Origin of the sequence: Lentzea pudingi (assembly GCF_014646255.1) — a bacterium.
Taxonomy (GTDB): Bacteria; Actinomycetota; Actinomycetes; order Mycobacteriales; family Pseudonocardiaceae; genus Lentzea; species Lentzea pudingi.
In genome coordinates this window covers 112274-227616 of record NZ_BMNC01000001.1, presented here as the reverse complement: position 1 = coordinate 227616, position 115343 = coordinate 112274, and the positions used below count along the sequence as shown (strand labels likewise).

Sequence of the window (115343 nt, the reverse complement as noted above, 5' to 3'; positions counted from 1 at the left end):
CGGGCAGCGGGCGTGGCTGCGGCAGCTCGAGCACGAGGTGACGCGCGAGATGGAGGACGCGGCGTTGCGGACGGTGGCGCGGCTCGACGGCACGCCGTTCCCGTCCACCGCCAAGCTGGCGTCGCGGTGGGTGCGCGGGCGGGTTCCGTTGGGGCCCAAGGGCGACGCGACGATCGAGAGCGCGTTCTGCGCGGAGATCGTGGCCGTCACGTACGAGGAGATGGGGCTGCTGCCGAAGCGCCGGCCGAACTGGTACGACCCGGGCCGCTTCTGGAGTGGTGACGACCTCGACCTGCTGGACGGCGCGAGACTGGGCAAGGAGATCGAGATCAAGGTCTTGTGAAAACCCTGTCCGCAAGAGGACTGATAACTATCAGCCACTTGACCGGGACGTGATCGGCTCCACACGATGGGAGCGGTCTCACCCCGGGAGCTGACAACGATGTCACGACTGCTTGTACTCGTGCTCGCCCTGCTGTTGCCCGCCGCGCCCGCCGTCGCCGCGCCGTCCGGCTGGACCGTCACCGGTCCGGGCCAGGTCACCGCGGAAGTGGCCCTGAACAGCGGAAATCTGACCCTTGCCGTCCGCAGGCAGGGCAGAACCGTGCTCCAGCCCGCTTCGGTCGGACTCACCACGACGACCGCCGATCTCACGGAGGACCTGGTCTTCACCGGACGGCGTGACCGCGTTGTCATGGAGCGGTACGCGATGCCGACCGGCAAACGGGTGCAGCGCGCCGCGCGGATGACTGAGAGCCAGTTGGGCTTCCGCGCCGCGTCGGGCAGCTTCGACCTGGTCGTGCGCGTCTCGGCGGACGGCGTCGCCTACCGCTACGTGCTGCCGCAGCCGGCGACGGTCACCGGGGAGGTGTCCAGCTTCGTCGTCCCGGACGAGTCGAAGGCGTGGCTGCTGCCCTACAACGCGTGGTACGAGGCCAATCGCGTGCGCACGACCGCGGGCGAGGCCACCGGTGACTTCGGCTACCCGTCGCTCTTCCAGAACGGCCAGGACTTCGCGTTACTCACCGAGTCCGATGTGGACGGCCGGTACGCGGGCAGCAGACTGCGCAAGAGCGGCGACGGTTTCCAGGTCGTGCTCGCCGACGCCCAGGTCGCCTCGACCGGCACGACTCCGTGGCGCACCGCGATCGTCGGCGACCTCGCCACGGTCAGCACCTCCACGCTCGTGGACGACCTGGCCTCCCCCGCGAGGGTCGCGGACCAGAGCTGGATCAAGCCGGGCAAGGTCGCGTGGTCGTGGCTGAGCGAGCACTCGAGCCCCGGTGACTTCGCGCGGCAAAAGCAGTACGTGGACTTCGCCGCCCGCAACGGCTGGGAGTACACGCTGGTCGACGAGGGCTGGAGCAGCGCGTGGGTGCCGGAGCTCATCCGGTACGCCCGCGCGCAGGGCGTCGAGATCCTGTTGTGGCTGCGCTGGAGCGACCTCGACACCGCGCAGGAACGCGACACCGTGCTGCCCAGGATCAAGCAGTGGGGTGCGAAGGGCGTGAAGCTCGACTTCATGGAGTCCGACTCGCAGGACCGTTATCGCTGGTACGACGCGGTCCTGCAGAAGACGGCCGACCTCAGGCTGATGGTCAACTTCCACGGTTCCACCATCCCGCACGGACTCGCGCGCACCTGGCCGCACGTGCTCACGATGGAGGCCGTGCGCGGCGCGGAGAACTACCCGCCCGCAGCCAACAACCCCGTGCAGTTCTTCACCCGCAACGTCGCCGGCTCGATGGACTACACGCCCGTGTCGCTCGAAGTCGGCACGAAGGAGGCGTCGATCGCGCACGAGGTCGCGCTGCCGGTCGTCTACGAGTCCGGCTGGACCCACTTCGCGGACAAGCCCGAGGCCTACGAACGGCATCCGGAGGCGCTGCGCTACCTCAACCAACTCCCGACGGTCTGGGACGAGACCCGGATGCTCGACGGCGATCCCGACTCGCACGCCGTGGTCGCGCGCCGCAACGGCGAGAGGTGGTTCGTCGGCGGCATCGCCACCCAGGACCGCACCCTCCGTGCGCCGCTGAGCTTCCTCGGCGGCGGGCAGTGGCTGGTCGAGACCGTCCGCGACCCCGCGATCCGGGCCGACGTCGTGCGCGACACGCAGGTCCTGCGCAACACCGACACGCTTTCCGTGCCCACCAGGCGCAACGGCGGGTTCGCGGCCGTCGTCTGCCGCTACCGGCCCGGTTTGAAGACGTGCGACCGGCCGATCCGCCAGGTCCCGAAGACCACCCTGACCGTCACGCCGGCCGGCACGACCGACACCCCGGCGGGCTCGACGATCGAGGTCACCGGCACGTTCACCAACGGCGACAAGGAGATCCGCGACGTCAGGCTGACGGCGACCGCGCCGGAGGGCTGGTCCGTGAGCGGAGCGACGATCCGCCGCCCCAGGCTCGCGCCCGGCGAGTCGATCAACGGCCGCTGGCGGCTCACCGCCGGATCTCAGGCCGGCCCGGTGGACCTCCCGATCGTCGCCACCTTCGGCGGCGTGCACGTGGAGCAGGCCGTGAAGGCGTTCGTCCCTCCCCCGGCGCCGGTGAATGGAGCGCAGGTCAGCGACCTGCCGTTCCAGAGCGAGACCAACGGCTGGGGCCCGGTCGAACGGGACAGGTCCAACGGCGAGAACACCGCCGGTGACGGCAACGCGCTGTCCATCGGCGGCGTCACCTACACCAAGGGGCTCGGCACGCACGCGCCGTCCGAGGTCTCCGTCTACCTCGGCAGGAGCTGCGAGCGCCTCATCGCGAAGATCGGCCTCGACGACGAGACCACGGAACCGGGCTCGGTCGTGTTCCAGCTCTACGGCGACGACAAACCCCTGTACGACAGCGGAACCATCCGGGGCAAGGGCGCGGCGGTGCCGATCGACGTCGACGTCAGCGGCGTCCGGATGCTCAGCCTCCGCGTCACCGACGGCGGCGACGGCCGCAACTTCGACCACGCCGACTGGGCGGAGGCAGCCCTGACATGCTGATCAACCGCAGGACGTTCCTGTACGCCACGGGTGTGCTGGCCGTCGCGCCGAAGATCTCGGTCGCCCAACTCAAGGACACCTACTACGAGGTGCTGCTGAGGCACACGAAGTGGGCCGAGACGCAGTACGACGCCACGGCGAAACGCTACCGGCGCACCGACTTCGGCTTCGCGGTCGTGCTCGGCAACGCCGTCCTGCTCACCAGGGGTACGTACGACGCGGCGCTGGCCGGTGTCGAGAAGGACGTCCTGCGCGATCACACCCTCGCGACGATCAAGCACTTCGCGGCGAGCAACGTACTGGCGGGCGGCACCGAGTGGGGCAAGACCCTGTTCTGGGACACCACGTTCCAGTCCTACTTCGTGCTGGCCGCCCGCCTGCTCTGGCCCGACCTCGACCCGCGGACACGCGCGAACGTCGAGGCGATCGCGCGCGGTCAGGCCGACTACACGACGTCGCTCGGCACCGCGAACGACCCGCGCTCCGGCAGCTGGACGCCGAACGGCCTCACCGGCGGCCACCGCGGCGACACCAAGCTGGAGGAGATGGGCGTCTACGCCCAGGCCCTCGCGCCCGGACTGGCCTGGCACGGCGACGGACCGGGCTGGCGCGAGGCGTTCGGCCGCTGGAGCCGCAACGAGGCGGGGCTGCCCGCCGCCGACCTCGCCAACCCCTCCACAGTGGACGGGACGCCGATCTCGGCCAACACCGCGACGAACCTGCACGACACGTTCATCGTCGAGAACCACGGCTCGTTCGGCCCGCACTACCAGGAGGAGCTCTGGCGCACGTCGGGCCGCAACGCGGTGCACTTCCTGCTCGCCGGACGGCCGCTGCCCGAGGTGCTGACCAAGCAGCCCAACGGGGAACTGCTGTGGCGCACCATCCTCGCCACGATGAGCGACGCCGGTGAGCCGTTGATGCCGATGGTCAACGACCGCGAGCACCTCTACGGCCGGGACGTCATCCCGCTCGCCTTCCGCTCCACCGTCCTGCGCGACCCGATGGCGGCCCGGTCCGAGGCCGCGCTCGCGTCGCGGCTGCTCGCCTACCAGGCCCACCCACCGGTCCACCGGCTGGCGAAGTTCTCCGGCGAGGCCAAGTACGAGCCGGAGGCACGCGCGGAACTCGCGATCAGCTACCTGCTGCACGAACTGCGCCCACCTGCGAAACCCGTGTCCGAGGCGGAGTTCTTCACCCGCGCCGCGATCACGATCGACCACGGCGCCGACCCCGGCCTGCTGACGCACCAGTCGGCGGCCGCGTGGGCGGGCACGGTGACGAAGCCGGGGTTCACGAAGCTCGCCTGGCAGCCCTCGCACGACGACTGGCTGTTCAAGATCAGCGGATCGACCCCGATGCTGCTGCCACCAGTGGCCGTCACGGGACGCACCACCGTGGCCTACCAGAAGATCCGCGACGGTTTCGACGCGACGGCGAGCCTGCTGCGGTTCGCGGACGGGTTCGCCGGCACCGCGACCCTGCCGACCGGCACGATCGTCTGCGCGCTCCCCCGCCCCGGCCGGGTCGACGTGCACAACCTCGCGCTGACAGGGATCCTCACGGGTGCCCGCACGTACACGGGGTCGGCGGGCCGCGTCACGGTCCAGGCACGCGAGGGGTTCCGGGTCGACGAACTGACGTTCCCGGCCACGACCGCGCGGCACGTCCGCATGGTCGGCGTCACGCCCCACCCCACCTACGGCTACTCGTTGTTCGACTTCGAGGTGGGTCAGGGCACGACGACGGCGTCGTCGTTCGACCCCGGCTACGAACCCGCGAAGGCGACCGACGGCGATCCGGCCACGCGCTGGGCGGTCGCCCGTGCCGAACGCGGCCGCGCGGACAGCTGGATCGCCGTCGACCTGGGCACCGCCACGACCGTGCAGCGTGTGCGCTTGCGTTGGGAGACAGCGGCTGCCGTCGCTTATCGCATCGAGACGTCGACCGACGGCGCCACGTGGACCTCGGTGGCCTCGTACCCCCGCGCGGACCTGAGCACGCCGGGCTGGCTCGACGTGGACGGCCGCGCGGGGTTCGTCGCGCGGTCCGCCGAGCCGATCACCGTGCGGGGCGACACGATCACCGTGCCCGCCGGCCTGGTCGAGGGCTACGTCCGGGCCGATCTGCGCAAGATCGCCGCGGAACCCGCCCCGCAATGTCCTCCCGGGGTGAGCGCGAGCGCCGCGGACGGGTTCCTCAGCCTCTTCAACCTGTCCGGCGCCGACGTCACCGGCACGGTCCGCCTGCGGGGCACCCGGCTGTACCGCGGCACGCAGGTCACCACCCGTGACGGCACGGAGTACGCGCTCAGCCTGCCCGCCGCCACCGCGCGGGTCGAGGCGCCGTGGTTCACCGCCCGGGGCATCCCCGCGGGCGTCACCGCCGTCGTGCACAATGCCCAGCGCGTCACCTTCCGGGGTGGCCCGGCCATGTTCGTGCTGGTCCACCGCGACGGCCGGAGCCTTCCGGTCGCGCTGGGCCGGGGTGAGCGCACGGTGAGCATGCCGCTGGTCACGCCGTTCCCGATCAACGACCTCGCGCTGGGCCGCGTCACGTTCCCGAACTCCGTGCTGCCGCCCGGGATGAGCGATCCGGGCGCCGCGGTCGACGGCTCCGAACGCACCGCCTGGACGCCGGGGCGGGACGGCCGGATGGTCGTCGATCTCGGGGACGCGTACAACGTCACGACCAGTCTCAAGTGGACGAACGGAGTGCCGCCGCCGCACACGGTCACCTACAGCCTGGACGGCAAGACCTACGGGTCCGCACTGCCCGCCCGCTACGTCGCCGTGTCGACCCGGTGGCGGCCGGGCCACGCCTCGCTGCGCAGCGTTGTGGTGAGAGCATGACGCATGCCGGAACTGCTGGGCACCGCGTCCTTTCCGTCGGGTGAGCTGCTGCTGATCGACTTCGGTCTGCTCCGGATCTGGTCGGGCGATCGGCCGCCGCTGCTGGAGGAGGGTGACGCGCCCGATCACGTCGTCGAGCGGGCGAACGCGGCCGCCGACGTCGAGATCGTGGGCCCGCAGGCCGCGGAAGCGGTCCGTGCGCTGGACCTCGCCTCGATGAGCGGCTGGTACGCGTTCGACGTGGACCTCGACGGCCTGGGTTCCGCGGTGGCGAGGACGGGGCTCGACGCGTCCGTCCGGCAGGTCCCGCGCATGCCGCACGCCACCCGCGTGCGCACGCTGCTCGACGCGCAGCCGGAGGGTGCCGTGGTGCCGTTCCACGGCGCTTGGGCCGTGGCGGTGCGCGGTCTGCCGGCCGGACCGTCGCAGGTGCTGGACGAGCGCATGGAGGGCCAGTACGCCGAGCGGTGGCACTCGGTGTGGGTGGAGTGCGCGAAGGGCGAGGTGGCCGAGTCGGTCCAGTGCGGCCACGTGCTGGTGGACGAGGCGCGCCTGCTGTTCGCCGACGCGACGGCCCTCAGCGGCTGGCGACACGACGAATCGTCCGACGACCCTCGGTGCGGCCTGCCGTGACGGACGACGAACGCGGGTGGGCCGACCTCACCTGGGACGAGGTGTCGGCGCTGCACCAGGAGCTGGAGGCGTTGCGGGACTCGGGCTGAGGGTGGCCGTCGTCTCGGCACGGGTGGCGCGGGACGGCGAACCGGCCGGCCGGCTGCACCGGGAGAAGCCGGAGTCCGAACAGGACAGCGGCTGGCGGGTGTTCGCGGGCGACGAGACGCCGGAGCACCGGGACGAGGCCGTGCTGGTCCCGTTGCGCGAGCTCCTCTTCGCCGACGAGGAGCTGGAACCGCTGTTCGAGCAGCCGGTCGGTGCCGCGTTCGAGAGAACGGCGAACGGCCTCGTCCCGGTGAAGCGCGTTTAACCGGCGAGAGCCCGGCAAACCCAGAGCATGACCGACGGATCTCGTGCTACCGCAAGGGAAGGTGTCGTCCGCGCACTGTGGAGTGTGCCCAGGCTGCTGCGGCACCCGGTGTGGCGGAACACCGATCCGAAGCTGGGGCAGGGCTTGGGCGTCGTGCTCGTGCCCGGTTTCGGCGCGGGTGACGTGAGCCTGCTGCCGGCGGCCTCGTGGTTGCGCGCCCGCGGTTTCGCGCCGGTGAGCGCCGGGGTCGGGCTGACCGTCGGCTGCACCGGGGACCTGCTCGCGAAACTGCTGCACCGCACCGAGGAGCACGCCGAGCGGACCGGGCGTCCGGTGGTCCTGTTCGGTCAGAGCCGTGGCGGCTGGCTCGGTCGTCTCGTCGCGGCCCTGCGCCCCGATCTGGTGCACGGCCTGGCCATGCTCGGCAGCCCCGTGCTCGACCCGACGGGAGCGCACCCGCGTGCCATGCGCATCGCCCGGTTCCTCACCCGCCTCGCCTCGGCGGGAGTGCCCGGACTGCTCGACGACGACTGCCTGCGCGGCCCCTGCTACGACGAGCACGTGAAGATGCTCGCCGAGCCGTTGCGGGTGCCCGCGATCTCGATCTTCTCCCGCTCGGACGGCGTCGTGCCGTGGGAGCTGTGCCAGGACCCGTGCGCCGAGTGCGTCGAGGTCGGCAGCACCCACACCGGCATGGGGTTCGACCCCGCCGTCTACGAGGTGCTCGGCCCGCGGCTCGCGGCCTGGGCTCAGGTGACCGGCACGATCCGGGCGTCGAGCAGCGCGCCGTCCTGAACCTCCAGCAGGCCGATCGTGCCCTGCGGCTGACGTCGTTTGTCGGTCGGCGAGCCGGGGTTGAACACCCGCACGCCGTCCTCCTCCTCGTCCCACGGGATGTGCGAGTGCCCGAACACGACGAGGCGCGCGGCGGGGAACCGGCGGCGCATCCTCGTCATCCGGCCTGTCTTCTGGCCGCTGTCGTGGATCATCGCGAACGGCACGCCGTCGATGTCGGACTCGACGACGTCCGGCGCGCCCCAGGCCACCACGTCGGGCCCGTCGTTGTTGCCGCAGACGGCGATGACCGGTGCGTACTGCGCCAGCTCGTCGAGCACGGGAGCCACGCAGACGTCTCCCCCGTGCAGGATCAGATCAGCTGACCGCAAGTGCTCGGCCACGGCCGGAGGGCACCGCTTCCAGAACCGCGGCGCATGGGTGTCGGACAGCACGACGACTCTCACCGCGCGACCGTAGCAATCACGGGAAGACGAGTAACCTCCCCTCCAACCGGGTACTTGACCTGCATGGCGAGGTCGATCTGGAGCGGTTCCATCAGTTTCGGGCTGGTGAGCATCCCGGTGCAGCTGTTCAGCGCGACCGAGGACCACACCGTCCACTTCAACCAGTTCCAACGAGGTACGTCGGACCGCATCCGCTACAAGCGGGTCAACGAGCGCACCGGTCGTGAGGTCCCCTACGACAAGATCGTGAAGGGCCACGAACTGGACAACGGCGAGTACGTCATCGTCGAGCCCGAGGAACTGGACGAGATCGCGCCGGGCCGCAGCCGCACGCTCGACATCGAGGCGTTCGTCGACATCGACGAGATCGACCCGGTGCACTTCCAGAAGACGTACTGGCTGGGGCCGGCCAAGGCCGACTTCTCCCGCCCCTACCTGCTCCTCGCGCAGGCGATGAAGAAGACGAACCGGGCGGGCATCGCCATGTTCGTGATGCGCGGCAAGCAGTACCTCACCGCGCTCAAAGAGGACAACGGCATTCTCGCCGTGCACACGCTGTTCTTCGCCGACGAGATCCGCAAGCCGAAGGACGTGCTCGACGTCACGCCGGAGGGCCGGGCGCCGCGCGGCAAGGAGCTGGACATGGCGGTGTCGCTGGTCGAGTCGATGGCCGACGACTGGCGGCCTAAGGACTACCGCGACACCTACACCGCGCGGGTGAACAAGCTGATCAAGGCCAAGCAGAAGGGCCGCAAGGTCAAGGTCGAGGACGAGCCGGCCGCGTCCACGGACGTCGTGGACCTCATGGAGGCCTTGCAGCGCAGCGTCGAGGCCAGCAAGAAGAAGCGGAAGGTCAGCTGACGACCAGCGCCGTCGCGTTGTCGGTGCCACGCGCGTACAGGGCCGCACGCACCAGACGCTCCGCCGAGACGTGGCCGGACATGATCGCTCGAATCCCGTTGTGCCCCAACGGTCCGTAGATGCCGTCGGACACGAGGGCGATCCTAGGAGCGCGCGTTGACGCACGGCCGATGTTCTGCAACGTCGCGTGGCGGACCGTGTTGGTGACAACGTGCTCCAGCCGCGGTGCGGGAACGAGGCTTCGCTCGCGGAAGTACTGGGCGACCGTGTGGTCGGTGGTGAGCTGGACGAGGTCCGGGCCGCTGGAGGCGTACGCGCGGGAGTCGCCGGCCCAGGCCACGTCGAAGCCTCCCTCGGGACGGGCTGTGGCGACGACGATCACCGCGTCGCCGGAATGCACCTGGAGGGCGTCACGGGCGGCGAGGATCGCCGAGACCGGGTCGACCACCAACGCGGCGGCACGGGCGGCGGCCCACGCGGCTTCGGCGGCGGCGGAGGAGTCGCCCACGCCGTCGGCGACCACGAACGTGCGGCGGCCCACGGCGAAAGCGTCGGCGTTGTGCTTGCGCGGTCCACGTTCCGACGCGTGGGTCACGGTGAGCGCGGTGCCCAGTGGCACCGTGTGATCGATCAGCATGGCGGACCTCCCTGACCTCCACTGAGCCTTGTACGCCTGGGAGTCTGCTGTCAGGACCCTGAGAAGTTCTCTAGAACTTCGCCGCCCGGCGAAACCGGTCCGCTGCCCGGAGCAACGCGGCGGACAGTTCCGGCGGGGAGACGACCTCGAACTCGACCGTGATGCTCGCGAGCATGAACACCACGTCGTCCATCGTCTCGCCCCCGACGCGCACATGGCACGACGTTTCGTCCACAGCCAAAACCTCGCCGTAGCTGCGCCACTCCTGAGCCTCGGAAGCGGGCACGCTGAGTCGCACGACGCCCTGCACCGGCCACCGATCGGCGACTCGCGCGGCCACGAACGCCCCCGCGTCACCGCCCGGGATCTCACGGGGTGTGAAGCGGGCACCCAACGGGGTCCGCGCGCTCATCCGATCGAGCCGAAATGTCCGCCAGTCCTCGCGCAGCACGTCCCAGGCGACCAGATACCAGCGCCGGCCCCACGTCACGAGCCGGTGCGGTTCGACCGAGCGCTCGGACTCCTTCCCCGCGTGCCCGACGTAGGAGAACCGGATCCGCTGCCGGTCGCGGCAGGCCGTGCCCACCAACGTCAGCAGCGACGCGTCCACCACCGGTCCCGAACCCGTGTGCGGCACCGTCGAGATGTCCAGCGCCGCGACCCGGTGCCGCACCGCGGACGGCAGCACCTGCTCTACCTTGAGCAACGCGCGCACGGCCGTCTCTCCGATGTTCTCGATGCCACTCGCCGTGCGCAGCCCTACCGCAACGGCGACGGCCTCGTCGTCGTCCAGCAGCAACGGCGGCAGCTGCGCACCCGACCCGAGCCGGTAGCCACCGCCGGACGTGCCCATCGACGCGTGCACCGGGTAGTCCAGCGAACGGAGCCGGTCGACGTCACGCCGCACGGTGCGTGTGGTGACCTCCAGCCGCTCCGCGAGTTCCGAACCGGACCACTCACGGCGCGACTGCAGCAGACCGAGCAACTTGAGCAAACGAGCTGAGGACACTGTAGGACCATAACTGTCCTACAGGCCGAATAGCGTTCCAGTCATGAAGCCGTTCGAGATCAACATCCCGCAGGCCGACCTCGACGACCTGCACCGCCGCCTCGACCAGACCCGCTGGCCGAACGACCCCGAAGGCGCGGGCTGGGCCCAGGGCACGCCGCAGGCACGGTTGAAGGAGCTCGTCCAGCACTGGCGCGACTTCGACTGGCGCGAGCAGGAGCGGCGGCTGAACGAGATCCCCCAGTTCGTCACCGAGATCAACGGCCGGCGGCTGCACTTCCTGCACGTCACCAGCCCGAACCCGAACGCGGAGCCGCTGCTGCTCGCCCACGGCTGGCCGACCACGTGCTTCGCGTTCGAGCAGATGATCGAACCGCTCAGCCGCGACTTCCACCTCGTGATCCCGTCGACGCCCGGCTTCGGCTTCCCCGGCCCCACCGAGCAACTCGGCTGGACGATCGCGCGCGTCGCGGACATGGTCTCCGAGCTGATGAAGCGCCTCGGCTACCACCGGTACGTCGCACACGGCTTCGACTACGGTGCCATGCTCACCCGCCTGCTCAGCCTGCGCGACGAGGTCAGGGCCGTCCACCTCAACCAGATCTTCTCCGCCGGCGTCACGCAGGAGACGGCCGATCTGAGCGTCGAAGCCGAGCAGCGGTCTGTGGAAAAGGCTTACCGGTACGACTTCGAGCAGTTCGGTTACGTCGCGATGCAGAGCACACGGCCGCAGTCGGTCGCCCACGCGCTGACCGACTCGCCGGTCGCGCAGCTGGAGTGGATCGAGTGGGCCTTCCACACGTGGAGCGACCCGGAAATCGGGGTACCCCTCGACGCGCTGCTGACGAACGCCTCGATCTTCTGGTTCACCCGGACCGCGGGCTCGTCGGCGCGCTACTACCAGGAGGGCTACGAGGCTTGGGGCGAACTGGAGCCGCACTCCACCACACCGACGTCGGTGGCGGTGTTCCCGCACGACGCGGGCGTGCCGATCCGGCGGATGGCCGAGCGCAACCACACCATCGCGCGGTGGACGGAGATGCCGCGAGGAGGCCACTTCGCGGCGTTGGAGGTGCCGGAGCTGATGGTCGGGGAACTGCGGGAGGCGTTCCTCCGGTAGCTGACGCGAGGGTGCCCGCGGGGCCGGAGCGGCTACGGTGATCACCGTGCGGTTCACGGTGTTCGGCGCGACCGAGTTCGGTCCGACGCGCCTCGGCGCCCTGCTCGGCGTGCTGCTCGTCGACGCGGGCCAGACCGTGAGCGCCGAGGAACTCGTCGCGCGGGTGCTGGGCGACACTCCGCCGCCCCGCGCCCGCGCGAGGGTGCAGACGTGGCTGACGCGCCTGCGGCAGACGTTGCCCGGCCTGGTGGAACGCGACCGCGGCGGCTACGTGCTGCGGGTCGACCCACTGGAGATCGACCTGCACCTGTTCCGGCACCTGGTGCGCGCCGGGAGGACCGCCGACGCGCTGGAGCTCGTCCAGGGCGAGCCCTTGTCCACAGTGGACACTCCGTGGGCCCGGCAGCTGCGCGCGGACTTCGCGGAGGAACTGCTCGCGGCACGGCTCGACGACGTCGACGAGCGGCTGGCGTCGGGCGAGCACGCGAAGCTGGTCCCCGAACTGCGGGCGCTCGCCGCCGCACGCCCGCTGGACGAGCGGATCGCCGGCCAGCTGATCGAGGCGTTGCACGGCAGCGGACGCGCGGCGGAGGCGTTGCGGCACTTCGAGGTCGTGCGCTCGGAGCTGGCCGGTGAGCTGGGCGCCGAACCGTCCCGGCACCTCACGACGCTCCACCGGCGGCTGCGGGCCGCCTCCGCACCGCGCCAGCTGCCGGCCGCGCCCAAGCCGTTCACCGGCCGGGCGCTCGAACTCGCGGAGCTCGACCAGGCACCGAACGGCGTCGTGGTGATCACGGGCACCGGTGGCGTGGGCAAGACGTCGCTGGCCGTGCACTGGGCGCACCAGGTGATGGACCGGTTCCCGGACGGCCAGCTCTACGTGAACCTGCACGGCTTCGGCCCGAGCGGCGCCGCGGTGAGTCCTGGTGACGCGCTGCTGCGGTTCCTCGCGGCGCTCGACGTACCGCGCGCCCAGGTGCCGCACGACCTCGCGGGCCAGTCGGCGCTGCTGCGGGACGCGCTCGCGGACAAGCGGGTGCTCATGGTGCTGGACAACGCGACGGACGCGGACCAGGTCGAGCCGCTGCTGCCGCGCACGCCGCACGCGCACGTGGTGATCACGAGCCGCACATCGCTCAAACCGGCCCACGCCAAGCGTTTGCCACTGGGTTTGCTGCCACCCGACGACGCCCGCGCGCTGCTGGCCGCCCGCATCGGCCACGACCGGGCGCGGGCCGAACCGGACGCGGTCGACACCGTGGTCCGCCGCTGCGCCCGCCTGCCGCTCGCCCTCGCGGTCGCCGGGGCCCGGGCGGCGACGCAGCCGGAGTTCCCGCTGGCGGCACTCGCGGACGAACTGGCCGACCTCGACGCGTTCGCCGACGACGATGACGTCACGGCGGACCTGCGTTCGGTGTTCTCGCATTCCTGCAAGGCGTTGAGCCCCGCCGCGCTGCGGCTGTTCCGGTTGCTCGGACTGATGCCGGGCTCGGACATCAGCCTCGCCGGCGCCGCGTCCCTGGCCGCGCTGGACGTGACGGAGACCCAGGCGCTGCTCACCGAGCTCGCGACGGCGAACCTGATCGACGAACCGCAACCGGGCCGGTTCACCTGTCACGACCTGCTGCGCGACTACGCGGCCGAACTGGCCCTGGACAGCGAACGCGACGAGGCCCTGCACCGGCTGCTCGACCACCTGGCGCTGACGAGCGTCGAGGCCGGTGTCGCCTACACGCCGAGCCGCCACCGCCCGGCCACCCCGCGACCCGCTCCCGGCGTGGTGGTCCTCGAGTTCGGCACGCACGAGGAAGCGCTGGCGTGGCTCATGACCGAGCACCCGGCGCTGATGGCGGCGATGCCCCACGGCACGGCGGCGCAGACGTGGCTCATGGGCTGGTCCCTCGCCGACGCCCTGGCCCGCCAGGCCCACTACCAGGACCTGCTGACGTCGCAACAACTCGCGGTCGCCGCCGTGGAACAGCTCGACGACACCGACGGCCTCGGCCGTTCGCTGATCAACCTGGGCCGCGGCCTGAGCCGCGTGCACCGGCCCGACGAGGCGACCGCCGCGCTGCACCGGGCGTTCGAGGTCTACGAGGGCAACCCCGCGGGTCAGGCCGGGGTGCTGCTGAACATCGCGATGCTGTGCCCGGACGACCGGATCGAAGAGGCGATGGAGCACACGCGGCGCGGGCTCGCGTTGTTCGAGGAGTGCGGCGACTCCTACGGCCAGGCCAACGCGCTGACCGGGCTCGCGTGGGGCCACGGCAAGCTGGGCCGGTACGCGGAGACCGTCGAGCACGCCGAACGCGCGATGCTGATGTGGCGGGAGATGGACCACCTGATCGGCCAGGCCGAGGCGTGGGACAACCTGGGCACCGGCTACCTCGGGCTGGGCGATCACGCGAAGGCCGCGGAAGCGTTCACCCGCTCGTCGGAGATGTTCCGGCTCGGCGGCGACCTGCCGCTCGAAGCCAACGCCTGCGAACAGCTCGGCGACACCCACGCTGCCGCGGGTGCCGCCGGGCCGGCTCGAGAGGCCTGGCGCAAAGCGGTCGAACTGCGCACCCGCGCGGGCCTTCCGGCCGACGGGGTGCGGGCGAAACTACAGGCCGAAGGCCAGTAGCACGTGGCCGTGCGGGTTCTCGTACCCCGACGAGTAACCCGACTGCACGTAGACCATCCCGTCCGACACCACCGCGCCCGTACCGGGTCCGGCGAGCGTGCCGCCGCGCCCGGTCACACCGTTGACACCGCGGACGTCCTGGATGGTGTCGTGCGACCAGATGATCTGGCCGGTCCTCGCGTTGTACGCGCGGAACTTGCCGTCCAGCGCCCCCAGCCACACCACACCGGGTGAGCTGGACACCGGCACACCGTGTGCCTGGTAACAACCGGGCTGGCCGGCCGCACCTCCCGTGGAGCAGCCGTCGGCGGGTGCCGGGGTCTCCCACAGGACGGTGCCGGTGCCGGGGTCCACAGCGAACAGCTTGCCGGGATCGGCGTAGTAGGTCGCGATGTAGAGCCGCTTGCCGTCGTAGCTCGACCCCCACTGGATGCCCGAGATGCCACCGCTGGGCAGCGGCACGCCGAGCTGACGGCGCCACACGACCTGCCCCGTCGAGGCGTCGAACACGTGGTACACACCGGACTTCTGGCCGACACCGACGAGCTGCCTGCCGTTGACGGTGAACAGGTTCGGCGTCGCGCCGATGTCGTAGTCGAGGTTCGTGCCGTCCTTGAGGCCCGGGCAGTACCCCTCGGCGTCGGGCTGGTTGCACGCGTCGCGCCACGTGTCGGCGTCGGTGACCTGGTTGGTCCACCTCACCGCGCCGGTGCGGGCGTTCAGCGCCAGCAGCGAGTCGAACTCGCCGCCCTTGCCCGTGTAGTTCTGGCCCGTGCCGACATAGAGCGTGCCGGTCCTGCGGTCGATCACCGGCGAGCTCCACACCCCGACACCGGACGGCTCGAACCGCTTGGCACCGTTGGGCCACGTGCCGACCTGGACCGGTTCGGGCACCGTGTAGTGACGCCAGACCATCGCACCGGTGTCGATGTCGTAGGCGTCGATGTGGCCGCGGAACGTGCAGCAGTCGTGCGTGTTCGGCAGCATGTTCTCGCTGCTGGACGTGCCGACGTACACCAGTCCGTTGTAGACGATCGGAGAGCTGGTGGTCATCGACGCGATGCCGGTGTCGAGCTGCACCTGCCACTCGAGGCGGCCGGTGCGCTGGTCTAGCGCGAAGAACCTGCTCGCGCTGTCCCCGAAGAACACCTTGCCGTCGGCCACCGTCGGGCCGTCCGAGTTGAACGCGTACCGGTCCGCCTGCGGGAGCGTGTACTCCCATTTCGCACGGCCGGTGCGCGCGTCACGGGCGTAGAACTTCCCGTCGGGGCCACCGAAGTAGATCGTGTTCCCCACGACGGCGGGCTGGCTGCGCACGCCGTTGTAGACGCCCTTGGTGTAGGCGAACGCCCACTTCAGCTTGAGCTTGCCGGCGTTGCCCGCGTTGATGCGCCATTCCGCGGACTGGTGCCGAGTGCCGTTGAGGTCCTTGGCCCAGCCGGACCAGTCGCCGTTCCCGTGGGCCTGAGCGGGCGAACTGGTCAGCACTACGAGCGCCGCGGTGAGCAGCGCGGTTGTCCTGAGCATGGAATTTTCCCCCTTCCGCCACCCAGCCTGGCAGTGGTGGAAGGGGGACGCGTCAATCCAAAGTCTCCGAAATGCCTAACCGATCGGTTGATGCGTCACGACGCCGACGCCTGGGAAACCCCGGCTGACGACCGGGTTGCGCCGCCCGTTGAGGTACTGCTGGAAGAACGCCGGGACGTAGGTCGTGGCGACCCTGCGTTGCTGCTCGGGGGTGAGCGCGGTGGCCGGGCAGGTGCTGTCGTCGTCGTAGGACCATTCGGTGTTGAAGTAGTTGTGGTTGGCGTTCTTCGGCGTGACAGCGTGGATCGGGACGATGTTGCGACCCTTCGCGTTCTCGATGAAGGAGGTACCGCTGACCGCGCCGTCGCAGCTGCCGGTCATGACCGCGAACGGGATCTTCGTGATGCGGTAGTCGAGGTTCTCCGGTGCCTCCGGGTCCGGCGCGTAGTAGTCGGCGGGTGCCAGCGGCAGCACGGCCCTGATCCTCACCCCGGCCGGCAGTTCGGCGACGTGCTGGTCGGACGCCTGGTAGACCGCGCCACGGCCACCGCGCGAGTGCCCGAGCGTGCCGACGTTCGCGAGGTCGACGTGCCCGCGGAACCCCGGCAGCCTCAACGGCCCCTTGCCCTCGTTGAGATCACGCCACATCTCCAGGTGCTTGCTCATCACCGCGGCCCTGGCGACGTCCGCGATCTCCCCCATCTCCCCCGCGTTGACGCCGTTCACGCTCACCGACACGACCACGAAACCCTGCCGCGCCAGTTCCTCGGCGAGGTAGTCGTACCCGCGGTAGCTCGGGAACGCGTCCCCTGCCGGACACGGCCAGACCCATTCGTCGTTGCCGCACGGCTTCCAGTAGCCGTGCGCGAGCAGCACCAGCGGGCGCTTGCCGACGAGCGTGCGCGGCGCGTGCACGACCGCGGTGAGTTCGAGGTCCGCGACAGGACCTCCTGGTGTGCTGTGAAAGCCGGGCACCTGGAATGCCCGATCACCGAGCGAGTACTCGACCTTCCTGACGCCGGAGCCGTGGTCGGCCGCGGAACTGGTCGGCGCGGCCAGCACCATCGCCATCACGAAGGCGGCCGCGGCTTTTCCGATTGCCATGAGGTGATCCCATCGAGAACTTGCGGACGTCCTGTGCGGACGTCGTCACGGTTGTGCCAAGGAGAAGTGGCCGGCGAACCCGCCGAACCTCGGCGCGAGCGGCCCGGTGCCCGAACCCAGCTCACGCCACAGCTCGCGGTGGCGCTCCAGCGCCGACGGATCGGTCACCCGCACCACCACGACGCCTCGTCGTACCAGCGCCTGCGCGGCGAGGTCGGAGGTGAGCACCAGCGGCCGCACCCCGACGAGGGTGCGTGGCGCGTGCACGACCGCGGCGAGATCGCCGACGCGGTACGTCATCGTCATGGTCGCGGGGCGGTGGTCGTCCTGCGAGGGAGCGGCGGCGGTGCTCGGCGCGGTCAGCACCAGGGCACACGCCACGGCAACAAGGACTCTGCCGGAAACCATGGTCACGATCTCATCGAGTTCGTGTGCGCTGAACGTCCGGACTACGTCACGGTTTCGCTACAGCGCCCTCGACACCGTCGAGGAGGACTTTCAATCCGCCGCGGAAGTTCTCGACGGCGTCGTTCTCCAGATAGGGCAGTTCCGGATCGATCGGCTCCCGATCGTTCTCGAGAAGGTGCAGCATCGGGAACTTCTTGTCCAGGTCGGGCTCGAGTTCCGCCAGCACGGCCGACCGCGCGTACCACCACTCCTCGTCGCCCTCCCCGGTCGCACGGCCGGCGGCACGGGCCTCGGCGACGGTCTGGGCCGCGCCGCGCACGAAGTAGTGGAGCGCACCGACGATCCCGCGCAGCTCACGTCCGGGCAGACCGGTCGGCACCAGGATCGCGGCCAGCGCCTCGATCACCGCGAACTCGTGCGGGCCGAGCACCGGACGGGCCTGCGACACCTGCAGCATCCAGGGATGACGGCCGTAGAACTCCCACATGTCGTGCGCCCACCGCGTCACAGCGGGCCGCCAGCCGTCCTCCGTCGAGTACGTCGCCGGCAGCTCGGCCATCGCCCGGTCGTACATGAGGTCGACCAGCTCGTTCTTGCCCGGCACGTACGTGTAGAGCGCCATGGCCGTGCGCCCGAGCCGCTCCCCCACCGCGCGCATCGAGAACGCCATGCCCTGTTCGTCGGCGACCTCGATGGCAGCGTCGACGATCGTGTCCACGCTCAGCCCCGGCTTCGGCCCGGGCCGCTGCTCCGCGACCGACGCGCGCCAGAGCAGTTCGATGGACCGGCGTGGGTCGCCCTGACCTGCGTAGACGACCACGGTTGCGACTCCTTACGACGTAAAGTAACCTCGTTCGGTCGATACTTTACGACATAAACAATCTTTGGGGGAAGCAGCGTGAACGCTGTCGCGGACAGCCATGACTGGATCCAGGTCAGAGGGGCCAGGGAGAACAACCTCGCGGACGTCTCGCTCGACGTCCCCAAGCGCCGCCTGACCGTCTTCACCGGCGTGTCCGGCTCCGGGAAGTCCTCGCTGGTGTTCGGCACGATCGCGGCCGAGTCCCAGCGCATGATCAACGAGACCTACACCGCGTTCCTGCAGTCCTTCATGCCGTCGATCGGCCGCCCGGACGTGGACGCGCTGCACAACCTGAGCGCGGCGATCATCGTCGACCAGGAACGGATGGGCGCGAACTCGCGGTCCACCGTCGGCACCGCCACCGACGCGCACACCATGCTCCGCATCGTCTTCAGCCGCCTCGGTGAGCCGCACGTCGGCACGTCCGGCGCGTTCAGCTTCAACCTGCCCGAGGGCATGTGCCCGGCCTGCGAGGGCCTCGGCAAGGTCACGACCATCGACGTGGACGCGATCGTCGACAAGAGCAAGTCGTTGAACGACGGCGCGATCGACGCCCCGAACTACGGCGTCGGCACCTGGTACTGGCAGGTCCTCGCCAACTCCGGCCTCTTCCCGGCGGACCAGCCGATCAGCACGTTCACCGAACAGCAGCTGCACGACTTCCTCCACAAGCCGACGACGAAGCTGAACGTCGGCGGCAGCAACGTCACCTACGACGGCCTGATCGCGAAGCTGCAGCGCACGATCCTGTCCAAAGACCGCGAGTCCATGCAGCCGCACATCCGCGCGTTCGTGGACAAGGCCGTCACGTTCGCCACCTGCCCGGACTGCCGGGGCGCCCGCATCAACCAGGCCGCCCTGAACTCGAAGATCAAGGGCGTGAACATCGCGGACTGCTGCGCGATGCAGATCAGCGACCTCGCGCGGTTCGTGCACTCCATCGACGACCCGTCGGTCGCACCGCTGCTCGCCACGCTGCGGGGCACGCTCGACTCGCTGGTGGAGATCGGCCTCGGCTACCTCTCCCTCGACCGCGAGTCCGGCACGCTGTCCGGCGGCGAGTCGCAGCGCGTGAAGATGGTGCGGCACCTGGGATCCTCGCTCACCGACATCACCTACGTGTTCGACGAACCGACCGTCGGCCTGCACCCGCACGACATCCAGCGGATGAACGACCTCCTGCTCCGCCTGCGCGACAAGGGGAACACCGTCCTCGTCGTGGAGCACAAGCCGGAGACCATCGAGATCGCCGACCACGTCGTCGACCTCGGCCCCGGCGCGGGCGTCAACGGCGGCCACCTGTGCTACTCCGGCGACGTGGCGGGCCTGCGCGCGTCCGGCACGCTGACCGGCCGGCACCTCGACCACCGGGCCAAGCTGCGGCCGGAGTTCCGCACCCCGAAGGGCTTCCTGACGATCAGCGGCGCCCGCACCAACAACCTCAAGGACGTCTCGGTCGACCTGCCGCTCGGCGTGCTGACCGTCGTCACCGGCGTCGCGGGCTCCGGCAAGTCGTCGCTCATCCACGGCTCGTTGCGGCGCCGCAAGGACGTCGTGACGGTCGACCAGTCACCGATCCGCGGCTCGCGCCGGTCCAACCCCGCCACCTACACCGGCCTGCTCGACTCCGTGCGGACCGCGTTCGCCAAGGCCAACGGCGTGAAAGCCGCGTTGTTCAGCGCGAACTCCGAAGGCGCGTGCGAGAACTGCAAGGGCATCGGGCTCGTCTACACCGACCTCGCCATGATGGCCGGCGTCGCCACGGTCTGCGAGAAGTGCGAGGGCAAGCGGTTCACGCCCGAGGTGCTGCGCTACACGTTGCGGGGCAAGAACATCAGCGAGGTGCTCGGCATGTCCGTCGCCGACGCCCGCGACTTCTTCCCGTCCGGCCAGGCCCACGCCGTGCTCAGCCGCCTGCACGACGTCGGACTGTCGTACCTCTCGCTCGGCCAGCCGCTCACGACGTTGTCCGGCGGTGAACGGCAACGGCTGAAGCTCGCCATCCACATGGCGGAGAAGGCCTCGACGTACGTGCTGGACGAGCCGACGTCCGGCCTGCACCTCGCCGACGTCGACCAGCTGCTCGGGCTGCTGGACCAGCTGATCGACGCCGGCAACACGGTCATCGTGATCGAGCACCACCTCGCCGTGATGGCGCACGCCGACTGGATCGTCGACCTGGGTCCGGGCGCGGGCCACGACGGCGGCCAGGTCGTCTTCTCCGGCACCCCCGGCGAGCTCGTGTCCACTTCGGACACGCTGACCGCCCGGCACCTCAGGGAGTACCTGTCATGAGCCTGCTGACGGTGACCTCGGTCGCACCGCTGACCCCGCGCATGACCCGGATGACGTTCACCGGTCCCGGACTCGACGAGATCGGCACCTGGCCGGACCAGCAGCTCAAGCTGTTGTTCCCCAAGCCGGGCGGGTCGGCGCACGTCTCGGACGCCCCGGACGTCGGCACCTGGTACCAGGCTTATCTGGCCATGCCCGACGCCGAACGGCCGTGGATGCGCAGCTTCACCGTCCGGTCGCTGGCCGGCGGGGTGCTGACCGTCGACTTCGTGCTGCACGGCGACAACGGACCGGCGTCGAGCTGGGCCGCCCGCGCACAGCCCGGTGACGTCATCGGGAGGTTCGGCCCCTCCCCCGACTACGCCCGCCCGCTCGGCACCGCCGGCCTGCTGGTGTTCGCGGGCGACGAGACCGCACTGCCCGCGATCGCCTCGCTGCTCGAGCTGCTGCCCCCGGACCAGCGACGGCTCGTGTTCGTCGAGGTCGCCGATCCGTTGGAGGAACAGGACATCTCCGGTGTGCGGTGGGTTCACCGCAGCGCCGGGGAGGACCTGTTCTCGGTGGTCGAAGCAGCAGAGATCGAGCCGTCGACGTGGGTGTGGCTCGGCGGCGAGGCCTCCACGGTGCGTGCGCTGCGCAGGCACTTCGTCGGTCTCGGAGTGTCCAAGAAGGACATCGAGTTCGCCGGTTACTGGCGGCGGGCGCTCACCCAGGACGACGCGCCGACCACCGAGGACCTCGCCGAGGCCCAGGAACGGATCGCCGCGCTCAGCGAGTGAACTCCAGCAGAGTGCGCCCGTCGGTCACCTGAGTCGTGGACACGAGCGTGAGCCCGTGCCGCGACGCCAGCCGCTCGAAGTCGTGGAGCCCTCGGTCCCGCCCACCGAAGTGCACGAGCATGACGAGGTCGAACTCGCTGCTCCCACCGAGGGACTCCACGACGAGCACCCGGTCGCTCGCCTCGGCGCAGCGTGCCAGGATCCGATGCGCGTTCTCGTCGTCCCAGTCGTGCAGGATGTCGAACAACAGGCAGGCATCACCACGGGGCAACGGGTCGAAGAAGCTGCCGCCGGTGACCTCGGTCCGTTCCGCGAGCCCCTGCGACCGGAGCAGCTCGCGGGCGCCGGCCGCGGTCTCCTCCAGGTCGACCAGGTGGCCGCGCATCCCGGGGTGGGCGTGCAGGATCGCGGCGAGCAGGCTGCCGTGCCCGCCGCCGACGTCGACGAGCGTGCCGGACCGCGCCCAGTCGAACGCCGCCACCACCTGCGGGATCCACCTGCTCATGCGGTCGTTCATCTGCCGGTCGAACGCGGCCCGCAGGTGTGGTTGCCCGGCCAGGTCCTCCCAGAAGCCCTGCCCGAACCGGAGCGGGTAGGCGGGGTTCCCGGTGCGGACGCTGTGGACCAGGTCGATGAACGCCAGGTCGGCGCGTCCGGCGGCGGAGTCGTGGTGCAGCAGGTTGTTCAGGCCGTTGCCCGCGTCCGCGCCCAGCAACGCGCCGAAGTCCGTGGTGCGGTGGCCCGCGTCTGTTCGTTCGATCACGCCGAGAGTCGTCAGGTGGGCCAGCAGCAGGTCAAGGGCGAGCGGGTCGACCTCCAGTTCGGGTGCGAGCTCGGCTGCGGTCGCGGGGCGATCACTCAGGCGGTCCGGTAGCCCGAGGGTCACTGCGACGCGCAACGCCATCGGCGTGACCAGCCCGGACATGTCTCGAAGCTTCTGCACGTCGGTGTCCATGTGAACCAACCCTGCCACTGTGGGCAATTGAGTTTTGGTCAACACTGAAACAACAGTGGAACGTGTTCCAGCGCTGGCCGCACAACGATTGCTGGCGTCGGCCCTTACCGTGTCCGTATGAGCACCAACTGGGCGGGCAACGTCACGTTCACCTCGGCCCAGGTCGTCAGCCCGGCCTCGGCGGACGACCTGCGTGCGCTCGTGCGTGGTTCCTCGGCCGTGCACGTCGTCGGGTCGGGGCATTCGTTCAGCACGATCGCCGACACGACCGGCACGCTGGTGTCGCTGGCGGCCATGCCCGAGGTCTTTGAAGTCTCCGGCCACACGGTCCGGGTGAGCGCGGGCATGACGCTCGCGGCACTGGCGGTCCGGCTGGAGGCGGCAGGCCTGGCCCTGCACACGCTGCCGTCGTTGCCTCACATCACCGTGGCCGGGGCGATCTCCACTGCCACGCACGGCTCTGGCGGGCGCTCGCTCGCCGGTGCGGTCCGGTCCGTCGAGGTCCTGCGCGGGGACGGCTCGGTCGTCGAACTGGCCTCCGCGGGCGCGCCCGTGTCGATGGGCGGCCTCGGTGTCATCACCACCGTGACGCTGGACGTGGTGCCGACGTTCCAGGTCGCGCAGACGGTCTACGAGGACGTCGCCTGGACGACGCTGCTCGTCCGGCTCGAGCAGATCTTCGACGGCGCGTACAGCGTGAGCGCGTTCGTCGACTGGCAGGGTGGCGCGACGCTGTGGGCGAAGCACCGCGTGGGCGACGAGGAGTTCGCGTTCCCGGGGCGGCCCGCGACCGAACCGGCGCACCCGGTGCCGGGCCAGCCCGCCTCCCGCTGCACGCTCCAGGGCGGCGTGCCCGGCCCGTGGCACGAGCGGCTGCCGCACTTCCGCGCCGAGTTCACCCCGTCCGTCGGCGACGAGCTGCAGACCGAGTACTTCGTGCCCCGCAGCCGCGCGGTGACGGCGTTGCGGGCGCTGGCCGAGATGTCGACGGTGATCTCACCGCTCGTGCAGGCCTGCGAGATCCGCACGATCGACGGCGAACCGCAGTGGCTCAGCCCCGCCTACGACCGCGACAGCATCGCGATCCACTTCACGTGGGTGCCGGACACCCCGGCCGTGCTGCGGCTGCTCCCCCGCCTGGAGGAGGCGATCGCGCCGCGGCCGCACTGGGGCAAGCTCTTCACCGTGCCGCCGGCCCTGCTGGCCGCCCGCTACCCGCAGTGGGACGCCTTCCGGGCGCTGCTCGCCGAGCACGACCCGAAAGGCGTCTTCCGCAACGAGTTCCTGACCCGCTACTTCGGGTCGCTCACCTCGGCCGGGCCCTTCTGACGCAGCGCCTCCAGCTCGTCGTCGGAGAACCCGTAGGTCGTCACGACGGTCATCTTCGCGCTGGTGATCACGAGGCCGGGACCGAACTCCTCGACCACGACACCGCGCTGGTTCGCCGACTCGAAGAACGTCCTGCCGTCCACACCGAGACCGACCTCGGACGGCCAGAACAGCGTCCGGCGCTGCTCCCCCGGGTGGTACTCGTGCGCGAACTTCAGCTGGTGCAGGAACGTGATCCAGCCCTCGGTGATGTCGTCGTAGTAGTCGTCCCACTCGGGTGAGGTGCCCAGGGGCGCGCGGGTCAGCACCACGCGCGTGCCCTCGGGTGTGGCCGTGAGCGCGAACGTGTCGTGGCCGTGGACGACCAGCGTGGTGCCGTCCTCCTCGGCGTTCGTGAAGAAGATGTGGTCGATCTCGGCGTCGAGCTCCGGTGCGTCCCAGCCGTGCCAGTGACGCAGCTTCTCCTTGTTCCGGAAGGACTCCCACACCTCCCCGACCGGCGCGGCCACGGTGATCTCGATCTGAACGCCCTCGTCACTCATCTGCTACTCCGGGATGGCCCATCGCGACCACCCGGTACGGGCGGCCTGACTCGGTGTCGTACTTCAGGGCGATCTGCCGCACCGCTTCGGCCAGATCGCTGGTGAACTCGTGGACCGCTCCGGGCTCGCCGAAGCGGACCGTCGCCTCCACGGTGAACGTGAGCAAGCGCTTTCCCGCACCGGCCGCAGCACCCGACATCCGCTCGACCTCGCGCGCGGTGTCCTCGGCGACCGACACCAGGTGCGTCGCGGCGAACTGGTCCTGGACGCCGGCGGCGATCTCGCGGCCGGGCTTCGCCCGCAGCACGCGCTCGACGCACCCACGCCGCTGCCGTTCCTCGACCAGCTCGACGAGTCCTGCCTGCTCCAGGGCCCGCACGTGGTAGTTGACGCGCTGCCGGGGCAGGTCGAGAGCCGCCGCGAGCTGCGTCGCCGAGGCGGGCGACTTCAACAGCTCCAGCAGCGACAGGCGCAACGGCGACAGCTCCACGCCTAGCACAGTCTCATTTGACAAAATCATTTGTCAATACCGGAACGGGACCGGAAACGGTTAGGTTCGTTGACGGTTGCAACAAACCACCCCCACCCTGTGAGCCGTGAGAACCCCCCTGCTGGTGGCAGCGTTGGCAGCAGCGGCGATCGTTCCCGTGTGGACGGTCGCGGCGCAGGCCGACGTGGTGCCCGGAACCGCTTATCAAGTGACGAACGTGGGCAGCGGCAAGTGCGTGGAGTCGCTGGGAACGGCCAACGGCTCGCAGCTCCGCCAACAAGGTTGCTCGGGGCAGACGTGGACCTTCACGCCCACGAGCGACGGCTACTTCACCGTCGGCCAGGGCCAGGTCTGGGACGTCTCGAACGTGTCGACCGCGGACAACGCGGCTGTCCACATGTGGCAGTCGTTCAACGCGAACAACCAGCAATGGCGCCCTGAACAGGCCGGCACGGACACCTACCGGTTCGTGAACCGCAACAGCGCCAAGTGCCTCGACGTGCCCGGCGCGTCCACCGGCGACGTGCAGCTGGTCCAGTACACCTGCAACGGGACCAACGCACAGCTCTTCCGCCTGACCGGCGGCACGCAGCAGCCGGGCCAGCCCGACTTCGGCCCGAACGTGCTCGTCTTCGACCCGTCGATGCCGGCCGCCACGATCCAGGCGCGGCTCAACGACGTCTTCCGCCAGCAGGAGGAGGGCCAGTACGACGCCCGCCGGTACGCGATCATGTTCAAGCCCGGCAACTACAACGTCGACGTGAACATCGGCTTCTTCACCCAGGTCCTCGGCCTGGGCCTGCTGCCGGACGGCGTCACGATCAACGGCCAGGTGCACGTCGAGGCAGACTGGTTCGAGGGCAACGCGACGCACAACTTCTGGCGCGGCGCGGAGAACCTCGCGATCCGTCCCCCGAGCGGCACCAACACGTGGGCCGTCTCGCAGGCGTCGGCCATGCGCCGAACCAAGACCTACGGCAACATGCAGCTCGACGACAACGGCTGGTCGAGCGGCGGCTTCCTCGCCGACTCCGTGGTCACGGGCCAGGTCCGCTCCGGTTCGCAGCAGCAGTGGCTGTCGCGCAACACCGAGTGGGGCTCGTGGACCGGCGAGAACTGGAACATGGTCTTCGTGGGCGCCCGCAACGCACCGCAGACCTCGTTCCCCGAACCGCCCTACACGAACGTCGCGCAAACGCCCCTCATCCGTGAGAAGCCGTTCCTGAACGTCGACGGCAGCGGCAACTACAACGTGTTCGTCCCGGCCCTGCGCACCAACACCAGCGGCACCACCTGGGCAGCAGGCAACCAGCAGGGCACGAACATCCCCCTCTCCAACTTCTACATCGCGAAGCCGGGCACCTCGGCCGCCACGACGAACGCCCAACTGGCATCCGGCAAGCACCTGCTCCTCACGCCAGGCATCCACCAGGTCAGCGAACCGATCCGCGTCACCCGCCCCGACACCGTCGTGATGGGCCTCGGCCTGGCCACCGTCATGCCCACCAACGGCAACATGGCACTGGACGTGGCCGATGTGGACGGTGTGAAGATCGCGGGCCTGCTCATCGACGCGGCCCCGACCAACTCACCTCTCCTCGCACAGATCGGCGCGCCGGGCAGCAACGCCAACCACTCCGCCAACCCGACGTCACTGCACGACGTCTACGCCCGCATCGGCGGCTCGGCAGTAGGCCGCGCCACAACCTCGCTCATCATCAACAGCCACAACGTGATCGGCGACCACCTCTGGCTCTGGCGAGGCGACCACTCCATCGGCGTCGGCTGGGACCTCAACACGGCCGACACGGGCCTGATCGTCAACGGCAACAACGTGACGATGTACGGCCTCTTCGTGGAGCACTACCAGAAGTACCAGACCATCTGGAACGGCCAAGGCGGCCGAACGTACTTCTACCAGAACGAAATGCCGTACGAAGTCCCCAACCAGGCAGCCTGGATGAACGGCTCCACACGCGGCTACGCGGCCTACAAGGTCTCGAACAACGTCACCACGCACGAAGCATGGGGCCTGGGCAGCTACGCGTTCATGAACGCGAACCCGTCCGTGGTAGCCGACCGCGCGTTCGAGGTGCCGAACACCCCAGGCGTGAAGTTCCACAGCATGGTGACCGTGTCCCTAGGCGGCAAGGGAACCATCCAGCGGATCATCAACAACTCGGGCGGCACGGCCACAGCTGGCTCCACCGAGGCGTACCTGGCGAACTACCCATGATGACGCACTGACAGCTCCGCAACACCATCCCCGTGTCTGGTCCGCAAGGGCCGGGCACGGGGATTCTTCGCAAACGGCAACCGGCATGGGTTTCTTCTGCGCCAACGGCAACCGCACTCGCCAACGCAAGCCAACCTCGACGCAAGCCCGGCGCGCGGTGCCAACCGGTCAGCCAGCAACGCAAGCCGTCCACCTACGAGTCCTGGCGTGGCGATGCGAAGCGAGCCGTGTGAACCTCGTGCACCTTGGTTGCGGTGAGCGCCTCGAATGGCGATTGGGGCTTTACCTTGAGGGGGCGGGATGCCACCCTCACGGGCACGGCCGGGCGCTTTTCAGCCCGGCCTTTTCCGGCCGTCACGCATCCCGCCAGAGGCTCAAGGTCAAGCCCCAATCGCAGCCCCTTGATCCGTCATGACCCGCGCGAGCACCCTCGCAAGGCGACCAAAACCCAGGTACGCAACCAACCCCGCTGGAACCGGCACCAACCACCAAAAGCCGACCAGCGTCAGCCAGCCCCCAACCGCCGAGGCCGATTGATCTTCATCTCGTCCATGTCGGTGACCTTGGCCTTCAACCCCTTGAAGTCCACCCCCAACGCATCGAGCGCAGCCGAAGCCCGCCGCAACCCAGCCTCGTCCGGCTTCTCCTCAACCGCCAAAATCACCCGATAACTGAAAAAATCGAGCTTCTCATCGAACGTCAACGCCCCACCCTCGCTGAACCCCGCATCCCTCAGAAACTCAAACCCCTGCAACCGCTCGAGCAGCGACGAACGCTGCTCAGCCGTGAGGTCAGCGAACCGCCCCCGAACAAGTACCCGATAAGTGTGCTCAGCCACGCCGCAGGATGCTCCCCGATCCCCACCGCTCTGGCCAACGATTTCCCAGTTGCGGAACAATCTCGACCATGAACGCAAAAGAGCTGGTCACGCGCATCCGGACGGAGCTGCACCCCGGTGACCACGACAACCTCGTGGTGAAACTGATCGAAACCGGACAGGCCCCGCGCGCCGTGATCCAGACGTTCGCCGCGGAAGAGAACCACATCGTGTCGTCGGACTGGCGAACATTCCTAGCCCTGGCCAGCAAGGCCTCCGAGCCGAACGCACGGGCGTTCTTCACCCTGCTGGCAGGCGGCGAGGAACTGGTGCTCCACATGCTGCAACCGCTGGCCGAGGCGGCCGGCATGCAGGCCAAGGACTTCCACGCCTACGAACCGTTCCCGGGTTGCCAGGCCTACCCCGCCTACCAGGCGTGGATGGCGCTCAACGGCGAACCAACAGACGTGATCCTCGCGATCCTGGCGAATTTCACCGCCTGGGGCGGCTACTGCGCGCGCATGGCCAAGGGTCTGCGCGAGCACTACGGCTTCGGCGACGAGGCGTGTGCGTTCGTCGACTTCTTCGCCACTCCCGCACCACAACTCGAAGACCGCGCGATCGCCGCCATCCAGGCCGCACTCGACGCGGGCTGGCAGCCGAAGCACGCCTGGCGCTACGGCCGCCTGCTGCAAGCCTACGAACTGCAGTTCTGGTCGACTCTGGCGTGAAGATGGGGGCGGCGCGAAGCCGCCCCCACCCCGTCACCGAGGCAGATAAGCCCGGTGGGCCTTGGAGAACTCGTAGTTGTTGTACTTGTCCCAGTTGATCGACCACGTCATGAGCCCACGCAGGTTCGGGTACACACCGCGAGGTTTGTAGCTGCCGCACCGCGTGCCCTTGGTGAGGCAGTCCAACGCGGTCTGGACGTCCGCGACCGACGTGAACCCGTTGCCCGCGTACATCGCGGCGGGCAGGCCGATCGCGACCTGGTCCTGGCGCAGGCCCGCGAAGAACTTCGACGCGTCACCCCGCACGGGGAACCCGGCGAGCACCATGTCGGTCATCGCCACGTGGAAGTCCGCGCCACCCATGTTGTGGTACTGGTTGTCCAGCCCCATCACGGGTCCGGAGTTGTAGTCCTGCACGTGCAGCAACGTCAGGTCGTTGCGCATGGCCTCGATCACCGGCAGGTACGCGCCCGTGCGCGCGTCGCCGGTGCCCGTGCCGCCGTAGAACTGGTAGCCGACCTGCACGAAGAACGTCTCCGGGGCCATCGTCAGGACGAAGTCGGCTCCGTAGCGGGCCTTCAGCGACCGCAGCGCCGAGATCAGGTTCACGACCACGGGCGTGGTCGGGTTCTTGAAGTCGAGGTCGCCGGGGTTGAGCGACAGCGAGTGGCCCTCGAAGTCGACGTCGAGGCCGTTCAGGCCGTACTTGTCGATGATGCCGCCGACCGACCGCACGAACGCGTCGCGCGCCGCCGCGGTCTCGAGCCGCACCTGCCCGTTCTGGCCGCCGATCGAGATGTTGACCTTCTTGCCCTTCGCCTGCTGGGCGCGGATGCCGGCGATGAACTCGGCCTCGGACTCGACGTTCGGGCACTCCGCGACCGGGCACTGGGCGAAGCGCAGGTCCCCGCTCGTCGCACTGGTCGGCTCGGCGAACGAGAGGTTGATGACGTCCCACTCGTCCGGCACGTCCTTCATGCGGATGTAGCCGGAGCCGTTGGCGAAGCTCGCGTGCAGGTACCCGACGAGCACCTTGCGCGGCAACTGCCCCGTGGGCGGCTGACCGGTCGTGGTGGTGGTCGTAGTAGTTGTCGTAGTAGTCGTGGTCGAAGACGTCGTCGAGGACGTAGTCGGACCCGTGCCACCGGTACACGCCGCACCGTTCACAGTGCAGTTCGACGGGTCGGCGGTGCCGGCGGCGTTGAAGCCGAACGTCACGCTCGCCCCAGGCGCGACGGAGCCGTTGTACTCCCGGTTGACGAAGGTGTGGTGGTTGCCGCTCTTGGTGAGCAGCGAGTCCCAGTAGGCACCGACGGTGGTCGAGGCCGGGTAGTCGAACTCGACCTTCCAGGAGCTGATCGCCGCGCTGGTCTCGTTCTTGATCGTCACCGTCGCGGTGTACCCGGTGCTCCAGCCGTTCTTGGAGAACGTCGCCGTCACTCCGGCGGCACTGGCGGGGGCGAGGCTCACGATCACGGTGCCGAGCACCAGTGCGGCCACCGCGGATATTCGAGCGAACAACAGCATGGGTTCCATCCCTCACGCGTTGGCGGCCGGCAGGGGGTCACCCCGAATTGGACTAGACCATCTATCGCGAAGTCAAGGTTCAGTGGCGTGGCCTGGCACGGTGCCGGGCGGATTCGCGGTCAGACGGGTGCATCGTGGTGCCGCCCCCACGTCCTCGTACCGGAGTCGTACGGGGGCGTGGGGGCGGTGCCGCGAGGCGCCCTGCTGAGCGTGAATCCGCCCGCCAACGGGCCAGGTCACGCCACTAGACTGCTCGGTCGTGCCCCTCGCTCGTGCCTCCGACGGAACCAGGCTCTTCTACTCGGTCGAGGGCTCCGGACCCCCACTGCTGCTCATCGCGGGTCAGGCGAACTCCTCGAAGTGGTGGTCACAGGTCCGCGAGGACTTCTCCGCGCGGTTCACGACGATCGTCACCGACCACCGCGGCACCGGTTCCAGCGACAAGCCCGACGCCCCGTACAGCACGCGGATGTTCGCCGAGGACTGCGTCGCGATCCTCGCCGACGCGGGCATCGACCGGGCCCACGTCTACGGCACGTCGATGGGCGGCCGGATCGCGCAGTGGCTCGCGGCCGGACACGGTGAGCACGTGGACCGCCTGGTGCTGGGCTGCACCTCCCCCGGCGGCGCGCACGGCATCGAGCGCAGCGCCGAGGTGCGCAAGTCGCTCGCGCAGGTCGAGCCGATGAAGGCGCGCAGGGCCTTGGAAGAACTGATGTACACCCCGGCCTACAAGGGCCCGTACAACACGCTCGGCGACCCGCAGATGCCGCCGTACGCGCGCAAGCGGCACCTCTTCGCGAGCGCCGAGCACGACGCGTGGAACGTGCTGCCGTCGATCACCGCACCGACGCTGGTCGTGCACGGCACCGAGGACATCTTCAACCCGACGGCCAACGCTCCCCTGATCACGGAACGCATCCCGAACGCGAAGATGCACCTCGTCGAAGGCGCACGGCACGGCTACTTCGAGGAGTTCCGCGCCGAAGCCTCGCCTTTGGTGATGGACTTCCTCAGCTCGTGACCCACCGAAGGCCGCGCATCAACGCGTGGCCCGCGAACCGCACGCCCGTGGCCTCGGCGACCGGTAGGTAGGGCAGCCGCAGCGGCATCCTCGCCCACACCGGCAGCGTCGCCACCGCCGTGGCGCTCAGGATCCCGTACGGGCCGCGCGCCACCAGCGGCAACGGGGCCTTGAACAGCAGGAACCTGGCCGCCTGCCGTGCCTCCGCCGTGCCCTTCAGCTCGGCTCGATACGAGTTCAGCTTCGCGTCGAGCTCGGCGGTCGTGCGCGGTGGGTTCGGGATGCCCATGGCGTCCGCGATGACGGCCATGTCGGCGACGTATCCGTCGTAGTCGTCGAGCGGTTTCTCGCCGTAGCGCTGGTGGCAGCGCAGGAAGCTGTCGACCTCGGCCACGTGCACCCAGCCCAGCAGGTGCGGGTCGTCGGCGCGGTACTGCCGGCCGTCCGGTGCGGTGCCGTGGATGTGCTTGTGGATGCGCGCGAGCCGTTCGACGGCCTTCAACGCGTCCGCGGCGGTGCCGTAGGTGGTAACGCCGACGAACAGGCTCGTGCGTTGCAACCGGCCCCACGGATCGGTCTTGTAGTCGGAGTGCTGCGCCACCGCCGCCATCGCGAGCGGGTGCAACGACTGCAGCAGCAACGCTCGCAGCCCGCCGATGAACATGGCGTGATCAGCGTGAACGTGCCGGATCGGTCTGTCGTCGGCGAACCACCGGGGGCCGGGCGCGTCGTGGATCCGGCGCGCGTGCTCCTCCCGCTCCGGACCCACGACCTTCTCGAACAGTCCCCGGCTCAACTGCCGCCTCAGCGCATCCAGCATCACTCCATCATGCGCGCCAGTAGTCGCGATCCGGAAGGATGAGCCACTGGTCCGGCTCGGTGAACGCCTTGTCGTTCTTCGGGCGCACGCCCGCGTAGGCGCAGCAGTAGGCCACGGCCTTGTGGGCGTACAGGTGTTCCAGCAGCACCTCCGCCGTGTCCCCGCCGTCGTTCGGGCCGCCGCCGGGGTGCAGGTCGCTGCCGACGTACTCACCGTCGCGGTAGGTGCTGCCCTGGTTGCCGCTCTTCGGGTTCGCGTACATGCCGTACACGACGGTGCCCGCGGACAGCAGGCTCATCACCACGGGCGTCTGGACGTTGAAGTACCAGGGCTGGAACAGGATGCACCCGCCCGGCACCTCGGTGACGCTGACAGCGCGCTCGGTCGCCTCCCCGAACGGAGAGGGGTACCAGTCCCCCATCGGCACCTCCGCCGGGACGTCGGCCGCGGGCACCACCTCGGCGTTCAGCCTGCGCGCGACCTCGGCGGCGTCGATCCCCGCGACGCACGCGACGCTGAAACCGTCGAAGTGCGGAAAATGCTTCAACGCGGTGACCAGCCTGCCGCACTCCGCGGTCGCGTCCCACTCGGCCGCGGTCAGCGTCTCGGCCGAGGGGATCACGTGCGGCGTGGTGAGGCTGAGCCGGGCGGGCGACCAGCCGGACATCATGGGACGCAACGGATCCGCGCCCGCGGCGAGCAGCACCTGAGCGCTGTCGGCCTTGGCCTCGTGCACCGCCCGCCACAGCGCTGTGCGGCCGTCGAAGACCTGGTCGACGTCGCGGACACGAGCGACGACCTCCGCCACGACCTCGGCGGAGCCCACCTCCGCCGCCATGTGCAGCGGAGGCATCCAGAACGGGCCGCCGTCCGGATCAGCGCCCGCGTCCAGCTTCGCGCGCACCGCCGCGAGGTTCTTCCAGTCGTAGTAGGAAATGCCCTGCCACAGATTCTCTTCCCCCATGCGACCGCACCCTAACCGACCGCGATCCGGTCGAGGTCGGGAGCGCCCGCGGTGTCGTTGCCGAACCGGATGGTGTTGGCACCGGCGATGAGCGCCACGGGGATCTCGGCCACGGCCGGGATGGTGTTGCCAACCCCGTCGACCCTGATCTCGACCGGTGTGCCGCCGTTGACCGTCACGAAGAACGAGCGCGGGCCGTTCACCGTGTACTGGACGAAGAGCCGGTAGGACCGCGTTTCCGGCACGGTCACGTTCGGGAAGGTGACCGACGCGTCCGCGCTGCCGCCGATGTTGCGCACCTTCTCCCCGCCCGAGCACTGCCCGCAGTTCGTCAGCCCCGTGGCGCCGAACTGGTTGGCCGAGTCCTCGGCCTCGCGCACGAACACGCGGTCGGCGGGCCTGGTGCGCACCGGGACCGCACCGGAGACCGCCCGGTCCGAGCCCAGGAGCTGGAACGACGCCGTGACCGGGATGTTCACCGAGCCTGCGTCCTGACCGGCGGGCGAGGTCGCGGTCCACACCCCTTCGAGCAGCCCGGCCAGGCGCATCGACGCGCGGGTGGCCGGTGCCCCGGTCAACGTCCACCCCGCGGGCAGCACCGGTGCCAGCGAGACGGCATCGATCTGGTCGTCGGCGTCGAACCGCAGCCGGGCGGTGATCTTCACGGACTGCTGCCCTGGCGCGACCCATTGCACGCCATGAGGTTGCACGGTCAGGGTCGTCTTCGGCGTGTAGGTCGACTGCGGCAGCCCGCCGATCGAGATGCGGTCGAGCCCGAGCCGTCCGGCGCTGAAGACCCTCACGGTGTTGCTGCCCGCGTTCAACGGCACCGCGATCGACGTCGGGTCCGGCACGTCGGCACGATCCTTCGGCACCGCAACGGAAAGCGGCGGCGCGCCGTTCACCGAGACCGACACCGCGAACGCCTCGCCAGCCGTCAGGTCGAGCTGCAGGCGGTAAGTTCCCGCAGCCGCAACGGAAACATCGCGATAGGTCACGGCGTCGCGCTCACCACCGCCGAGCCCGGTCACCTGACGGGTGCCGGAGCAGGCGGCGCAGAACTCACTGCGCGCCGAACCTGACCGTGCCGCGTCCTCGGCCTCCCACGTGCCGCCATGCAGCCCGCGCGGATAGCTGTGCCCGACCCGGATCTCGTCGATCCTCAGTTCGTTGAAGTACACCGGGGCCTGCGGACCGCTCCAGGTGTTCAGCACGGTCAGCCTGAGGTACCTGGCCTCCTGCGCGCCGATGTCGATGAACTGCGTGCCGCGGGCGGACGGCAACGCGCCGCTGCGGACGTGCCACCAGTCACGGCCGTCGTTCGACGCCGTCAGCTGGTAGTCCTTGATGCGACTCGAGTCCTCGGGCCTGCCGAACGACACGCGGGCGTGCGTCGGTGACGACTCGCGCTGGTTGATCGCGAGGAACGCGGCCTTCCTGCGCCGGCCCAGGTCGAGCGAGATCGAGACGGGCTGGGCACCGGCAGCGTCCCAGTAGGTCTCGAAGTCGCCGTCGGTGAGGTTCGAGGCGGGGAATCCGTTCTCGGACGACGTCGCCGAAGCCTTCACACCGGCGTGGAAGCCTTGCTGTCCAGAGGTTTCCACGGCGAACACGGTGTCGTACTCGTCCCACTTGGTGATGCCCTGGATCGTCAGGTGCCCGGCCGACTGCGAGATCCGCAACTGCTCGCCGGTGCGCAGGTCGCGGACGCTCGTGACCCGATACCCGTTGTCCCGCAGGCGAACGAAGTCGGCTCGTGGCCTCGTCACGACGTGGACGTACTGCTTCCCGGTCCTCGGGTTGATGGTGATCACGCCGTGCGCGCCGTCGTTCCAGAAGCCGGGCTGCATGCCGCCGTACAGGTACCCGGCGCCCTCGACGCCCTGGATCGACTCGCGGATCGGCGGCACCCACTGCGCCATGAAGTCGTTGTAGGCCTCCTGTTGCGCGGGCATCCGGCCGTTCACCATCGGCGTCTCGGCCATCAGCGACTTGATCGACGAGCCCGCGTTCGTGACGTAGCGGCCGGTGTTCAGGCGCGTGTCGACGGCGTGGCTGCCGCCGTCGTACCACCAGTCCCCCGTGTTCGGCAGCTTGTAGCAGGCCTCGGACAGGCGCGGCATCGGCGTGAACGTCGCCGCCGGGTAGTCGTAGGACGGGAACATGCCGGTTTTCTGCTCGTTCGAGACCGTGTCCATGATCGGCGTGTCCTCGTTGTTGTTGTTCAGCAACCACGTCGGCCGCAACTGCCGGATCTGCTCGTAGAGCTTGTTGCGCTCCCAGTACTCGTTGTCGTTGTCGATCCAGAAGCCCGCGAGGTCGTCGTAGTTCCTCATGACCTCGAAGAACAGGTCGTAGCTGTACTTGCCGAAGCCCTCGCGGGTGGTGAGGTCGACCTGCTCGCCCTTGTAGGCGGAGTAGGCGGCCGAGTCGAGCATCTGGACGCCCTGCTCGCTGTGCCACTGCGGGTCGTCGGTCATGTAGAGGACGACCTTCACGCCCTTGGCCCTGCCCGCCCGGACCAGCTCACCGAGCAGGTCGCGTTCGGTCGCGCAGCTGCCGGGGACCTGCGAGGGCCACGGCCGCGCGTAGCCGAGCCTGCTGTGGAACGTCGCCAGCACGACGTACGAGGCGCCGAGCTTGCGGGCCTCGTCGATCCAGTAGCCGGCGGTCCAGCCGCCACCGGTGACGTCGCGCTCCCACTCGGCGCAGTTCAGGTGCTTCGGGGCGGTGAACATGCCCCAGTGCAGGAACAACCCGGCGGTGGACTGGCGCAGCCACTCCTGCCTCGGGTGCCACACCTCGGCCTGCGCGGCCCCCTGCGTCACCACCGTGAGCAGACCTCCGAGCAACATGGCCACCACGGCCACGCACAGACGACGTAATCCCATGGTTCACGCTCATCTCGTCCGGGGCGGCGGCGAGAAGATCCGATGATTGCAACCGGGACGAGGACCGGTCAACCCGCGATCGAGCTCACCTCTTCAGGCCCCCTGCGCTGCGCCCCGCCGGGAGATCATGATCGGGGATGATCGAGGCGCCCGGCGGACCTGGCCGGCGGAGGGGGAGAGCAGCGGATGGACGAGCGGCACCTGCCCGGCTTCTACCACGACGCGGAGGCGGTCTCGCGGCTCGGACAGCGGCTCACGCTGCTGTTCAGCCGGGTTCGGCTGGTCGGCGCGGTGGTCGCGGCGGTGGGCGGTGCGTTCAAGTGGCAGATCGGCGGCAGCGGCGTCGACTTCTGGGCTTGGGTGGCGCTGGGCGGGTTCCTCATCGCCCTGTTCGGCGAGCTGCTGCTGTGGGTGATGCACCCGGAGCTGAAGTGGAACGCGGGCCGGACCGTCGCCGAACGCGTGAAGTCGCTGTCGTGGCGTTACGCCGTGGCCGGCGCACCGTTCCACGGCGGCACCGAGGACCCGCGCCGGGACCTGGACCTCGCCATCGCCGACGCGGTGAAGGACCACCGCAGGGAGGTCATGCTGACCAGCGCGAACGACACGGGCGACGAGGTGATGGCCGAGCTGCGCGCCAAGCCGTTCGAGGAGCGCAGGAACGCCTACCGCGAAGCCCGCGTCGAGCCGCAGCTGCGCTGGTACCGCGAGAGGTCGGCGATGAACGAGACCCGCGCGAACGTGTTCCGCGTCCTGATGATCATCGGCGAGCTCGTGGCGATCCTCTTCGCGATCCTGCGCATCAACGGTGCCTGGGACGTCGACCTGTCCGGCGTGATGGCCGCGGCCGTCGCGGCGGGTGCGGCGTGGATCGGGCTGCGGCAGTTCGAGAACCTGAGGGTCTCCTACTCGGCGGCGGCCGGTGAGCTCGCGTACATCTACCACCAGATCCCGTACGTCGCGGAGAGCGACTGGGCCTCCACGGTCGCCGCCGCCGAGGCCGTGATCAGCAAGGAGCACACCGCCTGGCTCGCGTCGCGGCCCAGCGCGACCTGACCGTCAGCCGAGGGCCTCGACGACCTTCGTCACCATCGCGCGTTCCGCCACCGCCACCTCGCCGTCCGCACCGGCGACCGAGCGGCACATCTCCGACACGGCCGCGCGGAAGATCGCCACGTCACGCGGCTCGTGCGCGTTGATGATCGCCACGGAGTCGCGCAGCGCGGCCAGGACACCGGCCTCCACATCGGACGTCGTGCCCGTCGGCAGAGCAGGCGGGGCAGCGGCGATGATGGCGCGCAGGTCGTCCGAGAGCAGGGTGATCGCCCTGACGCCGGCCTGGCTCTCCTCGTCGACCGAACCGGGGTCCGCCGTGGACACCAGCACCATGGCACCGAAAACGGCTGTGCGAAGGGTCTGCCCCTCCGCCTCCGTGTACGCAGTCATGGGCGCAAGCCTATGCAACGATCAGTGGCTATGAGTGCGGGTCAGGTGCTTGGCGCCAACATCAGGGCGTTCCGGGAGCAGCGCGGGCTGTCGCTGTCGGAGCTCGCGCGGCGGTCGTCCATCGCCAAGGGCACGCTGTCCCAGCTGGAGAGCGGCGCGGGCAACCCGACCATCGACACAGTGTTCAGTTTGTCGAACGCTTTGGACGTGCCGGTGTCGGAGCTGGTGACCGAGCGGACACCGCCGGACGTGGTGCTGGTGCGCACCGCGGACGTCGAGGTGCTCAGCAGCAACGCCGTCGACCTGCGGTTGATGCGGCGGATGGACATCGGCGACACCGTGCTGGAGATCTACGACCAGCGCGTCCGGTCCGGCGCCGTCCAGACCAGCGAAGGTCATCCCGGCAAGGAGCACGTGCTGGTCACGAGCGGTCAGCTGCGCGTCGGCCCGGTGGACAAGCCGTACGAGCTGGGGCCCGGCGACTACGTGTGCTTCCCCGGCTCGCTGCCCCACTCGTACGAGACCGTCGGCGGCGAGGTCAGCTCGGTACTGGTGCTGGAGTATCCGAAGCACTAACGTTCATTCTAATGAACGGAGGTGGCGATGCACCCGGACGTCGTGGTCATGGGCGCGGGCATCATCGGTGCCGCGTGCGCCCAGGCGTTGAAGGCGCGCGGGCTCGGTGTCGTCGTCCTCGACCGCCACGGACCCGCGTCGGGCACCAGCGCGGCCGGTGAGGGCAACGTGCTGGTCAGCGACAAGGGGCCCGGCCCGGAACTCGACCTGGCTCGGGCGAGTCGCGCGTTGTGGCCCGAACTCGCGCAGGACGCCGAGTGGGAGGAGAAGGGCGGCCTGGTCGTCGCGACCACTCCGTCGGCCGTCGTTCCTCTCCACGCCTTCGCGGCGGCCCAGCGCGAGGCCGGTATCGACGCCTGCGAGATCTCCGTCGAGGATGCGCTGACCCACGAGCCGCACCTCAATCGTGAGATCACCGCCGCCGTCCACTACCTGCAGGACGCCCAGCTCAACCCGGTGAAGGCCACCCGTTCCCTGTTGCGCGGCATAGAGGTCAGGCTGGCCGAAGTGTCCACAACGGACGGCCGCAGCGTGACGACGTCAGACGGCGTGATCAGCTGCGGTGCGGTAGTCAACGCCACGGGCCCGTGGGCGCGCGACTTCGGCGTGAACGTGCTGCCCCGGCGCGGCGTGGTGCTCGTGACCACCCCCATCCCCGGCACCATCAGGCACAAGGTCTACGACGCGGACTACGTCGGCGCGGTCTCGAGCGGTGACGCCGACCTCCAGACGTCCGGCGTGGTCGAGTCGACGCAGGCGGGCACCGTGCTGATCGGGTCGAGTCGCCAGCGCAAGGGCTTCGACGAGACGATCGAGAGCCGCGTGCTCACAGCGTTGGCACAGCGGGCGATCGCGATGTTCCCCATGTTGAGGAACGTCCCGGTGATGCGCGCGTACGGCGGCTTCCGCCCGTACGCCCCGGACCACCTGCCGATCATCGGCGAGGACCCCCGCACACCCGGCCTGTGGCACGCGACCGGTCACGAGGGCGCGGGCGTCGGTCTCGCCCCGGCCACCGGCCGCCTGCTGGCCCAGCTGCTCACGGGCGAGGACCCCCTGGTCGATCCCCGCCCGTTCCGCGTCGACCGGCCGGAGGTGATGGTGTGAAGGTGACGTTCAACGGCCTGCGGCGCGAGGTCGCGCACGTCGCGGAGTTGTTGCCCGGCAGGTACTTCTGCGGCATCGGCGTGTGCTTCGGATGCGTCGCGGAGATCAACGGCGTGCCCGAGGTGCGGGCGTGCCGGCACCCGTTGCGCGACGGCGACGTGATCAGGACCCAGTCGTGAGGGTGGTCGTGGTGGGCGCGGGGCCCGCCGGGATGGCGGCTGCCCGGACCGCGGCCGACGCGGGCGCCGAGGTCGTGATGGTCGACTCGGAGCCCGAGGCCGGTGGGCAGTACCTGCGTGGGCGGGCCAGGTTCGAGCATCCTGGAGTCACGCACCTCAAGAACACCGAGGTGTGGATGGTGGAGGGCGACTCGCTGCACCTCCGCGGACCTGGAGGAGCCCGCCTCCTCCGTTTCGACGCCCTGGTCATCGCGACCGGCGCCTACGACCGCCCGCTGCCCTTCCCCGGCTGGGACGGCCCCGGCGTCATCACCGCGGGCGCCGCCCAGGCCCTGGCCAAACAGGGCGTCACCCTGGCCGGACGCGTCATCGTCACCGGCACCGGCCCGTTCCTGCTGCCGGTGGCCACCGCGCTGCAGGACCTCGGCTCCACCCTCGTCGGCGTCTACGAGGCCTCCTCCCCCACCCGCTGGCTCCGCGAGGCCAAGGCGATCACGGCCAACCGGCACAAGATCGGCGAGCTCGCGAGCTACCGCAAGGTCCTGCCGCGCCTGGAGACCCGCACCGCCGTGATCGCCAAGCACGGCGACCGAGTGACGGTCGCGAAGCTCGACAGCCAGTGGCGCCCGATCAGCCACCGCACCGAGCACGCCGATCTGGTGTGCGTCGGCTACGGCTTCCTGCCCCGCACCGACCTGCTGCCGAACGCCAGCCGCACCCACGACTTCCTCGACGTCGACGACCACCAGCGGACGTCCGTCGCGAACGTCTACGCGGCCGGCGAGGTCACCGGCATCGGCGGCGCGGACCTCGCCGAGGCCGAGGGCGTCGTCGCCGGGGCCGCCGCGGCCGGGCGGCGACCGCCCGCGAAGGCCCTGGAGGCCGTCCGCCGGGGCAGGCTGTTCGCCGCGGCACTGGCCAGGGCGCACGAGGTCCAGCCCGGCTGGCAGACCTGGCTGCACCCGGACACCACCGTGTGCCGGTGCGAGAAGGTCCGCCTCGAAGACCTCACCGATGCCACCAGCATGCGCGAACTCAAGCTCACCAGCCGAGTCGCGCTGGGCCGGTGCCAGGGCCGCATCTGCGCCCGCAACGCCGCCGAGCTGACCGGTGTCCCGTTCGACGGCCAGCGCCGCGTCATCGCGGTCCCGATCCCCCTCGGCGAACTCGCAGAACTCCCGGAGGACAAGTCATGACCGAACGCCTCGACGGCGTCATCGTCGCCACCGCGCTCCCCTACGCCGAAGACCCGAAGGCGCCCGCCGGGTTGCGTCCCGACCTCGACAAGTTCGCCGAGCACTGCCGGTGGGTCGTCGACAGCGGGTGCCGGGGCGTCGGGCCGAACGGCTCGCTGGGCGAGTACTCGTCGCTGACCGACGCGGAACGCCGTGAGGTCGCGCAGACCGCCATCGCCGCGGTCAAGGGACGTGGCATCGCGGTCATCGGCGTGCACGGCGTGGGCGCGCACCAGGCCCGGCACTGGGCCGAGCTCGCGGCCGAGGACGGCGCGGACGGTGTGCTGTGCCTGCCGCCGACGATGTACCGGGCCAGCCGCGGCGAGGTCGTGCACCACTTCCGCGAGGTCGCGAAGGCCGGGCTGCCGATCATGGTCTACAACAACCCGATCGACACCAAGGTCGACCTGACGCCGGACCTGCTCGCCGAGCTCGGCCAGATCGAGAACGTCGTGGCGGTCAAGGAGTTCTCCGGTGACGTCCGGCGCGTGCTGGAGATCCGCGCGGCCGCCCCGCACCTCACCGTCGTGGCGGGCGCGGACGACGTCGTGCTGGAGAGCCTGCTGATGGGCGCCACGGGCTGGTTCGCGGGCTACCCCAACGTGTTCCCGGCCGAGAGCAAGCAGCTGTTCGACCTCGCGCTGGAGGGCAAGCTGGACGAGGCGCGCACGTTGTACGAGAAGCTCGTGCCCGCGTTCCGCTGGGACTCGCGCACCGAGTTCGTGCAGGCCATCAAGCGTTCGATGGACTTCGTCGGCCGGTACGGCGGCCCGTGCCGCCCGCCGCGCGGCCCGTTGAGCGCCGAGCAGCTCGCGCAGGTCGACGCGGACATGAAGCTGGCGACGTCATGAGGTTCGCCAAGTACTTCAGCGCGGTCGACTCGCACACCGAGGGCATGCCGACGCGGGTCATCACGGGCGGCGTCGGCGTGATCCCGGGCGAGACCATGGCCGAGAAGCGGCTGAACTTCATCGAGAACCACGACCACATCCGCCGGTTGCTGGTCAACGAGCCACGCGGGCACGCGGCGATGAGCGGCGCGATCCTGCAGCCGCCGACCCGGCGGGACGCGGACTGGGGCGTGCTGTTCATCGAGGTCTCCGGCCTGCTGCCGATGTGCGGGCACGGCACGATCGGCGTCGCGACGGTGCTGGTCGAGACGGGCATGGTCGAGGTGACCGAACCCGTCACGACCGTCCGCCTCGACACCCCGGCCGGGCTGGTGCTCGCCGACTACGACACCCGCACGAAGCTCGTGACGATCCGCAACGTCCCGGCCTACGCGCACGAGCTGGACGCCGTCGTCGACGTGCCCGGGATCGGCGAGGTCCGCTACGACATGGCGTACGGCGGCAACTTCTACGCCATCGTGCCGCTCGCGGACCTGGGCATCCCGTTCGACAGGGCGGAGAGGGACAGGATCCTGGCGGCGGGCCTGGCCGTCATGGACGAGATCAACGCGACGAACCGGCCGGTGCACCCCCTCGACGCGGCGATCAGCGGCTGCAAGCACGTCCAGTTCGTCGCGCCCGGCGAGGACGGCGCCGACTCGCGCAACGCGATGGCGATCCACCCCGGCTGGTTCGACCGGTCCCCGTGCGGCACCGGCACCTGCGCCCGGATGGCCCAGCTGCACGCCCGTGGTCAGCTGGGCATCGGCGAGGACTTCGTGAACGAGTCGTTCATCGGCACGAGGTTCATCGGCAGGCTGTTGGAGGAGGTCCCGCTCGGTGACCGCACGGCCGTCGTGCCGACGGTGGCCGGACGGGCGTGGATCACCGGCATGGGGCAGTACCTGCTCGACGAGACCGATCCCTTTCCCGAGGGCTTCTCGCTCTAGCGGCATTAGGGTCTCGTGGGTGACGACGACCCCCAGCCTGGAAGCACTGCTGCGCATCGGACCGTTCCACTCGGCGCTGCGGGCGGCCATCCGCCGCCGCGGCCTGACGCTGGAACGGCTCCGGTCGCGCCTCGCGCACCAGCAGGTGGCGGTCGCGCTGTCGACGCTGAGCGACTGGCAGCAGGGCCGGGTGCGACCGGTCTCGCCGAAGTCGCTCAAGGCCGTCGAGGTGCTGGAGGAGCTGCTCGAGGTGCCGCCCCGGTCGTTGCTGGACCTGCTGGAGCGCACCGGCCCGAGCGGCTGGCCGGACGTCGTGCCCGGCATGATGCCCGGCTTCGACGCCAACGACCTCGAGGTCCTCTCCCGGCACGACAGGGTGTTCGTGGACGCGGACCGGCGTGCGTCGCGCATCGAGTCGCGGGTGGTCGTCCGGGCGCGTCGCGACGGCGTCGACCGCTTCCACGCGCACTACTTCTGCGACGACTCCGTCGAGTCGTCGCAGATCCGGCACGAACCCGTGCGCAACTGCCGGCTCGGCCGGTCCACCTGGGACGCCACCGAACGGCTGGTCGTCGACGAGCTGCTGTTCGGCAGGGCGTTGGGCGAGGGCGAGACCTGGGTCGTCGAGTTCGTGGCGCACGACTCGACGCGGCTGGAGAGCATCGAGTACGCGCACGGCGTGCGGTGCTTCCTCCCGCAGAGCCTGATCGAGGTGCACTTCGACCCGGCGGCGCCGCCCGTCGACCCGCACGTCTACCTGCAGGACTGGGAGGAGCAGGAACCGCACCGCACGATCGACCTGGCGCTCGACCACACGAACTCCGTGCACCACTTCGAGACTGATGTGTCGGTGAACTGGGTAGGTATCCGCTGGAGGTGGGCCTGATGATCACCACTGAGTACGTCCCGGGAGCGCCGGCCTGGATCGACCTGGGCTCGTCGGACGAGGCGAAGGCCGCGGAGTTCTACGGTGGTGTGCTCGGCTGGGAGTACCAGCCTCGTGACACGCCGGGCAGCGGGGTGTTCACCTGCGCCGGACTGGCGGTGGCGGGCCACGTTCCCGCGCAGGGCGGGTCGTGGATCGCCCACTTCGCGGGCACGGCGCCCACGACCGAGGTGCTGCTGACCGACCCGCACGGCGGGGAGTTCGGGGTGTGGCAGGGGCCTGCCGGGCTCGGCGCGGTGTCCGTCCCCGGTTCGCTGACGTGGCTCGAACTGCACTCCCCCGCGCCCTCCGCCTCGGCGGCGTTCTACCGTTCGCTCTTCTCGTGGGAGATCCGGGTGATCCCGGGGGCGCCGGGCCAGTTCCTGCAGCCCGCGGGCACGGCCGAGGGCCGGATGTTCGGCGCGATCGTCGCGGACACGCAGGCGTTCTGGCTGCCGTACTTCGAGGTGGCCGATGTGGATCAGGTGGCCGCCGCGGCGCCGGTGCTCCTCGCACCCCATGACCTCGACGGAGTCGGGCGGATCGCGGTGCTCGTCGATCCGTTCGGAGCCCGCTTCGGCGTCATGCGTTCCGTTACCTCGTAAAGGCTCCCCAAATCGGGGAACGGCGGTTAGCGTGCGCTGGTGCAGTTGCCGTGGAGAGCCGCGCCCAGGGCAGCGCTGTCGAGCCCGCTCACGTTGCTGGTGAGCATCGCGACGACGTTGCTGCTGGGCTTCGTGGTGGCCGCGGCCGCCCTGCACTCCTCCGCCGCGGGCAGCGCCGCTCTCGCCTACCAGCAGAGCCGGATGTGCCAGCACTCCGTGCACCCGGCGCTGGACGGTGACGGACTCCCGCTGTCCACGGCCGTCACGATGGCCGCGCGCAGCGACCTCGGCGGTGCCTACTCGCGGATCGGCAGGCCCGACTTCAACGGCATCGCGACCTACGGCCGGTTCGGCCACCGGCCGGACGCACTGGCGCACCTCACCGTCGTGCAGGGCGGTGGCACCGGGTTGTGGGTGCCGCAGACGATCGCGACGGCCGCGCGGGTCGAGATCGGTGACCGGCTGACCGGGTCGTCTCTGGTGGTGACGGCGATCTACGCCGACCTCGCGCAGCCGGTGGACGGCTGGTGGTGCTCCGAGGCGAAGACCGTGGTGCCGAACCCCTTGGCGGGCGACGGCGTCAGCACGTCGGTGATCTGGGTGCCGTCGGCCGCCGACCTCTCCTTGCTGCCACCGGAGTTCGCCGAGAACGCCACGGTGTCGTTGCGCTTCACCACCGCGCCGCTGTCGACGCTCGCCGAGGCGGAAGCGTTGGGGGACAAGGGGAACGCCCGGCTGACGGCGCTCGGGCTGCCGTTGACGCGGACCGATCTGCTGTCCGGTGCCATCACGGCGGCCAGGACCTCGGAACGCAACGTGTCGTCCGCGCTGCTGCCGTTGGTGATCATCAGCGTGCTGGTCGGGCTCGCGGGCGTCGGCACCGTGACCGTCCAGTGGGCGCAGCGGCGGCATTCCGAGCTGCGGTTGCTGTGGGTGCGCGGGGCGAGTCCGCTGGCGCTGGGCTTCCGGGGTGTGCTGGAACTCGGGTTGCCGTTGGTGCTGGGCGGATTGCTAGGACTGGTGGCCGCTCGCCTGCTGCTGCCGTTGTACGCGCCTGGTGTGGTGCTGGCTCCCGGAACGCTGTGGGTGGCACTGGGGTTCGTGCTGGCCGTGGTGCTGCTGAGCCTCGTCGTGACTGTGCTGGTGGCCGCGTGGCGGGCGCACCGCACGTTCCAGGGGCGGGCCCGCTCGCGACGACTCGGGCTGGTGCCGTGGGAACTGGTCGTCGCCGGACTGGCCGTGCTCGCGTGGTTCCGCCTGTCGCACAACGGTCTGGGCACGGCGCTCAAGCCCGGTTCGCTGCCGCGCATCGACGTGGCCGCGCTGGCGTTCCCCCTGCTCGTGGTCCTGGCGGCGGCGTTGCTCGCGACGCGGCTGCTGCGCTGGTCGCTCGGGTGGTCTCACCACGTGCAGTGGTGGCAGGTCCCGGCCGCCCAGCTCGCGTTGCGCCGCCTCGCCGCCGCGGTCGGGCCGGTGACCGGTGTGCTGCTCGTGGGCGTGCTGGCGGTCGGCACCATCGCCGTCGGCAGCGCGGTGGCGGGCGCCCAGCAGTCGGCGCTGGACTCGAAGTCGGGCGTGTTCGTCGGCGCCAACAGCACCGTCCAGGTGTCGCAGGACATCGCGCTCGGCCGGGTCGCGCTGCCCGAAACGTTGCGGGGCAACACAACTCTTGTCGGCGTGAGCACGGGCGCGCTGGTCGTCGACCCCACGACGTTCACCGACGCGGCCGTGCTGGACGACCCCTCGTCGGTGCGGTCGCTGATCTCGGACCTGAGGCGCGACGGTGAGGTCGCGCCCGCCCTGCGCATCGGCCGCTCGGCGAACCAGGAGATCCAGATCGCCGGCCTGCCGCTGCTCAAACCGGTGGCTCAGCTGCCGTCGTTCCCGAAGCTCGGCACGCGCGGCTACGTCGTCGCCCGGGACTCGGTGCCCGCCGTCGAACAGGTCGGCTCGTGGCACCTGTGGTCGACGCTCCCGTTGCCCGCCTTGACTTCCGCGCTGAAGGCCGAGGGCATCAACTACACGAACGTCGCCGACCGCGCCCGCGTCCTGGACGGCCTGCCGTTCCTGACCGTCGAGTGGACCTTCGGCTTCGTGGCGGCGATCGGCGTCGTCCTCGCCGTGGTCGCCGCCGTGGCCCTGTTGCTGGCCGTCGAGGTCCGGCGCCGGCAGAACGCGGTCTCCGGCGCCCTGTCGACCCGCATGGGCATGCGCCCGTCCGTGCTGTGGTCGAGTCATCTGCTGGAAGTGGGCGCGCTCGCGTCGCTGGCCATGGGAATCGGCCTGGTGGCCTCGTTCGCGAGCGCCGGTGCGGCCGTACCGCGCCTGGACCCCGCGCCCTGGTTGAACCCCGCACCGATGCTGCCGGACCTGCTGCCGTTGCTGGGTTCGATGGTGACGTGCGGCGCTCTGGTGGTCGTCGTGGCCGCCTGGCTCGCGTTGCGCGGTGTGCGAACCGCGCGGATGGGAGAACTGCTCAGGTGATACGCGCTTGTGGCGTAGGGGTGTCCTATGGTTCCGTGCGCGCCGTCGCGGACGTGTCGCTGTCGATCGCGCCCGGCCTCACCGTCCTGTCCGGACCGTCCGGCTCCGGCAAGTCGACGCTGCTGCGCGTGCTCTCGCTCGTCGAACGGCCAACGCTGGGCGAGGTGTTCGTCCACGACGTGCCGACCTCGTCGATGTCGTGGGCGGAGCTGCGCACGTTGCGGCGCAAGGAGATCGCCGTGGTGTTCCAGAACCCGGCCGACAACCTGATCTCGCACCTGACCGTCGGCGAGAACCTGCGGGCGGCCGGTGCCGACGACTTCTCGTTGCTGGACCGGCTCGGGCTCGGCGGGTCGGCGACCTGGCGGATCGGGGCCCTCTCGGGCGGGCAGCAGCAGCGCCTGGCGTTCGGGTGCGCGCTGGCTCGCGGTGCTTCCGTCGTGGTGGCGGACGAACCGACCTCGCAGCTCGACGTCCGGTCCGCCGATCTCGTGCTGGAGACGCTCGAGTCCCTGCCGGTGCCCGCCGTGGTCGCCTCGCACGACCCGCGGCTGGTCTCGCTGGCGGACCTGTGCATCCCGCTGGCCGCGTCGTGATCCGGGCGGCCGGGGTGCACCGGGCGTTCGGCGGGGTCTCCGTGCTGCGCGGGGTGGACCTGGCCGTCGCCGCCGGTGAGCTCGTGACGCTGAGCGGGCCGTCCGGTTCCGGGAAGACCGCGTTGCTGTCCCTGTTGTGCGGCTTCGACTTCCCCGACAGCGGGTCGGTGCTGCCGGGGCTCGCCTCCTGGTCCGCCTGCGCCGTGCTGCCCCAGTCGCTCGGGCTCGCGTCCGAGCTGACGCTGGAGGAGAACGTCGCCCTGCCGTTGCGCCTGGCCGGGCGCGAGGTGGCCGGGGTGCCGGAGTTGCTGGCGGAGCTGGGGATCTCGCGACTGGGCGGCAGGTTCCCCTGGCAGGTGTCGTTCGGGCAGCAGCAACGCGCGGCGCTGGCGCGGGCCGTCGTGGCACGGCCCTCCGCCCTGCTGGCCGACGAGCCGACCGCGCACCTGGACTCCGTCAGCGCCGAGGCCGCGGTCGGGTTGCTGCGGCGCGTCGCCGACGAGGGCGCCGCGGTGCTGATCGCCACGCACCACGACGCCGTGCACGCCGTCGCCGACCGAGTGCTCGTGCTGGCCGACGGACGGGTTCAGACCGCGGGCGGCCTGTCCTCGTAAGGCGTCGAAAGGACCACCGTCGTCCGCGTCGACACGTTCGCCGACTCCCGGATCTTCTGCAGGAGCTCCTCCAGCGCGACCGGGGAGCTGACACGCACGCGCAGGACGTACGACGCGTCGCCCGCCACCGAGTAGCAGGCCTCGATCTCCGGCAGGTGCTCGAGGCGCTTCGGGTAGTCGTCCGGCTCGGCCGGGTTGATCGGGAACAGCGAGATGAACGCCGACATCGGCAGCCCGATCTCGGCGCCGTCCAGACGGGCCGCGTAGCCCTTCACGATGCCGCGCTGCTCGAGGCGCTTCACGCGCTGGTGCACCGCCGAGACGGACAGGCCCACCCGTTCGGCCAGGTCGGTGAAGCTGCACCGGCCGTCCGAGGCGAGTTCCTTCAGTATCGCTCTGTCGATCTGCTCCAGGGTCAAAGCACCACCAGCTCGTGAGGTCGGTTGTTGAAGGACTCGACGCCGTCCGGGGTGGCGACCACGATGTCCTCGATGCGGGCACCCCAGCGGCCGGGCAGGTAGATGCCGGGCTCCACGCTGAAGGCCATGCCTGCTTCGAGCGGCAGCGGGTTGCCACTCACGATGTAGGGCTCCTCGTGCACGTCCAGGCCGATGCCGTGGCCCGTGCGGTGGACGAAGTACTCGCCGAAGCCCGCGTCGGTGATCACCTTGCGCGCGACGGCGTCGATCTCCTCGCACGTCACACCGGGCTTGACGGCCTCGACGGCCGCCTTCTGCGCCGCCTGCAAGACCGCGTAGGTCTCCCGGACGTCGTCGTGGGTGGGCTCGCCCATCACGTAGGTGCGGGTCGAGTCGGAGTTGTAGCCCTCGGCGACCGGGCCGCCGATGTCGATGACGACGACCTCCCCCGCCTGGACCACGCGCTCGGAGTCGCGGTGGTGCGGGGAGGCGCCGTTCGGGCCGGAGCCGACGATCACGAAGTCGGCGACGGTGTGGCCTTCCTCGACGATCGCGTCGGCGATGTCCTTGGCCACCTCGCGTTCGGTGCGGCCCACGCGCAGGAACTCACCCATGCGCGCGTGCACGCGGTCGATCGCCTGGCCGGCTTTGCGCAGCGCGTCGATCTCGGCCGCGTCCTTGCGCATGCGCAGCTCGCGGATGATCGGCCCGGCCAGCGACTGCGCGCCGCCGATCGCCTGGCCGAGCTTGATGGTGTGCAGCGCGGGCATCATGTCCGCCACCGCGGTGCGCTCGCCCTTGAGCGCGGCCTTGACCAGCGCGTACGGGTCCTCGCCGTCGACCCACGTGACGACCTCGACGCCGAGCTCGTCGGTGGGGATGGCGGCGTACCCCGGCTGCTCCAGCTTCGGCACGACCAGCCGCGGCGTGCCGCCCACGGGCAGCGCGAGGCAGGTGAGGCGCTCGAACGAGTCGCCACCGGCACCGATCAGGTACCGCAGGTCCGAACCGGGCGAGATGAGGAGGGCGTCGACGCCCGCCTGCTCGGCGGCTGCGGTTGCGCGGTCGAGCCGCGCACGCAGCGCGGACACGTCGATGGGCCCGGTGATCGTTGCCATGGCCGAAAGCCTAGTGCGTTGACCGCGACGCCCGCCGGGCGCGTTCGGCACTCCGGCGCGCCCAGGAGGCGTCGGCGGTCACCGCACTAGTAGCTTGTCCATTCGTGAGCTCTCCCCTGGTGCTGCTCGACTCCGCGAGCCTCTACTTCCGGTCGTACTACGCGCTGCCGGACTCGATGACCGCGCCCGACGGCACGCCGGTCAACGCCGTGCGCGGGTTCGTCGACACGATCGCGCGCGTCATCACCGAACGCGGTGCCGCGCGCCTGGTGGCCTGCCTCGACGCCGACTGGCGGCCCGAGTTCCGGGTGAAGGCGCTGCCGTCCTACAAGGCGCACCGGGTCGCCGAGTCCGCGACGGACGGGTCCGAGGAGGTCCCGGACACGCTGACGCCGCAGATCCCGATCATCCTCGACGTCCTCGACGCCGCCGGCATCTGCACCGGCGAGGCGGCGGGCTACGAGGCCGACGACGTGATCGGCGCCCTGGCCCACCGCGAGACGAAGTCGCCCGTCGAGGTCGTGACGGGTGACCGCGACATGTTCCAGGTCGTGCGCTTCGAGCCCACACCCGTGCACGTCGTCTACGTCGGCCGCGGCTGGAACAAGGCCGAGGTCCTCGGTCCGGAGGAACTGGCGGCCAAGTACTCGCTGCCCGTCGAGAACGCCGGGTCCGCCTACGCCGACATGTCGATCATGCGCGGCGACCCGTCCGACGGGCTGCCGGGCGTCGCGGGCATCGGCGAGAAGACCGCCGCGAAGCTCATCACCGAGTTCGGCTCGCTCGACGCCGTGCTCAAGGCCGTGACGGACCCGATGGACCGCAAGCTCAGCACCAAGGCCCGCAACTCGTTGATCGCCGCCGAGGAGTACCTGGCGGTGGCGCCCGTGGTCGTCCGCACGGCGCTGGACGCCCCGGTCGTGCTGGACCGCGCCGACGACGTGCCGCGCGTGCCGGCCGACCCCGAGCGGCTGCGTGAGCTCACGCAGCGCTGGGGCCTCGGCAGTTCGGTGCCGCGCCTGGTGAACGCGATGGAGCGGCGTCCCTAGGTTCGTCCTAGAAGAACGTCGAGCAGAGCGGGGCGGGGCCGGCGAACAACGAGTCGGCCACGTCGAACCGCGCACCTTCGATCCGCTTGGCGGCCGCGAGGCCGGCGAACCTCGTGTCGCCGAAGTACACGGCACCGAGCAGGTCCACTGGGATCGTGATGTCCGCGGGCGCGTCCACGCGTTCGGCGCCGTCGGCCGAGACGCGGTACCGGCCGTCGTTGGCGGGCAACAGCTTGTCGCGCACCTCGATGACGACGGACCCGGTACCGCTGTAGGTGCGGGCGGCGAGCATGCGCGGCACGTCCACCAGCCGGAGCCAGATCTGGTCGTAGACGTCCTTCGTGTACACGACGCGCGGGTCCTCGAACAGCCAGGCGAGTGGGTCGTCGAGCGCGGCGTCGACCTCGATCGTGTCCACCAGGTCCAGGCGCGTGAGGTAGATCCACAGGTCTCGCCAGGCGTCGGCGTTGGCCCACGCGAAGTCCTCGACCACCATGTGGTGGTTGAAGTCCTTGTCCTCGGACACCTTGTAGGACACGTAACCGTCGTCGCCGTCCGGTCCACTGTGGACGACGGTCACGACGTTGTCGGCCTCGGTCTTGCGGTCGAACGCCCTGGCCCACCACCCTGGCCAGCGCGAGATCTGCCCGGGCCGGCCCAGGCCGACCGCGGTGTGCAACTCCGGCAGCACCTTCTCCGCGGTGTCCTGGTCGACCATCCGCACCCGCCCGGCCGGCGCACCGGGGATCACGGCCTTGCGCGCGTCGATCCGCAGGAACCGCACGCGCCCGGCGAGCCCGTAGCCGAAACGCCCGTAGATGCGTCCCTCCGACGCACGCAGCGTCGCGACGGGCTCCGTGAGCGTCGAGAGCTGCTCCTGCATCAGGGCACTCACCACACCACGGCGCGTGTAGTCCGCACGCACACCCACGCGCGACACGGCCGCATGCGGCACAACGGCACCTCCGGGCACCACCATGGAGCTGCCGAACGTCTGGGTCGTGCCGACCATCTCGTCGCCCTCGAACGCGGCGAGCGTCCGGCCGGGTTCGTAGGAGGGCAGGGTGACCGCCCACTGTTCGTCCGAGGGCGGACCCCAGTGCATCGCACGGCGGAAGAGCGTGTTGTGGGCGCGGTACTGCGCTTCGTCGGTGAGTACGCGGATGTCCGTCACGCCCGCGATCGTGACTCAGCCGGGCGGCGAGCGCACCTCAGTTTCCGTAGGCCCGCTGCCACTCCCTCGTCCACTCGAGGACCTTCTCGAACTCGGCCGGCGTGATCGGCACGGCCTCGAGGTTGATGGAACCGACGTCGATCTGGCGCAACACCTCCGTGGGAGTCCAGCCGTCCTCGGTCCGGAAGTTCCACGTCTCCGCGAGCCAGCGGTTCACCTGCGGGTCCTGGTCGTTCTCCCGCGGCTGCCGGATGATCTGGCGGGCGTCACGCGGATCTACCGCGTCCCGTTCGTCGCGGAAGATCCCGTAGTACTGGTACGGGCCGCCCTCGTCGCGGCGCCGGCACAGGTTCATCAGGCGGACCGTCTCGCCGATCGCCCGCTGAGCCTCCTGCCCGGTCGCCGGGCGGACGCGGACAGGCGTGTGGTGCCGCAGGTCGGAGCGCTCCCACACCAGGTCCCGCGTGAAGACCTCCTCGATGCCGTCGGCGCGCATGCGGACCACACCGGCCGGGATCGCGTCGTTCTCGTCCCAGATCACATGCCACTCGAACGGCTCTGGCGCGCGAACGCCACGGGCCACCAGCCGGGCGGCCTCTCCGGCGTCGATCGCGACGGCCGCCGGTCCCGGCGCGGCCCACCTCCGCGCGGCGAAGGCCGGGACCTCCTCACCGCACGGCCGCCAGGAGCCGTCCGGCGTGAGCTCGTGCAGGGCCTCGTCCGGTACGCGTCTCACCAGGCCGTGGCACGCGTCCAGGTCCAGGACGTCCGCCCGTTCGCGGAACAACGCGTGGTAGACGTACCCGTCGGCGTGCGGCCGCGCGTACTTGGCCGCGCGCATCTCCACGACCATGTCCGTGAGGAACGCCGTCGCGTACTCCGGCCCGGTCTCCCACGCCCCGGCGGGCAGGGCGTCCCCGAGCGTGTCCGACCGCTCCCACACCAGATCCCGCGTGAACGTCTCCCCGGTGCCGTCCGGCATCAGCCGCACGACCTTCAACGGGCACCGCGGCACGGACTCTGCCGCCGCGAACACGAAGTACCGCACAGACAAGAAGGCCTCCCCCCAGAAATGCTCTGGGAGGAGGCTATCGAAAACGCGGAAGAGGATCAGCCGGTCGGCTGGCCGACCTCGTACTCGCCGTCCTCGGTCTTGACGACGATCTTGACCTTCTTGTCCTTGCCGCCGACCTGCACCTTGCACTCGAACGAGGTGTTGGGCTTGACCTGGTTCTCACCGGAACACGTCGCTGCGCCGACGTCGGAGATCTTGTACTCGTCCTTCAGGATCTGGACGATGCCGGTCTGCACGGCCGTGTTGTCGAAGATCTTCTTCTTGAAGAAGGCCGGCGACACGAACCCGGTGAACAGCACGCCACCGACGAGCAGGACGACGACCACCGCGGCCACCCAGATGGCCGCGCTGGACTTCTTCTTCGGCGGCATCGGCGGGCCGTAGCCCGGCTGCTGGCCGTACGGGTTGGGCTGCTGCTGGCCGTACGGGTCCTGGTGCTGCTGCTGGCCCGGCATGCCGTACTGCTGGGTCTGCTGGCCGTACGGGTCCTGGGCAGGGGTGCCGTACGGGTTCGACTGCGGCTGCTGGCCGGGCACGCCGTACTGCTGCGTCTGCTGCTGCGACGGGTCGAAGCCCGGATACGGCTGCTGCTGGCCCGGCTGGGGCTGCGGCGGGCCGTACGGGTTCTGCTGCCCCGGCTGCTGGGCAGGGAAGCCGCCGGACGGGGTACCGGGAGGAAATCCGCCCCCGTAAGGCTGCTGCGGCGGTTGCGGCTGCTGGCCCCACGGCTGCTGAGGATCGTTCCCTCCGGACGGTCCGTACGGGCTGCTCATCTGTCGACCTCCGTATGTACGACGTTGCGGCGAAATCCAATCACACCGTGCACGTCAGTCTTTACTCCGACTCGCAAAACCTTCGTCAGGCTCATGTCACATCATCGCCACAACTCCGCGCCTGAGCGCGTCGACGGCCTTGGCGGCGGCGGCTCCGACCGGGTCCTGGCGGCCGACCACCTCGCGGATCTGGTCCAGCAGGTCGATCACCTGACGGCACCAGCGCACGAAATCGCCTGCTCCGAGCTCGTTGCCCCCGGCCTCGGCGGCGCTGAGGACCTTCTCCAGCGACTCGCCGCGCGCCCACCGGTACACCGGCCAGGCGAAACCGGGGTCGGGCTGGCGGGTGATGCGTTCGAGCTTGTGGCGGCGCTCGTCGTCCTCGATCTCCGCCCACAGCCGCACGGTCTTGAGCATCGCGTCGGCCACCGGCCCCTGCGGCAGGCGTGCCTCGACGGGACCGTCCCGGCGCGCCTCGTAGACCAGCGACGACACGACGGCCGCCAGCTCCTCCGGCTTGAGGCCCTTCCACACGCCGTTGCGGATGCACTCCGCGGCGAGGAGGTCCGACTCGCTGTAGAGCCTGGTCAGGCGCTTGCCGGCGGCGGTGACCTCCTCGGCCTCGCTCAGGTAGCCGCGCTCGCGCAGCAGCGCGCGGATGCGGTCGAACTGGCGGGCCAGCGAGTGCGTCGTCGCGGCGACCTTGCGCTCCAGCTGCTGGTTCTCGGCCAGCAGCCGGTGGTAGCGCTCACCCCAGCGGGCGTGGTCCTCGCGCTGGTCGCAGCCGTGGCACGGGTGCGAGCGCAGGGCCCGGCGCAGCGTCGCGAGCTCGGGGTCGTCGTCCGCCGTGGTCTGGCGGCGGCCGCGCGACGGCACGGTGATGCCCGTGTTGCGGATCGTGGACGCGAGGTCGCGCCGCGACTTGGGCGACCGCACGTCGACCTGCTTGGGCAGCCGGATGTGGCCGAGCACCTCGACCGGCGACGGGAAGTCGGCCGAGGTCAGGCGGCCCGACCAGCGGTCCTCGGTGACGACCAGGGGCTTCGCCTCGCCCATCGGCTCGAGGCCGGGGTCGACGACCACGGCGAGACCGCTGCGGCGCCCGGACGGCACGGCGATCACGTCGCCCTTGCGCAGCCGTTCGAGCGACTTCGCCGTCTCGATGCGGCGCGCGTTCGTGTTCTGCTTCGCGAGCTGCTTCTCCCGGTCGCCGATGCGGCGGCGCAGCGACGCGTACTCCGTGAAGTCGCCCAGGTGGCACGTCATCGACTCGGTGTAGCCCGCGAGCGCCTCCTTGTTGCGCTCGATGCGGCGCGCGAGCCCGACGACCGAGCGGTCCGCCTGGAACTGCGCGAGCGACTGCTCCAGGATCGCGCGCGCGGACTCGGCCCCGAGCTGGTTCACGAGGTTGACGGCCATGTTGTAGCCCGGCCGGAACGACGAGCGCAGCGGGTACGTGCGGGTGGACGCGAGCCCGCCGACGGCCTTGGGGTCGATCCCCGGCTGCCAGACGACGACCGCGTGCCCCTCGACGTCGATGCCACGACGCCCGGCGCGACCGGTGAGCTGCGTGTACTCGCCCGGCGTGAGGTCGACGTGCGCTTCGCCGTTGTACTTCACGAGCTTCTCGAGCACGACCGTGCGCGCGGGCATGTTGATGCCCAGTGCGAGCGTCTCGGTCGCGAACACGACCTTGCACAGCCCGCGGACGAACAGCTCCTCGACCGTCTCCTTGAACGCGGGCAGCAGCCCCGCGTGGTGCGACGCGATGCCGCGCTCGAGCGCCTCGCGCCACTCCCAGAAGCCCAGCACACCTAGGTCGGCCTCGGGCAGGTCGCGGGTCTTCTCGTCGATGATCCGGCGGACCTCCTCGGTCTCCTCCGGCGTGTTGAGCCGCAGCCCGGCCCGCGCCGTCTGCGCCACCGCCGCGTCACAGCCCGCCCGGCTGAACACGAACACGATCGCCGGCAGCAGCGACGCGTTGTCGAGCCGCTGGATCATGTCCGTGCGCGACGGCGGCTTGAACCCGCTGCCGCGCCCCGCCCTGGCGCTGTTCGCGTTGCGGTTGCGCCCGCGGCTGAACGGCACGTGGTAGCGCGCCAGCTCCTCGGTCTTGCGCAGCACCTGGGAGTTGATCCGCGCGTGGGTCTGGTCGCCCTCGAACAGGTCGAGCATCTGGTTGCCGACCATCATGTGCTGCCACAGCGGAACGGGCCGGTGCTCGTCGACCACGACGGTCGTGTCGCCGCGCACCTCGACCAGCCACTCGCCGAACTCCTCGGCGTTGCTGACCGTCGCGGACAGACCGACCACCTGCACGTGCTCCGGCAGGTGCAGGATGACCTCTTCCCACACCGGCCCGCGGAAGCGGTCGGCGAGGTAGTGCACCTCGTCCATCACGACGTACGCGAGCCCGTCCAGAGTGGACGAACCCGAGTACAGCATGTTCCGCAGCACCTCGGTCGTCATGACCACGACCGGCGCGCCACCGTTCACGCTCGTGTCACCGGTGAGCAGGCCGATGTTCTCCGGCCCGTACCTGGCGGTGAGGTCGGCGAACTTCTGGTTGCTCAGCGCCTTGATCGGCGTGGTGTAGAAGCACTTGCGGCCCTCGGTGAGCGCGAGGTGCACGGCGAACTCGCCCACCACCGTCTTACCGGCACCGGTGGGGGCGCAGACGAGCACTCCGTGACCGTCCTCCAGGGCCTCGCAGGCCTGGCGCTGGAACGGGTCCAGCTCGAACGAGATCACGGACAGGAAATCGGTCAGCTTGGGCCGTTCGGCACGACGCCGGGATTCGGCGTAGGCCTCGGCCGGGGACCGCGAAGCGCTTGACACCCCATCAGGCTTTCACATCGCACCGACAATCGCCGCTGACATTGACCAACTTCAGTCAACACTGACGCTATCGAGCGAACTGCGAAGTGCGTGGAGCCTGCTCGGGGAAGGTGACAGAGGTCGGCCAGGAGCGTCCCAGATGACACGAAGAGCACTGTTCACGCTGGTGAGGGGCGCGCACCGACTAGAGCGCACCCCTCACCAGAACCGTCAGAACGCGCGCTGCACCCGGTCCGCCACCAGCTTCACGAAGCGCGACGGGTCAGCCAGCTCACCGCCCTCGGCCAGCAGCGCCAGCCCGTAGACCAGCTCCGCCGTGTCCACCAGCGACTCGCGTTCGCCGCTCGCGAACGCCCCGTGCAGGCCCTCGACGAGCGGGTGCGACGGGTTGAGCTCCAGGATGCGCTTGACCTTCGGCACCTCCTGGCCCATCGCCTTGAACATCTTCTCCAGCGTCGGCGTCATGTCGTGCGCGTCGCCGACCACGCACGCCGGCGAGGTCGTCAGGCGCGTCGAGAGGCGGACCTCCTTGACGTCGTCGGCCAGCGACGTCCCCATCCACGTCAGCAGGTCGGAGAACTCCGCGGACTTGGCCTCGTTGGCCGACTTCTCCTCGTCGGTCTCGAGGTCGACCTGGCCCTTGGCGACGGACTGGAGCGTCTTGCCGTCGAAGGCCGGGACGGAGTCGACCCACATCTCGTCGATCGGGTCGGTCAGGATCAGCACCTCGAAGCCCTTGGCGCGCAGGGCTTCCATGTGCGGCGACTTCTCGACGGCCACCCGCGAGTCGCCGGTCATGAAGTAGATGTGCTCCTGGCCGTCCTTCATCCGCGAGACGTAGTCGGCCAGCGTCGTGAGCTCGGATTCGGACTCGGTCGAGGCGAAGGAGCAGACCTCGAGGATCGCGTCGCGGTTGTCCGCGTCGGAGAGCAGGCCCTCCTTCAAAGCAGCCCCGACCTCGCCCCACAGCTTCGCGTAGTCGTCGGGACGGGAGGACTGCAGTGCCTTGATGGACTGCAGGACCTTCTTCACCAGGCGGCGGCGCATCAGCTGGATCTGGCGGTCCTGCTGCAGGATCTCGCGCGAGACGTTCAGCGAGAGGTCCGCCGCGTCGACGACGCCCTTCACGAAGCGCAGGTACTCCGGCATCAGCTCGGCGCAGTCCTCCATGATGAAGACGCGCTTCACGTAGAGCTGGACGCCGCGCTTGCCGTCGCGCATGAACAGGTCCATCGGCGCCTGCGAGGGCAGGAACAGCAGGGCCTGGTACTCGAACGTGCCCTCCGCCTGCATGCGGATGGTCTCGAGCGGCGCGTTCCAGTCGTGGCTGATGTGCCGGTAGAACTCGGCGTACTCCTCCTCCGTCACCTCGGAGGCCGGGCGCGCCCACAGGGCCTTGCGGGAGTTGATCTCCTCGCCGCCCAGGCGCACGGGCCAGGTGATGAAGTCCGAGTAGCGCTTGACGATCTCCTTGATCTTCGCCGGCTCGGTGTAGTCCGGCAGGCGGTCCTCGTCGTCGGCCGGCTTGAGGTGCAACGTGACCGAGGTGCCCTGCGGCGCGTCGTCCACGTCGTCGATCGTGTACGTGGCCTCGCCGGACGACTCCCAGCGCACGCCCTTCTCGGCGTGCGGGTACTTCGTCACGAGGGTGACCTTGTCCGCCACCATGAACGACGAGTAGAAGCCGATGCCGAACTGGCCGATCAGGTCGGACGCGCCGCCCGACTGCTGTTCCTTGAGCTGCTTGAGGAACTCCGCGGTACCGGACTTCGCGATCGTGCCGATGAGCCGCACGACGTCCTCGCGCGTCATCCCGATGCCGTTGTCCCGCACGGTCAGCGTGCGCCCGGCCGGATCGGACTCGATCACGACGTGCAGGTCGTCGACGTCGACGACCATGTCCTTGTCGCGGAACGACTCCAGCCGCAGCTTGTCGAGCGCGTCGGAGGCGTTCGAGACCAGCTCGCGCAGGAACGTGTCCTTGTTCGAGTAGATCGAGTGGATCATCAGCTGCAGCAGCTGACGTGCCTCGGACTGAAACTCCAGCGTCTCCATGAATCCCTACCGAAGAACCGAAAAACGAACCGAACAGCCGTACAACTTAGCGACCCACGACGGTGAGGGCGGCCGGAACCGTGCGAACCGTCACCGGCAGGGCCTCCTGGCGTTCGCCGTCGGCGTAGGCGATCCAGCCGTTCCCACCCGACAGCGACACCTCACGGGCGCGGAACGTCCGCACGGCCGGGTGGTCGGTGTGCTTGCCCGTGCGCAACGTCGGCAGCATCCGGACCAGCATCGATCGACTGCCGCCCGCGACGACCGTGACGTCGAACAACCCGTCGTGGGCGTCGGCCGCCGGGCACACCGGGATGCCGCCGCCGTAGTTCGGCGTGTTGCCGATCGCGACCAGCGTGGCGTCGAGCTCGACCGTCCCGGACTCGGTCTCCACGACCAGCGGCGCCGGCTTCAGCGACGCGAGCTCCGCGACGATCGCGAGGTCGTAGCGACGCGGGCCGGCGGGCCAGCGCATCGCGTTCGCCCGCTCGTTGACCGCGGAGTCGAACCCGGCGCACAGCACCGTCGCGAACCACTGCCCCGTCGACAACCGCCCCAGGTCGAGCTGCCTGCGGGTGCCGTGCACGACGTCCTCGACCGACTGCGAGCCGATGGCCGCGGCCAGGTCGTTGCCGGTGCCCGCCGGGACGATGCCCAGCGCCGTGGACGTGCCCGCGACGGCCTGGATGCCCAGGTGGGCGGCCCCGTCACCGCCGAGCACGACCAGCAGGTCGACCCCGGAGGCGACGGCCTCGTGCGCCATCGCCAGCGTGCCCTCGGCGTCGTGCGCGACCAGCTGCGTCAACGACGAGACGTGGGGACGCAGCGCCGCGGCGGTCGACCCGGCCATCCGGGCCGCCCGCCCCTTGCCCGACGCGGGGCAGACGAGCAAAGCCGCCCGCGTCACGTGGCGTCGTCGTAGTTCACGCGCTTCGGGGGATCCGAAGCGATGACCTTCTCACCGGGGTCGTTGCCGTCGGCGTCGGAGGCCACGTAGTTGAACGGCGCGGCCTCGTCGTCGTCCAGCGCGTCCAGGCCCTCGGCCGCGCGGAGCCTGGCCTTGCGCTTGTCGTGGACGCGGGCGATCTGGGTCGCCATCTCGAACAGCAGCACCAGCGCGAGGGCGAGCACGACCATCGAGATCGGGTCGGTGCCCGGCGTCGCGATCGCGGCGAACACGAACAGGCCCATCATCAGGCCGCGCCGCCACTTCGCCAGCCGCTCGTAGGACAGCACGCCCGCACGGTTCAGCATCACGACGACCAGCGGGATCAGGAAGCTGACGCCGAAGATGAACAGCATCGTGATGACGAAGTTGATGTACTTGCTACCGGTGAGCGCCGTGACCCAGTTGTCGCCACCGAAGCCGAGCAGGACCTTGAGGCCCTCGGGCACCACCAGGTACGCGAGCACCGCGCCGGCGACGAACAGCAGCGCGCCGGCGGCGACGAACACGCGGGCGAAGCTGCGTTCCTTCTGGTAGAGGCCAGGCGTGATGAACGCCCAGATCTGGTAGAGCCACAACGGGCTGAGCAGCACCGCGCCGGCCGCCGTGCCGACCTGCAGCTGCACCATGAAGATCTCGAACGGCTCGGTCTGCAGCAGCGCGCAGGTGCCGTCGTTGGTGATCTTGGCCCGGTACTGCGCCAGGTCCGGCTGGCAGTACGGGCCCGTCAGGATGTCGCCCAGCGACGGGATCGGACCGAGGCGCACCTGGAACCAGATGAAACCGAAGATGGCACCGACGGCGATGACCAGCATCGCCAGACCGAGCCGGTACCTCAGCTCGTAAAGGTGCTCTTTGAGCGACATCGTGCCGTCGGCGTTGCCCCGACGGCGCCTGCCGCGTTCCCGGCGTTCAGCGACCCACCGGAACGGACTTGCCACCGCGTCGACCGTCCTTACAAGTCAGAGACCGCAAGGTCAGTTGTTCGCGGCCTTGTTCTGGGTGGTCTGCTCGATGGGCGGCGCGACCTGGGGTTGCTGGACCGGCTGCGGCTGAGCCGGGGGAAGCTGCTGGACCGGCTGCTGCACGGGCTGCTGCTGCACCGGCGCGTCGTCCGCGTCCTGGTCGCGCAGGCCCTTGGTCTCAGCCTTGAAGATCTTCGCCGACTTGCCGATCGACCGGGCCATGTCGGGAAGCTTCTTCGCACCGAACAGCAGAATGATCACCACAGCGATGATGATCAGCTCGGTGGGTCCGAGGTTACCCATTGGTGATCCTCCTGTCTCCCCCGCCACGACGATCGTACGCGGGGTTTGCCCTGGTGCGGGCCTGTTCCTTGGGCCGCCGCCCGGCGATGGCCACCTTCAGCGCCGCGGTGCGCGCCTTGAGCAGGCCGACGCCGTCACCGACCCTGTCCCCCACCAGAGTGCGGGCGCGGGCGAATCGACGCAAGGATCGGATGACTCGGACCGCTCCCCCGATGAGGACGATCAGGCCGAGCGCGATCAGCGCCAGGGTCGGTGTGGACGGCACAAGCACACGTTATACGGCTCAGGTGGACAGCAGGTGATCTGCCCGGCTCAACGCCTCACGGGCTTGGCGCACCACTTCGGCGGCGAGCTCCTCCGGCTTCTCCACGTGCACGTCACCGCCCAGACCCAGGAGCAGGCGGACCATCCAGGACGGGTCGTCGTAACGCATGAGGACTCGCGTGCGGCCGTCCGAGAGCTCCGCCGAGTGATCAACGGGGTAGTACTCGGCGACCCAGTGGGCGTCCGGTTCGAGCAGCAGCACGGCGACCTTCTGGTCGTCCCTGGGGTGGAACAAGCCCTCCGATGTATCGGTCGGCTGGGCGTGCGGCGGAGGTGACGAGGGCTCGTCGAGCACCCGCACCTCGTCGATCCGGTCGAGCCGGAACAGCCGAACGCCGAGGGCCGCGCGGCACCATCCTTCGAGATAACCGCGGCCTTCCACGAGCAGCAGACGCATCGGATCCACCACTCGATCGCTCATCGCGTCGTGCGACTGCGAGTAGTACCGGATGCGCACGGCCCGTTCGCGCTTCACGGCGTCCTGCACCGCCGCACGGATCTCCGCGGTCTCCCCGCGCTCGAACCCGCCGAGCCCGACGACCATGCCCGCCGGCTGCGCCTTGCCGACCGCGGCCTCGATCTTGGCGAGCGCCCGCTGCACGGCGTCCGTGTCGACCACACCCGGCGTGTCGGCCAGCGCCCGCAGCGCGACCAGCAGCGACGCCGCCTCGGCCGCGGTCAGGCGCAACGGCCGGTCGAGCCCCGCGTCGAACGAGACGGTGATCGTCTCGCCCTCGAACGACAGGTCGATCAGGTCGCCCGGCCCGTAGCCGGGCAGGCCGCACATCCACAGCAGCTCGAGGTCCTTGCGCAGCTGCTTGGGCGTGATGCCGAAGTCGGCCGCGGCCTCCTTGACGGTGATGGCGGGCCGGTTGAGCAGGTACGGCACGAGGGCGAGCAGCCGCGGCAGCCGTTCGTTCGACGCGGTCACCGCGCTCCTTCCAGTGCGCCCTGCAGGCGGTCGCGGACCGACTTGGCCAGGACCTCGGGTTCCAGCACCACGACGTCGGGCCCGAACCCGGCGAGCCACTTGGCGGCCGAGTCGGGGAACTTCAGGTCGATCTCGACGACGTCGCCGCCGTCGCGTTCCTCGACGACCTTCGCGTGCCGCCGCACGCCCTGCGCCCGGTCCTTGGCCACCCAGATCCTGGCGGGCGCGGTGTGGTGCGGATCGGCCTGCGTGCGCGCGATGAGGCTCATCAGGTCCGTGCCGTCGGGAACGGTGAACGCGCCGGGCTTGCCCACGGTGCGGACGGTGCCCACGACGCGCGAGAGCCGGAAGCACCGTGTGTCGTTGCGTTCACGGTCCCAGCCCACGAGGTACCACTTGCCGCGCCACGCGACGACGCCCCACGGCTCGACCGTGCGTTCCTTCTGCCCGCCCGGCGGCGGCTTGCGGTAGTCGAACGCGACGACCTGCCCCGCCTGCACGGCGGCCAGCAGCGGCGGGAACGCGGGTTCGTTGGCCCGCACCTTGGGCTCGACGGTCGCGGGCGTGTCCTGGTCGACGTCGACCCCGGCGGCCCGCAGCTTGATCAACGCGCCGTGCACGGCACCCGTGAGCTGCGGCGAGTCCCACAGCCGGGCGGCCAGCGCGACCGCGGCGGCCTCGTCGGGCTCGAGGTCGATGTCGCCGAGCTCGTAGTCGCGGCGGGCGATGCGGTACCCGTCCTCCGCGCCCTCGGCGTTGGTCTGCCGCCCGGTCTCGAGCGGCACGCCGAGATCACGCAGCTCGGACTTGTCCCGTTCGAACATGCGGAAGAACGCCTCGTCCGTCGGCGCTTCGTGATAGCCGGGGACGATGGCGCGGATGCGCTCCGCTGTCAGGTACTGACGGGTCGACAGCAGGCACAACACCAGGTTGACGAGGCGTTCGGCACGTGCGATGGCCACGCACAGACCCTAACGCGTGCGCGCACTGAAACCTCATCACCACCTGTCGTCAACGGTCCGTTCAGAACAACGACCGCAACTCGCGCACCAGTTCGACAGGTACTTCCTCGGCCATGTGGTGCCCGCAGTCGAGGGAACGAACCCGCACGTCGTCGGCCCATTCGGCCCAGATCTCGGACAGGTCGCCGTACAGCTCGCCGAGGTCGTCCTTGGCCGACCAGAGGGCCAGCACCGGGCACGTGATCCGGCGTCCCGCGGCCCGGTCCTCGTCGTCGTGGTGGCGGTCGACCTCCAGCCCGGCCCGGTAGTCGCCGCACATCGCGAGCACCGTCTCGGGGTCGTGGATCGCCCGCTGGAAGTCCGCCCAGTTCTCGACGCCCATCGCGTCGGGCGTGTCCTGGTAGCGGCCGTACCAGAGGTCCGGGTTCTCGTTGATCATCGCGGCGGCGAGTTCCTGCCTGGCCAGGAAGAACCAGTGGTACCAGGCCTGGGCGAACCGGGCGTCCGCGCGGGCGAGGTGGGCGCCGATCGGCAGCCCGTCCAGCACGGCGAGGTGCGTGACGCGGTCCGGGTGGTCGAGTGCCAGCCTGATCGCCGCGGCGGCACCCCGGTCGTGCCCGGCGACGGCGAACTTCTCGTGACCGAGTCCGCGCATGAGTTCCACGAAGTCGCGCGCCATCGCGCGTTTCGAGTAGTCACCGGGCTTGCTGGATTCGCCGTAGCCACGCAGATCCGGGCACACGACCGTGAAGTCGTCGGCGAGCAACGGCGCGACGCGGTGCCATGTGGTGTGGGTCCGGGGATGGCCGTGAAGGAGGAGAACCGGCGGCCCTGCACCGCCGGTCCTCACTCTGAGCACGGCCTCGCCAACGTCCCTGCAACGCAACGAGAAACCTTCGAACACTCACGCCGGTTACCCCGCACGCGTGCGGCCGACACGTGCTTTTTCGGCACAGGGCTCGCGAGCGTTACACGGCGACGACGATCTCGGTCGCGGGATCGTGGGCGAGAGTGCTCGTACCTGCCACGACGACGGTCGCCGTCGTCCACGGCCGTTCGCGGAGCAGGAAAGGAAGTTCCTCGGCGAGCCAGGCGGCGACGTGCCGCCGCTGCTCCGCGGAGTCGCCGTCGCGGGCGACCAGCCGGCGTTCCTGTTCGTCGAGGTCGCCCTGCACCCAGATCGAGGCGTCGAGCCACCGGGCGAGCTCCGCGCGGATGATCCCGGTGCCCTCGACCCAGACGACGTCCGTCCCGGCGGGGACGCGGATCTCGCCGGGACGGTCGCGCGCGATCCACGCGGGTGGCCGGAACGCCACCGCCTCGGCGCGGTGCAGGGGTGCGAGGACGTTCTCCGCGATCAGCCCGCCCCAGTCGAAGTACGCGTGGTGCCAGGCGACGTCGTCGGTGTGCACGACGGCCGAGTCGGGGACGGCCTTCCGCAGCCGTTCGGCCAGGCTGGACTTGCCCGCACCGCCGCGCCCGTCGATCGCGACGAGGAGGGGACGCCCGGTGACGCCGCCCTCCTCGCGCAACCGCCGCACGACGTCGGTCAGCTTCGCGACGCGCCATCCCGCGGCCTCGGTCTCACCGGGGTGCAGACGCATCCGGCACTCCTCTCCCGTACTGCCTCGCACCGGCCGCCGAACTCGCGCACAAGCCACGTGGCCCTTCGCACCGGCTGCCCGTCTCACGTGCGGCCGACACGTCCCTTCTCCCCTGCCGCCCAGCACGTGCGTCCAACGCAGTCCACGGTGTCGAAGCTCCCGGTGTCCGCGACCTCCCAGGTCTTGCCGTCCCTGCTGGTGTCCGTCCCGGACGGTCCCACGGCGACCAGCCCGTCGCCCCGGTAGGCGATGCCGGACCGGTACCCGACGGGTGCCTGCTTCCCGGCCTTCCAGCCACGCCCGTCGTTGGTCGCGAACGCCGGCGTCGGGTCGGTCGGCTTGAGGTAGTCGCCGCCGATCGCCACGCCGCGCCACGGCGTCTTGAACGCCACCGCGAACACCCCGGCCGCCTCACCGGACGGCAACGGCACCTCGCTCGCCTTCCACGACCGGCCGCCGTCCCGCGACTCCAGCACCCGTGCCTTCGCGCCGCCGCCGGTCGCGATCCACGCGTGGTTGCCGCTGGTCGTCACGCACTGCCCGGAAGCCGCGAACGCGAACTCGCCCGGCAGCGCGTCCGGCATGCCTTTCGGGTCGTTGACGTGCCACGACCGGCCGCCGTCCCACGTCCGGAGCACCCGGAACCTGCCGTCGACCGGGTCGCTGAGGGCGAGCCCGCGGAACCGGTCGAAGAACGCCACGCAGTCGTAGAACGCCTTCGGGTCGGTGTTGCGGAACTCCTCCTGCCAGTTCCTGCCGCCGTCGGACGTGCGGTAGATCCGGGACGACTCGCCCTCCCCGATCGACAGCGCCACGGCGTTGCGCGCGTCGAAGGCCTCGATGTCGCGGAACTCCAGCGCCTCGGTGCCGGGCGGGCCGACCGACTCCCACGTCCGGCCGGCGTCGGTCGTGCGCAGGACCGTGCCCTTGGACCCGCTCGCCCACGCGACCTGACCGGACACGGCGGACAGGCCCCGCAGGCGGGCGTCCGTGCCGGTCGGCTTCAGTTCCCAGTAGGTGTCCGTCGCGGACGCCACCCCGGGCAGAACCAGAAGGGCGGCGAGTGCCGCCGCGATGCTCCTCATGCGCCCACTCTGGTCGAGCCGAGGATCGCTTCCCACCCCCGATCGGCGGTCAGGGCGCGATCCGGGCGAGGTCCACCCGCGACCCGATGGTGAGCTTGCGGTAGATCTGCCGCAGGTGGAAGCCGACCGTGTGCGGCGAGATGAAGAGCTCTTTCGCGACCTGGCGGTTGGTCAGCCCGTCCGCGACGAGGCGGGCGACCTTCTGCTCGGTGCCGGTGAGGCTGTCCCAGCCGGTGCGCGGCCTGGGTTCGGGTTCGGGCTCGTCCGCGCGCCTCGTCGTGGTGCGGCGGCGCCGGACGCCGAGCCGCCGCAACGTGCGGCGCACTCGGGCGGAGTCGAGTTCGGCCTCGATCTCGTCGTACCCGGCCAGTGCGCGGTTGAGTTCCTCGACCGCCCGCTCACGGCAGGAGTCGAGGTGCACGGCGGCGATGTCCTCCGCGAGAGAGGCTCTCGTCCACGGGTCGGTGCAGCTGTCCCGCAGTTCCGCCAGCACGGCGACGTCCTGTTTCACCAGTGCGCTGCCATGTGCGGCCGCCACGACCACCGAGTCGTGCTTCGGGTTCACGCGGGCCAGGTCCTCGGCCGTGCTCACGAGCAGGCCGGCGAGGGCGTGGTCGTCGGCGGCCATGGCGGTGCGCACGCACCACGCGGTCGCCGTGGGCGCCTCCAGCAGGAGCTGGACGCGCAGGCCGGGGTCCTCCGCGAACGGGCGGATCTCGTCGATCGCCGCCGCTGGACCGTCGTTGGCCGCGGCCACCTGGCCCGCGATCAGCCGCAGCGTCACCGCGCACGGGTGGGACTGCCCGGCGGGGATCGACTCCTCGAGCCGGCGCAGTCCGTCGGTGGCCGTGACCAGGTCGCCCCTGCGGAGCGCGCACAGCACCAGCACCGCACCGAGTTGTGGCTGGAACAACGGCATCTCGGCGAGTTCGGACGCCGCGAGTCCGGTGGTCGCGGCGGCCTCGGCGGCGGCGAGATCCCCCTGGGCCAGCAGGACGGCCGCGCGCAGCGTGAGCGGGACCGACGTCATCACACCGGTTCCGTGCGCTTCCGCCGTGCCGCACGCCTCGTCCACCGCGGCCAGCGCCTCCTCGAGACGGCCGAGCCTGGTGAGGATCCAGACCTTCGTCCACAGTGGATCGCTCTGCCAGATCCTGGTCAGTTCGTCGCGCACGACCACGGCGGCGTCGGCGGCCTCGATCGCGGCGTCGAGGCCGCCCTCGCGCCAGCTCGCCATCGCCCGCACGGTGAACGCGGCGGCCAGCACGTCCGAGCTGTACTGGCAGGACTGCGCGAGCACCTGGTCCGCCATGCCGATCGCGGCGGTGAGGTTGTAGAGCGACAGGATGTTGAGCAGCAACAGTTCCGGCGACAGGTCGTGCCCGTGCGCGGCCGACTCGGTGACCTCCAGGCCGACCGTGCACACCGTCGTGGCGTCGCCGCGCAGCATCTGCGCGATGGTCTGCCAGGTGCGCAGCACGGACGCGGACTGCACGTGGCCCGGGTCGTCGGGGTGCAGCAGTTCGCGCGAGAGCTCCACGGCCTGGCTGAGCCTGCCCATCCGCACCAGTGCGGCGGCCGCCGTGACGCCCAGCGCCGTCCGGTTCGGCTCGCCCGGCTCGGTGATCCGCAGGCCGTTGATCGCGAGAGCGGCGGCGGCCTCCGGCGAGTCCGGCAGCAGGCTCTGCGCCGCCTCGTCGACCGCGCCGATGGCCCGCGCGTCCCCGGTTCGCGCGCAGTGCACCAGATGCACGGCGACGGACACGGCGTCCTGACGCTCACGGCCCTGCAGCATCGTGGCGGTCTGCCGGTGCAACGCCGACCGCATCGGTTCCGGCACGGAACCCAGCACGGCCCGCCAGACCGGTTCGCGGTGGAAGACGAACTCAGGCCCGCCCCCGCGCAGGAACCCGGCCGCCAGCGCCTCCCGCAACGGCCGCAGCAGCACGGCCACGGGCTCGCCCAGCATCTCCGCCAGGTCCTCCGGCGCGAAGCCGCTGCCGAGCACCGCCGCGACCTGGAGCACGTCCTGCGCCTGCGGCGACAGCCCGTGCAGCCGCTCGCCCATCATCCGCCGGAACGACGCCGGCAGCTGCCCGGCCGGTTCCGGTGACACCGCGCAGGCGATGCCGCGGTCCAGCGGGCCCGCCATCAGCCGGGCGACGCCGCCCACGACCTGGACGTCGTTGTCCCGCACCAGGTCCAGGACGACCTCGACGACCCCGGCCGGGGTTCCGCCGGCGCTGCCGACGAGCGAGGCGATGTCCGGGTCGGGTGCCGCGCCCAGCAGGTCGGCGGCGATGGCGAACGCCGCGTCGTCCGACAGCGGCGTGAGGGGCTCAAGCCAGTCGCACGGCAGAACGCGCGCCATGTCCTGCAGCATCTCGTTCGCGGCCGTGGCGAAGTGTTCGGCGTGCACGGTGAGAAGCCAGCACACGGGCAAGCCCTTGAGTTTGGCCATCACCGTGCTCACGGCGCCAAGGACTGACGGCGGTGTGCGGTGGGCGTCGTCGAGCGTGACGAGCACCGGGCCGTGCCGGAGCCGCTGGACCAGCCGCGGTTCGATCTGGGCGGTCAGCGCGCTCACGCTGTGGGGGCCGTCCGCCGGGAACACGCCCAGTGACAGGTCGATCGTGGAGAAGCCGCGGGCCGAGGCCAGTGCCACGCCCTCGGCCACCAGCCTGGTGTTGCCCGTGCCCGCCGGGGACGCCACCACGAGCATTCGCGCCTGCTGGGATTCCGCCGCCAGGATGAACCGTCTTATCCTCCGGGTTTCCTCGTCACGTCCGTGCAACGGGAGTGAGACGGGCAGATCAGCTGGGCGATCCCACGTGAGATTCTCGCCGAGAGGTGTGCACGACACTTGTTTTCCTGTCCTGTGAGCACAGTCGGGAACGATGCAAGTGAGGCATTCACAACCCTATGGCGAGAATCCGCCAATCAAGACGTGGGTTTCCTGTGGAAGTAATACGTGACGGCATCATTCGCGAACCTCCCCTTCCTCTTGGAGACTCGCGTGACGTCACCACGATGTCAACTCTCTTGACAGATCCAGCACATTCGGCAATCGGGTCGTCTCATTTCGCCGGCCCCACGCAGAACGATCGCCCCGCCCGGCGAAACCGAAATTTCACCGGGCGAGGCGATCGAGACCGTTGGCGTTCACATTCCCGTCAGCGCAGGGTCGCGGGCAGCACGCTCATCCGGCGGATCATCCACTCGGATTCCCACTCGAACGGTGTGGTGGTGCTCAACCGCGCTTCCGGGAAACGCCGCAGGAAGCCGCTCACCGCGATCTGGGCCTCCAGGCGCACCAGGGACGCACCGATGCAGTAATGCATGCCGAGACCGAACGAGAGATGGCCGTGTCCACCCCGCGCGGAATCGAAGCTGTCCGCCTCCTCCCCCGGTTCGCGGTTGGCCGCCGCGATGCTCACCTGCACGGGCGCGCCCTTGGGGATCAGGTATCCGCCGAGCTCGATGTCCTCCAGGGGGAAGCGCCAGGTCGGGTGCGGGAACGGCGGGTGCACGCGCAGTGCCTCCTCGATCCACGACTTGATCTCGTCCTCGGTCTTCGGCCGCTCCTCGACCGGCCGCCGCAACGCCTCGAAGAGCGAGGCCGAGATCAGGCTGCCCGTGGTCTCGTAGCCCGTGATGATCATGCCCAGCGTCCACACGATCACCTCGCCCTCGGTCACGGCGGCGTCGATGCCGTTGGAGGAGGCCAGGAGCCCGGTGATGACGCCGTCGCGCAGCGGCGCGGGGTCGGCCACCCAGCCCTCGACCGCCCCGTACAGCGCCCGCACGGCCAGCGTCCGGGCCTCGTAGTCCGACGAGTAGAGCATCACGTCGGTGATGCTGCGCAGCTGCCGTTCGGCCTCCTCCGGCAGCCCCAGCATCTCGGAGATGAACGCCAGCGGGATCTTGTGGGTGTAGTCGGTGACGACGTTGACCTCGTTGTCCCCCAGCACACCGCGCTGTTCGAGCTCGTCGAGGAAGCCCTCGACCTTGACGCTGACCCGCTCGCCCCACCTCTCGGTGTTGCGCGGGCTCAGCACGGGCGCGTGCAGGCGCCTGATCCGCGCGTGGTCCTCCCCGTCGCTCATGATCATCGCCCGCGCGTACTCCGGCGGCGGCTGGGAGCCGACCATCAGACCCGGCTGCTTCATGAACTCGGGCACGAGCGTGATGTCCTTGCCCATCTTCGGATGCGCGAGCGCGACCTTGACGAGCTCGCGGTCGCACACCACCCACGCGTGCCGGCCCAGGTACGGGATCCGCACGACCGGGGCCACCCGCGCGGCGGCGAGCAGCTCCGGCATGCAGTCGAACGGCCCGGGATCGATCGGCATGGTCGTCTCGGGGGCCTGCAGCCCCGTGTTCGTCGTCCCGTTCAACGTGCGGTACCTCCGGTCGGAATCTGGCCCTGGTGAACGACAGCGGACTCGATCAGGTCGGCGGCCCGCTGTGGTGCGTTGCTGTTGTTGAGGTCCACCGCGATCCGCGCGGCACGACGCCGGTAGCGCTCGTTCGCCCGCACGGTGGTCACGGCGGCACGCAGACTGGACTCGCTGACAGCACGGGGTTTCACGACCACGCCGACACCGGCGTACTCGACTCTCGCTGCCACGTCGGGGTTTTCCTCCGTGGCGGGCACGACGACCAGCGGCACCCCGTGCGCGAGAGCGGCGTTCACCCCGTTGTAACCGCCGTTGGTCATCATCACGTCCACGTGCGGCAGCAGGTGGTGGTACGGCACGAACCGTTCCATCCGGACGTTGCGCGGCAACGGAAGCAGTCGTTCCACGTCCAGTTTGCTGCCGGTGGTCAGCACGACGAGGACGTCCTCCTCGGCGAGAGCGCGCACGGCGGGCACCAGCATGCGTTCGACGTCGTTGGCCGTGGTGCCCTGCGTGATCAGGACGACAGGCCGGCCGTCGGCGAGCTCGTCCCACCACGACGGCGGGTCGAACCTCGCGGGCGGGACACCGAACAGCCCGCCGATGAAGTGGGTTCCCGCTGCGAGGTCCCTGCGCGGGAACTCGAAGGACGCCACCGATCCGACCAGGTAGAGGTCGGGGTGGCGGGAGATGTTCTCCATCGCCCTCGTCTTCAGGCGGGGCAGCCCGACCTGCGCGCGCACCCGGTCGGCCTCCGCGCGCAGGTCCCTCATCGACACCTGGTCGCCCAGGAACCTCAGCGCGGCGTTGCGCAGGCGGTTCCACGGGTTCGTGCTCGGCCCCAGGCCCATGCCGAGCGGCCCGGTGTCGCGGCTGCCCAGGATGTAGATGGAGTTGGCCAGCCAGACCAGCGGGATCCCGGTGCGCTCACTGGCGAAGCACGCGCCGTAGCACATGTCGTCGGACAGGATGCGGTCCGCGGGGAACCGGTCGAGGATCGCGAGGAGGTCCGCGAGCTGGCCCGGCGCGGTGCGGTAGAAGATGTCGCGGACACCGACCTTGAAGCTCTTCAACCCGGTCAGTCCGGCGTGCCCGGGGAAGGCCTCCTCCCGGCTGCGGCCGCCGAAGTCGAGTCCCTCGGTCATCGGCTCGAAGATCGCGCCGGTCCGTTCGACCTGCTCCCGGAAGGCCTCGCCGGTGTACCAGCGCACCTCGTGACCCCGGCGCGTCAGCTCGGTGGCTATCTCGAACAGGCTGACGACGTGACCTGGGGCCGGTGTCGTCGCGATCAGCACTCGGGTCAACGTCGCCTCCAACTCGGGGGTGGCCGCTGAACGGCTCGCGTCAGCATCACCCCGTTCGCGGCGGGGCCCGCCGTGTCGAGACAAACCCCGCTCACTTGAGTGGGGGAAGGTCGGGTTCCGCCCGTCTCGTTAGCTCCCACGGTCCCGCGAAGCCGTTCGCGACCGGCTCTGTCGGGGGATACGGGCGCACCGCCACCGCCCGAAGAATGGCGCTACTGGCACGGCCCGGACGAGACGAACTCGCTGGGACGCCTGGTGGGATCGCTCCCACGAGGCCACGCAAACCCCTCCATTCCTGCCCGCCCCTAGCGCACCGGAAGGAAGTCCGCGGTGACGACGCTGCAAGAGGTCAACGGGCTCGACGCCATCGGTGAGCGGAAGAAGGTCACCGTCATCGGCGCGGGTGTCGCCGGGCTGGTGACGGCCTACGAGCTGGAGCGCCTCGGCCACGAGGTCGAGATCATCGAGGCCAGTGACCGGATCGGGGGCCGCGTCCACACCCACCGCTTCACGGGCGAGGCCGGGCCGTTCGCCGAGCTGGGTGCGATGCGCATTCCTTCCGCGCACCGCCTGACCCTGCACTACATCGCGGAACTGGGCCTGCAGGACCAGGTCATGCCGTTCCACACCATCTTCTCGGACGACGCCGCGTACCTGCCGAGCTCGTCCGGCTACCTCCGGGTGCGGGACGCGCACGACGTGCTGCTCAACGACTTCGCCTCCGGGGTGCCCGCCGGCCGCTACCGCGACGGCACCCTGTTGTTCGGCGCCTGGCTGGACGCGACCATCCGGGCCATCGCGCCCCGCCAGTTCTACAACGGCATGCACGGCGAGATCGGCGTCGGCCTGCTCGACCTCGTCGACCAGGTCGACATGACGCCGTACCGCCGCGGCCACAACGGCACGATGATCGACCTGCACGCCTTCTACGCGGGCAACCCGCGCATCCGTTCGCTGGTGCCGGCTCACCTGGAGCGCTTCCTCGACGACGTCCTGGACGAGACCAGCTCCGACATCGTGCGGCTGCGCGACGGCATGGACCTCATCCCCCGCAGCCTCGCGGCCCGCCTGCTCGGCCGCGTCACCGTCGGGCAGGCGGTCACCGGGATCGAGGTCCGCGACAAGGCCGTGGTCCTGAACCTGAGGCAGGGCACCAGGTCCTTCACCAAGACCTGCGACTACGTGGTGTGCACGGTGCCGTTCACGGTGCTGCGCGGGATGCGTCTCAGCGGGTTCGACGACGAGAAGCTCGACATCATCCACGAGACGAAGTACTGGCCCGCCACGAAGGTCGCGTTCCACTGCCGTGAGGCGTTCTGGCACGAGGACGGCATCCGCGGCGGCGGTTCGTTCACCGGCGGGCACGTCCGGCAGACCTACTACCCGCCCGTCGACGGCGATCCGGCGCACGGCGCGGTGATGCTCGCCAGCTACAGCATCGGTCCCGACGCCGACGCGCTCAGCTCCCTCAGCGAGCAGGAGAGGATCGCGCTGATCACGCGGGAGCTCGGCGTGATGCACCCGGAGCTGCGCAAGCCCGGCATGGTCCTCGGCGTCGCCACGAAGGCGTGGGGCGAGCACCAGTGGTCTCTCGGCGCGGCGACGATCCGCTGGGAGCAGGACTCCGCGTTGCGGGAGGCACAGCGCCGGGAGGCGACGAGGCCGCAGAAGGGTCTTTTCTTCGCCGGGGAGCACTGCTCGTCGAAGCCCGCGTGGATCGAGGGCGCGATCGAGTCGGCGATCGACGCGGCGCACGAGATCGAGTGGTGCGAACGGCGCATCCCCGTCCGGCGGCTGCCGCAGACGGAGAAGTCCGCATGAGCGTCTTCGACCTGCCCCGGCTGCACTTCCGCGGTGTCGCCTCCACGCGCCTGCCCACGGGACCCCGCAACGGCATGGTGGACCTGGCGACGAACACGGCCCTCACCGCGCAGGGCGAGCCGTTCCCCGTGCACCGCCCACCTGCCGAGTACCACGCGCACCTCGACGAGACCGGCCCCCGTTACGACAGCTCGGGCAGCGAGACGCCCGGCGGAGCGTTCAGCGGCGCCAAGGGCCGTGACTTCGCCGGCAACGGGCACTTCTCGATCAACGCGCACGTCGTGAGCACCGAGCGCGTGGCGGGTGAGGTCGACATCACGGACCCCGTGGTGGGCCGCGCGGTCGACTTCTGGGGGCACTACAACGAGTACCTCGCGACCACGGTCAACCGTGCGCGGATCTTCGACGTGGACCCCGCCTCGGACTGGACGACGACGCTCATGGTCGGCCAGCTCGGCTTCGGCCGTGACGGCCGGTCGCACGACGTCGGGTACATGGCGACCGGTGCGGTCAAGGGGTTCTCGCCGCCGCGCTGGCACACCACCGGTCGCGGGTGCGGCCACTGGCAGCTGGGCCGCTCGGTGGTGCACCAGTTCGTCGTCACCGACGAGGACCTGCGCTGGCTAGGCGAGGCGGACGCGTCCCCGGTCACCGAGCTGCTCAGGGAGTCCAGGACGGGCGGTCTCGTCGTGCAGTTCGCGCTCGACGGCCAATCCGCCCCGCAGGCACCGGACCAGCCCTCGCAGTGGCGGCTGCACGGCACGATCGCACCGTGGCGGCCCCACGAGCCGCGCACGTACCCCGCCGGCAGGCTGCTCGTGCCCGACCGCACCACGCGCAACCGGCTGGGCAACCTCACCGTCGGGACCGCGCACGGTCACGTCGTCCTGAACATGATCACGGCGCCCGCACCGGCGGCCGCGGCCAGGGACCTCGAACTGCGCACGGTCCGCGACGACCGGCTCGTGGCCCGGATTCCCTCAGAGGCCTACACCGAGGACGCGGTTCTCACCGCCGGCGTGGTCACGGTGCCCGGCCTGCTGTCCGAAGTGGACATCGCGGCCGACGCACTGCGACTGGTCGCCTCCGACGGCGTGCTTCTGCTGCGGGAGCAGGAGATCAATCTCCAGGTCGACGACGCGAGCGTGTTCGCCGAACACCCCCGGACCGCGGGCGACGCCGAGCACGACGTCGAGGTGGAGGTGCGGTCGTTCGTCCGGGGCCGTCCCGGCGCGGTGCGGGACATCGCGCTCCGCCAGTTCGCGAACCCGGCCGCCCGTCCCCTCGATCCAGCCGACGTCATCGTCTCGCTGGACGACGTGCTGCACACCGACGACACGGGGCACGGCCGATTCACCCTGCGCGGCAGGACGGCCGGAACCGCACGCGTTCTGCTGACGACCGAGTCCGTGCCCGCCGAACTCGACTACGACAACGACGACAAGCTCGGCTTCTGGTCCGGCGCGGGCTATCTGACCGTGCGCGTGCTGCCGGACTCCTGGCACCTCGACGAGGTCGAGCACGCCGACTACGACCTGGTGTACCGCGAGGTCTTCGCCTACTACGAACACCTCTTCTCCTTCATGGACAAGGAGGTGTTCAGCCTCGCGAACCGCAGCCGCACCGAGACCTACGCCAAGCTGATCTGGCAGATGTGCGACCCGCAGAACAAGTCCAAGACCTACTACATGCCGCCGACCAGGGACCTCTCCGAGCCGAAGGCGCGGCTGCTGCTGAAGTTCCTCAGAGGACAACAGGTCCCCGACCACCTGCTGCTGCCGGCCGAGACGACCGTGCCCGTGCGCAACCGGATCGCGACGCGCGGCCGGTTGGTCGAGGTGCTCCGCGAAGCAGCGCTCATCGAACTGGCCGTCATGCTCCAGTACCTCTACGCGGCCTACTCGGTGCCGACCTACGGTGCCGGGGCGGAGTACGTGCGGCTGGGTCTGTGGACGCCCGAACAGCTCCAGCTCGCCTGCGGTGACGGCGGCGAGACGCTCGACGAGGGCATCCGGAGCATGCTGCTCGGCATCGCCCGCGAAGAGATGATCCACTTCCTGCTGGTCAACAACGTCATCATGGCGCTGGGCGAGCCGTTCCACGTGCCGATGGCCGACTTCGGCACCATCAACCACGAACTGCCCGTGCCGCTGGACTTCGCGCTGGAACGGCTGGGTCTGGGCAGTGTCGAGCGCTTCACCCAGATCGAGAAGCCGGAGCACCAGGTCAGCGATCTGCGGCCACGTGACGGTGAGACTCCGCCGGATCGTCAGGACCACGGCTACGCGTCGTTGAGCGAGCTGTACGCCGACATCCGCGAGGCCCTGCAGCAGATCCCGGACCTGTTCCTGGTCGACAAGGGCCGAGGCGGCGGCGAGCACCACCTGTTCCTGCGCGAGTCGATCAACCACGAGCACCCCGACTACCAGCTGGAGGTCGACGACCTCCCGAGCGCCCTGTACGCGATCGACGTGATCACCGAGCAGGGCGAGGGCGGGGTGCTGGACCCCGACGCCGTCGAGGACTCGCACTACACGTCGTTCCTGCTGATCGGCGAGCTGCTGCGCAAGGCGCCGGTGACGGGCCCGCACGGCGAGCTGTGGAACCCCGCGTACCCGGTCGCCCGCAACCCGTCGCTGAACCCGGCGAGCCCGGCCGCCGAGACGATCACGGATCCGGACGCCCGCACGGTCATGCAGATCTTCAACGAGTCGTACTCCATGGCGTTGCAGCTCATGGCCCAGCACTTCGGCGAACGCCCGGACGCGAGCCTGCGCCGCTCGGACCTGATGAACGCGGCCATCGACATCATGGCCGGGCTGATGCGCCCGCTGGCCGAACTGCTGGTGACGCTGCCGTCCGGCCGTCGGGGCACGACAGCCGGGCCCTCGTTCGAACTGTCCGAGGTGCCCGCCACCATCCCGCGACCGGACGTGGCGCGGCGGGCGATCGCGTTGCGGCTGGACGAGATCGCCGCCCAGTGCGCCAAGTGCGCCCTGGTGCCCGCACGGGTGGGCGAGCTGAGCACGTTCTGGGCGGATTACTTCCGTGCACAGGCAGGGAGGTGACATGACGCCGTTCAGCCTGCAGGGCTGGCCGATGGACGACATCGCCGACCCGTACCCGGTCTACCGCCGGTACCGCGAAGCCCGGTCCGTGCACGAAGGCGCGGACGCGTTCTACGTCTTCGGCTACGACGACGTGGTGAAGGTGCTGTCCGACCGCGACTTCGGCCGGGTGGCACGCTCCACCGAGGACGGTATTCCGGTCTCGCTGCCGGTGCCGCCGGAGTTCGCCGTGCTGCGCACCGTCGTGGAGAACTGGCTGGTCTTCCTCGACCCGCCCGAGCACACGCGGCTGCGTTCGGCGCTGCAGAAGGAGTTCTCGGCCGGCGTCGTCACCGCGCTGCGCCCCCGCATCGCCCGCATCGCCCACGACCTGCTCTCCCGGCTGGCAGGCGAGGCGGACCTCGTCGGCGGCTTCGCGGCGCCGTTCCCGATCATGGTGATCTGCGAGCTCCTCGGGGTTCCGGCACAGGACCACGAACAGCTGCGCGACCTCGCGGTGGCGTTGCAGGGAGCCAGCAGCACCCGCACGGGTTCGTCGCGGTTCATCGACGCCGAGGACGCCGCACGCGAGCTCGACGCCTACTTCCGAGACCAGGCAGAGCAACGGTTGCCGGGTGAGCGCGACCTGATCGCGTTGATGGCCGGCATCCCGCTCAGCACTGAACGCATCGTCGGTACCTGCGTCCATCTCCTGACCGCGGGACACGAGACCACGACCAACTCGCTGGCCAAGGCAGCGCTGATCTTGCGCGCACACCCCGAGCTGGTCGCCGACCTGCGCGACCACCCGGACCTCGTGCCCACCGCCGTGGAGGAGCTGCTCCGCTACGACCCGCCGGTGCAGGCGGTGACGCGCTGGGCCCGGCAGGACGCGGTCGTCGGCGGTACCGCCATCCCGGCCGGCAGCCGCGTGATCGCGTTGCTCGGCTCGGCGAACAGGGACCCGGCCCGCTTCCCCCGCCCGGACGTCGTGGACGTGCACCGGCCCGCGGACCGGCACCTCGGGTTCGGCATCGGCATCCACTACTGCCTCGGCGCGACCCTCGCCCGCGCCGAGCTGGAGATCGGCCTGCGCGCGCTGCTGGACGGCCCGCGCGGCTGGGAACGCGCGGCCTGCCACGTCGAGTACGCCGCCGACATGGTCTTCCACGGCCCGGCACGACTCCTGCTCGACCTGACCGACAGCCTGGAAGGGACGCACCCGTGACATCGCAGACCGACGCCGTCGGCGGCAAGTACGACCAGTTCGCGCAGGCCGGTACGACCGAGGCACTGGGCGGCAACATCCACGCCGGCTACTGGGACTCGGGCGCCGAGCACGTGCCGATGGCGGCGGCGACCGACCGGCTCACCGACCTGGTGGCCGAACGACTCGCCCTGCGCCCCGGTGACCGAGTGCTCGACGTGGGCTGTGGCAACGGTTTTCCGGCCATGCGCATCGCCGAGACCCACGACGTGCACGTCACCGGCATCACGGTGTCGCAGCAGGAGGTGGACCGCGCGACCGAGCTCGCGGCGGGCTCCGAGCGCGTCGCGTTCCGGCTCGCGGACGCCGCCTCCCTGCCCGACGACCTCGGCACGTTCGACGCCGTCTTCGCGATCGAGTCGTTGCTGCACCTGTCCGACCAGGCGGCGGCTCTGGCGCGGTTGCGCCGGTTCGTCCGGCCCGGCGGACGGCTGGTCGTCGCGGACCTGTGCCAGCGCGAGCCGTTCACCGGTGCGGGCGAGGCGGTGCTGGCCGGGATGGTCCGCACGCTGGAGATCGCCGGGATCAACTCGGAGCAGGAGCACCGGGCGGGTCTGGAGAAGGCCGGCTGGGACCTGGTGGAGCTGCTCGACATCGGTGAGAACGTGCGGCCCAGCTACGCGCAGGCGGCCGAGGCGTTCCGGCGGATCGCCGACACGGCACCGCCCTTCGCCGCCGCGGACATCATCACGGCGGCCGAGCTCATGGCGGCGTTCGGGGAGAACCCGAGCAGCGGCTACGTCCTGATCACCGCGCAGCGGCCGTAGAGGGGAGTGCTCGCCATGACGGCCCAGCTCAACCCGCCCACGACCCTGCGCACCCGCGGGAACGCCTCCCACCTGCACCGCATCGCCCTGTCCGCCGCGACCCGCCAGGGCGCGCACATGCGCACCGAGGACGTCCGGGCCTGGCTCGCGCAACGGCGCCACGCCAACGTCCTCACCGTCGAACGCGTCCCGTTCGCCGACCTCGACCAGTGGCACTTCGTGCCGTCCACCGGCGACCTCGCGCACGCCAGCGGCCGATTCTTCACGATCGAGGGCCTGCACGTGGTCGAACACGACGGCCCGCACGGCGACGGCCCCTACCGCGAGTGGCAGCAGCCGGTCATCAGGCAGCCCGAGGTCGGCATCCTGGGCATCCTGTGCAAGGAGATCGACGGCGTCCTGCACTTCCTGATGCAGGCCAAGATGGAGCCCGGCAACCCGAACCTGGTGCAGCTCTCCCCCACCGTCCAGGCGACCCGCAGCAACTACACCGGCGCGCACGGCGGGTCGAGCGTGAAGCTGCTGGAGCACTTCGCGGACCTCGACCGCGAGCAGGTCGTCGTGGACGTCCTGCAGGCCGAGCAGGGTTCGTGGTTCTTCCGCAAGTCCAACCGCAACATGATCGTCGAGACGAGCGCGGACATCGCTCAGGACGAGGACTTCCGCTGGCTCACGCTCGGGCAGATCGCGGAGCTGCTGCACGAGGACGAGACGGTGAACATGAACGCGCGCAGCGTTCTGTCCTGTCTTCCCTACTACGACCCGAATCCCGGCGCGTTGCACTCGGACGTCCAGCTGCTGTCGTGGTTCACCGGCGAACGGGCGCGCCACGACGTGCGGACCACGCGCATCCCGCTGGCGTCGGTGGAGGGCTGGAAGCGCGGGCCCGACGCCGTCGAGCACGAGGACGGCCGGTACTTCAAGGTCGTGGCCGTCGCCGTGCGGGGCAGCAACCGGGAGCGGGTCAGCTGGACCCAGCCGTTGCTGGAGTCGGTCGACATGGGTGTCTCGGCGTTCCTGGTGCGTGATTTCGGTGGTGTGCGGCACGTGCTGGTGCACGCCCGCGCCGACGGCGGCTTCCTCGACACCGTCGAGCTGGCGCCCACCGTGCAGTGCACGCCGCGCAACTACGAGCACCTCCCTGCCTCTCAGCGTCCCGCGTTCCTCGACGTGGTGCTCCAGGCCGGTGAGCGCATCCGTTACGAGGCCGTGCATTCCGAGGAGGGCGGCCGGTTCCTGAACACCCGGTGCCGCTACCTGATCGTCGAGGCCGACGCGCAGGTGCCTTCCGAACCACCGCGCGGCTTCGTCTGGGCGACGCCCGCGCAGCTCACCACGCTGGCGCGGCACGGCCATTACCTCAACGTGGAGGCGCGCACGCTGCTGGCGTGCCTGAACGCCGCCTCCGCCTGGCCTCGGGGAGTCGTGTGATGGCAACGGTGACCGTGCTCGGCGCGACGGGCTTCATCGGCTCGGCCGTGCTGAGAACCCTGGCACGCCAGGAGATCCACCTGCGTGCCGTCGCGCGCAAACCGGCCGAGGTGCCGCCCGGTCCGGCCCAGGTCGAGGTCGTCACCGCCGACCTGACCGACCGCGACGCGCTCGCGAACGCGGTCGAGGGCTCGGACGCCGTGGTCTACCTGCTGCTCGGCGACGGCGGCTGGCGCGCGGCCGAGGAGGGCTCCGCGGAGCGCGTGAACGTCGGTGTCATGGCGGATCTCCTGGAGCTGCTGGGTGACGACGTGGTGCTCGTCTACGGCGGTGCCGCGTCCCAGGTCGGTGTGCCGCAACGGGAACCGCTGAACGGCACCGAACCGGACAGGCCCGAGACCGCGTACGACCGGCAGAAGCTGCGCGCGGAACGACTGCTGCTGAGGGAAAGCCGGGTGCGCGGCGTCAGCCTGCGCCTGCCGACCGTCTTCGGGGAGAGCACGCCCGGCGGTGGCCACGACCGGGGTGTCGTGTCCGCGATGGTGAACAGGGCGCTCGACGGCCAGCCGCTGACGATGTGGCACGACGGCACGGTGCGTCGTGATCTGGTCCACGTCGACGACATCGCCGTCGCGTTCGCCGCCGCTCTGGAACACGCCGACGCGTTGGCCGGCAGGCACTGGCTGCTCGGCGCCGGCCGGGGCGACGCTCTCGGTGACGTGTTCCGGCTGATCTCCGGCATCACCTCCGAGCACACCGGGGCGCCGCCGGTCGAGGTCACCTCGGTCCAGGCACCCTCGCACGCCCCCGTGACCGACTTCCGCAGCGTGACGATCGACTCCTCGGCGTTCCGTGCCGTCACCGGCTGGCGCCCGGAGATCCCGCTGGGGGAAGGGATCCACCGAACCGTCGCAGCTCTCGCCCGAAAGGCTCGCCCATGACCACGCGCGTGTGGGACTACCTGCTCGAGTACCAGAACGAACGGGCCGACATCCTCGACGCCGTCGAGAAGGTGTTCAACTCCGGGCAGCTCGTGCTCGGCGCGAGCGTGCAGGGGTTCGAGGAGGAGTTCGCCGCCTACCACGGCCTCGCGCACTGCGTCGGCGTCGACAACGGCACGAACGCGATCACCCTCGGCCTCCAGGCGCTCGGCGTCGGCCCGGGCGACGAGGTGATCACGGTGTCGAACACCGCGGCGCCGACCGTGATCGCGATCCACAACGCGGGCGCCACGCCGGTGTTCGTCGACGTCCGCGAGGAGGACTTCCTCATGGACACCACGCAGGTCGAAGCGAAGATCACCGAGCGCACCCGGTGCATCGTGCCCGTGCACCTCTACGGGCAGTGCGTGGACATGGCCGCGGTGAAGGCGATCGCGGACAAGCACGGCCTGAGCGTGCTGGAGGACTGCGCGCAGGCGCACGGCGCCCGTCAGCACGGCAGGATCGCCGGCTCGGCCGGTGACGTGGCGGCGTTCTCCTTCTACCCCACCAAGGTCCTCGGCGCGTACGGCGACGGCGGCGCGGTGCTGACCCCGCACGACACCGTGGCCGCCCAGCTGCGGAGGCTGCGCTACTACGGCATGGACAAGATCTACTACACGGTCCAGACGCCGGCGCACAACAGCCGCCTCGACGAGGTCCAGGCGGAGATCCTGCGGCGCAAGCTGACCCGGCTCGACACCTACGTCGCCGGACGGCAGGCCGTGGCACGCCGGTACGAGGAAGGCTTGCAGGACACCGACCTCAGGCTGCCCACGACGAACGACGGCAACGAGCACGTCTACTACGTCTACGTCGTGAGGCATCCGAAGCGCGACGAGATCATCGAACGCCTCAAGTCGTACGACATCCACCTGAACATCAGCTACCCGTGGCCCGTGCACACGATGAGCGGCTTCGCCCACCTCGCCGAACGCACCGGCTCGTTGCCCGTCACCGAGGCCCTGGCCGGCGAGATCTTCTCGCTGCCGATGTACCCGTCGCTGTCCCCGGACCTGCAGGACAAGGTCATCCACGCGCTGCGCCAGGTCCTGGCCACGCTCTGAGATCGCAGGAGCCCCCATGAAAGTCCGCACGCTCGCAGTCGAAGGCGCGCTGGAGTTCACCCCGCAGGTGTTCGGCGACGAACGGGGCCGGTTCCTCTCCCCGTTCCAGGAGTCCGCGTTCGCCCAGGCGCACGGCGCCCCGCTCTTCCCGGTGCGGCAGACGAACCACAGCGTGTCGGCCCGCGGGGTGGTCCGGGGCATCCACTACACGACGACTCCCCCCGGCTGTGCGAAGTACGTCTACTGCGCGGCCGGCGCGGCGATCGACATCGTCGTCGACATCCGGGTGGGCTCGCCGACGTTCGGCCGGTGGGACTCGGTGCTGATGGACCAGAACCACCACCGCACCCTGTACTTCCCGGTCGGCGTGGGGCACGCGTTCATCGCTCTCGAGGACAACACCGTGATGTCGTACATGGTGTCGAGCAGCTACGTGGCGGCCAACGAGCTCGCCCTCGACGTCCTCGACCCGGCCCTCGGACTGCCCGTCCCGAAGGACGTCCCGCCGATCCTGTCCGAAAGGGACGGTGTGGCGATCCGCCTAGCCCAGGCGAAGGCCGAGGGCCTGCTGCCCGACTACGAACTCTGCCGGCGGATCGAGCAGGACCTCACGCAGCCCGTCTCCCTCTGACACCCAGGAGAAAGCCAGTCATGACCCAGACCCTCCCGCAGCCGCACGAAGTCGGCGCGCTCTACGACAAGCTGACCCTGAGCGCGATGCGCGACGGCAGCTTCAACACCAACGTGCACATCGGTTACTGGGACTCGCCCGACTCCACGGCCACGATCGACGAGGCGATGGACCGGCTCACGGACGTGTTCATCGAGCACCTCCAGGTCGGCGAGTCGTCCCACGTGCTCGACCTGGGCTGCGGTGTCGGTGGTCCCGGCCTGCGGCTCGCGGGGAAGACCGGTGCGCGGGTCACCGGCGTGAGCATCAGTGCGGAGCAGGTCAAGACCGCCAACAAGCTCAGCGCCGAGAGGGGCCTCGCCGCCAGGGCGGTCTTCGAGCACGCCGACGCGCTGGACCTGCCGTTCCGCGACGGCTCGTTCGACGCGGTGATGGCGCTGGAGTCGATCTGCCACATCCCCGACCGGGACCGGGTCTTCCGCGAGATCTTCCGCGTCCTCAAGCCCGGCGGCCGGGTCGTGCTGACCGACATCTTCGACCGCTACCCGCACAAGGAGGTCCGCAGCCCCGGCATCGACAAGTTCTGCCGCGACCTCATGTGCACCACGGCCGACATCGACGACTACGTGCCGATGCTGCACCGGGCGGGCCTGCGGCTGCACAGCATCCTCGACATCACCGAGCAGAGCACGCTGCGCCTCGCGGACGAGATCGAGAAGCTGGGCGGCTTCGAGGACCGGCCCGTGGCGATGGACGAGGGCAACTTCGCGTTCGACGAGGACGCCTTCAAGCCGGGTGACCTGACCGGCGCCGACGACTTCGGCTGCCTGCTGGCCGTCGCGGTCCGTCCCTGAACGCACCGACCCGGCAGGGCGGCCCCGGCCGCCCTGCCCTCTCCTGCAACGAAAGGCGCGGACACGATGGAACAGACCGACGTGCTGGTCGCGGGTGGTGGCCCGGTCGGGATGGCGCTGGCGATCGACCTGACGTACCGCGGGATCAGCTGCGTGGTGGCCGAGGCCGGTGACGGCACCGTCCGCCACCCCAAGGTGAGCACGATCGGTCCGCGTTCGATGGAACTGTTCCGGCGCTGGGGAATCGCGGACGCGATCCGCGACGCGGGCTGGCCGTCGGACCACCCGCTGGACATCGCCTGGGTGACCAAGATCGGCGGTCACGAGCTGCACCGCTACCGGCGGGGCACGGCCGCGGACCGCCCGGTCTTCCAGCACACCCCGGAACCCGACCAGATCTGCCCGGCGCACTGGCTCAACCCCGTGCTGGCCAGGGCGACCGGCGCACCGTTGCGGCTGCGGACCTCGCTCAGCGACGTGACGCAGACCGGCGACCACGTGCACGCCGTGCTCACCGATCTGGACACCGGTGCGCGGAAGGAGGTCCGGGCGCGGTACCTGGTCGCGTGCGACGGCGCGTCGTCCCCGATCCGGCAGGCGTGCGGCATCGACTCCCCCGCGCGGTTCCAGCCCCAGATCTTCCGCAACGTCCTGTTCCGCGCCCCGGAACTGCGGGCCCGGCTCGGCGACGACACCGCGCTGGTGCACTTCCTCGTCCGCTCGCCGGTGCTGCGCTTCCCGTTGCGGTCCCTGGACGGCGACGCGTTGTTCAACATGGTCGTCGGCGTCGAGGACGAGCACGCGGAACGAGCCGACGCGCTCTCGTTGATCCGCGACGCGATCGCGTTCGAGACGCCGATCGAGGTGCTGAGCGACGGCGACTGGCACCTCACCCACCGCGTCGCCGACCGCTACCGGCACGGCCGCGTGTTCCTCGCGGGCGACGCCGCGCACACCCTGTCCCCCTCCGGCGGTTTCGGCCTCAACACAGGCATCGCCGACGCGGCTGACCTGGGCTGGAAGATCGCCGCCACCCTCGACGGCTGGGCCGGTCCGGGCCTGCTCGACAGCTACGAGGCAGAACGCCGGCCGATCGCCGAGGAGAGCCTGCGCGAGGCCAACACGAACCTGCGGCGCACGATGGAGCGCGAGGTCCCGCAGGAGATCGACCTCGACGGCCCCGACGGCGAGGAAGCCCGCAGGGCCATGGCCGAACGGCTCGCGTCGAGCGGCGCGCACCGCGAGTTCGACGCTCCGGAGATCCACTTCGGACTCCGCTCCCGCTCGCCGGTGATCGTCGACGACCCCGGTCAGTCGAAGGACATCACCGTGGACGCGGCGTGGCGGCCCGGCGGCGAACCGGGCAGGCGGGCGGCGCACGCGTGGTGGGACGCCACGACGTCCACTTTGGACCTCTTCGGGCTCGGCTTCGTCCTGCTCCGGTTCGGCGCGGACGACCGGCTCGCGCGTTTCGAGGCCGCGTTCGCCGAACGCGGTGTGCCCCTGAGCGTGCACCACAGCGACGACGACGAACTGGCCAAGCTCTACGACCGCACCTTCGTCCTGGTCCGCCCGGACGGCCACGTGGCGTGGCGGGGTGACGCGCTTCCGGACGACCCGGCGACGCTCGCCGACACGGTGCGCGGAGCCGCGCTGCGGGCACCCCTGGCCGAGATGCCCACGACGCCCGCCTCCGTCGACTCGCTGCCCGCGGTGCTGGCGGCGGGCCGGGTCGCGCCGGTCGTCACCGTCGACTACTTCGGCGGCACGAACTGGGTGGTGTGCGACCCGGACCTCGCCCGCGCCGCGTTGCTGGACCCCCGGCTCAGCAAGGACATGGCGCTCGCACCGGAGTGGATGCGGATCCCCGGCGCGATGCTCGGCGCCCAGCCCCGCGCCGAGGTCGCCAAGGCCATGGTGATGAGCGAGGGCGCGGAGCACACCCGGATCCGGCGCCTGCACGCGAAGTTCTTCACGCCCCGCAAACTCGGCGAGTGGGGAGAACGGATCACGAAGCTCGCCGACGGGCTGCTCGACGACCTCGCGGCGGAGGAAGGCGAGATCAACCTCGTCGACCGCTTCACCTTCCCGCTGCCGCTGGGGTTCTTCAGCGAGCTGATCGGCGTGCCACCGCACCTGAGGCCCGCGCTGCGCGAGGTCACCGACGACATCATCTACTCGCAGGACCAGGACGAGCGCGCCGCCGGGGTGGGCGGACTCGCCGGCACGGTCGCGCGGTGGGCCGCCGAGGGGAACGTGCTGGAGCAGGGGTTCGTCACCGACCTGCTGGCGGCGCGGGCCGAGGACTCGGTCAGCCTCAACGAGGTCGTGACGTGGACGACGGGCCTGATCATGGCGGGCTACGAGTCGACGGCGAGCCTGATCGCCTCCTCCATCCACGAGGCGCTGCGCCGGCCGCCCGCCGAACGTCCCCGCACCGACACCGAGATCAGCGACTGGGTCGAGGAGACCCTGCGCGTGCAGCCGCCGCTGCCGCACGCGACCTGGCGGTTCGCCACCGAGGACGTCGAACTGGGCGGCTACCTGATCCCGAAGAGCGCGCCGGTGCAGGTGAACCTCGCCTCGGCCAACCGCTGTCCGCACCGCACCGCCGGGGACGAGTTCGCGCCCGGGACCGGGGGCGACAACGTCAGCTTCGGTCTCGGCCGGCACCTGTGCCTCGGCGCGCCCCTGGCCCGGCTGGAGGCCAGGATCGCCCTCGGCGCGTTCCTCACCCGCTTCCCGCACGCCCGCCTGAGCACGACGAGCGAGGTGCGGTGGGAGTCCGACTGGATCATCCGCCGCATCAGCGCCCTGCCCGTCGTGCTGTCGCCCGCCTAGGAGGAACGAGATGGACCACGAAGGACCGGACGACTCGGTGAGCCAGATGCTGGTGCTGCTGCGCGCCGCCCACCTGCTGCGGGCGGCGGTGCTCCTCGACCTGGCGGACACGCTGGAGGACGACCCGCTGTCCGTGCCGGACCTGGCCGCCCGCACCGGCACCGATCCCGGAGTGCTGAGCAGGCTGCTGGCAGCCCTCACGAGTTTCGGCGTGTTCACGCTGGCGGAGGACGGCCGGTACGCACACACGGCGCTCTCACGGACGATGTGCTCGACGCACCCGGTGGGCCGCATCCTCACGCAGGACCTGAAGGCCGACGCCAACTGGCAGGCGTGGAGCAACCTCGCCGCCGCCGCGCGGGAAGGCCGCGGCCCGTTCCAGGTCGTGCACGGCACCGACTTCTACAGCTACCTCAGCGAGCACGAACCCGAACGCGCCGCGGACTTCCACCAGGCCATGAGCAACGCCACCGAAGAGGACAACGGGGACGTGGTCGCCGCGCTGGGCCTGCCCTCGACGGGACTGGTGGTCGACGTCGGCGGCGGCCGCGGCACGTTGCTGCGCGACGTCCTGCGCGCCGCGCCGGAGCTGAACGGGGTGCTGTTCGACGTCGAAGGGGTCATCGCGGACGCTCTGCCCGAGCTCGTCAGCGACCCGCTGGCGTCGCGGTGCGAGACCGTCGCCGGGAACGCGCTGGAGTCCGTTCCCGAGGGCGCCGACCTGTACCTGCTGCGGTTCATCCTGCACAACTGGGGCGACGACGACTGCGTGCGCATCCTGAAGTCCTGCGCGGGGGCCGCACGACCGGGTTCCCGGGTCGTCGTGGTCGAGGTGTTGCTGGAGAAGACGCCCGACGCCTACACCGCGATGGCCGACATGGGGATGTTCGTGCTGTTCGGCAGTCAGGAACGCACGGAGGCCGAGTACGCGAGCCTGTTCGAACGAGCGGGGCTCGAGTACCGCGGTTCGACGGCGACCGGCTCGCTGCACCTGTTCGAAGCCGTGGCCCGCTAGCGGGTGGGAACGTCGGCCGTGCGTCCCACCCGCCGACGTCCCCACCCGTCAGAACAACTCGCCCAGCACCAGCAGCCCCGCGCCGACGGGCACCAGGTCGGGACCGTAGGACGTGACGCTCACGTCCACGTCCGGCATCGCCCGGAGGTAGAGGTCGGGCGACTGGAGCACCCTCCGTCCACTCAGGACGATCTGATCGAGGTCCAGCAGTTGCACGAGGTTCGCCACCGCCGCGCCGAGCACGCGTGCCGCCTCGACCCCGGTGGCGGCCGCGTGCACGGCCTCGACGCACCCGCGCCGTCCGCAGACGCACAGCGGGCCGTCCAGCTGGATCGTGGTGTGCCCGAACTCGCCCGCGCCCGACCGTGCGCCGCGATGCACTTCTCCTCCGAGGAGCAGTCCCACGCCCAGACCGGTGCCCACGAACACGAGCGCCGCGTCCTGGAGCGGTCTGCGCCACGCCTCGGCGAGCACGGCGGCGTTGGTGTCCTTGTCCACGACGACCGGGAGCCCGAGCCGGTCCTCGGCCAGCGCCTTCAACGGCACCGAGGACCAGCCCGGCAACCCGTGCGGCGACACCACCCCGCCGCGGTGCTCCAGCGGGCCGGCGATGCCGATGCCGAGCCCGAGCACCTTCTCCCCCGCCCCGACCAGCGGCTCCAGGGCGGCGAGCACGTCGTCCGGCGTGAACATCGGGGGCAGCGGCACGACCGAGGCCGACACCACCTCGCCGGTCAGGTCGAGCTCGACCACGCGCAGCTCGTCGCGGTCGACGTAGGCGCCGTACGCGCACGCCCCGCCGGCCGCGAGCCGCAACGCCATCCGGGGCTTGCCGCGGCCGCCGTCGCGCACGGCCCCGGTCTCCTCCAGCAGGCCGGCCGACATGAGCCGCGCCACGATCTTCGAGATCGCCTGCGGGGTCAGTCCGGCCTCTTCCGCGAGGGAAGCCCTGCTCAGCGCCCCGGAACGGACGAGCCTGAGCACTGTCCTGTCGTTGTGCGAGCGGAGCGAGGTGAGGTCCACGGTCGCAATTATTCAACAGCGTTGCTTTAATCGGAAGCATGACTCGAGTCGGACTTCTGGGCTACGGCATCGCGGGGCGGGTCTTCCACGCCCCGCTGATCACCTCCACGGAGGGCATGGACCTCGTCGCGATCGTGACGGCGAACCCGGAGCGGCAGGCGCAGGCCCGTGCCGCGCACCCGGACGCGAAGATCGTCACCGCCGACGAGCTGTTCGAGCTGGACCTCGACCTGGTCGTCGTGGCCACGCCGAATAAGACGCACGTCGACTACGCGAAGCGAGCCATCGCCAAGGGTGTCGCGGTCGTCGTCGACAAGCCGTTCGCGCCGACGTCCGCCGAGGCCGCCGAGCTCGTGGCCGCCGCGCAGGCCGCCGGGGTGCCGCTCACGGTCTTCCAGAACCGCCGCTGGGACAGCGACTTCCTGACCGTTCGCAAGATCACCGGACGGCTGGGCGAGGTCCGGCGGTTCGAGTCCCGCTTCGAGCGCTGGGTGCCGGAGATCTGGGACAACTGGCGTGAGTCCGGCGCGCCCGAGGAGGCCGGCGGCCTGCTCTACGACCTCGGCGCGCACCTCGTCGACCAGGCGTTGCAGCTGTTCGGGCCGGTGCGAACCGTCTACGCGGAACTCGACCGCCGCCGCCCCGGCGCCCAGGTGGACGACGACGTGTTCGTCGCGTTGACGCACGAGAACGGCGTCCGCTCCCACCTGTGGGCCAACGCGCACGCGGCTCACCACGGGCCCAGGTTCCGCCTGCTCGGCAGCGAGGGCGCGTTCGAGATCAGCGGCCTCGACGAGCAGGAGGACGCGCTCGGCGCGGGCCGCCGCCCGACCGGTCCCGGCTGGGGCCACGAGGACCGCACCGGCCGGCTCGGCCTCCTCGGCGAGACGACCGAGATCACCGTCGAACCCGGCGCGTACCAGGACTTCTACGCTGAGCTGCAGGCCGGCCGCGTCCCCGTCGACCCCGCGGGCGCCGTGCTCGCACTGCGGGTCATCGAGGCCGCTTTCCTTTCCGCACGCGAGAACCGGGTGGTGTCCCTGTGAGCCCTACCAGTGAGGAACTGCTCGCCCAGGAGCGGCGGCTGCAGTTCGCCCGCTTCGGCAACGACGTCGCGATCGAACTCGGCCTGCACCTGCTCGACGCGGCCCGCGAACAGGGCCTGCCGATCGCGATTTCGGTGCAGCGCAACGGGCACCGCCTCTTCCACGCCGCGCTGCCCGGCACCGCGCCGAACAACGACCGGTGGCTGGAGCGCAAGGCCCGTGTCGTCGAGCTGTTCGGCCACAGCTCGTTCCAGGTCGGCACGGAGTTCCGCGAGAAGGGCACGACGTTCGAGGCGGAGTCGCGCCTGGACCCGGACCTGTACGCGGCGCACGGCGGCGTCTTCCCGATCATCCTGCGCGGGACCGGCCCGGTCGGCACCGTCGGCGTCTCCGGACTGCCCCAGGCCGAGGACCACGCGTTCGTCGTCACCCAGCTGGAATCATTCCTGAACGCCCGCGAGGCGTAATAGCACGAATAGTCGTCGGTACAAAATCGAGCAATCACCCGCCAGTATCACCAAGAGGCGTAACGTTGTATTGACACACACCACTTCGAGTGGATTTTCCCCCCACTCGGAGTGGTGTCTTATAACATCCGCACGAGGCGTCCCAGCACGCTCGAAAGGGTGATCCTACTGGGCCAAACGAGTGTCCTATTCCATACCGTATCGAATAGAACGTGGTCACCCACCTGCCGATACAACGACGGTTGCGTAGTGCATCAGTTGCACTCTCCGTAGCATCTTCAGGCGTAAACCACCCACCCGAATGTCGCCTTTTTGGCCCCTTCACAGCCCTCAACAGCGCGAACTAACGTCCATTCCGGCTTATCGGATTGGTCCATTAGCGCATTGAGATGGGTGGGTGCAGGTTGTGACTGCGACGGATTCTGACCTCAATGAGGGCCGTCAGCAGCTGAGTTTGGGCACGGCCGCCGCGCGTAATCTGGCCACGACCACCAAGTCCGTCCCGCAGATGCAGGGAATCACTTCCCGCTGGCTGCTCAAGGTGCTGCCCTGGGTGCAGGCCGCTGGTGGTGCGTACCGCGTCAACCGCCGTCTCACCTACACGCTGGGCGATGGCCGTGTGTCGTTCACGAACATCGGCGCGGAGATCCGCGTGGTGCCGCAGGAGCTCACCGAGCTGGCGCTGCTGAAGGGCTTCGACGACGAGGAGGTCCTCGCCGCGCTCGCCGGCCGCTTCCGGCAGCGGGAGTTCGGCATCGGCGACGTCATCGTCGAGAAGGGCCGGCCGCAGGACACCGTCGTGCTGATCGCGCACGGCAAGGTCGACAAGATCGGCACCGGTGAGTACGGCGGCGACACCGTGCTCGGCAACCTCGCGGACGGCCAGTACTTCGGCGAGTCCGTGCTGGCGGGGCCGCAGGGCGAGTGGGAGTACACGGCCAAGGCCGTCACCCCGGTCACCGTGCTCACCCTGTCGTGGACCGACTTCCAGGCGCTCAACGGGGAAGCGGGCGGCCTGCGCGCACACATCCAGCAGACGTTCAACAGCCGCAACAAGCCGCAGGACGAGCACGGCGAGGCCGAGATCGACCTGGCGTCCGGCCACGACGGCGAGCCCGTGTTGCCCGGCACGTTCGTCGACTACGAGCAGTCCCCGCGCGAGTACGAGCTGAGCGTCGCCCAGACCGTGCTGCAGGTCCACAGCCGGGTCGCGGACCTCTACAACCACCCGATGGACCAGGTCGAGCAGCAGTTGCGGCTCACGATCGAGGCCCTGCGCGAACGCCAGGAGCACGAGATCGTCAACAACAGGTCGTTCGGCCTGCTGCACAACGCGGACCTCAAGCAGCGCATCCACACCCGGTCCGGCCCGCCCACCCCGGACGACTTCGACGAGCTGCTGTCGATCGTGTGGAAGGACCCCGGGTACTTCCTCGCGCACCCGCGCACGATCGCCGCGTTCGGCCGTGAGCTCAACAAGCGCGGCCTCTACCCGCAGCACATCGACTTCAACGGCCAGCAGGTACCGGCCTGGCGCGGCATCCCCGTGCTGCCGTGCAACAAGATCCCGGTCTCCGACACCCGCACGTCGTCGGTGATGCTGATCCGCACCGGCGAGCAGAACCAGGGCGTCATCGGCCTGCACCAGACCGGCATCCCGGACGAGTACCAGCCGGGCCTGTCGGTGCGGTTCATGGGCATCAACGACCAGGCGATCATCAACTACCTGGTCAGCGCCTACTACTCGGCCGCCATCATGGTGCCGGACGCGATCGGTGTGCTGGAGCACGTCGAGCTCGGCCGCGAGGGATAGGTCTTGGCCTCCTTCACCATGCCGGAGTTCTACGTGCCGCACCCGGCGCGGATGAACCCGCACCTCGAACGCGCCCGCGCCCACTCGACGCAGTGGGCGCGGGACATGGGGATGCTCGACACCGGGGTGTGGACCGACGAGATCCTCGCGGGTGACGACTACGGGCACATGTGCGCGTGGACCCACCCGGACGCGCCCGCGGAGATCCTCGACCTCATCACGGACTGGTACGTCTGGGTGTTCTACTTCGACGACGAGTTCTTCGCGGAGTTCAAGCAGAGCAAGGACGTGTCGGGTGCGAAGGCGTATCTCGACCGGCTGCCGGCGTTCATGCCCCTCAACGGCACGGACCCGTGGCCGGAACCCGTCAACCCGACCGAGCGCGGCCTCGTCGACCTGTGGCAGCGGACCATCCCGCTGATGTCGCAGGACTGGCGGCGCCGGTTCACCACGAGCACCCACAACCTGCTGCTCGAGTGCATGTGGGAGATCAAGAACATCGAGAGCGGCACGGTCGCCAACCCGATCGAGTACATCGAGATGCGCCGCAAGGTGGGCGGCGCACCGTGGTCGGCGAACCTGGTGGAGGTCTCCGAGGCAGCCGAGGTGCCCGCGTCCGTCGCGGGCACCCGCCCGCTGCGGGTGCTGTCCGACACGTTCTCCGACGCGATCCACCTGCGCAACGACATCTTCTCGTACGAACGGGAAGTGTTGCGGGAGGGCGAGAACTCCAACGGCGTGCTCGTGTTCGAGAAGTTCTTCGGCCACGACACGCAGACCGCCGTCGAGGCCGTGAACACGCTGCTGACCTCGCGGCTGCACCAGTTCGAGAACACGGTCTTCACCGAACTGCCCCAGCTGTTCGCCGAGAAAGCGCTGGGCCCGGAGGAACAGGCGCGCGTGCTCAAGTACGTGAAGGGCCTGCAGGACTGGCAGTCCGGTGGCCACGAGTGGCACCTGCACGCCGGCCGCTACACGAAGGTCGAGGGCGGCGGAGCCGGGAACTCGGCGTTCTTCCGCACGATCCTGCGCGGGCCGACCGGCCTGGGCACGTCCGCGGCGTGGCTGGGGGTGCCCCGTGGTTGAGGTCCCCTCGTTCGACATGCCGTTCGCGGCAAGGCTCTCACCGCACGTCGACCGCGTCCGCCAGCACACCAGGACGTGGGTGCGGGACATGGGCATGCTCGGCGGCGTGCCGTGGACCGAGGCGTTCTACGACGCGGCGGACTACGGCAGCTTCGGCCCGCTGACCCATCCGACCTCCGGGCTGGAGGTCCTGAAGCACATCAACGACTGGCACACGTGGGGCTTCTACGTCGCCGACGCGTTCCGGCCCTTCGTGCGGTCGCGCGACGTCGCGGGCGGCAAGGCGTTCGTCGCCGGGTTGAAGGTGGTGCTGAGCGGCTCCGCCGCCACGAACCCGGCGGAGAAGGGCCTGGCCGACCTGGTCTCGCGGTCCACTTTGGACGCCGAGGACTCGGAGCACCTCACCGAGTTCTTCGACGCGTTGCTGTGGGAGCTGCACAACACGGCCCAGAACCGCGTGCCCGACCCGATCGACCTCGTGGAGATGCGGCGCCGGTCGATCGCCACCGAGCTGTCGGCGAAGCTCGCGCGCAAGTCCGTTGGCGCGGAGCTGCCCGAGGAGTTGTTGCGCAACAGCACGATGCGGGCGCTGGTGGACTCGTTCGGCGACGTTCCCGCGTTGCGGCAGGAAATCGTCGGCTTCGACCACACCTACGCCACCGGCGGCAGCACGACCAGCGCGGTTCTCGCCGTGCGGCAGTTCTTCGGCTGCGAGACGCAGCAGGCCGTGTCGGTGGTCGCCGACCTGATCGCGGCCCGGCTGCGGCAGATCGGCTCGATCCTCGGTGAGCTGCCGTCGATCGCCGACGAGTACGGCCTCGACGCGGAGGCCAAGGCCGGCTTGCACCGGTACGTCGAAGCCCTGAAGTCGTGGCTCGCGGGCGAACTGCTCTGGACGCGGAGATCCGCGAGATTCAGCTACTCCCCGGTCCCCACCCGGAAACCGTTCCACCGCCCCACCGGACTGGGCACCGCCGCGGCGGTTCTCGTCCGCTAGTTCCATCCCGCTGAAACAGATTGGCAGGACTTGCAGTGACTGTTACCGATCCGGGTCTTGGGGTCGAGGACAAGCAGCTGAGCCTTTCCAGGGCGGCCGCCCGCAACCTCGCCACGACCACCAAGTCCGCACCGCAGATGCAGGGCATCTCGCCGCGGTGGCTGCTGCGCATGCTGCCCTGGGTCGAGGCGAAGGGTGGTGCGTACCGCGTCAACCGGCGGCTCACGTTCGCGATCGGGGACGGCCGGGTGACCTTCACCGCCGTGGGGTCCGAGGTGCGGATCGTGCCGCAGGAGCTCGCGGAGTTCAGGCTGCTGCGCGGGTTCGAGGACGAGGCGGTGATGACCGCCGTCGCGAACCGCTTCGAGCAGCGCGAGTACCAGCCGGGCGAGGTGATCGCGCAGCGCGGCGCGCCCGTCGACGAGATCGTCGTGATCGCGCACGGCAAGGTCACGAAGACCGGTCGCGGCGAGTACGGCGACGACGTGGCGCTGGGCACGATCGCGGACGGCGAGTACATCGGTGACGAGCCGGTGCTGTCCGGTGCCGGCAAGGACTGGAGCTTCACCGCGCGGGCGTTGACGCCGACGACGGCCGTGGTGCTGTCGCGGGCCGCCTTCGCGCAGCTCAACGGGCAGATCGAGCCGTTGCGCGAGCACATCGCGCAGCAGCTCGCGCACCCGACGAACGCGTCGAACAAGCACGGCGAGGCCGAGATCGACATCTCGTCGGGCCACGACGGCGAGCCGATCCTGCCCAGCACGTTCGTCGACTACGAGCTGCGGCCCCGTGAGTACGAGCTCTCGGTGGCGCAGACGATCGTGCGCGTCCACACGCGGGTGGCCGACCTCTACAGCCAGCCGATGGACCAGGTCGAGCACCAGTTGCGGCTCACGATCGAGGCCCTGCGCGAGCGGCAGGAGCACGAGCTGATCAACAACAAGGAGTTCGGCCTGCTCGCCAACGCCGACCTCAAGCAGCGCGTCAGCACCGGTTCCGGCCCGGTGACGCCGGACGACATGGACGAGCTGATCTCGCGGCGCCGCAACACCAGGCTGATCCTCGCCCACCCCAAGGCGATCGCCGCGTTCGGCCGGCAGCTCAACAACCGCGGCCTGTACGTGCCGACCGTCGAGGTCGAGGGCAAGTCGCTGCAGTCGTGGCGCGGCATCCCGATCGCGCCGTGCGACAAGATCCCGGTCAACAAGAACGGCACCACGTCGATCATCGCCATGCGGCTCGGCGAGGAGAAGCAGGGTGTCGTCGGCCTGCGCCAGACCGGCATCCCCGACGAGTACGAGCCCGGCCTGAACGTGCGGTTCATGGGCATCGACGAGCACGCGATGCTCAAGTACCTGGTGTCGACGTACTACTCGGCCGCCGTGCTGGTGCCGGACGCGCTGGGCGTGCTGGAGAACGTGGAGATCGGTCTCTAGCCATGACAGCCGAGACTTTTGGCGAGATGACCGAGACGCTCGCCGCCGGGAGACCGTCCGGCGAGGTGCTCGCGTGGAGCCGGGGCCTCGTGCTCCCGGCTCTGCGCAAGGCCGTCGACCAGTTGCCGCCGTCGATGCGCACGATCGCGGAGTACCACCACGGGTGGCGCGACGAGCACGGCAACCCGGTGCTGGAGAACGGCGGCAAGGCGATCCGTCCCGCGCTGGTGCTGCTGGCGGCCGAGGCCGTCGGCGGCACCGCCTCCGCCGCTGTGCCGGCGGCGGTCGCGGTGGAGCTGATCCACAACTTCTCGTTGCTGCACGACGACGTGATGGACCGCGACACGACCCGGCGCCACCGGGCCACGGCGTGGACCGTCTTCGGGGTCAACGCGGCGATCCTGGCCGGTGACGCGCTGCAGGCGCTGGCCGTGGACGTCCTCGCGGGATCAGGCCACCCGCGGGCGCTGGAGGCGATCAGGACCCTGGGTGACGCCACCGTGGCGTTGCTCGACGGGCAGGCGTACGACCTGGACTTCGAGACGCGCTCCGACGTTGAGGTGGCCGAGGTGGAGCGGATGGCGCGCGGCAAGACGGGCGCGCTCCTGGGCGCCTCGACGGCGCTGGGCGCGCTGTACGGCGGCGGGTCCGACCGGCAGGTCGAGGCGATGCGCGGGTTCGGCGCGGAGCTGGGCCTGGCGTTCCAGCACGTGGACGACCTGCTCGGCATCTGGGGCGACCCGGCGGTGACGGGCAAGGTCGCGCAGACGGACCTGGTGAGCCGCAAGAAGTCCCTGCCGGTCGTGCGTGCCCTGACCGCGGGCCTCCCGGCCTCCGCGGAGCTGGCGTCGTTGTACTTCGGCGAGCAGGAGATGAACGCGGAAACGCTTGCGCGGGCGGCACACCTGGTCGATCTGGCCGGTGGTCGCGCGTGGAGCCAGACGCAGGCCGACGAGCTGCACACGCAGGCGCTGGTCCATCTCGGCGAGGCCTCCCCGACCGCACGTGCGGCGGTGGAACTCGGCACGCTCGCCCAGCTCGTCACCCACCGAGACCACTGAGTCTGGAAGGCAGCAGATGACGGAACATCCGCCGCGTTCGGTGCTGCTCGCCTCACCCCGGTCGTTCTGCGCCGGGGTGGAGCGCGCCATCGAGATCGTGGAACGACTGCTCGACCAACGCGGCGGCCCCGTCTACGTGCGCAAGCAGATCGTGCACAACGTCCACGTCGTGCGCTCGCTGGAGGCTCGTGGCGCCGTGTTCGTGGAAGAGCTGTCGGAGGTGCCTTTCGGTGCCACGGCGGTCTTCTCCGCGCACGGCGTCTCCCCCGCCGTCCGCGCCGAGGCCCGATTGAGGGACCTGGACGTGCTCGACGCCACCTGTCCCCTGGTGACGAAGGTGCACGCCGAGGCTCGGAGGTTCGCCGAACGCGGCGACACCATCGTGATGATCGGGCACGCCGGGCACGAGGAGGTCGAGGGCACGCTGGGCGAGGCCCCCGACCAGATGGTGCTCGTGGAGACCGTGGAGGACGTCCTCGCGCTGGAGATCACCGGCCCGGTGTCGTACCTGACGCAGACGACGCTGGCCGTGGACGAGACGGCCGAGGTGATCGAGGCGCTGGAACGGAAGTTCCCGCACGTGCGCGGGCCGGGTTCGGACGACATCTGTTACGCCACCACGAACCGGCAGATCGCCATCCGCGAGGTCGCCGAACGGTCGGACCTCGTGCTGGTGGTGGGCTCGAAGAACTCCTCCAACTCGGTGCGGATGGTCGAGCTCGCGGCCCGTGGCGGCACACCGGCCTACCTGATCGACGACGCCTCGGAGATCGACCCGGAGTGGCTTTCCGGTGTGTCGTCCGTCGGGCTGTCGGCGGGTGCATCCGCGCCTCCCGAACTGGTGGACGAGGTCGTGGCGGCCTTGGAGGCGTTGGGTTCCGTGTCGGTGTCCACGCACACGACCGCGACGGAGACGATCGCCTTCACGCTGCCGTTGGCGGTGCGCCGTGCTGGCTGACATCACCTCGCCCGCGGACGTGCGGGCGCTCTCTTCCTCCGAGTTGTGCGCGCTGGCCGCGGAGATCCGGTCGTTCCTGATCTCCAAGGTGCACCGGACCGGCGGCCACCTCGGGCCGAACCTGGGCGCCGTCGAGCTGACGATCGGCGTGCACCGGGTCTTCAACTCCCCCACGGACGTGGTGCTGTTCGACACCGGGCACCAGTCGTACGTGCACAAGATGCTGACCGGGCGCTGCTCGGACTTCGACTCGTTGCGGCAGGCCGGTGGCATGTCGGGCTACCCGTCCGCGGCCGAGTCCGCGCACGACGTCGTCGAGAACTCGCACGCGTCCACCGCACTGTCCTATGCGGACGGTCTGGCCAAGGCGTTCGAGCTGGGCGCGGCCGACCGCCGGGTCGTCGCCATCGTCGGTGACGGCGCGCTGACCGGTGGGATGTGCTGGGAGGCGCTGAACAACATCGGCGGCTCCTCGCGGCCGGTCGTGGTGCTGCTCAACGACAACGGCCGCTCGTACGACCCGACGGCGGGCGGCTTCGCGGCGTCGTTGCTGAACGGCTCGGCTCGCGGGCTGTTCGAGGCGCTGGGTCTCGCGTACATCGGCGAGGTCGACGGGCACGACGTGCACGCCGTCGAGAACGCCCTGTGGGAAGCGAAGTCGCTGGGTCGTCCGGTCGTCGTGCACTGCAAGACCGTGAAGGGCAAGGGGTACGAGGCCGCGGAGACCGACGAGGCGGACCGCATGCACGCGGTCGGCGCGTCCGGTGCCGCCGGTGGCCGGACCTGGACCGACGCGTTCTCGGACGAGATCGTGGCCATCGGCGCCGAACGGCCGGACGTCGTGTGCCTGACCGCCGCGATGCTCGAACCCGTGGGGCTGCGGCCCTTCGCCGAGCGCTTCCCGACGCGCGTGTTCGACGTCGGCATCGCCGAGCAGCACGCCGTGACGTCCGCCGCCGGCATGGCGATGGGCGGCCTGCACCCGGTCGTCGCCGTCTACGCGACGTTCCTGTCCCGGGCCTTCGACCAGTTGCTGATGGACGTGGCCCTACACCGGCTGCCGGTGACGTTCGTGCTGGACCGGGCGGGCGTGACGGGCCCGGACGGCGCCTCGCACCACGGCATGTGGGACGCCTCGGTGCTGCCGGTGGTGCCGGGTCTGCGCCTTGCCGCACCACGCGATCCGAGTTCGCTCGCCACCCTGCTGCGCGAGGCGGTCGAGGTCTCGGACGGTCCCACCGTCGTGCGCTACCCGAAGGCCGCCCTCGGCCCGGACGTGCCCGCGATGCGCCACGTGAGCCACTTCGACGTGCTGCGGGAGGTGCCGGACGCCGAGGTGCTCCTGATCTCCGTGGGCCCGCTCGCCGGCCCCTGTCTGGCCGCGGCGGAGGAACTGGCCTCGCACGACATCCGCGTCGACGTCGTGGACCCGCGCTGGATCGCGCCCCTGGACCCGCACCTGGTCAAGTACAGCGGCAAGTACCGCCTGGTCCTGGCCGTGGAGGACACCACGTCCACCGGAGCCCTGGGCGCACGCCTCGGCCAAGCCCTCACCGGTACCCCGGCCTGCGTGGCGACCTTCGCCCTGCCGCCACGCTTCCTGCCGCACGACTCCCGCGCCCGCATCCTGCGCGCCCACGGCCTGGACGCCGCGGGCATCACGACGAGCGTGCTGAAGCGCCTCGGCGTGAAGTGACGTACCACCCGATCGCGAACGACAACGCGATCGCGCCCGCCCCGACCAGCGGCGCCTTCACCTCGGCGGGAAGGTCCAGCGGCCGCAGCCCGGTGGCGAGGGCGAGCAGGATCGGCCCCTGCACGACGAACGCGACGTAGGCGGACCGCGCCAGCCCCTCGGCGAAGGGCCCCTGGCGCGCCAACCGCCGCTGCGCCAGCCCGATGAGCCACACACTCCCCGCCACCACCAGGACTCCTTCGACGAGCGCAAGGGTGGCGGCCTGCCACCTCCAGCCCCCGAGGAACGGCTCCGCACTCCCGGCCAGGTCCAGCACACCCATGAGCGCCGCCGCGACCGGGAGGACCGCGATCGTCCCGACGACCACGGTGCGCGTCATGCGGTAGATCTCGTCCGGCACCCGCTCCGCGAGCTTGCGCCCGCCGATCGCCCCGAGCAGCAACATCCCGAGGCACTGCGGCCACCACCACAGGTGCAGATCCCCGACCTGCCCACTACGGGCCGGGAACACCAGCCGCGTCAGGAAAGTGGTCCCCGCCACGACCATCGTCATCCCCACGACGGTCCGCGGCGTGATGACGCGCTCCTTGACCGGCGGCGCCAGCGCGACCCCGATGCTGAAGATCAGCAACACACCCACGAACCACAGCGACCCGCTGTCCAGCAACGGATCCCGGTGCGTGAACGCGTGCCACCACGAGACCTCGCGCCCGGCCCCGCTGTAGGCCAGCCAAACGAACGTAGGCCACACGACGAGCGCACTGACCACCCACGGCACGCCAAGCCTGAAAAGCCGCTCGGTGATGAACCGCCGCCGCCCTTTGCGCTCGATGGAGCCGGGCGTGAAGATGCCGGCCATGAAGTAGAAGGTGCCCATGAAGAACAGGCCGGACGGCCCGACCAACGCCGCCAGCACCGTCTCGACGCCGGGGTGGAACGTGACCTCGTTGACCTCGTCGTAGGGCCAGCCACCGATCGCGGCGTAGCCCAGCAGCGCGTGGCCGCCGATGACCCACGCCACCAGGATCACCTTCAGGTTGTCCACAGCGGACAATCTCACGCCGTCCATGGTCCGCTTCCGGGGGCGATGACGCCAGGGCCAAGAGGGGCGGACGGCGCCGAGGGCGATGACACCACGGGCCATGAAGGGCGGACGGCGCCGGAGGCGATGACGCCAGCGGCCAAGAAGAGCGAACGGCGCCGGAGGCGACGACACCAGCGGCCAAGAAGAGCGGACGGCGCCGAGGGCGATGACGCCAGGGGCTAGGAAGGGCAGACGGTGCCGGACCGGCGGTTCTGGCAGACGGCGTCGCGGCGGCGGCCTCCAGAGGGCTCATGTCCGCGGCCCTCAAGATCCGCGCCCCGCTGATGCCCCTGCTTGCAAACTCCCACAACCGTTCCGGCCGACTTCGTCAGCGCCCCACACGCAGCGCGCCCCAATACGCAGCGCCCCAGCCCAAGCGCCCCAGCCCAAGCGCCAGCGCCCCAGGCCCAGCGCCCCAGCCCCAGCGCCAGCCCATCGCCCCACCCCTAGCGCGCCGACTACGGCCGGTCGCCCGTGTACACACCCATCGTCCGGAACCGCAGCCCCGGCTCCTTGTACTCCTCCATCGCGTGCGCGACCCACCCCACGATCCGCGCGATCGAGAAGATCGCCTCGCCGGCGGTCGGCGGCATCGAGAACATCAGCCCGAACTGCGCCAGCGCCAGGTCCATGTTCGGGAACGTCTTCGGCTGGGTCGCGATCACCTTGTCCGCCACCAGGTCGCCGTGCGCGCGCAGCAGGGCCAGGAAGTGGTCGGCGCGCGGGTCGCGGGCACGGTAGACGCGGTGGCCGAAGCCCGGGATCGGCTGGCCCGCCCGCAGGTGTTCGGCGACGGCGCCCATCGGGTCGGTGGCGGCCTGGGCGAGGAAGCGGTGCGCGATGGTCGCGGCGGCGCCGTGGCGCTGGCCCTCCATCGCGCCCAGGCCCGCGGACACGACGGCGTACGGGTGGGCGTGGGCCGAGGCGGCGACCCTGGCGGCCATGGTCGAGATGGCCAGGTCGTGGTCCGCCAGCAGGATCAGGGCGGCGTTGAGCAGGTCCGGCTGCGGGGGGTCCGGCGAGAGGCGGGCCCACAGGCGGTCGGCGATGTCGGTGCCCGCGGGCCTGCCCAGCAGCGGCAGGGACTCCACGATGTCGGCGATGATCGCCTTGGCGGTGGTGATGGACCGGTCGAGGTCGAAGCGCAGCGGGTCGCCGGCGCTCGCGAGGGCCACGGCCACGCGGACCCGGTCGGTCAGGGTGGCGCTCTCCGGGAGGGCCATCCAGATCTCCTGGCCCTCCGGGAACTGCATGCCCTCCGAGTCGATGCCGGTCCACAGCCAGTGCGCGACGTCCTCGAAGCGCTTGGTGCTCGAGAGCCCGGGGACGGAACGGCCCCGGTAGTGGAGGTGGTCGTTCTCCAGCAGGGAGATGCGGGTGCGGATGCGATCCGTCACAGCGGCCACTGCTCCGCGCGCACCAGTGCGTTGCGCCAGGGCTTCGACCTCGGCGACGCCGAACATGCTCAGGCGGTTCACCTTGGTGCTGGTCAGGAGACCGCGGCTGACGTACGAGTACACCGTCGCCGGTTTCACGCCGAGGCGTCGGGCAGCTTGATTCGTCGTCAACATTGATTCCATCAACGTTGACTGTACAAGACATGTTGACGGACTCTTCCATCCATGTTGATTGATGCACCCAAAGGGCTTAAAGACGTCGTCGTCACCACGACCCTGATCGGGGACGTGAACGGTGCTGCGGGCTACTACCACTACCGCGAGCACGACGCGATCGAACTGGCCACGACGCGGTCGTTCGAGGACGTGTGGTTCCTCTTCGTGGAGGGCAGGCTGCCGAACCCGGACGAGGCCGCGCGCTTCGCGGAGGAGACCGCGGCGCTGCGAGCGCTGCCGCCGACCATCAGCGAGGTGCTGCCCGCTATCGCGCGGTCGGGGTGCACGGCGCTGGCGGGGCTGCGGACCGCGCTCTCGATGCTGCCGTCGCGACCGATGTGGGACGCGCCGATGAGCACGCGGAAGGCGGACGCGCTCAAGGTCAGCGCGATGACGCCGACGATCCTCGCCGCACTGCACCGGCTCAAGCTCGGACTTGATCCCGTCAACCCCAGGGTTGATTTGTCAACGTCGGCGAACTGGTTGTACATGTTGACTGGACTGGAGCCGTCGACATGGACGAGTCGTGCGGTCGAGCAGTACCTGATCGCCACGATCGACCACGGCTTCAACGCGTCGACGTTCACCGCACGCGTCGTCGCGTCGTCAGGTGCGGACGTCGTGTCCGCGGCGACGGCGGCGATCGGGACGTTCTCCGGGCCGCTGCACGGTGGCGCGCCGGACCGCGCGCTGGAGGCGCTCGACCTCATCGGGACGCCCGACAACATCGACGCCTGGGTGCGCGAGCGCATCGAGCAGGGCGACCGGATCATGGGTTTCGGGCACGCCGTCTACAAGACGGAGGACCCGCGGGCACGCCTGCTCAAGGGCATCGCCCTGGAGCAGCCGACCCGCCTCACGGAGTTCGCGGTCACCGTCGAGCGCAGGGTCACGGAGCTGCTGGCCGAGCTCAAGCCCGGCCGGCAGCTGTACGCGAACGTGGAGTTCTACGCCGGCGTGGTGATGGAACAGTGCGGCATCCCGCGCGAGATGTTCACGCCGACGTTCGCGTGCAGCCGGGTGGTCGGATGGTGCGCCAACGCGCTCGAACAGTCCGAGGACACGAAGATCATCCGACCGGTCGCCCGCTACACGGGACCGGCACCCGTCATCAGGTGAGGTACCGCAGGTCGTCGCGCACTCGGATGCGGTCACGGTCGTTGACGTCGGATGAGCCCGCCAGACCAGCGGTGCGGTCACGGTGCCGGTCGAGCCAGACGGAGAGGGCGGCCACTGCGAGGACGATCGCTGCAAGAGTCATGTCAGTAAGTTTGCGCTCGGCAATATCCCGCCAACAGTGGCAGATCTGACGCTGCGCGCTAAAATCCTGCCATGCTTCGATCGGTGGCTGTTCCGCTCATCGACGGCGTCGCGCCGTTCGAGTTCGGCCTGCTCTGCGAGGTGTTCGGCGTCGACCGGACCGAGGAGGGCGTGCCGCTGGTCGACTTCCGGGTGTGCGGGGAGAGTCCCAACCAGCCGGTGCCGACGAGCATCCGCGGCGTGAGCATCACGCCGGAGCACGGGTTCGACGCGCTGCAGAGCGTCGACCTGGTCGCCCTGCCCGCCGCGAGCGTCCGCGACGAGTACCCGGAGAAGCTGGTGAAGGCGCTGCGCGAGACCGGCGCGACGCTGCTCAGCGTGTGCAGCGGGGCGTTCATCCTCGGCGCGGCCGGTCTGCTCGACGACCGGCGCTGCACGACGCACTGGCGCGAGGCGCGCGCGTTCCAGGAGCGCTTCCCGAAGGCACAGCTCGACGCCGACGTGCTGTTCGTGGACGACGGGGACATCATCACCAGCGCCGGCACGGCGGCGGGCATCGACGCGTGCCTGCACCTCGTGCGGCGAGAGCTCGGCACCAAGATCGCCAACACGATCGCGCGCCGGATGGTCGTGGCCCCCCAGCGCGACGGCGGCCAGCGGCAGTTCGTGGAGCTCCCGATCCCCGAGTGCAGCTCGGACAGCCTGGAACCGGTGCTGGAGCGGGTGCTCGACACGATCGCGGACAACCACACCGTGGCGACGATGGCGAAGCTCGCCGTCATGTCCGAGCGGACTTTCGCGCGCAGGTTCGCCGCGGAGACCGGCACCACCCCGAACAAGTGGCTGTCACTCCAACGGGTGCTTCACGCGCGCAGGCTGCTCGAGGAGACCGACCTGGACGTCGACGCGGTCGCGACCAGGTCAGGCTTCGGGACAGCCGCTCTCCTCCGGCACCACTTCCATCGGGTCGTCGGCATCGCACCGAGCGACTACCGCCGCACATTCTCCTGTCGTTAGGCGCTCGAAGACCTTCTCGGAGATCTCCCGCAGCGCCACGACCTCGGCGTCGGTGAGCAGATCGAACACCAACGCGCGCACCGTCTCGGCGTGCGCCGGCGCGGCCGCCTCGATCGCCGACCGGCCCTGGTCGGTCAGCACGACGAACGACCCGCGCCCGTCACTGCGGCAGTTCTCCCTCCGCACCAGGCCACGCTTCTCCATCCGTGCGACGTGATGTGAGATGCGGCTCTTCTCCCAGTGCAACGACCGTGCAAGCTCCAACACGCGCACGCGCTCATCACGCGTGTCGGTGAGCTGCACCAGCACGGCGAAGTCAGCCATCGAGATGTCCGAGTCGACCGACATTTGCCTGCTCAGATGCGCATTGAGCTCCCCCTGCATGCGGACGTAGGCACGCCACGCCCGCTGCTGCTCAGGTTCCAACCATCGTGTCACCGGTTCAGCATACGGGAATAGTTGACACATCATCCACGTTCCGGCAGGGTGAGTGAGACTTCAACCAAATCGAGCAACCGAAGGACTTGACACCATGACCACCGCCACCAACCTCTCCGAACTGACCGGCGACTACGTCATCGACGGCTCGCACTCCCGCATCGGCTTCGTCGCTCGCCACGCCATGGTCACCAAGGTTCGTGGTGCGTTCAACGAGTTCGACGGCAAGATCTCCATCGACGGTGACAAGCCGGAGAACACCACCGCCTCGGTGAGCCTCAAGGTCGCGAGCATCGACACCCGCAACGCGCAGCGCGACGGGCACCTCGCCACCAACGACTTCCTCGACGCCGAGAACCACCCGGAGATCACGTTCGTCTCGACCTCCGCGAAGCAGGTCGACGAGGACAACTTCGAGATCTCGGGTGACCTCACCATCAAGGGCGTCACCAAGAACATCACCATCGCGTTCGCCTTCGAGGGCGTGGCCGTCGACCCGTACGGCCAGACCCGCGTCGGCTTCGAGGGCTCGCACACGATCAACCGCAAGGACTACGGCGTGACCTGGAACGCCCCGCTCGAGACCGGCGGCGTCCTGGTCGGCGAGAAGATCGTGCTCGAGTTCGAGATCTCCGCGGTCAAGCAGGCCTGACGACGGCCACGGGGCGTGGAGGACCAGGGCCCGCGAGGTAGATCCGAGCGGCATCCCGGCGAACCCGCCACGCCCCTGCGACCCGGCCACGAGCGGTCCGGCCCGTCGCCCCGGTTCGAGCAGCAACGGGATCGGCCGCTCCCCCGCCACCTGTTCCACCGCGAATGTCCGGGTGCTCCCGAAGCCACCCGGACATTCGCGTGTCCAGCGACTGCTCGTGCGCCATCGCCGCCACGAGTGGCACCCCGGACGCCGCCGCCTCCTCGGGCCCGAACGTCGCAGTGAGCCGCATGCCGATGGCCCCCTCACGCCACGGTCCTTGAGCTACCGTGACCCCCATGGCGACGCGTGTTTTCCTCGTCGACGACCACGAGATCGTCCGGCGCGGCGTAGCGGACCTGCTCGGCGAGGAGTCCGATCTCGAGGTGGTCGGTGACGCCGCCTCGGTGGCGGAGGCATTGACCAAGGTGCCGGGCTCCCGGGCCGACGTGGCCGTGCTCGACATCAGGCTCCCCGACGGCAACGGCATCGAACTGTGCCGCGAGCTGCGCAGCCGCATCCCGGGCCTGCAGTGCCTGATGCTGACGAGCTTCGCGGACGACGAGGCCCTGTTCGACGCGATCATGGCCGGTGCCTCCGGCTTCGTGCTGAAGCAGATCCTCGGCGCGGACCTGGTCAACGCCGTCCGCACCGTCGCGGCAGGACAGTCCCTCCTGGACGCCCGCACGACTTCGGCGCTGCTCAACAGGATCCGCCGCGAACGCGAGGAGGGCGACCCGCTGCGCATGCTGAGCGAGCAGGAGCGCACCGTCCTCGACCTGATCGGCGAGGGCCTCACCAACCGCCAGATCGCCGAGCGCATGTTCCTCGCCGAGAAGACCGTGAAGAACTACGTCTCGCACCTGCTCGCGAAGCTCGGCATGCAACGCCGCACGCAGGCCGCCGTGTTCGCCTCGCAGTTCCGCAAGGATGGCGACAAGCCCACGCACTAGTGCGTTCGAGTGAACCGCATCGCGCCGGTTCACGCTGGGCCGCTCCCAGTCCCCCTCATCTTCATGGACCCCACGACGATGGCGTTGATAGGCGGGCTGAGCACACAGGTGCTGGCCGTGGTCGCCCTGGCCCTGCGGCTCTCACACCAGACGAGACGAACGCGCCGCCGGCAGGAGATCCGGGTGCGCATCACGCGGGACGGCGATGTCTGACGACAGGCCGGCACGGACCAGCCCGGCCCGTGTCACGTCCACCGACACCGAGTTCGCCGACTTCTACCGCGCCCAGTTCAAGCCGCTCACCGCGTTCGTGCTGATGCACGGCGCGACACTGGCCGAGGCGGCCGACATCGTGCAGGACGCGATGATCGAGGCCTATCGCTCGTGGGACCACATCGACCACCCCAGGGCCTGGGCCTATCGCGTGACGTCGAGGTCCTTCGGCCGCCGGAGGTTCGCAGAGGACCTGGTGGCCGACCCACCCGAACCCGCGCCGCCGTTGTGCGGCACCGACATCGAGAACTGGGAGCAGCAGCACGACATCCTCGTCGTGCTGGCCGAGTTGCCCTTGCGGCAACGGCAGGTCATGGCGTGGACGCTGTCCGGGTTCCAGCCGGCGGAGATCGCCGGGGAACTGGGCATCGCTGCGGAAGCCGTGCGCTCCAGCCTGCTGAAAGCCCGCCGGGCACTGAGTGAGCGAGGTGCGCGATGAGTCTCGACCGGCAGCTGGGTGCGCTGCTCTCCGCTCTCGACGGCGTGCTCGACCTGGACCGCGGGCTCGCGGACGCGACGCTGTCCCGTGCCCACGCGGATCTGGTCACCCACATCGGCGACTCGATGGATCTCGACACAGGACTTGCACGGGTGGTTCCGCTCCCCGACCCGGCCGGCGGACTTGCCGCCCTCGCCGACGAACTCGCGAGGTCGTCACCGGCGGAGCGCCTCGCCGCCCGTGTCCGGCTATCGGTGCGACGGCTCATCGAGGCGCGAACGCTCGCCGTCCACCTGCCGCGCGTCCGCTCTCTCGCCGACTGGCTCGGGAAGCCTGACGCCCTGGCTCACGCCGACGTGTGTGCCGCCGCTCTTCTGGAGGTGCAAGGCCTCCTCGGCGAACTCGACAACGGCGGCAGCGGGACCGCAGCCATCCGCTCCATCGCGCGACACCTCTCACACTCGCTCACGCAGAGGTCCGAACACTCCGCTCGGAATGCGGAAAGTTATGCCCGCAGCCTCGCTGCCTTGTGCCGCTCGAAACTTTCATTCATGCTCTCGCAGTTCGAGCCGAACACCTCCTGGCGCCTCGTGGACAACGCCCTGGCGGCCGAGATGGCCGACTCGATCAATCGCATCCTGTCCGCCCTGACCAGCATGGTCGGTGCCGATCTCACCGCTGCCGACCTCACCGGCATCCCGCTCGACGGCGTGCGCTGGTCACCAGCCACCCGGTGGCCGCACGACTGGAAGGACTGGGTGCGCGACAGCTCGGTGCAGGTCTCCCCCGAGGTCTTCGAGATCCGCGCCGGCAGCACCGGCACCCGTGTGTCTACGTGAGCCGAACCCGCCACACCAGGCACGCCCCGCCACCCTCGACAGTCCGCACCTCCAGCGACCCACCGAACTGGGAGGCCCGGTGGGCGAGGTTGCGCAGGCCGCTGCGCGCGGCGTCGGCCGGGATGCCGGTCCCGTTGTCCTGCACGGTGATCACCACGTCCTCGCCGGCGTCGATCAGCACCGTCAGCTCGGTGGCGGAGGCGTGCCGCACGCAGTTCGTGACGGCCTCGCGCACCACGGCCTCGACGTGTTCGGCGAGTTCGGGCGGGACCGAGTTGTCCACGGTGCCGGACATGCGGATGGACGGTTTGAGGTGCGTGGACTCGGTGAGGCCCGCGACGAGGTCCAGCAACCGGCGGCGCAGCGAGGTGTTGTCGGTCGAGTGCAGGTCGAAGATGGACGTGCGGATCTCGCGGACCGTCTCGTCGAGTTGTTCGACGGCGGTCCGCAGGCGGGCGGCCACCTCGGGTTCGGTGATGCGGCGCAGGGTGGCCTGCAGCGTGAGGCCCGTGACGAACAGGCGCTGGATGACGTGGTCGTGCAGGTCGCGGGCGATGCGGTCGCGGTCCTCCAGGACGTCGAGCAGGCGCTGGGAGCGTTGCTGTTCGGCGAACTCCAGTGCCACGGCGGCCTGGTCGGCGAACGAGGCGAGCATCGGGACCTGGTCCGGCAGGAAGCGGGTTCCGCCGCCCCGGCGCAGGACGACCAGCGCGCCCGTCACGCCCATCTCCGAGCGCAGCGGGACGGCCAGGGCGGGCCCGAAGGCCGAGCCCAGGTCGTTCACCAGCAACGGGACGCCGGAGCGGATCACCTCGTCGACGGCGTAGTCGGAGGCGTCGAAGTCGTCGATCCTCGCGCCCGCGCCGGCGGCGACGGAGAGCGGTGTGTGCCGGCCGTCGCCCAGGACGACGAGGGCGGCGTCGGCGCCGGCCAGTTCCACGGTGCGCTGGGTGATGAGGCGCAGGGCGTACTCGCCGGACGCGCCGCCGAGCAGCTCGGAGTTGACCTCGCCGATCGCCTCGAGCCACTTCTCGCGCATGCGGGAGCGTTCGAACAGGCGGGCGTTCTCGATCGCGATGCCCGCGGCGGCGGCCAGGGCCTGCAGGACGGCCTCGTCGTCGGCGGTGAACTCGGCCGCGTCGATCTTCTCGGTCATGTAGAGGTTGCCGAACACCTCGTCGCGCACGCGGACGGGCACGCCCAGGAAGCTGTGCATCGGCGGGTGGTTGGGTGGGAAGCCGACCGACATCTCGTGCTGGGCGAGGTCGCGCAGGCGCAGCGGTGTCGGGTCCTTGATGAGCAGGCCGAGCAGGCCCTTGCCCTCGGGCAGGTGGCCCATCGACGCGCGCGTCACCTCGTCCACGCCGACGTGCAGGAACTCCGAGAGGTCGTCACGGGTGCCGAGCACGCCCAGCGCGCCGTAACGGGCGCCGACCAGGTCCACGGCCGCCTGGACGATGCGCAGCAGTGTCGGCTCGAGTTCCAGACCGGACGCGACGGCGAGCACGGCGCCGAGGAGTTCCTGCATGTGGTCGCGGGTGGTCACGATCTCGTCCATGCGGTCTCGGACCTCGTCGAGCAGCTCGTCGAGGTCGCGGCGACCAGGCACGTCAGGCACGCCGCCTAGATTCGCACACTTTTCGGCCCCGCACGGCCCTGGCAAGAGGGGACCTTCGACCGTGGCTGACCCCGGCGGCCGGCCGGACAGTGGTGACCATGACCATCGCCGTACCCGACTCCCTCGGCCTCGCGGGTGAGGACGTGCGCGGTGTCCTCGCCCTCGCGATGGCGTCGGTCTCCGGCGTGCGCTTCGAGGTGCGTCCCGAGCAGATCGAGCTGCACACCGCCTCCCCGCACAGCCGCGAGACACGGCTCGCCTGCGGGGTCGCGCTGCTCAACATCCGGCTGGCGCTGCAGGGCCACGGCATCCGTCCACTCGTGACGCTGCTGCCCGGCCCGAGCGCGCACGACGCGGCCGCCGCCATCAGGCTCGGCGGCTACCAGGAGCCGGGCCCGGACGTGCTGGCGTTGCTGCACGCCCTGCGCACGAACCGTCGCACGTGGACGACGTCCTCCGAACCGGCCTCGTGGCGCGGCCTGTTGTCGCGGGCGGCCGAGGTGGAACGGGCGTGGCTGCACGTCCGCAACGGCGCCGAGCTCGTGCTGTGCACGTTCAACCAGGGCGCGGCGGCGGAGATCCGTGCGGGACAGGCGATGCAGCGCGTCGTGCTGACCGCCGGGACCGTGGGGACCACCGTCTTGCCCGCGCCGCACCCGGTGAGCCTGTCCGCGTTGCGCGCGGACCTGCGCCCGTGCCTCGGCAACACCCTGGTGCCGCAGGTGGTCCTGCGGCTGGGCGAGGGGTGAGTCCGGGGTGGACGGGCACTAGCGGGCCATCACCGCCTTCCACAGCAACCGGGCCAGCTCCGGGTGGCAGATGTCGTTGTGAGCGCCCGCGATCCCGTCGATGCGGCGGATCACCGACGTGCAGTCGACGTTGTGCACCTGCCCGCGCGAGAGTTCACCGGGAGCGCTGATCCGGTGGCCGTGCGCGTAGGTGCCCTGCACGCCGTGCGAGCCGAGGCCGCCGTACTTCGGGTACTCGTCCAGGTCGACCTGCCGGCCCGACCGCGCGGCCAGCGGGTAGAACCTGCCGATGGCGTAGTCGTTCGACGACGTGGTCACGATGATCGGGCCGGGCACCCTGCCGAGCACACCGCGGAAGTGGCCGGAGCCGGGTTCGCCGGGGAGCCGTTCCGCGAACGACCACAGCGACATCGCGCCCTGCACCAGGGTCAGCGTCGCGGCGGGCACCACGTTCGCCATCGCCGTGGCGGTGATGCAGCCGAAGCTGTGGCCCATCAGGTGGATGCGCGCTCCAGGAGCGGCCTGCGCCACCTCACGGGCGATGCGCGCCGCCCCGCTCTCGCCGAAGACCTTGGCGCGCCGCTTCATCTTCCAGAACGTCAGGATCCGCAACGGCGACAGGATCCCGCCCAGCGCCGGGTCCTCCAGGCACGCCCGGTAGAGCTGCTCGGCGTCGAACGCCATCCCGTCCTCGCCCGGCAGGTCGGGAACCGAGGCTTCCAGGTAATCGTAGGCCTGCTTGACCGTCGGCGACATGCGGCACGGGTGTTGCCGCGCCGCCTGGACGATCGTGCGCACGGCGGCCGTGCGTCCGGCGCCCCCGCCGAGGCGGTTCGCCTGCGCCCTGATGAACTCGTCCGACCGCACGTCCTCGTCGCCCCACGCCTTCGACGGCCAGTGCAGGCCGACGAGCAGGGACTTGAAACCGCCCGGAAGCCGGTGTGCCGCTTCACGTTCGGCCCGGCAGCCGGCCATCGTCGCGACCCACCGCCCGTACTGCTCGCGGGCGGCCGGCACGTCGCCGTTCCACCCGTGGATGAAGAAGAAGACGTCGGTGACGCCTTGCCGGGCGTCGTACAGCACGTCCGCGCTGTCGCGCCCCCGCTCGTTGCCCGTCTCGTCGAAGCAGACGAGGTGATAGCTGATGTCGTGCCCTGGCACGGATTCTCTGGACATCGTGGATCACCACCACACACAAAAAAGCGCCCAACTGTTATCCATTCAATCGGAACCGAGGCGCCTCATGTTTACCCCCACTGATCAGGAAAACCCGTTCGGACCAGGGGATTCACCCCGATTGCGCCGGTAGCGGCGGGCAGCGCGGACCCGGTTGCCGCACGAGGGCGAGCACCATTCCCGGCGCGGGTGGTCCTTCACGAAGTACAGCACGCAACCCGGCGCATAACAGGCGCGCAACAGAACCCTGTCCTCACCGGTGAACAACTCCACGGCCTCGGCGGCGATCGAGGCGCGTTCTCGATCAGCCAGTGATCCATCACTCTCGTTGTGCCGCACCAGTTCGCCGTCCTGAACGGTCAGCTGCGGCCAACGCCGCGCACTGCGGGCCGCACGGTTGACCTCGGCCACGGCCCGGTCCAGGTCGCGATCCTGCGCGACCGCACGCGTGTCCTCCGTCAGCACGCCGGCGAGGTCCCGCAACGCCTGCCGCAGCGCGCGGAACGCGGTCAGGTCGGCCTGGTCCGCCGGAACGCCCAGGAAGTCGCGAAGCCCACCGACAGTCGTCAGGTCGTCGTGCACCTGCGACCGATTGGCCCAGACGGTGTTCATCAGCAGGACCGGGCGGGGTTCGTCGGGCGTCAGCACGTCTAACGGTAACACGGGCTTGCATCCGTTAGGACAACGTTCTAACGTTTGCAGCGTCGAGCAACCGTTGGAAGGACCGTCGTGACACTCGTGCCCCCGTTCACCGCCGAGACCGCACGCCTGAAGGTGCAGGCGGCCCAGGACGCCTGGAACACCCGGGACCCGATCCGCGTCGCCGGCGCGTACACGCCCGACTCGTTGTGGCGCAACAGGTCCGACTTCGTCCACGGCACCGAGGAGATCGTCGCGTTCCTGACGAGGAAGTGGGAGCGCGAGCACGAGTACGCGCTGCGCAAGTCGCTGTGGGCGTTCGGCGGCAACCGCATCGCCGTGCGCTTCCAGTACGAGTGGCACGACGACGAGGGCCAGTGGTGGCGCAGCTACGGCAACGAGAACTGGGAGTTCGCCGAGTCCGGCCTGATGTCGCGGCGCGAGGCGAGTATCAACGACGTGCAGATCACCGAGGCCGATCGCCGCGTCGACCCGAACTCCACCTACGAGATCCCGCAGGAGTGACCGTGCACGTCAAGGCGTTGTGGCGCTACCCGGTGAAGTCGCTGGGCGGCGAGGAGCTGGAGCAGGCCACGTTCACGGAGGACGGCGTCGAGGGCGACCGGCTGGTGCACGTGCAGGGGCCGCGTGGCGTGCTGACGGGCCGCACCCGCTACGGCCTGCTCACCATCCCCGCCTCCACCGGACCGGACGGACCGCTGGTGGACGGACACCCCTGGGACAGCTGGCAGGCGCACGAGAAGGTGCTCCCGTTCGGCGGCAGGCTCACCCGCTACACCGGTCCGGAGCGCTTCGACGTGCTCAACGTCCTGGTGGCCACGGACGGCCAGGTGCAGGCCGCGGGCGTCGACGTGCGGCGGCTGCGGCCCAACGTCCTGATCGGCGGCGTCGAGGCCGGCGAGGAGGACTCCTGGCCGGGGCACGCGCTGGTCGTCGGTGACGTCGTGATCGGGATGTACCAGAAGCGCGCCCGGTGCGTGGTGACGACGATCGACCCGGACACCGGCGCGCAGGACCTGGACGTGCACCGGCGGATCCGGCACGAGTTCGGTGGCGTGCTGTGCCTGGACAGCTGGGTGGTGCGGCCAGGCGTGGTGAACGTGGGAGACCCGGTGGAGCTGGTGCCGACCGACGAACTGCCCGCGCACGTCGGCGGGTGGATCGTCGGCCGGCCCTACGCGGTCTAGATGTTGCGGCGGTACTGCCCGCCCACCTCGAAGAACGCCTCGGTGATCTGGCCGAGCGTGCAGACGCGGGCCGCGTCCATCAGCACGGCGAACACGTTCTCGTTCGTCTGCGCCACCTCACGCAGCCGCGCGAGCGCCTTCTGGGCCTCGTCGCGGTGTGCGGCCTGGTAGGCGCGCGTGCGGTCGACCTGCGACTCCTTCTCCTCCTCGGTGGCGCGGGCGAGCTCGATCTTCACGACCTCGCGCGTGCCGTCCTCCGGCAGGAAGGTGTTGACGCCGATCAGCGGCAGCGAGCCGTCGTGCTTGCGCTGTTCGTAGAGCATCGACTCGTCCTGGATGCGGCCGCGCTGGTAGCCGGTCTCCATCGCGCCGAGCACGCCGCCGCGTTCGGAGATGCGGTCGAACTCCATCAGCACGGCCTCCTCGACGAGGTCGGTCAGCTCGTCGATCACGAATGAGCCCTGCAGCGGGTTCTCGTTCGCGGAGAGACCCCACTCCTTGTTGATGATCATCTGGATGGCCATCGCGCGGCGGACGGACGACTCCGTGGGAGTGGTGATCGCCTCGTCGTAAGCGTTGGTGTGCAAGGAGTTGCAGTTGTCGTACAACGCGCAGAGGGCCTGCAGCGTCGTGCGGATGTCGTTGAAGTCCATCTCCTGCGCGTGCAGCGAACGACCTGAGGTCTGCACGTGGTACTTGAACTTCTGCGAACGCTCCGCGGCGCCGTAGCGGTCGCGCATGGCCACGGCCCAGATCCGGCGTGCCACGCGGCCGATGACGCTGTACTCGGCGTCCATGCCGTTGGAGAAGAAGAACGACAGGTTCGGCGCGAAGTCGTCGATGTTCATGCCGCGCGCGAGGTACGACTCGACGTAGGTGAAGCCGTTGGCGAGCGTGAAGGCGAGCTGGCTGATGGGGTTTGCCCCGGCCTCGGCGATGTGGTAGCCCGAGATCGACACCGAGTAGAAGTTCCGCACCTGCTGCTGGATGAACCACTCCTGGATGTCCGCCATCATGCGCAGCGAGAACTCCGTGGAGAAGATGCAGGTGTTCTGGCCCTGGTCCTCCTTGAGGATGTCGGCCTGAACGGTGCCGCGGACGTTGGCCAGCGCGAACGCCCTGATCTTCGCGTGCTCGTCCGCAGTGGGCTCCCGGCCCTCGTCGGCCGTGAACCTCGCGACCTGCTGGTCGATGACGGTGTTGAGGAAGTAGGCGAGGATCGTCGGCGCCGGGCCGTTGATCGTCATCGACACGGACGTCGTCGGCGCCACCAGGTCGAAGCCGTCGTACAGGGCCTTCATGTCGTCCAGGGACGCGATCGAGACGCCGGACGTGCCGATCTTGCCGTAGACGTCCGGCGGGGTGTCGGGGTCGCGGCCGTAGAGCGTCACCGAGTCGAACGCCGTCGACAGGCGCGTGGCCGGGTTGCCCTTCGACAGGTACTTGAACCGGCGGTTGGTGCGGAACGCGTCACCCTCGCCCGCGAACATGCGCGCCGGGTCCTCGCCCTCGCGCTTGAACGGGAAGACCCCTGCGGTGTAGGGGAAGAAGCCCGGCAGGTTCTCCTTGCGCAGGAACCGCAGCAGCGAGCCCTCGTCGTCGTAGCGCGGCAGGCTGACCCGGCGGACCTTGTTGCCGGACAACGTCTCCCGCGTCAGCGACGTGTGGATCTCCTTGTCCCGCACCTTGAACACGAGCTCGTCGCCGGAGTACTGCTCGACGGTCGCCGGCCACGTTTGCAGCAGAGCGGTCGTCTCCCGGTCGAGCTTGCGCTCGGCGTCGGAGACCAGTTCGGTGATGTCCGTGACGCCCTTGCCCGCGGCTTCGAGGGCCTTCTGCGCGCCGGAGAGCTGCGTGTGCGTGCGGACGGCGGCGACCTGCTCGTCGGTCCTGCGGTGGTAGCCGCGCACGGTGTCCGAGATGTCGCTGAGGTAGCGGGCGCGGGCGGCGGGCACGACCGTGGACGCGGAGGTCGACGTCTTGCCGGTCACGGTGACCAGCGCGCCTTCTTCGACCGCGAGACCGTGGTCGACCAGGCCGTCGCGCAGGAACTGGTACAGCGCCGTCACGCCGTCGTCGTTGAACGTCGCGGCGGACGTGCCGTAGACCGGCATGTCCTCCCACTTCACGCCGAACGCCTCGCGGTTGCGCACCATCTGCCGTGCGACGTCACGGCGCGCGTCCTCGGCTCCACGGCGTTCGAACTTGTTGATCGCCACGGCGTCGGCGTAGTCGAGCATGTCGATCTTCTCGAGCTGTGACGCGGCACCGAACTCCGGCGTCATCACGTACAGCGAGAAGTCGACGAACGGCACGATGGCCGCGTCACCCTGACCGATACCGGGCGTCTCGACGATGACCAGGTCGGCACCGGACGCCTTGCACGCCACGATGGCCTGCTCCAGGCCGTCCGGGATCTCGCTGCCCGCACGGCGCGTGGCCAGCGAACGGAAGAACACGCGGTCGCCGTCGAGGCAGTTCATGCGGATGCGGTCGCCGAGGAGCGCGCCACCACCACGGCGGCGCGTCGGGTCGACGGCGAGCACGGCGATGCGCAGCTTGTCCTGCTGGTCGAGCCGGAACCGGCGCACCAGCTCGTCGGTGAGCGACGACTTGCCCGAGCCACCGGTGCCCGTGATGCCCAGCACGGGCACCTTGCGGGTGGTCTCCAGAGGCTCGGCGGTACCGGCCTCGATGTGCGTGATCGCGCGCGCCAGGGCCTCGTCGGCTCCCGTCAGCAGCGCGTCGTGGCTGAACGGCTCGGTGAGCGCGTGGTCGCACTCCTCGATCATCAGGTTGATCATGCGGGCGAGGCCGAGGGTCTGCCCGTCCTGCGGCGAGAAGATCCGCGCGACCCCGCGCGAGTGCAGCAGCTCGATCTCCTCGGGGACGATGACGCCGCCCCCGCCGCCGTAGACCCGGATGTGCCCGGCGCCGCGCTCGTTCAGCAGCTCGACCAGGTAGGAGAAGTACTCGACGTGCCCGCCCTGGTACGCGCTGATGGCGATGCCCTGGGCGTCCTCCTGGATCGCCGCGCCGACGACCTCCGCCACCGACCGGTTGTGGCCGAGGTGGATGACCTCCGCACCCTGCGACTGCAGGATCCTCCGCATGATGTTGATCGCCGCGTCGTGGCCGTCGAACAGGCTGGACGCGGTCACAAAGCGCACCGGGTTCGCCGGCTTGTGCAGAGTGGTCGCCATGAGAATAGTTTGACTTCCTACTATTGGACGTGCAACCGAGCGTGGTCCAGGTCTCTGTATCGAGCAGGAAGCGACATGATCCCGCCGCCTGCCACAGGTTCGCTCGCGGAGCACTTCGCGCCGGTAGCGTGCCCGCATGGCCGATGTCGACGACTACTTCGCGGGACTCGACGCTCCGGCGCGGGCCGCGTTCGAACGGATCCGGACCCTGGCCGAGAAGGTCGCGCCGGACGCCGAGCAGGGCACGAGCTACGGCATGGCCGCGCTCCGGCTCAAGGGCAAG

At 70.1% G+C, this 115343-nt stretch carries 103 protein-coding genes (2 of these 103 running past the window's edge); 59 read left to right on the top strand and 44 right to left on the bottom strand.

Annotated features, from left to right (window positions below; all coding sequences use genetic code 11):
- From IEY88_RS01080 to IEY88_RS01055, 6 genes are all read left to right on the top strand, one after another.
- Nucleotides 1-343 carry the 3' portion of a hypothetical protein gene (locus IEY88_RS01080; RefSeq protein ID WP_189152652.1) on the top strand. Its footprint begins 272 nt before the window's first position, so the window shows 343 of its 615 coding nt (coding positions 273-615); its start codon lies off the left edge, out of view; its stop codon occupies nucleotides 341-343.
- Nucleotides 344-442: 99 nt separating this feature from the next.
- Nucleotides 443-2992, top strand: coding sequence for an NPCBM/NEW2 domain-containing protein (locus tag IEY88_RS01075; protein ID WP_189152651.1), 2550 nt, complete (start codon nucleotides 443-445; stop codon nucleotides 2990-2992).
- Nucleotides 2986-5844, top strand: coding sequence for a discoidin domain-containing protein (locus tag IEY88_RS01070; protein WP_189152650.1), 2859 nt, complete (start codon nucleotides 2986-2988; stop codon nucleotides 5842-5844). The genes IEY88_RS01075 and IEY88_RS01070 overlap by 7 nt, the downstream gene beginning before the upstream one ends.
- Before the next feature lie 3 nt (nucleotides 5845-5847).
- On the top strand, nucleotides 5848-6477 hold the full coding sequence (locus tag IEY88_RS01065; RefSeq protein WP_189152649.1) for a hypothetical protein: 630 nt from the start codon (nucleotides 5848-5850) through the stop codon (nucleotides 6475-6477).
- Between the two features lie 91 nt (nucleotides 6478-6568).
- A complete protein-coding gene (locus IEY88_RS01060; protein WP_189152648.1) occupies nucleotides 6569-6829 on the top strand; it encodes an immunity protein Imm33 domain-containing protein in 261 nt (86 codons plus the stop codon).
- 84 nt (nucleotides 6830-6913) lie between these two features.
- Nucleotides 6914-7624 carry an alpha/beta fold hydrolase gene (locus IEY88_RS01055; RefSeq protein WP_308425949.1) on the top strand — a complete coding sequence of 237 codons (711 nt, stop codon included), beginning with the start codon at nucleotides 6914-6916 and terminating at the stop codon, nucleotides 7622-7624.
- Here IEY88_RS01055 and IEY88_RS01050 read toward each other — a convergent pair.
- A complete protein-coding gene (locus IEY88_RS01050) occupies nucleotides 7579-8070 on the bottom strand; it encodes a metallophosphoesterase family protein (RefSeq protein WP_189152646.1) in 492 nt (163 codons plus the stop codon). The two genes, IEY88_RS01055 and IEY88_RS01050, sit on opposite strands and share 46 nt — an antisense overlap.
- 105 nt (nucleotides 8071-8175) lie before the next feature.
- On the opposite strand from IEY88_RS01050, the gene ku reads away from it, so the two are divergent.
- The gene (gene ku, locus IEY88_RS01045; RefSeq protein ID WP_373294002.1) at nucleotides 8176-8931 is read left to right on the top strand and encodes a non-homologous end joining protein Ku; all 756 of its coding nucleotides are present in this window, start codon (nucleotides 8176-8178) and stop codon (nucleotides 8929-8931) included.
- Here ku and IEY88_RS01040 read toward each other — a convergent pair.
- Entirely contained in the window at nucleotides 8924-9568 is a 645-nt protein-coding gene (locus IEY88_RS01040; protein WP_189152644.1) for a PP2C family protein-serine/threonine phosphatase, read from the bottom strand. The genes ku and IEY88_RS01040 overlap by 8 nt on opposite strands.
- Nucleotides 9569-9638: 70 nt before the next feature.
- Nucleotides 9639-10577 (bottom strand): helix-turn-helix transcriptional regulator, encoded by a 939-nt coding sequence (locus tag IEY88_RS01035; protein WP_189152643.1) that lies wholly within the window; start codon nucleotides 10575-10577, stop codon nucleotides 9639-9641.
- Nucleotides 10578-10620: 43 nt separating this feature from the next.
- Here IEY88_RS01035 and IEY88_RS01030 point away from each other — a divergent pair, with 43 nt between their 5' ends.
- Nucleotides 10621-11697 (top strand): epoxide hydrolase family protein, encoded by a 1077-nt coding sequence (locus IEY88_RS01030; RefSeq protein ID WP_189152642.1) that lies wholly within the window; start codon nucleotides 10621-10623, stop codon nucleotides 11695-11697.
- 46 nt (nucleotides 11698-11743) lie between these two features.
- Nucleotides 11744-14323: an AfsR/SARP family transcriptional regulator gene (locus IEY88_RS01025; protein ID WP_189152641.1), complete on the top strand. Its 2580-nt coding sequence runs from the start codon at nucleotides 11744-11746 to the stop codon at nucleotides 14321-14323.
- Here IEY88_RS01025 and IEY88_RS01020 read toward each other — a convergent pair.
- From IEY88_RS01020 to IEY88_RS01005, 4 genes are all read right to left on the bottom strand, one after another.
- The gene (locus IEY88_RS01020; RefSeq protein WP_189152640.1) at nucleotides 14303-15850 is read right to left on the bottom strand and encodes an outer membrane protein assembly factor BamB family protein; all 1548 of its coding nucleotides are present in this window, start codon (nucleotides 15848-15850) and stop codon (nucleotides 14303-14305) included. The two genes, IEY88_RS01025 and IEY88_RS01020, sit on opposite strands and share 21 nt — an antisense overlap.
- A gap of 75 nt (nucleotides 15851-15925) precedes the next feature.
- Nucleotides 15926-16954 (bottom strand): alpha/beta hydrolase, encoded by a 1029-nt coding sequence (locus IEY88_RS01015; RefSeq protein WP_189152639.1) that lies wholly within the window; start codon nucleotides 16952-16954, stop codon nucleotides 15926-15928.
- 45 nt (nucleotides 16955-16999) lie between these two features.
- Nucleotides 17000-17362, bottom strand: coding sequence for a hypothetical protein (locus tag IEY88_RS01010; protein WP_189152638.1), 363 nt, complete (start codon nucleotides 17360-17362; stop codon nucleotides 17000-17002).
- 46 nt (nucleotides 17363-17408) lie between these two features.
- On the bottom strand, nucleotides 17409-18182 hold the full coding sequence (locus IEY88_RS01005) for a TetR/AcrR family transcriptional regulator (protein ID WP_189152637.1): 774 nt from the start codon (nucleotides 18180-18182) through the stop codon (nucleotides 17409-17411).
- Nucleotides 18183-18260: 78 nt separating this feature from the next.
- Between IEY88_RS01005 and IEY88_RS01000 the strand changes: the two genes are divergently transcribed.
- Together IEY88_RS01000 and IEY88_RS00995 are read left to right on the top strand one after the other, a co-directional pair.
- Nucleotides 18261-20519, top strand: a complete 2259-nt coding sequence (locus IEY88_RS01000) for an ATP-binding cassette domain-containing protein (protein ID WP_189152636.1) — start codon at nucleotides 18261-18263, stop codon at nucleotides 20517-20519.
- Complete coding sequence (locus tag IEY88_RS00995; RefSeq protein WP_189152635.1) at nucleotides 20516-21298, top strand: siderophore-interacting protein; 783 nt, start codon at nucleotides 20516-20518, stop codon at nucleotides 21296-21298. The genes IEY88_RS01000 and IEY88_RS00995 overlap by 4 nt, the downstream gene beginning before the upstream one ends.
- Here the strand turns inward: IEY88_RS00995 and IEY88_RS00990 are convergent.
- Nucleotides 21288-22253 (bottom strand): methyltransferase, encoded by a 966-nt coding sequence (locus IEY88_RS00990; protein ID WP_189152634.1) that lies wholly within the window; start codon nucleotides 22251-22253, stop codon nucleotides 21288-21290. The two genes, IEY88_RS00995 and IEY88_RS00990, sit on opposite strands and share 11 nt — an antisense overlap.
- A 117-nt stretch (nucleotides 22254-22370) precedes the next feature.
- Between IEY88_RS00990 and IEY88_RS00985 the strand changes: the two genes are divergently transcribed.
- Nucleotides 22371-23582, top strand: coding sequence for an FAD-binding protein (locus IEY88_RS00985; protein WP_189152633.1), 1212 nt, complete (start codon nucleotides 22371-22373; stop codon nucleotides 23580-23582).
- Here IEY88_RS00985 and IEY88_RS00980 read toward each other — a convergent pair.
- Both IEY88_RS00980 and IEY88_RS00975 read right to left on the bottom strand, forming a co-directional pair.
- Nucleotides 23546-24124, bottom strand: a complete 579-nt coding sequence (locus tag IEY88_RS00980) for an SRPBCC family protein (RefSeq protein WP_189152632.1) — start codon at nucleotides 24122-24124, stop codon at nucleotides 23546-23548. The genes IEY88_RS00985 and IEY88_RS00980 overlap by 37 nt on opposite strands.
- Nucleotides 24117-24614, bottom strand: coding sequence for a winged helix-turn-helix domain-containing protein (locus IEY88_RS00975; protein WP_229692979.1), 498 nt, complete (start codon nucleotides 24612-24614; stop codon nucleotides 24117-24119). Before IEY88_RS00975 ends, IEY88_RS00980 begins: the two co-directional genes overlap by 8 nt.
- A gap of 106 nt (nucleotides 24615-24720) precedes the next feature.
- Here IEY88_RS00975 and IEY88_RS00970 point away from each other — a divergent pair, with 106 nt between their 5' ends.
- A complete protein-coding gene (locus IEY88_RS00970) occupies nucleotides 24721-26850 on the top strand; it encodes an RICIN domain-containing protein (protein WP_229692978.1) in 2130 nt (709 codons plus the stop codon).
- Between the two features lie 505 nt (nucleotides 26851-27355).
- Here IEY88_RS00970 and IEY88_RS00965 read toward each other — a convergent pair.
- Nucleotides 27356-27688: a DUF6204 family protein gene (locus IEY88_RS00965; RefSeq protein ID WP_189152630.1), complete on the bottom strand. Its 333-nt coding sequence runs from the start codon at nucleotides 27686-27688 to the stop codon at nucleotides 27356-27358.
- Between the two features lie 68 nt (nucleotides 27689-27756).
- Between IEY88_RS00965 and IEY88_RS00960 the strand changes: the two genes are divergently transcribed.
- Entirely contained in the window at nucleotides 27757-28398 is a 642-nt protein-coding gene (locus IEY88_RS00960; RefSeq protein ID WP_229692977.1) for a thiaminase II/PqqC family protein, read from the top strand.
- A gap of 33 nt (nucleotides 28399-28431) precedes the next feature.
- Here the strand turns inward: IEY88_RS00960 and IEY88_RS00955 are convergent, their stop codons facing one another.
- Nucleotides 28432-29925, bottom strand: a complete 1494-nt coding sequence (locus IEY88_RS00955; protein ID WP_373294001.1) for a chitinase — start codon at nucleotides 29923-29925, stop codon at nucleotides 28432-28434.
- Between the two features lie 259 nt (nucleotides 29926-30184).
- Between IEY88_RS00955 and IEY88_RS00950 the strand changes: the two genes are divergently transcribed.
- Nucleotides 30185-30949, top strand: coding sequence for an alpha/beta fold hydrolase (locus IEY88_RS00950; protein ID WP_189152627.1), 765 nt, complete (start codon nucleotides 30185-30187; stop codon nucleotides 30947-30949).
- Here the strand turns inward: IEY88_RS00950 and IEY88_RS00945 are convergent.
- From IEY88_RS00945 to IEY88_RS00935, 3 genes are read right to left on the bottom strand one after another with little or no spacing between them, the layout of a single operon-like run.
- A complete protein-coding gene (locus tag IEY88_RS00945; protein WP_189152626.1) occupies nucleotides 30939-31769 on the bottom strand; it encodes an oxygenase MpaB family protein in 831 nt (276 codons plus the stop codon). The genes IEY88_RS00950 and IEY88_RS00945 overlap by 11 nt on opposite strands.
- Before the next feature lie 7 nt (nucleotides 31770-31776).
- Entirely contained in the window at nucleotides 31777-32733 is a 957-nt protein-coding gene (locus IEY88_RS00940) for an ankyrin repeat domain-containing protein (RefSeq protein WP_189152625.1), read from the bottom strand.
- An 11-nt stretch (nucleotides 32734-32744) separates the two neighbouring features.
- Nucleotides 32745-35624 (bottom strand): alpha-L-fucosidase, encoded by a 2880-nt coding sequence (locus tag IEY88_RS00935; RefSeq protein ID WP_189152624.1) that lies wholly within the window; start codon nucleotides 35622-35624, stop codon nucleotides 32745-32747.
- Between the two features lie 186 nt (nucleotides 35625-35810).
- Between IEY88_RS00935 and IEY88_RS00930 the strand changes: the two genes are divergently transcribed.
- Nucleotides 35811-36680: a DUF4231 domain-containing protein gene (locus tag IEY88_RS00930; RefSeq protein ID WP_189152623.1), complete on the top strand. Its 870-nt coding sequence runs from the start codon at nucleotides 35811-35813 to the stop codon at nucleotides 36678-36680.
- Between the two features lie 3 nt (nucleotides 36681-36683).
- On the opposite strand, the gene IEY88_RS00925 is transcribed toward IEY88_RS00930, so the two are convergent.
- Nucleotides 36684-37070 carry a hypothetical protein gene (locus IEY88_RS00925; RefSeq protein WP_189152622.1) on the bottom strand — a complete coding sequence of 129 codons (387 nt, stop codon included), beginning with the start codon at nucleotides 37068-37070 and terminating at the stop codon, nucleotides 36684-36686.
- Between the two features lie 30 nt (nucleotides 37071-37100).
- On the opposite strand from IEY88_RS00925, the gene IEY88_RS00920 reads away from it, so the two are divergent.
- From IEY88_RS00920 to IEY88_RS00870, 11 genes are read left to right on the top strand one after another with little or no spacing between them, the layout of a single operon-like run.
- Nucleotides 37101-37646, top strand: a complete 546-nt coding sequence (locus IEY88_RS00920; protein WP_189152621.1) for a helix-turn-helix domain-containing protein — start codon at nucleotides 37101-37103, stop codon at nucleotides 37644-37646.
- 27 nt (nucleotides 37647-37673) lie between these two features.
- Nucleotides 37674-38753: an NAD(P)/FAD-dependent oxidoreductase gene (locus IEY88_RS00915; RefSeq protein WP_189152620.1), complete on the top strand. Its 1080-nt coding sequence runs from the start codon at nucleotides 37674-37676 to the stop codon at nucleotides 38751-38753.
- A complete protein-coding gene (locus tag IEY88_RS45375) occupies nucleotides 38750-38932 on the top strand; it encodes a 2Fe-2S iron-sulfur cluster-binding protein (RefSeq protein ID WP_189152619.1) in 183 nt (60 codons plus the stop codon). Before IEY88_RS00915 ends, IEY88_RS45375 begins: the two co-directional genes overlap by 4 nt.
- Complete coding sequence (locus IEY88_RS00905; RefSeq protein WP_189152618.1) at nucleotides 38929-40128, top strand: FAD-dependent oxidoreductase; 1200 nt, start codon at nucleotides 38929-38931, stop codon at nucleotides 40126-40128. Before IEY88_RS45375 ends, IEY88_RS00905 begins: the two co-directional genes overlap by 4 nt.
- The gene (locus tag IEY88_RS00900) at nucleotides 40125-41018 is read left to right on the top strand and encodes a dihydrodipicolinate synthase family protein (RefSeq protein ID WP_189152617.1); all 894 of its coding nucleotides are present in this window, start codon (nucleotides 40125-40127) and stop codon (nucleotides 41016-41018) included. Before IEY88_RS00905 ends, IEY88_RS00900 begins: the two co-directional genes overlap by 4 nt.
- On the top strand, nucleotides 41015-42007 hold the full coding sequence (locus tag IEY88_RS00895; protein WP_189152616.1) for a proline racemase family protein: 993 nt from the start codon (nucleotides 41015-41017) through the stop codon (nucleotides 42005-42007). Before IEY88_RS00900 ends, IEY88_RS00895 begins: the two co-directional genes overlap by 4 nt.
- 19 nt (nucleotides 42008-42026) lie before the next feature.
- Nucleotides 42027-42893: a hypothetical protein gene (locus IEY88_RS00890; protein WP_189152615.1), complete on the top strand. Its 867-nt coding sequence runs from the start codon at nucleotides 42027-42029 to the stop codon at nucleotides 42891-42893.
- Complete coding sequence (locus IEY88_RS00885) at nucleotides 42893-43537, top strand: VOC family protein (RefSeq protein WP_189152614.1); 645 nt, start codon at nucleotides 42893-42895, stop codon at nucleotides 43535-43537. Before IEY88_RS00890 ends, IEY88_RS00885 begins: the two co-directional genes overlap by 1 nt.
- A gap of 39 nt (nucleotides 43538-43576) precedes the next feature.
- The gene (locus IEY88_RS00880; RefSeq protein ID WP_189152613.1) at nucleotides 43577-46021 is read left to right on the top strand and encodes an ABC transporter permease; all 2445 of its coding nucleotides are present in this window, start codon (nucleotides 43577-43579) and stop codon (nucleotides 46019-46021) included.
- 35 nt (nucleotides 46022-46056) lie between these two features.
- Complete coding sequence (locus tag IEY88_RS00875) at nucleotides 46057-46617, top strand: ABC transporter ATP-binding protein (protein WP_229692976.1); 561 nt, start codon at nucleotides 46057-46059, stop codon at nucleotides 46615-46617.
- Nucleotides 46593-47231, top strand: a complete 639-nt coding sequence (locus IEY88_RS00870; RefSeq protein ID WP_229692975.1) for an ATP-binding cassette domain-containing protein — start codon at nucleotides 46593-46595, stop codon at nucleotides 47229-47231. The genes IEY88_RS00875 and IEY88_RS00870 overlap by 25 nt, the downstream gene beginning before the upstream one ends.
- On the opposite strand, the gene IEY88_RS00865 is transcribed toward IEY88_RS00870, so the two are convergent.
- Together IEY88_RS00865 and IEY88_RS00860 are read right to left on the bottom strand one after the other, a co-directional pair.
- Nucleotides 47204-47644, bottom strand: coding sequence for an Lrp/AsnC family transcriptional regulator (locus IEY88_RS00865; RefSeq protein ID WP_189153472.1), 441 nt, complete (start codon nucleotides 47642-47644; stop codon nucleotides 47204-47206). The two genes, IEY88_RS00870 and IEY88_RS00865, sit on opposite strands and share 28 nt — an antisense overlap.
- Nucleotides 47645-47646: 2 nt before the next feature.
- Nucleotides 47647-48768, bottom strand: a complete 1122-nt coding sequence (locus IEY88_RS00860) for a M24 family metallopeptidase (RefSeq protein WP_189152611.1) — start codon at nucleotides 48766-48768, stop codon at nucleotides 47647-47649.
- 104 nt (nucleotides 48769-48872) lie between these two features.
- Here IEY88_RS00860 and IEY88_RS00855 point away from each other — a divergent pair, with 104 nt between their 5' ends.
- Nucleotides 48873-49817, top strand: a complete 945-nt coding sequence (locus tag IEY88_RS00855) for a 5'-3' exonuclease (RefSeq protein WP_189152610.1) — start codon at nucleotides 48873-48875, stop codon at nucleotides 49815-49817.
- Nucleotides 49818-49824: 7 nt separating this feature from the next.
- Here the strand turns inward: IEY88_RS00855 and IEY88_RS00850 are convergent, their stop codons facing one another.
- From IEY88_RS00850 to IEY88_RS00770, 17 genes are all read right to left on the bottom strand, one after another.
- A complete protein-coding gene (locus tag IEY88_RS00850) occupies nucleotides 49825-50991 on the bottom strand; it encodes a GNAT family N-acetyltransferase (RefSeq protein WP_189152609.1) in 1167 nt (388 codons plus the stop codon).
- Nucleotides 50992-51028: 37 nt separating this feature from the next.
- Nucleotides 51029-52045, bottom strand: coding sequence for a hypothetical protein (locus IEY88_RS00845; RefSeq protein ID WP_189152608.1), 1017 nt, complete (start codon nucleotides 52043-52045; stop codon nucleotides 51029-51031).
- Between the two features lie 56 nt (nucleotides 52046-52101).
- Nucleotides 52102-52839 carry a DUF4333 domain-containing protein gene (locus IEY88_RS00840; RefSeq protein WP_189152607.1) on the bottom strand — a complete coding sequence of 246 codons (738 nt, stop codon included), beginning with the start codon at nucleotides 52837-52839 and terminating at the stop codon, nucleotides 52102-52104.
- A 96-nt stretch (nucleotides 52840-52935) separates the two neighbouring features.
- Nucleotides 52936-55677 (bottom strand): DEAD/DEAH box helicase, encoded by a 2742-nt coding sequence (locus IEY88_RS00835; protein WP_189152606.1) that lies wholly within the window; start codon nucleotides 55675-55677, stop codon nucleotides 52936-52938.
- 210 nt (nucleotides 55678-55887) lie between these two features.
- Nucleotides 55888-57732 carry a molecular chaperone HtpG gene (gene htpG, locus IEY88_RS00830; protein ID WP_189152605.1) on the bottom strand — a complete coding sequence of 615 codons (1845 nt, stop codon included), beginning with the start codon at nucleotides 57730-57732 and terminating at the stop codon, nucleotides 55888-55890.
- 46 nt (nucleotides 57733-57778) lie between these two features.
- On the bottom strand, nucleotides 57779-58639 hold the full coding sequence (locus IEY88_RS00825) for a diacylglycerol/lipid kinase family protein (RefSeq protein WP_189152604.1): 861 nt from the start codon (nucleotides 58637-58639) through the stop codon (nucleotides 57779-57781).
- Entirely contained in the window at nucleotides 58636-59544 is a 909-nt protein-coding gene (tatC, locus tag IEY88_RS00820) for a twin-arginine translocase subunit TatC (protein WP_189153471.1), read from the bottom strand. The genes IEY88_RS00825 and tatC overlap by 4 nt, the downstream gene beginning before the upstream one ends.
- A gap of 111 nt (nucleotides 59545-59655) precedes the next feature.
- Nucleotides 59656-59946 carry a Sec-independent protein translocase subunit TatA gene (gene tatA, locus IEY88_RS00815; RefSeq protein WP_189152603.1) on the bottom strand — a complete coding sequence of 97 codons (291 nt, stop codon included), beginning with the start codon at nucleotides 59944-59946 and terminating at the stop codon, nucleotides 59656-59658.
- The gene (locus IEY88_RS00810; protein WP_189152602.1) at nucleotides 59939-60211 is read right to left on the bottom strand and encodes a bacteriophage holin; all 273 of its coding nucleotides are present in this window, start codon (nucleotides 60209-60211) and stop codon (nucleotides 59939-59941) included. Before IEY88_RS00810 ends, tatA begins: the two co-directional genes overlap by 8 nt.
- 18 nt (nucleotides 60212-60229) lie before the next feature.
- Nucleotides 60230-61201 carry a helix-turn-helix transcriptional regulator gene (locus tag IEY88_RS00805; protein WP_189152601.1) on the bottom strand — a complete coding sequence of 324 codons (972 nt, stop codon included), beginning with the start codon at nucleotides 61199-61201 and terminating at the stop codon, nucleotides 60230-60232.
- On the bottom strand, nucleotides 61198-62163 hold the full coding sequence (locus IEY88_RS00800; RefSeq protein WP_189152600.1) for a helix-turn-helix transcriptional regulator: 966 nt from the start codon (nucleotides 62161-62163) through the stop codon (nucleotides 61198-61200). Before IEY88_RS00800 ends, IEY88_RS00805 begins: the two co-directional genes overlap by 4 nt.
- A gap of 61 nt (nucleotides 62164-62224) precedes the next feature.
- Nucleotides 62225-63013 (bottom strand): alpha/beta fold hydrolase, encoded by a 789-nt coding sequence (locus IEY88_RS00795; RefSeq protein ID WP_373294024.1) that lies wholly within the window; start codon nucleotides 63011-63013, stop codon nucleotides 62225-62227.
- Nucleotides 63014-63131: 118 nt separating this feature from the next.
- Complete coding sequence (locus IEY88_RS00790; protein WP_189152598.1) at nucleotides 63132-63767, bottom strand: uridine kinase family protein; 636 nt, start codon at nucleotides 63765-63767, stop codon at nucleotides 63132-63134.
- Nucleotides 63768-63850: 83 nt separating this feature from the next.
- A complete protein-coding gene (locus IEY88_RS00785; RefSeq protein ID WP_189152597.1) occupies nucleotides 63851-64852 on the bottom strand; it encodes a WD40/YVTN/BNR-like repeat-containing protein in 1002 nt (333 codons plus the stop codon).
- A 49-nt stretch (nucleotides 64853-64901) separates the two neighbouring features.
- Entirely contained in the window at nucleotides 64902-67574 is a 2673-nt protein-coding gene (locus IEY88_RS00780; protein ID WP_189152596.1) for a helix-turn-helix transcriptional regulator, read from the bottom strand.
- 451 nt (nucleotides 67575-68025) lie between these two features.
- The gene (locus tag IEY88_RS00775; RefSeq protein ID WP_229692974.1) at nucleotides 68026-69249 is read right to left on the bottom strand and encodes a cytochrome P450; all 1224 of its coding nucleotides are present in this window, start codon (nucleotides 69247-69249) and stop codon (nucleotides 68026-68028) included.
- Nucleotides 69246-70547, bottom strand: coding sequence for a glycosyltransferase (locus IEY88_RS00770; RefSeq protein WP_189153469.1), 1302 nt, complete (start codon nucleotides 70545-70547; stop codon nucleotides 69246-69248). Before IEY88_RS00770 ends, IEY88_RS00775 begins: the two co-directional genes overlap by 4 nt.
- Nucleotides 70548-70886: 339 nt before the next feature.
- Here IEY88_RS00770 and IEY88_RS00765 point away from each other — a divergent pair, with 339 nt between their 5' ends.
- The 11 genes from IEY88_RS00765 to IEY88_RS00710 all read left to right on the top strand — a co-directional run bounded on the left by IEY88_RS00765 (nucleotide 70887) and on the right by IEY88_RS00710 (nucleotide 86277).
- The gene (locus IEY88_RS00765; RefSeq protein ID WP_229692973.1) at nucleotides 70887-72377 is read left to right on the top strand and encodes a flavin monoamine oxidase family protein; all 1491 of its coding nucleotides are present in this window, start codon (nucleotides 70887-70889) and stop codon (nucleotides 72375-72377) included.
- A complete protein-coding gene (locus IEY88_RS00760; protein ID WP_189152595.1) occupies nucleotides 72374-75445 on the top strand; it encodes a ferritin-like domain-containing protein in 3072 nt (1023 codons plus the stop codon). Before IEY88_RS00765 ends, IEY88_RS00760 begins: the two co-directional genes overlap by 4 nt.
- 1 nt (nucleotide 75446) lies before the next feature.
- Complete coding sequence (locus IEY88_RS00755; RefSeq protein ID WP_189152594.1) at nucleotides 75447-76652, top strand: cytochrome P450; 1206 nt, start codon at nucleotides 75447-75449, stop codon at nucleotides 76650-76652.
- On the top strand, nucleotides 76649-77458 hold the full coding sequence (locus IEY88_RS00750; protein WP_189152593.1) for an SAM-dependent methyltransferase: 810 nt from the start codon (nucleotides 76649-76651) through the stop codon (nucleotides 77456-77458). The genes IEY88_RS00755 and IEY88_RS00750 overlap by 4 nt, the downstream gene beginning before the upstream one ends.
- Nucleotides 77459-77473: 15 nt before the next feature.
- Nucleotides 77474-78889 (top strand): NDP-hexose 2,3-dehydratase family protein, encoded by a 1416-nt coding sequence (locus tag IEY88_RS00745; RefSeq protein ID WP_189152592.1) that lies wholly within the window; start codon nucleotides 77474-77476, stop codon nucleotides 78887-78889.
- Nucleotides 78889-79830: an NAD-dependent epimerase/dehydratase family protein gene (locus IEY88_RS00740; RefSeq protein ID WP_189152591.1), complete on the top strand. Its 942-nt coding sequence runs from the start codon at nucleotides 78889-78891 to the stop codon at nucleotides 79828-79830. The genes IEY88_RS00745 and IEY88_RS00740 overlap by 1 nt, the downstream gene beginning before the upstream one ends.
- The gene (locus IEY88_RS00735) at nucleotides 79827-80936 is read left to right on the top strand and encodes a DegT/DnrJ/EryC1/StrS family aminotransferase (RefSeq protein ID WP_189152590.1); all 1110 of its coding nucleotides are present in this window, start codon (nucleotides 79827-79829) and stop codon (nucleotides 80934-80936) included. Before IEY88_RS00740 ends, IEY88_RS00735 begins: the two co-directional genes overlap by 4 nt.
- 16 nt (nucleotides 80937-80952) lie before the next feature.
- On the top strand, nucleotides 80953-81567 hold the full coding sequence (locus tag IEY88_RS00730) for a dTDP-4-dehydrorhamnose 3,5-epimerase family protein (RefSeq protein ID WP_189152589.1): 615 nt from the start codon (nucleotides 80953-80955) through the stop codon (nucleotides 81565-81567).
- Nucleotides 81568-81587: 20 nt separating this feature from the next.
- The gene (locus IEY88_RS00725) at nucleotides 81588-82421 is read left to right on the top strand and encodes an SAM-dependent methyltransferase (protein WP_189152588.1); all 834 of its coding nucleotides are present in this window, start codon (nucleotides 81588-81590) and stop codon (nucleotides 82419-82421) included.
- A 66-nt stretch (nucleotides 82422-82487) separates the two neighbouring features.
- Complete coding sequence (locus IEY88_RS45250; RefSeq protein ID WP_308425947.1) at nucleotides 82488-85262, top strand: cytochrome P450; 2775 nt, start codon at nucleotides 82488-82490, stop codon at nucleotides 85260-85262.
- A gap of 10 nt (nucleotides 85263-85272) precedes the next feature.
- Nucleotides 85273-86277: a methyltransferase gene (locus IEY88_RS00710; protein WP_189152587.1), complete on the top strand. Its 1005-nt coding sequence runs from the start codon at nucleotides 85273-85275 to the stop codon at nucleotides 86275-86277.
- Nucleotides 86278-86325: 48 nt separating this feature from the next.
- Here IEY88_RS00710 and IEY88_RS00705 read toward each other — a convergent pair whose 3' ends face one another.
- A complete protein-coding gene (locus IEY88_RS00705; protein WP_229692972.1) occupies nucleotides 86326-87300 on the bottom strand; it encodes an ROK family transcriptional regulator in 975 nt (324 codons plus the stop codon).
- A 38-nt stretch (nucleotides 87301-87338) separates the two neighbouring features.
- Between IEY88_RS00705 and IEY88_RS00700 the strand changes: the two genes are divergently transcribed.
- The 9 genes from IEY88_RS00700 (at nucleotide 87339) to IEY88_RS00660 (ending at nucleotide 97860) form a co-directional block, all read left to right on the top strand.
- Nucleotides 87339-88346: a Gfo/Idh/MocA family protein gene (locus IEY88_RS00700; protein ID WP_189152586.1), complete on the top strand. Its 1008-nt coding sequence runs from the start codon at nucleotides 87339-87341 to the stop codon at nucleotides 88344-88346.
- The gene (locus IEY88_RS00695) at nucleotides 88343-88813 is read left to right on the top strand and encodes a heme-degrading domain-containing protein (RefSeq protein WP_189152585.1); all 471 of its coding nucleotides are present in this window, start codon (nucleotides 88343-88345) and stop codon (nucleotides 88811-88813) included. Before IEY88_RS00700 ends, IEY88_RS00695 begins: the two co-directional genes overlap by 4 nt.
- 406 nt (nucleotides 88814-89219) lie before the next feature.
- Nucleotides 89220-90626, top strand: coding sequence for a family 2B encapsulin nanocompartment shell protein (locus IEY88_RS00690; protein ID WP_229692971.1), 1407 nt, complete (start codon nucleotides 89220-89222; stop codon nucleotides 90624-90626).
- Between the two features lie 3 nt (nucleotides 90627-90629).
- Nucleotides 90630-91712 carry a terpene synthase family protein gene (locus tag IEY88_RS00685; protein ID WP_189152583.1) on the top strand — a complete coding sequence of 361 codons (1083 nt, stop codon included), beginning with the start codon at nucleotides 90630-90632 and terminating at the stop codon, nucleotides 91710-91712.
- The gene (locus IEY88_RS00680; protein WP_189152582.1) at nucleotides 91705-92709 is read left to right on the top strand and encodes a terpene synthase family protein; all 1005 of its coding nucleotides are present in this window, start codon (nucleotides 91705-91707) and stop codon (nucleotides 92707-92709) included. The genes IEY88_RS00685 and IEY88_RS00680 overlap by 8 nt, the downstream gene beginning before the upstream one ends.
- A gap of 35 nt (nucleotides 92710-92744) precedes the next feature.
- On the top strand, nucleotides 92745-94145 hold the full coding sequence (locus IEY88_RS00675) for a family 2B encapsulin nanocompartment shell protein (RefSeq protein ID WP_229692970.1): 1401 nt from the start codon (nucleotides 92745-92747) through the stop codon (nucleotides 94143-94145).
- A 26-nt stretch (nucleotides 94146-94171) separates the two neighbouring features.
- The gene (locus IEY88_RS00670) at nucleotides 94172-95206 is read left to right on the top strand and encodes a family 2 encapsulin nanocompartment cargo protein polyprenyl transferase (RefSeq protein ID WP_189152581.1); all 1035 of its coding nucleotides are present in this window, start codon (nucleotides 94172-94174) and stop codon (nucleotides 95204-95206) included.
- 16 nt (nucleotides 95207-95222) lie between these two features.
- On the top strand, nucleotides 95223-96164 hold the full coding sequence (gene ispH, locus IEY88_RS00665) for a 4-hydroxy-3-methylbut-2-enyl diphosphate reductase (RefSeq protein WP_189152580.1): 942 nt from the start codon (nucleotides 95223-95225) through the stop codon (nucleotides 96162-96164).
- Complete coding sequence (locus IEY88_RS00660) at nucleotides 96154-97860, top strand: 1-deoxy-D-xylulose-5-phosphate synthase (protein ID WP_189152579.1); 1707 nt, start codon at nucleotides 96154-96156, stop codon at nucleotides 97858-97860. The genes ispH and IEY88_RS00660 overlap by 11 nt, the downstream gene beginning before the upstream one ends.
- Here IEY88_RS00660 and IEY88_RS00655 read toward each other — a convergent pair.
- Complete coding sequence (locus IEY88_RS00655; protein ID WP_189152578.1) at nucleotides 97823-98920, bottom strand: acyltransferase family protein; 1098 nt, start codon at nucleotides 98918-98920, stop codon at nucleotides 97823-97825. The genes IEY88_RS00660 and IEY88_RS00655 overlap by 38 nt on opposite strands.
- Nucleotides 98921-99402: 482 nt before the next feature.
- Nucleotides 99403-100524: a citrate synthase gene (locus tag IEY88_RS00650; protein ID WP_189152577.1), complete on the bottom strand. Its 1122-nt coding sequence runs from the start codon at nucleotides 100522-100524 to the stop codon at nucleotides 99403-99405.
- A gap of 42 nt (nucleotides 100525-100566) precedes the next feature.
- Between IEY88_RS00650 and IEY88_RS00645 the strand changes: the two genes are divergently transcribed.
- Nucleotides 100567-101676: a citrate/2-methylcitrate synthase gene (locus IEY88_RS00645; protein WP_189152576.1), complete on the top strand. Its 1110-nt coding sequence runs from the start codon at nucleotides 100567-100569 to the stop codon at nucleotides 101674-101676.
- Here IEY88_RS00645 and IEY88_RS00640 read toward each other — a convergent pair.
- Nucleotides 101669-101818 (bottom strand): hypothetical protein, encoded by a 150-nt coding sequence (locus IEY88_RS00640; protein WP_189152575.1) that lies wholly within the window; start codon nucleotides 101816-101818, stop codon nucleotides 101669-101671. The genes IEY88_RS00645 and IEY88_RS00640 overlap by 8 nt on opposite strands.
- Nucleotides 101819-101889: 71 nt before the next feature.
- On the opposite strand from IEY88_RS00640, the gene IEY88_RS00635 reads away from it, so the two are divergent.
- On the top strand, nucleotides 101890-102834 hold the full coding sequence (locus tag IEY88_RS00635) for a GlxA family transcriptional regulator (protein ID WP_189152574.1): 945 nt from the start codon (nucleotides 101890-101892) through the stop codon (nucleotides 102832-102834).
- Here IEY88_RS00635 and IEY88_RS00630 read toward each other — a convergent pair.
- Nucleotides 102739-103272 carry a MarR family winged helix-turn-helix transcriptional regulator gene (locus IEY88_RS00630; protein ID WP_189152573.1) on the bottom strand — a complete coding sequence of 178 codons (534 nt, stop codon included), beginning with the start codon at nucleotides 103270-103272 and terminating at the stop codon, nucleotides 102739-102741. The two genes, IEY88_RS00635 and IEY88_RS00630, sit on opposite strands and share 96 nt — an antisense overlap.
- A 94-nt stretch (nucleotides 103273-103366) precedes the next feature.
- Here IEY88_RS00630 and IEY88_RS00625 point away from each other — a divergent pair, with 94 nt between their 5' ends.
- The 5 genes from IEY88_RS00625 to IEY88_RS00605 all read left to right on the top strand — a co-directional run bounded on the left by IEY88_RS00625 (nucleotide 103367) and on the right by IEY88_RS00605 (nucleotide 106467).
- Nucleotides 103367-103924 (top strand): YceI family protein, encoded by a 558-nt coding sequence (locus IEY88_RS00625; protein WP_189152572.1) that lies wholly within the window; start codon nucleotides 103367-103369, stop codon nucleotides 103922-103924.
- 338 nt (nucleotides 103925-104262) lie between these two features.
- The gene (locus IEY88_RS00620) at nucleotides 104263-104916 is read left to right on the top strand and encodes a response regulator (protein ID WP_189152571.1); all 654 of its coding nucleotides are present in this window, start codon (nucleotides 104263-104265) and stop codon (nucleotides 104914-104916) included.
- Between the two features lie 63 nt (nucleotides 104917-104979).
- Nucleotides 104980-105129 (top strand): hypothetical protein, encoded by a 150-nt coding sequence (locus IEY88_RS00615; RefSeq protein WP_189152570.1) that lies wholly within the window; start codon nucleotides 104980-104982, stop codon nucleotides 105127-105129.
- On the top strand, nucleotides 105122-105628 hold the full coding sequence (locus tag IEY88_RS00610) for an RNA polymerase sigma factor (RefSeq protein WP_189152569.1): 507 nt from the start codon (nucleotides 105122-105124) through the stop codon (nucleotides 105626-105628). Before IEY88_RS00615 ends, IEY88_RS00610 begins: the two co-directional genes overlap by 8 nt.
- A complete protein-coding gene (locus IEY88_RS00605) occupies nucleotides 105625-106467 on the top strand; it encodes a hypothetical protein (protein WP_189152568.1) in 843 nt (280 codons plus the stop codon). Before IEY88_RS00610 ends, IEY88_RS00605 begins: the two co-directional genes overlap by 4 nt.
- On the opposite strand, the gene IEY88_RS00600 is transcribed toward IEY88_RS00605, so the two are convergent.
- Nucleotides 106460-108025, bottom strand: coding sequence for a sensor histidine kinase (locus IEY88_RS00600; RefSeq protein ID WP_189153464.1), 1566 nt, complete (start codon nucleotides 108023-108025; stop codon nucleotides 106460-106462). The two genes, IEY88_RS00605 and IEY88_RS00600, sit on opposite strands and share 8 nt — an antisense overlap.
- 158 nt (nucleotides 108026-108183) lie before the next feature.
- On the opposite strand from IEY88_RS00600, the gene IEY88_RS00595 reads away from it, so the two are divergent.
- On the top strand, nucleotides 108184-108834 hold the full coding sequence (locus IEY88_RS00595) for a hypothetical protein (RefSeq protein WP_189152567.1): 651 nt from the start codon (nucleotides 108184-108186) through the stop codon (nucleotides 108832-108834).
- An 18-nt stretch (nucleotides 108835-108852) separates the two neighbouring features.
- On the opposite strand, the gene IEY88_RS00590 is transcribed toward IEY88_RS00595, so the two are convergent.
- Together IEY88_RS00590 and IEY88_RS00585 are read right to left on the bottom strand one after the other, a co-directional pair.
- Nucleotides 108853-110010, bottom strand: a complete 1158-nt coding sequence (locus IEY88_RS00590) for a hypothetical protein (RefSeq protein ID WP_189152566.1) — start codon at nucleotides 110008-110010, stop codon at nucleotides 108853-108855.
- A gap of 84 nt (nucleotides 110011-110094) precedes the next feature.
- On the bottom strand, nucleotides 110095-110673 hold the full coding sequence (locus IEY88_RS00585) for a CGNR zinc finger domain-containing protein (RefSeq protein WP_189152565.1): 579 nt from the start codon (nucleotides 110671-110673) through the stop codon (nucleotides 110095-110097).
- 66 nt (nucleotides 110674-110739) lie between these two features.
- Here IEY88_RS00585 and IEY88_RS00580 point away from each other — a divergent pair, with 66 nt between their 5' ends.
- Both IEY88_RS00580 and IEY88_RS00575 read left to right on the top strand, forming a co-directional pair.
- Entirely contained in the window at nucleotides 110740-111174 is a 435-nt protein-coding gene (locus IEY88_RS00580; RefSeq protein WP_189152564.1) for a nuclear transport factor 2 family protein, read from the top strand.
- A complete protein-coding gene (locus IEY88_RS00575) occupies nucleotides 111171-111857 on the top strand; it encodes an MOSC domain-containing protein (RefSeq protein WP_229692969.1) in 687 nt (228 codons plus the stop codon). The genes IEY88_RS00580 and IEY88_RS00575 overlap by 4 nt, the downstream gene beginning before the upstream one ends.
- Here the strand turns inward: IEY88_RS00575 and icmF are convergent.
- Complete coding sequence (icmF, locus tag IEY88_RS00570; protein WP_189152563.1) at nucleotides 111854-115060, bottom strand: fused isobutyryl-CoA mutase/GTPase IcmF; 3207 nt, start codon at nucleotides 115058-115060, stop codon at nucleotides 111854-111856. The two genes, IEY88_RS00575 and icmF, sit on opposite strands and share 4 nt — an antisense overlap.
- A gap of 136 nt (nucleotides 115061-115196) precedes the next feature.
- On the opposite strand from icmF, the gene IEY88_RS00565 reads away from it, so the two are divergent.
- Nucleotides 115197-115343, top strand: the 5' portion of a protein-coding gene (locus IEY88_RS00565; protein WP_189152562.1) for an iron chaperone. 195 nt of this gene lie beyond the right edge of the window; the window shows 147 of its 342 coding nt (coding positions 1-147); its start codon is at nucleotides 115197-115199; the stop codon falls past the right edge of the window.

Bases quoted from the DNA above. Each gene is read 5' to 3' on its own strand.
- IEY88_RS00740 (WP_189152591.1), top strand. From the start codon at position 78,889: ATGGCAACGGTGACCGTGCTCGGCGCGACGGGCTTCATCGGCTCGGCC.
- IEY88_RS00985 (WP_189152633.1), top strand. From the start codon at position 22,371: ATGAGCACCAACTGGGCGGGCAACGTCACGTTCACCTCGGCCCAGGTC.
- tatA (WP_189152603.1), bottom strand. From the start codon at position 59,946: ATGGGTAACCTCGGACCCACCGAGCTGATCATCATCGCTGTGGTGATC.
- IEY88_RS01065 (WP_189152649.1), top strand. From the start codon at position 5,848: ATGCCGGAACTGCTGGGCACCGCGTCCTTTCCGTCGGGTGAGCTGCTG.
- IEY88_RS00735 (WP_189152590.1), top strand. From the start codon at position 79,827: ATGACCACGCGCGTGTGGGACTACCTGCTCGAGTACCAGAACGAACGG.
- IEY88_RS00980 (WP_189152632.1), bottom strand. From the start codon at position 24,124: ATGAGTGACGAGGGCGTTCAGATCGAGATCACCGTGGCCGCGCCGGTC.
- IEY88_RS00885 (WP_189152614.1), top strand. From the start codon at position 42,893: ATGATCACCACTGAGTACGTCCCGGGAGCGCCGGCCTGGATCGACCTG.
- IEY88_RS00700 (WP_189152586.1), top strand. From the start codon at position 87,339: ATGACTCGAGTCGGACTTCTGGGCTACGGCATCGCGGGGCGGGTCTTC.
- IEY88_RS00790 (WP_189152598.1), bottom strand. From the start codon at position 63,767: ATGCGTCTGCACCCCGGTGAGACCGAGGCCGCGGGATGGCGCGTCGCG.
- IEY88_RS00915 (WP_189152620.1), top strand. From the start codon at position 37,674: ATGCACCCGGACGTCGTGGTCATGGGCGCGGGCATCATCGGTGCCGCG.
- IEY88_RS01030 (WP_189152642.1), top strand. From the start codon at position 10,621: ATGAAGCCGTTCGAGATCAACATCCCGCAGGCCGACCTCGACGACCTG.
- IEY88_RS00930 (WP_189152623.1), top strand. From the start codon at position 35,811: ATGGACGAGCGGCACCTGCCCGGCTTCTACCACGACGCGGAGGCGGTC.
- IEY88_RS00990 (WP_189152634.1), bottom strand. From the start codon at position 22,253: ATGGACACCGACGTGCAGAAGCTTCGAGACATGTCCGGGCTGGTCACG.
- IEY88_RS00895 (WP_189152616.1), top strand. From the start codon at position 41,015: ATGAGGTTCGCCAAGTACTTCAGCGCGGTCGACTCGCACACCGAGGGC.
- IEY88_RS00840 (WP_189152607.1), bottom strand. From the start codon at position 52,839: ATGAGCAGCCCGTACGGACCGTCCGGAGGGAACGATCCTCAGCAGCCG.
- IEY88_RS00615 (WP_189152570.1), top strand. From the start codon at position 104,980: ATGGACCCCACGACGATGGCGTTGATAGGCGGGCTGAGCACACAGGTG.
- IEY88_RS00710 (WP_189152587.1), top strand. From the start codon at position 85,273: ATGGACCACGAAGGACCGGACGACTCGGTGAGCCAGATGCTGGTGCTG.
- IEY88_RS00590 (WP_189152566.1), bottom strand. From the start codon at position 110,010: ATGTCCAGAGAATCCGTGCCAGGGCACGACATCAGCTATCACCTCGTC.
- IEY88_RS00640 (WP_189152575.1), bottom strand. From the start codon at position 101,818: ATGACTCTTGCAGCGATCGTCCTCGCAGTGGCCGCCCTCTCCGTCTGG.
- IEY88_RS00995 (WP_189152635.1), top strand. From the start codon at position 20,516: ATGAGCCTGCTGACGGTGACCTCGGTCGCACCGCTGACCCCGCGCATG.
- htpG (WP_189152605.1), bottom strand. From the start codon at position 57,732: ATGGAGACGCTGGAGTTTCAGTCCGAGGCACGTCAGCTGCTGCAGCTG.
- IEY88_RS00725 (WP_189152588.1), top strand. From the start codon at position 81,588: ATGACCCAGACCCTCCCGCAGCCGCACGAAGTCGGCGCGCTCTACGAC.
- IEY88_RS00730 (WP_189152589.1), top strand. From the start codon at position 80,953: ATGAAAGTCCGCACGCTCGCAGTCGAAGGCGCGCTGGAGTTCACCCCG.
- ispH (WP_189152580.1), top strand. From the start codon at position 95,223: ATGACGGAACATCCGCCGCGTTCGGTGCTGCTCGCCTCACCCCGGTCG.
- IEY88_RS00625 (WP_189152572.1), top strand. From the start codon at position 103,367: ATGACCACCGCCACCAACCTCTCCGAACTGACCGGCGACTACGTCATC.
- IEY88_RS00760 (WP_189152595.1), top strand. From the start codon at position 72,374: ATGAGCGTCTTCGACCTGCCCCGGCTGCACTTCCGCGGTGTCGCCTCC.
- IEY88_RS00860 (WP_189152611.1), bottom strand. From the start codon at position 48,768: ATGGCAACGATCACCGGGCCCATCGACGTGTCCGCGCTGCGTGCGCGG.
- IEY88_RS01010 (WP_189152638.1), bottom strand. From the start codon at position 17,362: ATGGTTTCCGGCAGAGTCCTTGTTGCCGTGGCGTGTGCCCTGGTGCTG.
- IEY88_RS00920 (WP_189152621.1), top strand. From the start codon at position 37,101: ATGAGTGCGGGTCAGGTGCTTGGCGCCAACATCAGGGCGTTCCGGGAG.
- IEY88_RS00595 (WP_189152567.1), top strand. From the start codon at position 108,184: ATGACCATCGCCGTACCCGACTCCCTCGGCCTCGCGGGTGAGGACGTG.
- IEY88_RS00935 (WP_189152624.1), bottom strand. From the start codon at position 35,624: ATGGGATTACGTCGTCTGTGCGTGGCCGTGGTGGCCATGTTGCTCGGA.
- IEY88_RS00955 (WP_373294001.1), bottom strand. From the start codon at position 29,925: ATGCTGTTGTTCGCTCGAATATCCGCGGTGGCCGCACTGGTGCTCGGC.
- IEY88_RS01070 (WP_189152650.1), top strand. From the start codon at position 2,986: ATGCTGATCAACCGCAGGACGTTCCTGTACGCCACGGGTGTGCTGGCC.
- icmF (WP_189152563.1), bottom strand. From the start codon at position 115,060: ATGGCGACCACTCTGCACAAGCCGGCGAACCCGGTGCGCTTTGTGACC.
- IEY88_RS00645 (WP_189152576.1), top strand. From the start codon at position 100,567: ATGTTGATTGATGCACCCAAAGGGCTTAAAGACGTCGTCGTCACCACG.
- IEY88_RS01075 (WP_189152651.1), top strand. From the start codon at position 443: ATGTCACGACTGCTTGTACTCGTGCTCGCCCTGCTGTTGCCCGCCGCG.
- IEY88_RS00650 (WP_189152577.1), bottom strand. From the start codon at position 100,524: ATGGAATCAATGTTGACGACGAATCAAGCTGCCCGACGCCTCGGCGTG.
- IEY88_RS00755 (WP_189152594.1), top strand. From the start codon at position 75,447: ATGACGCCGTTCAGCCTGCAGGGCTGGCCGATGGACGACATCGCCGAC.
- IEY88_RS45250 (WP_308425947.1), top strand. From the start codon at position 82,488: ATGGAACAGACCGACGTGCTGGTCGCGGGTGGTGGCCCGGTCGGGATG.
- IEY88_RS00945 (WP_189152626.1), bottom strand. From the start codon at position 31,769: ATGCTGGATGCGCTGAGGCGGCAGTTGAGCCGGGGACTGTTCGAGAAG.
- IEY88_RS00635 (WP_189152574.1), top strand. From the start codon at position 101,890: ATGCTTCGATCGGTGGCTGTTCCGCTCATCGACGGCGTCGCGCCGTTC.
- IEY88_RS00785 (WP_189152597.1), bottom strand. From the start codon at position 64,852: ATGAGGAGCATCGCGGCGGCACTCGCCGCCCTTCTGGTTCTGCCCGGG.
- IEY88_RS01040 (WP_189152644.1), bottom strand. From the start codon at position 9,568: ATGCTGATCGATCACACGGTGCCACTGGGCACCGCGCTCACCGTGACC.
- IEY88_RS00960 (WP_229692977.1), top strand. From the start codon at position 27,757: ATGAACGCAAAAGAGCTGGTCACGCGCATCCGGACGGAGCTGCACCCC.
- IEY88_RS00600 (WP_189153464.1), bottom strand. From the start codon at position 108,025: ATGGACGAGATCGTGACCACCCGCGACCACATGCAGGAACTCCTCGGC.
- IEY88_RS01015 (WP_189152639.1), bottom strand. From the start codon at position 16,954: ATGGCAATCGGAAAAGCCGCGGCCGCCTTCGTGATGGCGATGGTGCTG.
- IEY88_RS00620 (WP_189152571.1), top strand. From the start codon at position 104,263: ATGGCGACGCGTGTTTTCCTCGTCGACGACCACGAGATCGTCCGGCGC.
- IEY88_RS01020 (WP_189152640.1), bottom strand. From the start codon at position 15,850: ATGCTCAGGACAACCGCGCTGCTCACCGCGGCGCTCGTAGTGCTGACC.
- tatC (WP_189153471.1), bottom strand. From the start codon at position 59,544: ATGTCGCTCAAAGAGCACCTTTACGAGCTGAGGTACCGGCTCGGTCTG.
- IEY88_RS00670 (WP_189152581.1), top strand. From the start codon at position 94,172: ATGACCGAGACGCTCGCCGCCGGGAGACCGTCCGGCGAGGTGCTCGCG.
- IEY88_RS00745 (WP_189152592.1), top strand. From the start codon at position 77,474: ATGACGGCCCAGCTCAACCCGCCCACGACCCTGCGCACCCGCGGGAAC.
- IEY88_RS00900 (WP_189152617.1), top strand. From the start codon at position 40,125: ATGACCGAACGCCTCGACGGCGTCATCGTCGCCACCGCGCTCCCCTAC.
- IEY88_RS00610 (WP_189152569.1), top strand. From the start codon at position 105,122: ATGTCTGACGACAGGCCGGCACGGACCAGCCCGGCCCGTGTCACGTCC.
- IEY88_RS00925 (WP_189152622.1), bottom strand. From the start codon at position 37,070: ATGACTGCGTACACGGAGGCGGAGGGGCAGACCCTTCGCACAGCCGTT.
- IEY88_RS00605 (WP_189152568.1), top strand. From the start codon at position 105,625: ATGAGTCTCGACCGGCAGCTGGGTGCGCTGCTCTCCGCTCTCGACGGC.
- IEY88_RS00940 (WP_189152625.1), bottom strand. From the start codon at position 32,733: ATGGGGGAAGAGAATCTGTGGCAGGGCATTTCCTACTACGACTGGAAG.
- IEY88_RS00780 (WP_189152596.1), bottom strand. From the start codon at position 67,574: ATGCTCGTGGTGGCGTCCCCGGCGGGCACGGGCAACACCAGGCTGGTG.